Source organism: Acidovorax soli (genome assembly GCF_900107605.1).
In the GTDB taxonomy this organism is placed as follows: domain Bacteria; phylum Pseudomonadota; class Gammaproteobacteria; order Burkholderiales; family Burkholderiaceae_C; genus Acidovorax; species Acidovorax soli.
On sequence record NZ_FNQJ01000017.1, the window covers coordinates 1 to 82329 of the forward strand.

The 82329-nt window shown below is 64.0% G+C and carries 73 protein-coding genes and 2 tRNA genes; 47 read left to right on the plus strand and 28 right to left on the minus strand.

Features of this window, described 5'->3' with window-relative positions:
• Positions 1–4: 4 nt before the first annotated feature.
• Positions 5–433: a hypothetical protein gene (locus tag BLW02_RS19675; RefSeq protein ID WP_139285366.1), complete on the minus strand. Its 429-nt coding sequence runs from the start codon at positions 431–433 to the stop codon at positions 5–7.
• Positions 434–783: 350 nt separating this feature from the next.
• Here BLW02_RS19675 and BLW02_RS19680 point away from each other — a divergent pair, with 350 nt between their 5' ends.
• Positions 784–1158: a hypothetical protein gene (locus BLW02_RS19680; RefSeq protein ID WP_139285367.1), complete on the plus strand. Its 375-nt coding sequence runs from the start codon at positions 784–786 to the stop codon at positions 1156–1158.
• A gap of 176 nt (positions 1159–1334) precedes the next feature.
• On the plus strand, positions 1335–3668 hold the full coding sequence (locus BLW02_RS11890; protein ID WP_092698854.1) for a YgiQ family radical SAM protein: 2334 nt from the start codon (positions 1335–1337) through the stop codon (positions 3666–3668).
• 155 nt (positions 3669–3823) lie between these two features.
• Here the strand turns inward: BLW02_RS11890 and BLW02_RS11895 are convergent, their stop codons facing one another.
• On the minus strand, positions 3824–4501 hold the full coding sequence (locus tag BLW02_RS11895) for a GntR family transcriptional regulator (RefSeq protein ID WP_092698856.1): 678 nt from the start codon (positions 4499–4501) through the stop codon (positions 3824–3826).
• Between the two features lie 379 nt (positions 4502–4880).
• Here BLW02_RS11895 and BLW02_RS11900 point away from each other — a divergent pair, with 379 nt between their 5' ends.
• From BLW02_RS11900 to BLW02_RS11925, 7 genes are read left to right on the plus strand one after another with little or no spacing between them, the layout of a single operon-like run.
• Positions 4881–5621: a DUF969 domain-containing protein gene (locus BLW02_RS11900; RefSeq protein WP_092698858.1), complete on the plus strand. Its 741-nt coding sequence runs from the start codon at positions 4881–4883 to the stop codon at positions 5619–5621.
• 2 nt (positions 5622–5623) lie between these two features.
• A complete protein-coding gene (locus tag BLW02_RS11905; protein ID WP_092698957.1) occupies positions 5624–6580 on the plus strand; it encodes a DUF979 domain-containing protein in 957 nt (318 codons plus the stop codon).
• Between the two features lie 12 nt (positions 6581–6592).
• On the plus strand, positions 6593–7264 hold the full coding sequence (gene pcp / locus BLW02_RS11910) for a pyroglutamyl-peptidase I (protein ID WP_092698860.1): 672 nt from the start codon (positions 6593–6595) through the stop codon (positions 7262–7264).
• Between the two features lie 49 nt (positions 7265–7313).
• On the plus strand, positions 7314–8072 hold the full coding sequence (locus BLW02_RS11915) for a LamB/YcsF family protein (RefSeq protein WP_092698959.1): 759 nt from the start codon (positions 7314–7316) through the stop codon (positions 8070–8072).
• Between the two features lie 6 nt (positions 8073–8078).
• Entirely contained in the window at positions 8079–9701 is a 1623-nt protein-coding gene (gene pxpB / locus BLW02_RS11920; protein ID WP_092698862.1) for a 5-oxoprolinase subunit PxpB, read from the plus strand.
• An 11-nt stretch (positions 9702–9712) separates the two neighbouring features.
• Positions 9713–9850, plus strand: coding sequence for a hypothetical protein (locus BLW02_RS19940; RefSeq protein ID WP_159433785.1), 138 nt, complete (start codon positions 9713–9715; stop codon positions 9848–9850).
• On the plus strand, positions 9847–11592 hold the full coding sequence (locus tag BLW02_RS11925; RefSeq protein WP_092698864.1) for an acetyl/propionyl/methylcrotonyl-CoA carboxylase subunit alpha: 1746 nt from the start codon (positions 9847–9849) through the stop codon (positions 11590–11592). Before BLW02_RS19940 ends, BLW02_RS11925 begins: the two co-directional genes overlap by 4 nt.
• 88 nt (positions 11593–11680) lie before the next feature.
• Here BLW02_RS11925 and BLW02_RS11930 read toward each other — a convergent pair whose 3' ends face one another.
• The gene (locus tag BLW02_RS11930) at positions 11681–12889 is read right to left on the minus strand and encodes an amino acid aminotransferase (RefSeq protein WP_092698865.1); all 1209 of its coding nucleotides are present in this window, start codon (positions 12887–12889) and stop codon (positions 11681–11683) included.
• 106 nt (positions 12890–12995) lie between these two features.
• On the opposite strand from BLW02_RS11930, the gene uvrB reads away from it, so the two are divergent.
• From uvrB to BLW02_RS12010, 16 genes are all read left to right on the plus strand, one after another.
• On the plus strand, positions 12996–15086 hold the full coding sequence (uvrB, locus tag BLW02_RS11935) for an excinuclease ABC subunit UvrB (protein WP_092698866.1): 2091 nt from the start codon (positions 12996–12998) through the stop codon (positions 15084–15086).
• A 242-nt stretch (positions 15087–15328) separates the two neighbouring features.
• On the plus strand, positions 15329–15865 hold the full coding sequence (gene iscR, locus BLW02_RS11940) for a Fe-S cluster assembly transcriptional regulator IscR (protein WP_005794107.1): 537 nt from the start codon (positions 15329–15331) through the stop codon (positions 15863–15865).
• 105 nt (positions 15866–15970) lie between these two features.
• Positions 15971–17191: an IscS subfamily cysteine desulfurase gene (locus BLW02_RS11945; RefSeq protein WP_092698868.1), complete on the plus strand. Its 1221-nt coding sequence runs from the start codon at positions 15971–15973 to the stop codon at positions 17189–17191.
• Positions 17192–17230: 39 nt separating this feature from the next.
• Positions 17231–17632 (plus strand): Fe-S cluster assembly scaffold IscU, encoded by a 402-nt coding sequence (gene iscU / locus BLW02_RS11950; RefSeq protein WP_092698870.1) that lies wholly within the window; start codon positions 17231–17233, stop codon positions 17630–17632.
• A 2-nt stretch (positions 17633–17634) separates the two neighbouring features.
• Positions 17635–17958 (plus strand): iron-sulfur cluster assembly protein IscA, encoded by a 324-nt coding sequence (iscA, locus tag BLW02_RS11955; RefSeq protein ID WP_026435065.1) that lies wholly within the window; start codon positions 17635–17637, stop codon positions 17956–17958.
• An 83-nt stretch (positions 17959–18041) separates the two neighbouring features.
• Entirely contained in the window at positions 18042–18560 is a 519-nt protein-coding gene (gene hscB / locus BLW02_RS11960) for a Fe-S protein assembly co-chaperone HscB (protein ID WP_092698961.1), read from the plus strand.
• A 68-nt stretch (positions 18561–18628) separates the two neighbouring features.
• Positions 18629–20500: a Fe-S protein assembly chaperone HscA gene (hscA, locus tag BLW02_RS11965; protein ID WP_092698963.1), complete on the plus strand. Its 1872-nt coding sequence runs from the start codon at positions 18629–18631 to the stop codon at positions 20498–20500.
• A gap of 38 nt (positions 20501–20538) precedes the next feature.
• Entirely contained in the window at positions 20539–20877 is a 339-nt protein-coding gene (gene fdx, locus BLW02_RS11970) for an ISC system 2Fe-2S type ferredoxin (protein WP_026435062.1), read from the plus strand.
• Between the two features lie 72 nt (positions 20878–20949).
• Complete coding sequence (dnaQ, locus tag BLW02_RS11975; protein ID WP_026435061.1) at positions 20950–21663, plus strand: DNA polymerase III subunit epsilon; 714 nt, start codon at positions 20950–20952, stop codon at positions 21661–21663.
• A 37-nt stretch (positions 21664–21700) separates the two neighbouring features.
• Positions 21701–21775: transfer RNA gene (locus BLW02_RS11980), tRNA-Val, on the plus strand.
• Between the two features lie 43 nt (positions 21776–21818).
• Positions 21819–21893, plus strand: a tRNA-Val gene (locus BLW02_RS11985).
• A gap of 178 nt (positions 21894–22071) precedes the next feature.
• Positions 22072–23109 (plus strand): histone deacetylase family protein, encoded by a 1038-nt coding sequence (locus tag BLW02_RS11990; RefSeq protein WP_092698872.1) that lies wholly within the window; start codon positions 22072–22074, stop codon positions 23107–23109.
• A 29-nt stretch (positions 23110–23138) separates the two neighbouring features.
• Positions 23139–24236 (plus strand): NAD(P)/FAD-dependent oxidoreductase, encoded by a 1098-nt coding sequence (locus tag BLW02_RS11995; RefSeq protein WP_092698874.1) that lies wholly within the window; start codon positions 23139–23141, stop codon positions 24234–24236.
• 138 nt (positions 24237–24374) lie between these two features.
• Positions 24375–24677, plus strand: a complete 303-nt coding sequence (locus tag BLW02_RS12000; RefSeq protein ID WP_092698876.1) for a DUF883 family protein — start codon at positions 24375–24377, stop codon at positions 24675–24677.
• Positions 24678–24716: 39 nt separating this feature from the next.
• Positions 24717–25112 carry a phage holin family protein gene (locus BLW02_RS12005; protein ID WP_092698878.1) on the plus strand — a complete coding sequence of 132 codons (396 nt, stop codon included), beginning with the start codon at positions 24717–24719 and terminating at the stop codon, positions 25110–25112.
• Positions 25109–25417 (plus strand): hypothetical protein, encoded by a 309-nt coding sequence (locus BLW02_RS12010; protein ID WP_092698880.1) that lies wholly within the window; start codon positions 25109–25111, stop codon positions 25415–25417. Before BLW02_RS12005 ends, BLW02_RS12010 begins: the two co-directional genes overlap by 4 nt.
• A gap of 59 nt (positions 25418–25476) precedes the next feature.
• Here the strand turns inward: BLW02_RS12010 and BLW02_RS12015 are convergent, their stop codons facing one another.
• A complete protein-coding gene (locus tag BLW02_RS12015) occupies positions 25477–26559 on the minus strand; it encodes a quinone-dependent dihydroorotate dehydrogenase (RefSeq protein ID WP_092698882.1) in 1083 nt (360 codons plus the stop codon).
• Positions 26560–26597: 38 nt separating this feature from the next.
• On the opposite strand from BLW02_RS12015, the gene rpiA reads away from it, so the two are divergent.
• Positions 26598–27290, plus strand: a complete 693-nt coding sequence (gene rpiA / locus BLW02_RS12020; protein ID WP_092698883.1) for a ribose-5-phosphate isomerase RpiA — start codon at positions 26598–26600, stop codon at positions 27288–27290.
• Positions 27291–27344: 54 nt separating this feature from the next.
• On the opposite strand, the gene BLW02_RS12025 is transcribed toward rpiA, so the two are convergent.
• The 5 genes from BLW02_RS12025 to BLW02_RS12045 all read right to left on the minus strand — a co-directional run bounded on the left by BLW02_RS12025 (position 27345) and on the right by BLW02_RS12045 (position 34251).
• Complete coding sequence (locus BLW02_RS12025) at positions 27345–27989, minus strand: glutaredoxin domain-containing protein (protein WP_092698885.1); 645 nt, start codon at positions 27987–27989, stop codon at positions 27345–27347.
• Positions 27990–28031: 42 nt separating this feature from the next.
• Positions 28032–30065: a M3 family metallopeptidase gene (locus BLW02_RS12030; protein WP_092698887.1), complete on the minus strand. Its 2034-nt coding sequence runs from the start codon at positions 30063–30065 to the stop codon at positions 28032–28034.
• Between the two features lie 64 nt (positions 30066–30129).
• Entirely contained in the window at positions 30130–30996 is an 867-nt protein-coding gene (gene folD / locus BLW02_RS12035; RefSeq protein ID WP_092698888.1) for a bifunctional methylenetetrahydrofolate dehydrogenase/methenyltetrahydrofolate cyclohydrolase FolD, read from the minus strand.
• Positions 30997–31069: 73 nt separating this feature from the next.
• The gene (locus BLW02_RS12040) at positions 31070–31696 is read right to left on the minus strand and encodes a response regulator transcription factor (RefSeq protein ID WP_026435050.1); all 627 of its coding nucleotides are present in this window, start codon (positions 31694–31696) and stop codon (positions 31070–31072) included.
• Positions 31693–34251: a PAS domain S-box protein gene (locus BLW02_RS12045; protein WP_092698965.1), complete on the minus strand. Its 2559-nt coding sequence runs from the start codon at positions 34249–34251 to the stop codon at positions 31693–31695. Before BLW02_RS12045 ends, BLW02_RS12040 begins: the two co-directional genes overlap by 4 nt.
• Before the next feature lie 167 nt (positions 34252–34418).
• On the opposite strand from BLW02_RS12045, the gene aceE reads away from it, so the two are divergent.
• The 4 genes from aceE to BLW02_RS12065 are packed head-to-tail and all read left to right on the plus strand — an operon-like array spanning position 34419 to position 40966.
• Positions 34419–37133, plus strand: coding sequence for a pyruvate dehydrogenase (acetyl-transferring), homodimeric type (aceE, locus tag BLW02_RS12050; protein ID WP_092698890.1), 2715 nt, complete (start codon positions 34419–34421; stop codon positions 37131–37133).
• 19 nt (positions 37134–37152) lie between these two features.
• Positions 37153–38823, plus strand: a complete 1671-nt coding sequence (gene aceF, locus BLW02_RS12055) for a dihydrolipoyllysine-residue acetyltransferase (RefSeq protein ID WP_092698892.1) — start codon at positions 37153–37155, stop codon at positions 38821–38823.
• A 16-nt stretch (positions 38824–38839) separates the two neighbouring features.
• The gene (lpdA, locus tag BLW02_RS12060; RefSeq protein ID WP_092698894.1) at positions 38840–40699 is read left to right on the plus strand and encodes a dihydrolipoyl dehydrogenase; all 1860 of its coding nucleotides are present in this window, start codon (positions 38840–38842) and stop codon (positions 40697–40699) included.
• A 45-nt stretch (positions 40700–40744) separates the two neighbouring features.
• A complete protein-coding gene (locus BLW02_RS12065) occupies positions 40745–40966 on the plus strand; it encodes a DUF3079 domain-containing protein (RefSeq protein WP_092698896.1) in 222 nt (73 codons plus the stop codon).
• A gap of 254 nt (positions 40967–41220) precedes the next feature.
• On the opposite strand, the gene BLW02_RS12070 is transcribed toward BLW02_RS12065, so the two are convergent.
• Positions 41221–42831 carry a SulP family inorganic anion transporter gene (locus tag BLW02_RS12070; protein ID WP_092698967.1) on the minus strand — a complete coding sequence of 537 codons (1611 nt, stop codon included), beginning with the start codon at positions 42829–42831 and terminating at the stop codon, positions 41221–41223.
• A complete protein-coding gene (locus BLW02_RS12075) occupies positions 42828–43511 on the minus strand; it encodes a ParB-like protein (protein WP_092698898.1) in 684 nt (227 codons plus the stop codon). Before BLW02_RS12075 ends, BLW02_RS12070 begins: the two co-directional genes overlap by 4 nt.
• 263 nt (positions 43512–43774) lie before the next feature.
• Between BLW02_RS12075 and BLW02_RS12080 the strand changes: the two genes are divergently transcribed.
• The 4 genes from BLW02_RS12080 (at position 43775) to BLW02_RS12095 (ending at position 46220) form a co-directional block, all read left to right on the plus strand.
• Entirely contained in the window at positions 43775–44713 is a 939-nt protein-coding gene (locus BLW02_RS12080) for a class I SAM-dependent methyltransferase (RefSeq protein ID WP_092698900.1), read from the plus strand.
• Between the two features lie 111 nt (positions 44714–44824).
• Positions 44825–45343 (plus strand): hypothetical protein, encoded by a 519-nt coding sequence (locus tag BLW02_RS12085; RefSeq protein WP_092698902.1) that lies wholly within the window; start codon positions 44825–44827, stop codon positions 45341–45343.
• 107 nt (positions 45344–45450) lie between these two features.
• On the plus strand, positions 45451–45696 hold the full coding sequence (locus BLW02_RS12090; protein ID WP_092698969.1) for a GlsB/YeaQ/YmgE family stress response membrane protein: 246 nt from the start codon (positions 45451–45453) through the stop codon (positions 45694–45696).
• A 23-nt stretch (positions 45697–45719) separates the two neighbouring features.
• Positions 45720–46220, plus strand: a complete 501-nt coding sequence (locus tag BLW02_RS12095) for a hypothetical protein (RefSeq protein WP_092698904.1) — start codon at positions 45720–45722, stop codon at positions 46218–46220.
• Positions 46221–46368: 148 nt separating this feature from the next.
• On the opposite strand, the gene BLW02_RS12100 is transcribed toward BLW02_RS12095, so the two are convergent.
• The 4 genes from BLW02_RS12100 to BLW02_RS12115 all read right to left on the minus strand — a co-directional run bounded on the left by BLW02_RS12100 (position 46369) and on the right by BLW02_RS12115 (position 50713).
• Positions 46369–46863 (minus strand): EVE domain-containing protein, encoded by a 495-nt coding sequence (locus BLW02_RS12100; RefSeq protein ID WP_092698906.1) that lies wholly within the window; start codon positions 46861–46863, stop codon positions 46369–46371.
• A gap of 130 nt (positions 46864–46993) precedes the next feature.
• Positions 46994–49804: a DEAD/DEAH box helicase gene (locus BLW02_RS12105; RefSeq protein WP_092698908.1), complete on the minus strand. Its 2811-nt coding sequence runs from the start codon at positions 49802–49804 to the stop codon at positions 46994–46996.
• Between the two features lie 148 nt (positions 49805–49952).
• Positions 49953–50447, minus strand: a complete 495-nt coding sequence (locus BLW02_RS12110) for a hypothetical protein (protein ID WP_092698910.1) — start codon at positions 50445–50447, stop codon at positions 49953–49955.
• Between the two features lie 14 nt (positions 50448–50461).
• Entirely contained in the window at positions 50462–50713 is a 252-nt protein-coding gene (locus BLW02_RS12115) for a GlsB/YeaQ/YmgE family stress response membrane protein (protein WP_092698912.1), read from the minus strand.
• A gap of 245 nt (positions 50714–50958) precedes the next feature.
• Here BLW02_RS12115 and BLW02_RS12120 point away from each other — a divergent pair, with 245 nt between their 5' ends.
• On the plus strand, positions 50959–51330 hold the full coding sequence (locus tag BLW02_RS12120; protein WP_092698914.1) for a hypothetical protein: 372 nt from the start codon (positions 50959–50961) through the stop codon (positions 51328–51330).
• Positions 51331–51368: 38 nt separating this feature from the next.
• Here BLW02_RS12120 and BLW02_RS12125 read toward each other — a convergent pair whose 3' ends face one another.
• The gene (locus BLW02_RS12125) at positions 51369–51932 is read right to left on the minus strand and encodes a C40 family peptidase (RefSeq protein WP_092698916.1); all 564 of its coding nucleotides are present in this window, start codon (positions 51930–51932) and stop codon (positions 51369–51371) included.
• A 147-nt stretch (positions 51933–52079) separates the two neighbouring features.
• On the opposite strand from BLW02_RS12125, the gene BLW02_RS12130 reads away from it, so the two are divergent.
• The 4 genes from BLW02_RS12130 to BLW02_RS12145 all read left to right on the plus strand — a co-directional run bounded on the left by BLW02_RS12130 (position 52080) and on the right by BLW02_RS12145 (position 57304).
• On the plus strand, positions 52080–53648 hold the full coding sequence (locus BLW02_RS12130) for a thymidine phosphorylase family protein (protein WP_092698971.1): 1569 nt from the start codon (positions 52080–52082) through the stop codon (positions 53646–53648).
• Between the two features lie 2 nt (positions 53649–53650).
• On the plus strand, positions 53651–54598 hold the full coding sequence (locus tag BLW02_RS12135) for a ribose-phosphate diphosphokinase (protein WP_092698918.1): 948 nt from the start codon (positions 53651–53653) through the stop codon (positions 54596–54598).
• A gap of 24 nt (positions 54599–54622) precedes the next feature.
• The gene (locus BLW02_RS12140) at positions 54623–55228 is read left to right on the plus strand and encodes an isochorismatase family protein (protein ID WP_092698920.1); all 606 of its coding nucleotides are present in this window, start codon (positions 54623–54625) and stop codon (positions 55226–55228) included.
• Between the two features lie 180 nt (positions 55229–55408).
• Positions 55409–57304: a propionate--CoA ligase gene (locus tag BLW02_RS12145; RefSeq protein WP_092698922.1), complete on the plus strand. Its 1896-nt coding sequence runs from the start codon at positions 55409–55411 to the stop codon at positions 57302–57304.
• Positions 57305–57380: 76 nt separating this feature from the next.
• Here BLW02_RS12145 and BLW02_RS12150 read toward each other — a convergent pair whose 3' ends face one another.
• The 4 genes from BLW02_RS12150 to BLW02_RS12165 all read right to left on the minus strand — a co-directional run bounded on the left by BLW02_RS12150 (position 57381) and on the right by BLW02_RS12165 (position 63791).
• A complete protein-coding gene (locus tag BLW02_RS12150) occupies positions 57381–60683 on the minus strand; it encodes a sensor domain-containing protein (RefSeq protein WP_092698924.1) in 3303 nt (1100 codons plus the stop codon).
• A 9-nt stretch (positions 60684–60692) separates the two neighbouring features.
• Entirely contained in the window at positions 60693–61619 is a 927-nt protein-coding gene (locus BLW02_RS12155) for a DMT family transporter (protein WP_092698926.1), read from the minus strand.
• Positions 61616–62146 carry a methylated-DNA--[protein]-cysteine S-methyltransferase gene (locus BLW02_RS12160; RefSeq protein ID WP_092698973.1) on the minus strand — a complete coding sequence of 177 codons (531 nt, stop codon included), beginning with the start codon at positions 62144–62146 and terminating at the stop codon, positions 61616–61618. Before BLW02_RS12160 ends, BLW02_RS12155 begins: the two co-directional genes overlap by 4 nt.
• A 61-nt stretch (positions 62147–62207) precedes the next feature.
• Positions 62208–63791 (minus strand): DNA-3-methyladenine glycosylase 2 family protein, encoded by a 1584-nt coding sequence (locus BLW02_RS12165; RefSeq protein ID WP_092698975.1) that lies wholly within the window; start codon positions 63789–63791, stop codon positions 62208–62210.
• A gap of 134 nt (positions 63792–63925) precedes the next feature.
• On the opposite strand from BLW02_RS12165, the gene BLW02_RS12170 reads away from it, so the two are divergent.
• The 3 genes from BLW02_RS12170 to BLW02_RS12180 all read left to right on the plus strand — a co-directional run bounded on the left by BLW02_RS12170 (position 63926) and on the right by BLW02_RS12180 (position 69713).
• Positions 63926–65314, plus strand: coding sequence for a phosphomannomutase/phosphoglucomutase (locus BLW02_RS12170; protein ID WP_092698928.1), 1389 nt, complete (start codon positions 63926–63928; stop codon positions 65312–65314).
• A gap of 174 nt (positions 65315–65488) precedes the next feature.
• Positions 65489–66847, plus strand: a complete 1359-nt coding sequence (locus BLW02_RS12175; protein WP_092698930.1) for a 3-deoxy-D-manno-octulosonic acid transferase — start codon at positions 65489–65491, stop codon at positions 66845–66847.
• Positions 66848–67022: 175 nt separating this feature from the next.
• Complete coding sequence (locus tag BLW02_RS12180; RefSeq protein ID WP_092698933.1) at positions 67023–69713, plus strand: bifunctional acetate--CoA ligase family protein/GNAT family N-acetyltransferase; 2691 nt, start codon at positions 67023–67025, stop codon at positions 69711–69713.
• A 39-nt stretch (positions 69714–69752) separates the two neighbouring features.
• Here the strand turns inward: BLW02_RS12180 and BLW02_RS12185 are convergent, their stop codons facing one another.
• From BLW02_RS12185 to BLW02_RS12210, 6 genes are all read right to left on the minus strand, one after another.
• Positions 69753–71081 (minus strand): TolC family outer membrane protein, encoded by a 1329-nt coding sequence (locus BLW02_RS12185; protein WP_092698935.1) that lies wholly within the window; start codon positions 71079–71081, stop codon positions 69753–69755.
• A 61-nt stretch (positions 71082–71142) separates the two neighbouring features.
• Positions 71143–71484, minus strand: coding sequence for a rhodanese-like domain-containing protein (locus BLW02_RS12190; protein WP_092698937.1), 342 nt, complete (start codon positions 71482–71484; stop codon positions 71143–71145).
• 21 nt (positions 71485–71505) lie between these two features.
• Entirely contained in the window at positions 71506–72219 is a 714-nt protein-coding gene (locus tag BLW02_RS12195) for a protein-L-isoaspartate O-methyltransferase family protein (RefSeq protein WP_092698939.1), read from the minus strand.
• 24 nt (positions 72220–72243) lie between these two features.
• On the minus strand, positions 72244–75444 hold the full coding sequence (locus tag BLW02_RS12200; protein ID WP_092698941.1) for an efflux RND transporter permease subunit: 3201 nt from the start codon (positions 75442–75444) through the stop codon (positions 72244–72246).
• A 6-nt stretch (positions 75445–75450) separates the two neighbouring features.
• On the minus strand, positions 75451–76638 hold the full coding sequence (locus BLW02_RS12205; protein ID WP_092698943.1) for an efflux RND transporter periplasmic adaptor subunit: 1188 nt from the start codon (positions 76636–76638) through the stop codon (positions 75451–75453).
• Complete coding sequence (locus BLW02_RS12210; RefSeq protein WP_092698945.1) at positions 76635–77324, minus strand: TetR/AcrR family transcriptional regulator; 690 nt, start codon at positions 77322–77324, stop codon at positions 76635–76637. Before BLW02_RS12210 ends, BLW02_RS12205 begins: the two co-directional genes overlap by 4 nt.
• 314 nt (positions 77325–77638) lie before the next feature.
• Between BLW02_RS12210 and BLW02_RS12215 the strand changes: the two genes are divergently transcribed.
• The 5 genes from BLW02_RS12215 to BLW02_RS19685 all read left to right on the plus strand — a co-directional run bounded on the left by BLW02_RS12215 (position 77639) and on the right by BLW02_RS19685 (position 81564).
• Positions 77639–77992, plus strand: coding sequence for an ArsR/SmtB family transcription factor (locus tag BLW02_RS12215; protein WP_092698947.1), 354 nt, complete (start codon positions 77639–77641; stop codon positions 77990–77992).
• Positions 77989–78486, plus strand: a complete 498-nt coding sequence (locus BLW02_RS12220; protein ID WP_092698949.1) for an ArsI/CadI family heavy metal resistance metalloenzyme — start codon at positions 77989–77991, stop codon at positions 78484–78486. The genes BLW02_RS12215 and BLW02_RS12220 overlap by 4 nt, the downstream gene beginning before the upstream one ends.
• Before the next feature lie 21 nt (positions 78487–78507).
• Positions 78508–79014 (plus strand): arsenate reductase ArsC, encoded by a 507-nt coding sequence (locus BLW02_RS12225; protein WP_092698951.1) that lies wholly within the window; start codon positions 78508–78510, stop codon positions 79012–79014.
• Entirely contained in the window at positions 79011–80030 is a 1020-nt protein-coding gene (gene arsB, locus BLW02_RS12230; protein WP_092698953.1) for an ACR3 family arsenite efflux transporter, read from the plus strand. Before BLW02_RS12225 ends, arsB begins: the two co-directional genes overlap by 4 nt.
• A 1090-nt stretch (positions 80031–81120) precedes the next feature.
• The gene (locus BLW02_RS19685; protein ID WP_139285368.1) at positions 81121–81564 is read left to right on the plus strand and encodes a hypothetical protein; all 444 of its coding nucleotides are present in this window, start codon (positions 81121–81123) and stop codon (positions 81562–81564) included.
• A 252-nt stretch (positions 81565–81816) separates the two neighbouring features.
• Here BLW02_RS19685 and BLW02_RS12235 read toward each other — a convergent pair whose 3' ends face one another.
• Positions 81817–82014 carry a hypothetical protein gene (locus BLW02_RS12235; protein ID WP_139285369.1) on the minus strand — a complete coding sequence of 66 codons (198 nt, stop codon included), beginning with the start codon at positions 82012–82014 and terminating at the stop codon, positions 81817–81819.
• Positions 82004–82329, minus strand: a 326-nt coding sequence (locus BLW02_RS19945) for a hypothetical protein (protein WP_159433786.1), incomplete at its 5' end; no start/stop codon positions are given. The genes BLW02_RS12235 and BLW02_RS19945, both read right to left, overlap by 11 nt.

An 82329-nucleotide genomic window follows, 5' to 3' on the forward strand; every position in this document is an offset into this window, starting at 1 on the left:
GTCTTCAGGCTGGAGCTGGCGGTACTGCGAAGGGGAGGAGTGCATCTGCTGACCTTACAGGTTGGCAGGTGTTGCACTTCACTTTTGAATCCGCCACCTCTTGAAAGAACCGAGTTTCGAGCAACTGGTAACGCTCCATTGAAAATGCCCGGAGGTCCCCGTTATTTGAGTCGATGTTGGCAGCCGCCATTGAATTTTCTGCATAATGATTTTTCAGCATTTGAAAAAACTCTGGCTGATAGCCGAATGCGAACGACTGTTTGTTTTGTACGTTCCGCAGGTCATGAACGAATATTCCGCCCGCTGCGCTTTTGCTGAACTCTGCAATCTTTTGGCAAGTGGACTGCCAGCGCTGCGGATCGAGCGCGCAGTTATAGATCGAACCTATCAGGTTGGTTAATTCTTCAGTAGAAATCACCTCCAAGCCGATCATGGAGTCCCCCAGTTCGCAGGATGTTGAAAAGCCATGCCATGGATTTTCATGAGGACACGGCCCACGCTTGCGTGAAAATTGTACTTGGCCTTCTCGGAATACCGCCGAACCCTCGAAAGATTGGTACCTATTTTTCTGATATCAAACGCATATATATGTAAAAAATTTAATATGCAGAGGGTCTTGTTTCAACTGGCTTTATTTATTGGTGTCATTGCTTCCGATGACGCGTGGGGCAGGTGCGTTGCCTAAGCTCAACGCGTGACCAAGATGCCCTGTGCGCATCGCCGTGGCGATGGTGCATTCATCGGGACGAATGGCTCACAAAGATATAGCTCCAGGAGCCAATGATGACCAAAAAAGCCAATACCTCAGTCAGCGAATTGCCAGGCAGTTCTCTATCTCCCACCTCGCCAGACGAGCGTGAAGCATGCATGGCATGGGAAATTGAAATGGATCGCTTGATCTTGGCGCCTCTGCGTCGATGGCCGATACGATCCTCCATCAGTCGGCTGGGCGCCGTGATTCTCGGTGGCGTGCTACTTGCCTCCTGCGGTCCAGACGTGAATGACGTTGGAATGTCCGCGGCTGCATCGATCAGTGGTGAGTCAGAAAAAGATGCTTCGAGACTGCCGTTGCTGGAACGGCTTGATCACATGGTGGTGAACCAACACAGCACTGCGCACGATTCAGACTTGCCGGGAGTGTCCGTCGCCTCGTATTGACTGTACTTTTGTCATTCGGGTAGTTGGCAAAGCAAGCAAATGCCTCGGGTTACCAAGCCCTTGCCCAGACGGGGGCAAGGGCCGTCACTGCGACAAAAATGCCTTGCCGCCGTAAAATCGCGGGTTACCCACCAAGACCGCGTCCCGCCACGACCCTGGGCGCCCGCACCCTCCGCATGAACGCCCCCGTTGACGTCTCCTTTTTTGCGCGCGCCGCCAAGCCCTTGACCAGCTACCGCCCGTACTGGGCCAAGCGCTTTGGCACGGCCCCGTTCTTGCCGATGAGCCGCGCCGAGATGGAGCAGCTGGGCTGGGACAGCTGCGACGTGGTGCTGGTGACGGGCGACGCCTACATCGACCACCCGAGCTTTGGCATGGCGGTGATCGGGCGCACGCTGGAGGCGCAGGGCTTTCGCGTGGGCATCATCGCCCAGCCCGACTGGCAAAGCGCCGAGCCCTTCAAGGCGCTGGGCAAGCCCAACCTGTTCTGGGGCATTACGGCCGGGAACATGGATTCGATGATCAACCGCTACACGGCTGATCGCAAGATCCGCAGCGACGATGCCTACACCCCCGGCGACGTGGCCGGCAAGCGCCCCGACCGCGCCGCCATCGTCTATAGCCAGCGCTGCCGCGAGGCCTACAAGGACGTGCCCATCGTGCTGGGCGGCATCGAAGGCAGCCTGCGCCGCATTGCCCACTACGACTATTGGAGCGACAAGGTGCGCCGCTCCATCGTGGTCGATTCCAAGTGCGATCTGCTGCTGTACGGCAACGCCGAGCGCGCCCTGGTCGAGGTGGCGCATCGCATTGCAGCGCGCGAGCCGGTCGAAAACATCACCGACGTGCGCGGCACGGCCTTTGTGCGCCGCACCACGCCCGAGGGCTGGTTCGAGATCGACTCCAGCAGCGTCGATCTGCCGGGCCGGGTGGACGAGCACATCAACCCCTACCAGACCACCAGCGAACAGGCGGCGGGGCAGGGCGGCAGCTGCAGCAAGGAAGATGCTGCTGTTCCAGTGGCTGCTGGCGCAGTTGCAGAAAGCGCAGCAGGCCAAAAAGATGCCAAAACCGCTGGCACCACGCATGCGCTCACCTTCGTGCCCAATCCGGCCGTGCAGGGCAAGCACAAGGGCCCGCCGCGCGAGCGCAGCGTGATCCGCCTGCCCAGCTATGAGCAGGTGAAAAGCGACCCGGTGCTGTATGCCCACGCCAACCGCGTGATGCACCTCGAAACCAACCCCGGCAACGCCCGCGCCATGGTGCAGGCGCATGGCGAAGGCGCCACGGCACGCGATGTGTGGCTGAACCCGCCGCCCATCCCGCTGACCACGGCCGAGATGGACCACATCTTCGACCTACCCTACGCGCGCAACCCGCACCCGCGCTATGCCGACGAGCGCGGCCGCCACGACGGCGCCACCAAGATTCCCGCGTGGGAGATGATCCGGTTCTCGATCAACATCATGCGCGGCTGCTTTGGCGGCTGCACCTTCTGCTCGATCACCGAGCATGAGGGACGCATCATCCAGAGCCGCAGCGAGGATTCCATCATCCGCGAGATCGAGGACATCCGCGACAAGGTGCAGGGCTTCACCGGCACCATCTCCGACCTGGGCGGCCCCACGGCCAACATGTACCGCCTGGGCTGCCGCACGCCCGAGATCGAGGCCGCCTGCCGCAAACCGAGCTGCGTCTACCCCGGCATCTGCCAAAACCTCACCACCAACCACGACCCGCTCATCCAGATCTACCGCCGCGGCCGGGCGATCAAGGGTGTGAAGAAGATCCTGATCGGCTCGGGCCTGCGCTATGACCTGGCCATCCAGTCGCCCGAATACGTGAAGGAACTGGTGCAGCACCATGTGGGCGGCTACCTGAAGATCGCCCCCGAGCACACCGAATCCGGCCCGCTCACCAAGATGATGAAGCCGGGCATCGGCAACTACGACAAGTTCAAGACGCTGTTCGAGAAGTACACCGCCGAGGCGGGCAAGAAGCAGTTCCTGATTCCGTACTTCATCGCCGCCCACCCCGGCACCAGCGACGAGGACATGATGAACCTCGCCATCTGGCTGAAGAAAAACGGCTTTCGTGCCGACCAGGTGCAGGCCTTCTACCCCAGCCCCATGGCCAGTGCCACGGCGATGTACCACACGGGCAAGAACCCGCTGCGCAAGGTCACGCGCGACAGCGAGGAGGTGCCCATCGTGCGCGGCGAAAAGCGCCGCCGCCTGCACAAGGCATTCTTGCGCTACCACGACCCCAACAACTGGCCGCTGCTGCGCGAGGCGCTCAAGGCCATGGGCCGGGCCGATTTGATCGGCAACGGCAAGCACCACCTGATCCCCACCTTCCAGCCGCTCACCGATGGGGGCTACCAGAGCGCGCGGCGCACCAACTCGACGCCGGGCAAGCCGCAAAAAGGGCGGCTGCTGACCCAGCACACCGGCCTGCCGCCGCGTGTGACCGGCGCGGCCAAGCCCGGCGCGCGCAAGCCACGGCCCTGATCAGGCCGCCGGGTTTCTGATGGGGCGTTCAGGCCCGACGCTGGTCAAGGTGGGCCAGGTCTGGTTGGGGCCGGGTTTTCGTGCGGGTGCGCCAGCCGCCATGCCTGGCTGCGCTGTGGTTCTGCCCTTGGTCGGCGGCATGGCGCATGCGCCGCTTACCTGGACAGGCCGCTGTCGGTAATGCGCCGCGCATACACCGCCAGCACGATGCGTTCTGAGTGCACCAGGTACTCGTTGAGCGCCGTGGCTGCTTGTTGCAGCTTGCCGGCCTCGAACAATTCCAGTATGTTCAGATTCATCTCCACATAGGGCATGTGGAGAAATTCGGGGTCGTTGAGCAGGCCAAAGGCAAGCCGCAGTTCGGCCAGCACATGTGAAAACATCACGTTCAGGCGCTCGCTGTCGGCCAACTCGACAACCGCCATGTGAAACTCCATGTTGGCTGTGCCCACGCCTTGCCAGTCGCCGGCATCTCGACAGCACTGGGCCATTTCAACGGCCTGGCGCAGGTGTTTTTTGGCCGGGTGGCGCGGGTAGGCCTGCGCCAGCGCCTGGCATTCGATCAGCCGACGCACGCGGTATATGTCGATGATGGACGCAATGCTGGGAATGGCCACAAACACGCCCCGGTTGGGCGCGTGCGTGAGCAGCCCCTCCTTGGTCAGCAGCCGGAACACCTCGCGCAGGGTGTTGCGCGAAATGTCCAGGCTTTCACTCAGGGCCGCTTCTGAAAGGCGCTGGCCGGGTGAAAACTCGCCGTGCACGATCTTCTGGCGGATCAGCTCGGCCATGCGGTCGTTGAGGGTCTGGTGGTTGGTCGGTTCGGACTTCATGCCCGGATGGTAATTGCGATAGCGGCGCCAGGGTGCCGAACCGGGTGTGTTTTGCGTGGCGGGCGATGCAAGACGCCCGTCTGCCGCTGGATCAGCCAAAAACCACCATGGCAAGGCAAATATAAGGGTTTATACCAATCACTGTGCCAACAGATTGTTGGGCACAATCTCTATTTTGTGAAACACATTGATGTTAATTGTTCAACAAAAATAAAATGTGTCTTGCAAACTTACCTTCCGGCCCGTTTGAATTGCCCATTCGACGGCCATGCGCAGCGGGTCAGATCCCAGCGCCCTGGCCTCGGGGTGGATGAACGTTGGGAACACGCGGTAACGCGAAATGTGTCTGGGGGCAGCCCCAGGTCAAACAAGGATCAATATGCTGAGTGACGTCAATCTGTGGCCGCTGATAGGGGTGGCCATCATCATCGTAGGCTTTGTCCTGCGGTTCAACCCGATGCTGGTGGTGGTGGTGACGGCCATCGGTACGGCCTTTGCTGCCGGGTTTCCTATCGACAAAATCCTGGCCACCATAGGCACCGGATTCATCAAGACGCGCAACCTGCCGCTCATCATCTTGCTGCCGCTGGCAGTGATTGGCCTGTTGGAGCGCCACGGATTGCGCCAGCATGCCCAGAACTGGATCAGCAGCATCAAGTCGGCCACGGCGGGGCGGCTGCTCATCGTCTACCTGGCTGCGCGCCAGCTCACGGCGGCTGTTGGCCTGACCAGCCTGGGAGGGCATCCGCAGATGGTGCGACCGCTGCTGGCCCCCATGGCAGAAGGCGCCACCGAGGCCCGTTACGGCACGCTGCCCGAGCGCATTCGCCACAAGCTGCGCGCCTTCTCGGCCGCAACCGACAACGTGGGCCTGTTTTTTGGTGAAGACATCTTCGTGGCATTTGGCGCCATCGTGCTGATGACCACTTTTCTGCGCGAGGCGGGTATCGATGTGGAGCCGCTGCACGTGGCGGTCTGGGGCATTCCGACCGCGATTTGCGCATTTCTCATCCACGCCTGGCGCCTGTATCGCCTCGACGGTGTGCTGGCCCGTGAGCTGGCCGCCGAGGGGATTGTTTCCCTGAGTGCCGCCGCCAAAACCCCGACCCGAGGAGTCTGATGATGACGATCACGATCCAGCATCTGTATTACCTGGTGGGGGCCGTGCTGGCCTTCACGGCCGTGGCAACCCTCACCGACCGCAGCAATGCCAAGCGCTACAGCACAGGCCTGTTCTGGGCGCTGTATGCACTGGTTTTTCTTGTGGGCGACCTGCTGCCAGCCCTGTGGGTGGGTGTGGGGGCTGTGGCGATGGCGCTGATTGCCGGCTTTGGGGGCGTTGGCGCCGGCAAGCACCAGGGCCCGAGCCCGTCGCAGTACGCTGCCAGCGCCAAGCGCCTGGGCAACAAGCTGTTTGTGCCCGCGCTGGCCATTCCGCTGGTGACCATGGTGGGCACGTTATCGGCCAAGTATCTGGCCATCGGCGGTGCGCCCCTGCTCGACCCCAAGAACACCACCCTGGTGAGCTTGGGCGTGGGCTGCGTGGTCTCGCTGGCCCTGGTCTGCTGGCTGACGCGCGAGACACCGGCCCAGGGCCTGCGCGAATCGCACCGCCTGACCGATGCGCTGGGCTGGGCCCTGGTGCTGCCGCAGATGCTGGGCATGCTGGGCCTGGTGTTCTCTGATGCGGGCGTGGGCAAGGCCGTGGCCTATGTGACCACCACCTACATCAACATGGACGTCCGCTTTGTGGCGGTGGCGGTGTATGTCGTGGGCATGGCGCTGTTCACCGTCATCATGGGCAATGGTTTTGCGGCGTTTCCGGTGATGACGGGTGGCGTGGGCGTGCCGGTGCTGGTGGGCGTGTACCACGGCGATCCGGCGGTGATGGCCGCGGTGGGCATGTTGTCGGGGTACTGCGGCACGCTGCTCACGCCCATGGCTGCCAATTTCAACATCGTACCCGCTGCGCTGCTGGAGTTGCCGGACAAAAATGCCGTCATTCGTGCCCAGGTGCCCACAGCATTGACCTTGCTGGCAGTGAATGTGTTTTTGCTCAACTTCATGATGTTCCGCTGAGGAAAGCCCGCCATGTCCACCCCCGCCGTTGACGCCACCCCGACTGTGCTGCTCACGGGTTTTGAACCGTTCGACAAGGACCCGCTCAACCCCTCCTGGGAGGTGGCTCGCGCCCTGGATGGCTGGCAGCCTGCGGGGACCGTGGTGCGTGCCGTGCAGCTGCCCTGCGTGTTTGGCGAGGCCATCGCGCACCTGGATCGGGCCCTGCAGCAGTGGCGCCCCACGCTGGTGCTCAGTCTGGGCCTGGCCGGTGGCCGCGCCGAACTGACGCCCGAGCGGGTGGCCATCAACGTGGACGATGCCCGCATCGCAGACAACGCGGGCCGCCAGCCGGTGGACGTGGCGGTTCAGCCAGGTGGCCCTGCGGCCTATTTCTCTACCCTGCCGATCAAGGCCATGGTGCGCGACATGCGTGCGCAAGGTGTGCCGGCCGCCGTGTCCAACACGGCAGGCACCTTTGTGTGCAACCATATTTTTTATGCGCTCATGCACCGACTGGCTGCGTCGGGTGGCGCGGTGCGCGGCGGCTTCATCCATGTGCCGGCCCTGCCGGCACTGGCCGCCCTGCACCCCGGCATGCCCAGCATGGCGCTGGAAACCCAGGTGCAGGGATTGCAGGTGGCCATCCAGACGGCACTGGCGGTGCACGCCGATGTGCGCGAAACCGGCGGGCAACTGCATTGAACCCTATTTTTTCCACCCAGCCATGCACTTTGCAGAGCAGGAGAACACGATGAAAATCGATTTGAACAGCGACCTGGGCGAAAGCCTGGGCGCGTGGACCATGGGCGACGACGCCGCCATGCTGGGCATTGTGAGCAGCGCCAATGTGGCCTGTGGCTTTCACGCGGGCGACCCGGCAGGTATTTTGCAGACGCTGCGGGCCGCCCAGGAGTGTGGCGTGGTGGTGGGTGCCCATGTGGCTTACCCCGACCTGCAGGGCTTTGGCCGGCGCGCCATGGATGTGGCCAGCGCCGACCTGGTGGCCGATGTGATCTACCAGATAGGCGCGTTGCAAGGCCTGGCCGCTGCGGCGGGCACCACGGTGCGCTACGTCAAGCCGCACGGTGCGCTGTACAACACCATCGCGCAAGATGCGCGCCAGGCCCAAGACGTCATCACCGCCATCCGCGCCATCGACCCCGGTCTGGTGCTGGTGGCCCTGGCCGGCGCACCGCTGGTGCAGTGGGCCCGCGATGCGGGCCTGCGCGTCGTGTCCGAAGCCTTTGCCGACCGCGCCTACACACCGGCCGGTGCGCTGGTGTCGCGCCGCGAAAAAGGCGCGGTACTGCACGATCCCGAGCTGATCGCCCGGCGCATGGCGCGCCTGGTACGCGAGGGGGTTGTCGAGGCCATCGACGGCAGCCTGGTGCGCATCGAGGCCGACTCCATCTGCGTGCATGGCGATAGCCCTGATGCGGTAGCCATTGCCCGCCAGCTGCGGGCCTGCCTGGAGCAGGACGGCATCGCCATCGCTTCATTCGCGGGGTAGGCCGTTATGCGTTTTTTGCCCGTCAACTTGAATGCGCTGCTGGTTGAGCTGGCCGATCTCGAGCAGACCCTGGCGCTGCTGGCCTCGCTGCAGAGAGCGCCCTTGCCGGGCGTGCAAGAGCTGGTGCCCGCTGCTCGGACCATTCTGGTGCGCTTTCGCCCCGCGGCCACCAGCGCGGCTGAACTGGTCCGGCAAATTGCGGGCCGGGACATTTCGCAGCGCGCCGAGCGCAGCAGCACCCTGGTCGAGATCCCCGTGCACTACGACGGCGAAGACCTGGCCGAAGTGGCGCAGATCCTGGGCATCACGCCCGAAGAAGTGGTGCGCCGCCACACCGGCAGCGAATACACCGTGGCCTTCACCGGCTTTGCCCCGGGCTTTGCCTACCTGAGCGGTGGCCACCCCAGCCTGAACGTGCCGCGCCGCAGCACGCCGCGCACCCGCATACCGGCAGGCGCCGTGGGCCTGGCGGGCAGCTTCAGTGGCGTCTACCCGCAGGCCAGCCCTGGCGGCTGGCAGATCATTGGTGTGACACCCTTGGCCATGTGGGACCTTGACCGTGCCCAGCCCGCTCTGCTGCAGCCCGGTTACCGCGTGCGATTCGTGGATATTGCTACACAATCAATAGCTGATAGTGAAATAAAACCAACGGCTACAGGCCAAAAAGGCCCTGAAAATGCTGCGTGCCGTTCGGCGCAGGCACTTGCGCCGGACCAGGCTGCGCTGAGGGTGCGCGCCACCGGCCTGCTCACCGTGTTTCAGGATCTGGGGCGCCAGGGCCAGGCGGGGCAGGGCGTGTCGGAGTCGGGCGCCATGGACCAGTCTGCCCTCAAGGTCGCCAACCGGCTGGTGGGCAACGCCAGCAACGCTGCAGCGCTCGAAACGGTAGGGGGCGGCCTGCAACTGCAAAGCCTGGGCGAGACCGTGGTGGCTGTCACCGGTGCCGACGCGCCCCTGGATCTGACCACTGCAGACGGTCGCCGCTGGAGCCTGCCGCGCCACGCCCCCGTGGCGCTGGCCCATGGCGACACCCTGGCAGTGGGCCAGCCCCGGGCGGGCGCGCGTTGCTACGTGGCCGTGCGTGGCGGCTTTGATGTGGCCGCTGTCATGGGCAGCTGCGCCACCGACACCCTGGCCCATGTCGGGCCCGCACCGTTGTCTGTGGGTGACATGCTGGGCGTGCGGCCCGCCAGCACCAGCGCGGTGGTGGGCGCTGCCGATCTGGCCACCGACGACCTGCCCACACTGGAGCAGGAGGTGGTGCTGGACGTGGTCATGGGCCCGCGCACCGACTGGTTCACCGCCGAGGCCATTGCACGGCTGGCCACCCAGCGCTGGCAGGTCACGCCCCAGTCCAACCGGGTGGGTCTGCGCCTGGCGGGCGAACTGCCGCTGGACCGTGCCATTTCCGGCGAGCTGCCCAGCGAGGGCACTGCCCTGGGGGCGCTGCAGGTGCCGCCCAGCGGCCAACCCGTGCTGTTTCTGGCCGACCACCCGCTCACCGGCGGCTATCCCGTCATTGGCGCCGTGGCGCCCTACCATCTGGACCGCGCGGGGCAGATCCCCGTCGGGGCCTGGTTGCGTTTCAACCCCATTCGCCCCTTTGCAGAGCTTTCGCCCAGCGTTTGAAAGAGTCAACCATGAAAAAAGTCTTGATTGCCAATCGCGGCGAAAACGGCCGCGCCGCGGGCGTTTCTCTACATCGCTGTGCCTGCGTAGCAGGTGACGGCGAACTCGCCACCCTTCACGTTTTCGAGGCGAAAGGTTTGATGCCATGAAAAAAGTTCTGATTGCCAATCGCGGCGAGATCGCCGTCCGCATCGCCCGCGCCTGTGCCGATTACGGAGTGCAGTCGGTGGCGGTGTATGCCAATGCCGACATCGATGCGCTGCATGCACGCATGGCTGATGAGGCCTATGGCCTCGATGGCGACCGGCCGGCCGACACCTATCTGAACATCGCCAAGCTGCTGGAGGTCGCCCGAAAGAGCGGTGCCGACGCTGTGCACCCAGGCTACGGTTTCCTGTCGGAAAACCAGGCTTTTGCCCAGGCAGTGATCGATGCCGGCCTGGCGTGGATCGGCCCACCACCCGCCACCATCGCCCAGCTGGGCGACAAGGTTCAGGCACGCAAGATTGCGCTGCAGGTGGGTGCGCCCCTGGTGGTGGGAACGCCCGACCCGGTCAAGGATGCCAGCGAGGTGCTGGCGTTTGCCGAGCAGCACGGCCTGCCCATCATCATCAAGGCGGCCTTTGGCGGCGGCGGGCGTGGCATGAAGATCGCCTGGCGCATGGACGAGGTGGCCGAGCTGTTCGACTCCGCCGTGCGCGAGGCCGTGACGGCCTTTGGCCGTGGCGAGTGCTTTGTCGAGCAGTTTCTGGACAAGCCCCGCCACATCGAGGCCCAGGTGCTGGCGGACACCCATGGCAACGTGGTGGTGCTGGGCACGCGCGATTGCTCGCTGCAGCGGCGCAACCAAAAACTGGTGGAAGAGGCCCCAGCGCCATTTTTGACCGATGCCCAGCGCGAGCGCATCCACAGCTCGGCGCGCGACATCTGCGCGGCCGCCGGCTATGTGAGTGCGGGTACGGTGGAGTTTCTGCTCAGCCAGAGCGGCGCCATCTCGTTCCTGGAGGTCAACACCCGCTTGCAGGTCGAGCACCCCGTGACGGAGCAGACCACCGGCGTGGACCTGGTGGTGGAGCAGCTGCGCGTGGCCGACGGCCTGCCGCTGTCTGTGGCGCAGACGCCCGCGCCGCTGGGCCATGCTATCGAGTTTCGTATCAACGCCGAAGACGTGGGCCGGGGCTTTCTGCCCACACCCGGCCCGGTGCAGCGTTTTGATGCGCCCTCGGGCCCCGGCGTGCGCCTGGACACGGGCGTGCAGACGGGCTCGGTGGTTCCGGGCACGTTCGACTCGCTCATGGCCAAGCTGATCGTGACCGGTGCCACCCGCGAGCAGGCACTTGTGCGTGCTCGCCGTGCGTTGCGCGAGTTTCAGATCGAGGGCGTGGCCTCGGTGCTGCCGTTCCACCGCGCGGTTATCGACCACCCCGACTTCGTGGGCGCCGATGGTTTCAAGGTGCATACGCGCTGGATTGAATCCGACTTTGCCGCGCCGCTGGCCGCCTCGATCCAGGCGCAGGCGCGCGCTGAACCACAGCCCGACGCCAGCTTGCTGCGCACCGCCATCGAGATCGACGGCCGCCGCGTCCATCTGGGCCTGCCCGCCGTGCTGCTGCAGGGGTTGGCGAATGTGTCCGGCGGGGCGGCACAGGTGACGGCACCCGAATTGGCGGTGGATGCCGGCGCGGTCACCTCGCCCATTGCGGGCAACCTGCACGCCTGGAAGGTGGCCGAGGGCGACCTGGTGCAGGACGGTGACGTGATCGCCGTGATGGAAGCCATGAAGATGGAAATGCAGGTCACCGCGCATGGCAGTGGCCGCATCACGCTGACCGCAGAGGCCGGCACCAGCCAGGCGCTGGGGGCGGTGATTGCGCGGATTGCGGGACTCTGATTGCCGCAGGGCCGCTGCCTGCGCTGCTCGATCTTTTCGCCCATGAAAAAACCGCCCGAGGGCGGTTTTTGTGTGGCTGCTGGGAGGCTCAGACCACCTTGGCAATGGCCTGGCAGACGTAGTCGATGTTCTTGCTGTTGAGCGCAGCCACGCACATGCGGCCGGTGTCGGTGCCGTACACGCCGAACTCGCTGCGCAGGCGCACCATCTGGTCCTTGGACAGGCCCGAGTAGCTGAACATGCCGATCTGGGTGGTGATGAAGGACATGTCCTTGCTCACGCCAGCGGCCTTCAGGCCATCGACCAGCTTTTGGCGCATGGCCTTGATGCGCACGCGCATCTCGCCCAGTTCCTTTTCCCACAGGGCGCGCAGTTCGGGGTTGCCCAGCACGGCAGCCACGATGGCGCCACCGTGGGTGGGCGGGTTGGAGTAGTTGGTGCGGATGGCGATCTTGAGCTGGCTCAGCACGCGGTCGGTTTCTTCCTTGCTGCTGCCGACCACGCTCAGGGCGCCCACGCGCTCGCCGTACAGGCTGAAGCTCTTGGAGAAGCTGGTGGAGACGAAGATGTTCAGGCCAGCGGCCACAAACTTGGCGATCACGGCGCCGTCTTCGGCGATGCCGTAGCCAAAGCCCTGGTAGGCCATGTCCAGGAAGGCGGTGAGGTTGCGTGCCTTCACGGCGGCGATCACCTGGTCCCATTGGGCGGGGGTGATGTCGTAGCCGGTGGGGTTGTGGCAGCAGGCGTGCAGCAGCACGATGGTGCCTTCGGCGGCGGCGTTCAGCTTGGCCAGCATGCCGTCGAAGTTGATGCCGCCCAGGCCGCCGTTGGCGCTTTGGTCGAAGTAGGGGTAGGTGTCGACAGGGAAGCCAGCGTTGGTGAACAAGGCGCGGTGGTTTTCCCAGCTGGGGTCGGAAATCAGCACGGTGGCGTTGGGGCTGATCTTTTTCAGGAAGTCGGCGCCGATCTTCAGGCCGCCGGTGCCGCCAATGGCTTGCACCGTGGCCACGCGGCCGCTCTTGACCACATCGGAGTCCGCGCCGAACACCAGGCCCTTCACGGCGGCGTCGTAGGCGGCAATACCGTCGATGGGCAGGTAGCCACGGGCGGTGGGCTTGTCCATCATGGCCTTTTCAGCGGCCTGCACGCACTGCAGCAGGGGCAGCTTGCCGTTGTCGTCGAAATAAACGCCCACGCCCAGGTTGACCTTGTTGGGGTTGGTGTCTGCGGCGAATTGTTCGTTCAGACCCAGGATGGGGTCGCGGGGGGCCATTTCGACGGCGGTGAACAGAGACATGAAAATCCTTGAAAGGTTGTCAGTAGCGAAGAATCCGGGCGTGGTGTACTGTGCCGGGTTCCGCCGATTTTAACGGGCGGCCTGCTCGTCCCGTTGACCACGCCCCATGCCAGATATCACCGAAGTCATCACTGAAAAGCAGGACGGCGAGTGCGTCCGCTTCCCCGATTCCCCCTTCGAACTGTTCCAGCCCTATCCGCCGGCGGGCGACCAGCCCGAGGCCATTGCCAAGCTGGTGGAGGGTCTGCAGGACGGCGAGACCTTCCAGACGCTGCTGGGTGTGACGGGCTCGGGCAAGACCTTCACCATGGCCAACGTGATCGCGCGCATGGGCCGCCCTGCCATCGTGTTCGCGCCCAACAAGACGCTGGCGGCGCAGCTCTACAGCGAGTTCCGTGAGTTCTTCCCCAAGAACGCCGTCGAATATTTCGTGAGCTACTACGACTATTACCAACCTGAGGCTTACGTGCCGCAGCGCGACCTGTTCATCGAGAAGGACAGCGCCATCAACGAGCATATCGAGCAGATGCGATTGAGCTGTACCAAGAGCCTGATGGAGCGCAAGGACGTAGTCATCGTGGCCACCGTGTCGGCCATCTACGGCATTGGCGAGCCCGAGAGCTACCACCGCATGGTGATGACGCTGCGCACGGGCGACAAGCTGGGCCAGCGGGATGTGATTGCCCAGCTGATCCGCATGCAGTACCAGCGCAATGAAGCGGACTTTTCGCGCGGCAAGTTCCGCGTGCGGGGCGACACCATCGACGTGTTTCCGGCCGAGCATTCCGAGCTGGCGATGCGCATCGAGCTGTTTGATGACGAGATCGAGAGCCTGCAGCTGTTCGATCCGCTCACGGGACGCGTCAAGCAGAAGATTCCGCGCTTCACCGTGTACCCCAGCAGCCACTACGTGACCCCGCGCGACAAAGTGCTGGCGGCAGTGGAGACCATCAAGCTGGAGCTGGCCGAGCGCCTGCAGCAGCTGCTGGCCGACGGCAAGCTGGTGGAGGCCCAACGGCTGGAGCAGCGCACACGCTTTGACCTGGAGATGCTCAGCGAGGTAGGGCACTGCAAGGGCATCGAGAATTACACGCGCCACCTGTCGGGCGCCGCGCCGGGCGACCCGCCGAGCACGCTGACCGACTACATGCCCAAGAACGCCATCATGTTCCTGGACGAGAGCCACCAGATGATCGGCCAGCTCAACGCCATGTACAGCGGCGACCGATCACGCAAGACCACGCTGGTGGAATATGGTTTTCGCCTGCCATCGGCGCTGGACAACCGCCCGCTCAAGTTCGAGGAGTTCGAGCAGCGCATGCGGCAGGTGATCTTTGTTTCGGCCACGCCGGCCGACTATGAAAAAACCCATTCGGGCCAGATCGTGGACCAGGTGGTACGTCCCACCGGCCTGGTGGACCCGGTGGTGGAAGTGCGTCCCGCCACCCACCAGGTGGATGATGTGCTGCAGGAAATACGCATTCGCGTTGAAAAGTATGAGCGCGTACTTATTACCACGCTGACCAAGCGCATGGCCGAGCAGCTGACCGACTATCTGACGGACAACGGCGTGAAGGTGCGCTACCTGCACAGCGATGTGGACACCGTGGAGCGCGTCGAAATCATCCGCGATCTGCGCCTGGGGGCGTTCGACGTGCTGGTGGGCATCAACCTGCTGCGCGAAGGGCTGGACATTCCCGAGGTGTCGCTTGTGGCCATCCTGGACGCCGACAAGGAAGGCTTCCTGCGCGCCGAGCGCAGCCTGATCCAGACCATCGGCCGCGCGGCGCGCAATCTGAACGGCAAGGCCATCCTGTATGCCGACCGGATGACCGACTCGATGAAAAAAGCCATCGGCGAGACGGAACGTCGGCGCGTCAAGCAGATCGCACACAACAAGGCCCACGGAATCACGCCACGCAGCATTGTCAAGCGGGTAAGAGACCTGATTGACGGGGTTTACAGCGAAAAGGCCGGCAAGGACGCCGAGCGGCTGGAGCAGGAAGCGATACAGCGTGCGCAGGTGGAGGACATGTCGGAGAAGGATGTGGCGCGCGAGATCAAGCGTCTGGAAAAACTCATGCTGGAACATGCGCGCAACCTGGAATTCGAGCAGGCAGCACGCGTGCGCGACCAGTTGACACGGCTCAAGGACCAGGCTTTTGGAGCGCATGGCAGCGATTCAGTGGCACTCTGAACGCGTGTGCCCTAAGGGCAATGGAACTTGATCGATGAAATTGTGACTTGTTGGTTTTTTAACCCGACAAAATCGATTGGGATTTATGGTATACTCTTACAAAATACTCAAGAAAAGAGCCCAACGATGAAGGGCCCTGTGCCAGGCAACTGGATGGGGCAAGGGGCGGAGACGGTGCAGGCGCTGCGCATTTGCCAGGGCCCGCAGTTTTATAACGAACAAGCGTAGACAAGGAGCTTGCGATGCGTCTCACAACCAAAGGCCGTTTTGCGGTCACCGCCATGATTGACCTGGCTTTGCGCCAGAACAATGGCCCTGTCACGCTGGCGGCCATCAGCCAGAGGCAACAAATTTCGCTGTCCTACCTGGAGCAGCTCTTTGGCAAGCTGCGCCGCCACGAGCTCGTGGAATCCACCCGGGGGCCTGGCGGTGGCTACACCCTGGCCCGCAAGGCGGCCGACATCACGGTGGCCGACATCATCGTTTCGGTGGATGAGCCGATTGATGCCACGCAGTGTGGTGGCAAGGAAAATTGCCTGGGCGAGGCGGGGCGCTGCATGACGCATGAGTTGTGGGCTTCGCTCAACCAGCGCATGGTCGAGTTCCTCGACTCCGTCACGTTGCAGAAGCTGGTGGACGAGCAACTGGCCAAGGGCGTGCAGATCGAGGACAAGCCCGTTGCGCGGCGCGCTATCTCCACGACTCCCGTGGTCAAGCCCATTCGCGTGAATGCACCCAATTCGGTGTTCGCGCTGGGTAACGTCTTCGCCAAATCCTGATACCTGGGGCGCCCGGTTCGGCCCTGGGGTCGGCACCGCCCTGAACGTGTTTCTCGAACCTTGTTTTTTTGAGTTTGCCAGCCGGAAATTTTTACTGAGCCAGCCATGGACATGACCCCGCATTTCCCCATCTATCTCGATTACGGCGCCACCACGCCGGTGGATCCACGCGTTGTGGATGCCATGATTCCGTGGCTGCGCGAACATTTCGGCAACCCCGCTTCCCGCAGCCACGCCTGGGGCTGGGAGGCCGAAGAGGCCGTGGAAAAAGCACGCGTGCAAGTGGCCGACCTGATCGGTGCCGACCCCCGCGAGATCGTCTGGACCAGCGGTGCCACCGAGTCCATCAACCTCGCCTTGAAGGGTGCCGCCCATTTCTACCAGGGCAAGGGCAAGCACCTCATCACCCTCAAGACCGAGCACAAGGCCGTGCTGGACACCATGCGCGAGCTGGAGCGCCAGGGTTTCGAGGTGACCTACCTGGATGTGCAGGAGGATGGCCTGGTCAACATGGACGCCCTGAAGGCGGCCATTCGCCCCGACACCATCTTGATCAGCATCCTGTTCGTGAACAACGAAATCGGTGTGATCCAGGACATTCCGGCCATTGGCGCCCTGTGCCGCGAGAAAGGCATCCTGCTGCATGTGGATGCCGCGCAGGCCACAGGCCGGGTCGAGATCGACATGAGCGTTCTGCCGATCGACCTGATGAGCATGACGGCCCACAAGACCTACGGCCCCAAGGGTGTGGGCGCCTTGTTTGTGCGCCGCAAGCCCCGCGTCCGCCTGGAAGCACAGATGCACGGTGGTGGCCACGAGCGCGGCATGCGTTCGGGCACGCTGCCCACGCACCAGATCGTGGGCATGGGCGAGGCCTTTCGCATCGCCAAGGAAGAAATGGCCGAGAGCAATGCCAAGGCTCGCGCATTGCAGCAGCGCCTGCTCAATGGCTTGAAGGATATCGAGCAGGTGTTCATCAATGGCAGCCTGGAGCGCCGGGTGCCGCAGAACCTGAACATGAGCTTCAATTTCGTCGAAGGCGAATCGCTGATCATGGGGATCAAGGGTTTGGCGGTGTCGTCGGGCTCTGCCTGCACTTCGGCCAGCCTGGAGCCCAGCTATGTCCTGCGCGCCCTGGGCCGCAGCGACGAACTGGCACACAGCAGCCTGCGCATGACCATTGGCCGTTTCACCACCGAAGAAGAGATCGACTACGCCATTGGCACCATTCGTGAAAACGTGGCCCGCCTGCGCGAACTCAGCCCGCTGTGGGAGATGTACCAGGACGGCATCGATATCAGCACCATCCAGTGGGCAGCGCACTGAATTCCTGAAGATTTCTGAAGAATTGAAGAGGTACACATCATGGCTTACTCCGACAAAGTGGTTGACCATTACGAAAACCCCCGCAACGTGGGTTCGTTCGACAAGGGTGACGATTCCGTGGGCACCGGCATGGTGGGCGCTCCTGCCTGCGGCGACGTGATGAAGCTGCAGATCAAGGTGAACCCGCAAACCGGCGTCATTGAAGATGCCCGTTTCAAGACCTATGGCTGCGGCTCTGCCATTGCCTCGTCGTCGCTGGTGACCGAATGGGTCAAGGGCAAGACGCTGGACGAAGCGGCGGCCCTGAAAAACAGCGAGATCGCCGAAGAGCTGGCTCTGCCGCCCGTCAAGATCCACTGCTCCATCCTCGCCGAAGACGCCATCAAGGCGGCCGTGAACGACTACAAGGCCAAGCACCACAGCGAGGCGGCCGCAGCCTGACCATGGCCATTACGCTGACAGAAGCTGCTGCCCGGCATGTCTCCCGCTACCTGGCGCGCCGGGGCAAAGGATTGGGCGTGCGCCTGGGGGTCAAGACCACCGGCTGCTCGGGCTTGGCCTACAAGCTCGAATATGTGGATGACTCCGAACCGGAAGACATCGTGTTTGAAAACCACGGCGTCAAGGTGCTGATCGACCCCAAGAGCCTGGCCTACATCGATGGCACCGAGCTGGATTTTGTGCGCGAAGGCCTGAATGAAGGCTTCAAGTTCAACAACCCCAATGAACGGGACCGCTGCGGCTGCGGTGAGAGCTTCCGCGTTTGAGGCTTTCTGCCGCGTTGCCGTCCAACCGCCATCGCGCTGCGTGCTGGCGGTTTTTTATTGATCCTGCGTGACCTGGTATGGGCATGAATCTGCAATCTGACGACTTTGAGCTGTTTGGCGTGCCGCAATGCTTTGCCCAGAACCGGGCGGCACTGGATGCGCGCTGGAAGGAACTGCAGCGCGAGGCCCATCCCGACAAATTTGCGGCACAGGGCGCCGCTGCCCAGCGGTTGGCCATGCAGTGGTCGGTGCGCATCAACGAGGCCTACCAGCGCCTGAAAGAGCCGATGCGCCGTGCCGCCTATCTGTGCGAACTGCATGGCACACCCATCCAGGCCGAAGACAACACCGCCATGCCCGCAAGCTTTCTGATGCAGCAGATGGAGTGGCGTGAATCGCTGGAGGAAGCGCGTTCATCTGCCGAGCTGGACGCACTGGACGATGGCGTGCAGCAGGCCCAGAGCCAGGCGCTGGCACTTTGCGGCCAACTGATCGATGAGCAAAAGGACTATGCCGCTGCAGCGCGGCAGGTCAGAGCCCTCATGTTCATTGCGCGATTTGCCGACGACATCGAGCGGCGCCGGGATCAGCTGGGACAATAGCGGAATCACCCCTTTTTCGAGGCGCGTTGCGCGTGGCACAGCCTCATCACGTAGAACACAAGATCTTCATGGCGCTTTTGCAGATTTCCGAGCCCGGACAGTCCCCCGACCCGCACCAGCGGCGCATTGCGGTCGGCATTGATTTGGGCACCACGCATTCCCTGGTGGCGGCGGTGCGCAATGGCGTGGCCGAGTGCCTGCCCGACGGTGAGGGGCGCGTGCTGCTGCCATCGGTGGTGCGCTACCTGGAGCAGGGCGGGCGGCAGATTGGCTACGACGCAATAGCAGCGCAGTCCGGCGATGCCCGCAATACCATCGCCTCGGCCAAGCGCTTCATGGGCCGTGGTCTGAAGGATGTGGCGGACGCAGAGCAGTTGCCCTACGAATTCGTCCAGAGCCCCGACGCCAGCGCTGGCGGTATGGTGGGGCTGCTGACGGCGGGGGGCGTGAAGTCACCGGTGGAAATCAGTGCCGAGATCCTGGCCACGCTGCGTTACCGCGCCGAAGACACCTTCAACGACGACCCGTACGGTGCAGTGATCACGGTGCCGGCCTATTTTGATGACGCCCAGCGCCAGGCCACCAAAGATGCAGCCAAGCTGGCCGGAATCCATCTGCTGCGCCTGATCAATGAACCAACCGCTGCGGCCATTGCCTATGGCCTGGACAATGCCAGCGAAGGCGTCTACGCGGTTTACGACCTGGGCGGCGGCACCTTCGACATCTCCGTGTTGCGACTGACGCAAGGCGTTTTCGAAGTGATTGCCACCGGCGGCGATTCCGCCCTGGGCGGCGATGACTATGACGCAGCGCTTGCCAATTGGGTGCTTGAGCAGCAGGGCTTGTCCGCCAATACGCCTGCCGACAAGGCAGCAATCCGCATGGCGGCCAGAGCCTGTAAGGAAACCTTGACTGCTACTGAAATAGTAGCGTTTGTCGTTGATTTGACAGTTGGTAGCGTGCGATTGGATGTCAAACAATCCGATTTTGAAGCCGCTACCGCCGAGTTGACCGCGCGCTCCATGGCCGCGGTGCGCCGCGTCTTGCGCGATGCGAAGCTGGCGCGCGACGACGTGCAGGGGGTGGTCATGGTGGGCGGCTCCACCCGCATGCCCCAGGTGCAGCGTGCAGTGGCCGAGTTTTTTGGCAAGGAGCCCCTGACCAATCTCAACCCGGACGAGGTGGTCGCACTGGGTGCCGCCATCCAGGCCAACCAGTTGGCGGGCAACAACACGGCGGGCGATCTGTTGCTGCTCGACGTGATTCCCCTGTCGCTGGGCATCGAGACCATGGGCGGGCTGGTGGAGCGCATCGTGGCCCGCAACGAGACTATTCCCACCGCCAAGGCGCAGGACTTCACCACCTACAAGGATGGCCAGACCGCATTGGCCATCCATGTGGTGCAGGGCGAGCGCGACCTCGTGCAGGACTGCCGCAGTCTGGCCCGTTTCGAGCTGCGCGGCATACCTGCGATGGCGGCCGGCGCAGCCCGCATCCGGGTCACTTTCACGGTCGATGCCGATGGCCTGCTGAGTGTGAATGCCCGGGAGCAGGGCAGTGGTGTCGAGGCCCGCATCGACGTGAAGCCCTCCTATGGCCTGTCGGACGACCAGATCGCCCGCATGCTGCAAGACGGCTTTGCCACGGCCGCGCAGGACATGCGCGCACGGGCCGTGGTGGAGGCGCGCGTGGATGCCGACCGCATGCTGATGGCGACCCAGAGCGCCCTGGATGCCGATGGCGACGTGTTGACTGGGCCCGAACGGGCCGACATCGAGGCCTTGATGACCGCCCTGGGCCAGCAACGCGAGTCCGACGATGCCGCCGTCATCGAGGCGGCGACCCAGGCCCTGGCCAAGGGCACAGAGGCCTTTGCCGCGCAGCGCATGAACCGCGGCATTCGCCAGGCCCTGGCGGGCAAGAACGTGCAGGCTTTCTGAACCCACCGAGCGTACCCCTGCGAACAAGAAGACCATCCATGCCTGTCATCAAGATACTGCCTCACCCTGAATATTGCCCCTCCGGTGCCGAGATCACCGCGCCGGCAGGCACATCCATCTGCGAAGCGCTGCTGGAGAACCACATCAACATCGAGCACGCCTGTGACATGAGCTGTGCCTGCACTACCTGCCACGTCATCGTGCGTGCGGGCATGGAATCGCTCAACGAGGCCGAGGAAGAAGAAGAGGACCTGCTCGACCGTGCCTGGGGGCTGGAGCCCCAGTCGCGCCTGTCGTGCCAGGCCATCATTGCGCAGAAAGACCTGGTGGTGGAGATACCCAAATACTCCATCAACCACGCCAAGGAAAACCACTGATATGCACGGTGCTTCAGCCCCACGCGGCATGAGTACTGTGCGCCGCACGCCGGTTGCACCACGGGAGGCCTGATGTCACGGCAGATTGTTCTGGACACGGAAACCACTGGTCTGTCCGCCGAAGGGGGCGACCGCATCATTGAAATCGGTTGCGTGGAGCTGGTGGCGCGCAAGCTCACGGGCAACAACAAGCATTTCTACCTGAACCCCGAGCGCGACAGCCACGAGGATGCGCTGCGCGTGCACGGCATCAGCAACGAATTCTTGAAGGACAAACCCAAGTTTGCGGCCGTGGCCGACGAGCTGCTGGACTACCTGCAGGGCGCCGAGATCATCATCCACAACGCGGCATTTGACGTGGGCTTCCTGAACAAGGAGCTGGAGCTGGTGGGGCGCCCCGCGTTCCGCAGCTTTGTGGACAGCATCACCGACACCCTGGCCATGGCCAAGGAGCTCTATCCCGGCAAGCGCAATTCGCTCGATGCGCTGTGCGACCGCCTGGGCGTAGACAACTCGGGCCGCACACTGCATGGCGCCTTGCTGGATGCCGAATTGCTGGCGGATGTGTACATCAACCTCACCCGAGGCCAGGATGCGCTGCTGATCATCGACGATGCGCAGGACAGCGCCGATGGCGCCAGCTTCGTCCAGATCGATCTGCGCAGCTTCAACCTGCCCGTGCTGCAGGCCAGCGAGCAGGAAATTGCATCCCACGAAGAAGTGCTGACGCAGATCGACAAGGCCAGTGGTGGCAAAACAATTTGGCGATCCGTTCAGCCAGGCTGAAAAGCTGTGCCATAATCGAAGGCTGTCGCAGCGACACGGGTGATTAGCTCAGCGGTAGAGCACTGCCTTCACACGGCAGGGGTCACATGTTCGATCCATGTATCACCCACCAAGCCTGTTGACAGCCAGCGCCATCCTTTGATGGGATGTGCGACGGGTGATTAGCTCAGCGGTAGAGCACTGCCTTCACACGGCAGGGGTCACATGTTCGATCCATGTATCACCCACCAATTCAACCCTTGCAGGCGCATGTCTGCAAGGGTTTTTTCATGACCGGGGCATAACGGCGCACAAGCGGATGGATTGGCCGTTACAGTTGGCGCTCCGCGTCCGTACATTGCGCGAAGCGGCCTGCCCCTCGGACCCAATGGGGGCGGCGAAACGTTTCCCCGACCTTGCCCTTACTCCATGCTGGCTTTTCACAACCCGTTGCACCGGGGGCATGCCCCCGTCCATGAGTTCTTCCGGGGTGAACGCGTGCCCTGCTTCGAAAACCCCACGCGGGCCGATTACGTGGAAAGCAGCCTTCGAGCCCGGGGCCACCGCTTGCTCGCACCCGATGCCGACAGCTCAACGGTGTTGGGCCAGGTTCATGCGGCGCGCTATCTGGCATTCCTGGAGGGGGCCTGGCAACAGTGGCTGGCGCTCGATACCGCCAATGCCTCGGTGCAGCCGTTCCCGTCGGTCTGGCCGGTGCGCACATTGCGCAGCGACAGGGAGCCTGACAATTTCATCGCGCGCCTGGGCCTCTACTCCATGGACAACGGTACGCCGCTGGCGGCAGGCACCTGGGCTGCCGCCAAGGCCGGCGCGGATGCGGCTGCCAGTGCGGCCTTCCGGGTGGACGCAGGCGAGCGCGCCGTGTTTTGCTGCACGCGTCCGCCCGGGCACCATGCGGGGCCCGATTTCATGGGGGGTTACTGCTTTCTCAACAATGCGGCGGTGGCGGCCCAGGCCTTGCGCGACCGGGGGGCGGATCGCGTGGCCGTGCTGGATGTGGATTACCACCATGGCAATGGCACCCAGAGCATCTTCTACGGCCGCGGCGATGTGCTGTTCGTGAGCATCCACGGTGACCCCCGCACCGAATACCCTTTCTATCTCGGCCATGCCGATGAAACCGGCGAGGGCGAAGGAGAGGGCTGCAACCTGAACCTGCCGCTGCCCGCCGGGACCACCGCAACCGCCTGGTTTGCTGCGCTGGAGCAGGCCTGTGCCCGCATTGCGCGGTTCGGAGCGGATGCCCTGGTGGTTTCGCTGGGCCTGGATACCTTCGAAGGGGATCCCATTTCGCGGTTTGCCCTCGCTTGTGCCGATTTTTCCCGTCTGGGTGCGCGGCTGGCGGGATTGAAATTGCCGACGGTGCTGGTTCTGGAAGGCGGCTATGCCACTGCAGAGCTGGGCACCAATGCAGGCAATGTACTGGACGGTTTTGAGCAGGCCTGAAGGTATTTTCAGAAAAAAGGAAGACAGAGATGACGGACAAGGTGGATTGCGTCGTGGTGGGCGCGGGTGTGGTGGGCCTGGCCGTGGCCCGTGCGCTGGCCATGCAGGGGCGCGAGGTGATGGTGCTGGAGGCCGCAGACGCCATCGGCACGGGTACTAGTTCGCGCAACAGCGAGGTCATTCATGCCGGGCTGTATTACCCCACGGGTTCGCTCAAGGCGCGCCTGTGTGTGCAAGGCCGTGATCTGCTGTATGCCTATTGCGCCGACCATGGCGTGCCGCACCGGCGTTGCGGCAAGCTGCTGGTGGCGACTTCGCCGGAGCAACTGCCAGGCCTTCGGTCGATTCAGGAGCGCGCCACGGCCAACGGTGTTCTGGACCTGCGGTGGCTGGACCGCGACGCGGCCCGGGCACTGGAGCCCGCCCTGGAATGCGTGGCGGCACTGCATTCGCTCAGCACGGGAATCGTGGACAGCCATGCCCTCATGCTCGCCCTGCAGGGTGATCTGGAGCATGCTGGCGGAATTGTTGCATTGAATTCGCCTCTGGCATTTGCCGATTGTGTGCAAGGTGCTATTTTTTTAGAAGCAAAAGATGGCACGCGCCTGCAAGCAAGTACCGTGGTCAATGCGGCGGGTCTGCAGGCGCCGGCCCTGGCCCGGCAGTTTTCCGGGCTGGACGCACGCCACATTCCGACGGCCTATTACGCCAAGGGCAGCTATTTCACGCTGACCGCAAAGGCACCGTTCAGCCACCTGATCTACCCGGTGCCCGAGGCTGCGGGGCTGGGGGTTCACCTCACGCTGGATCTGGGCGGGCAGGCCAAGTTCGGGCCGGACGTGCAATGGGTGGATTCGGCCGACGATCTGCTGGTCGATCCGGCGCGGGGAGAGGCCTTTTATGGCGAAGTGCGCAAGTACTGGCCTGGCTTGCGCGATGGCGCGCTGGCACCGGGCTACGCGGGCATCCGGCCCAAGATCCATGGCGCCGACGCACCCGCAGCGGACTTTCTCATCCAGGGGCCGTGCGACCATGGCGTGCCTGGCTTGGTGAATCTCTTTGGCATCGAATCTCCGGGCCTTACCAGCGCCCTGGCCATCGCCGACCATGCGCTCTCTCTGGTTTGACTTGCATCAAATCCCGCTCTTTTGGTAACGTTTAGCGACCAAGCGGTGTGACAGGTTTTTGGGCATGTCGCTAAGATGGTCCTCAGGCTGCAGCATCCACGCTGCATGGCTGCTCACTTATTGCAACGAAAGGCATGTATGACTGCTTCTGACACCACCACCACCCAGGGCGAACTTGAAAAACTCGTGTCCGATCTGCGCGGCTTGTTGGCAAGCCGGGATCTGGATTCGTTCCCCGAGATCAAGGTGCTGCGCCAGCGCCTGGACGACGGCATGCATTCGGTGCGGGAATCGGCCGTGCGTGCCGCGCAGGAAGCAGCCCGCCAGGCCAAGGATGCAGCCGTGGCGGCTGACCGCTATGCCCACGATGAGCCCTGGCGCGTGGCCGGCGCGGCGCTGGCCGTCGGTGCTCTGGTGGGATTTTTGCTTGCACGCCGTTGATCGCTTGCCGTCCATTGCGCTGATGCAGGGAGAGTGCGTATGAACTGGCTTTCCTTGCTCGGACTGGAGGCATTCGCTGCGCGGTGGCGGGCGAATGCCATCGAGGGGGCCATCGCTGCCGAAGATCGGCTGGCATTGGCGCGCCTGGAGTGGCTCGATCAAAAGCAGCGCTTGCAACAGCTGCTGGCGCTGTTGATCGCCGTCATCGGGCTCACCATGGTGGCCTTGGTGATGGTGTCGATGGCCGTGCTGGTGCAGTTCTGGGACACGCCCCATCGCATGTTGGCGGCCTGGGTAGTGGCAGGGACATGGCTGGTGGCCTGGTGCGCTGCCATCGTCACGTTGGTGGCGGTGGTACGCAGCATGGGCAATGGTTTTGCCCTGACCCGGCGTGAGTTGTCACAAGACTGGCGTGATATCAAGGAGCGCTTGTGAGTTCTTCCGAACAGGCCTTTTCAGTGCACGCCACGGTGGCGCAGCAACGGGTGCTGGAGCGCATCGCCGAGCAGCGCAAGCGTTTGCGCGACCGCCGTGCCGCGCGGTTGCAGGCCCAGGCCTTGGCTGCTGCGACCGAGGGCGACGATGCGGAGGCTTCTTTGCTGCCGCGCGTTGCTGGCTTTGTCCGCCAGCATCCTGCTGCCGTTGCCGCGCTGGCCGGCGTGGCGATTGCCGCTGGCCCGCGCCGACTGGTGCGATGGGCAGGGGTGGTGCTCCCGCTGGTGATGCGCCTGCGCCGCTAAGGCGCGATGTGGCTGCAAGGTGGGGCGCAAGGCCTCACCATTGGCCGTTCATCAGCCGTTCACGCCATTGCCTTGATGGCGCGCGCCACCTTCGAGACGAGCGCGGGGCCTTCATAGATCAGGCCGGTGTAGATCTGCACCACGTCCGCTCCCGCGCGGATTTTGCTCAGGGCATCTTCCGCACTGAGAATGCCACCCACGCCGATGATCGGAAAACGGCTGCCCAGTGCGGCGCGCAGCTGGCGGATAACCTGGTTGCTGGCTTCCAGCACCGGTGCACCGCTGAGCCCTCCCAGCTCCTCGGCATGGGGCATTCCCTTGACGGCTTCCCGGCGGATGGTGGTGTTGGTGGCGATCACGCCATCCATGCCGTGGCGTTGCAGTGTGCTGGCAATCACCGCCACCTGCGCCTCGTCGAGGTCGGGGGCAATTTTGACAAAGATGGGCACGCGGCGGGACGAGGTGACACCCTTGCTGTCGGCCTGGCGGTATTGCCCGGCCAGTGCTTCGCGGCGTTCGGCAATCGCGCCCAGCAGGGCATCAAGGGCCGCGTCGCTTTGCAATGCGCGCAGGTTCTGTGTGTTGGGTGAGCTGATATTGACCGTGACGTAATCGGCGTGCGGGTACACGCCGTCAAGGCAGGTGAGGTAGTCGCTGGTGGCGTCTTCGATCGGGGTGCTGGCGTTCTTGCCGATGTTCAGGCCCAGCAGCATCGGGTGTTTGCGATGCTGCGTGCGAAACCGCGCCTGCTGCACGTTGTGGATGAATGCGTCCAGGCCGTCGTTGTTGAAGCCCAGCCGGTTGATCAGGGCCCTTGCCTCGGGCAGGCGGAACATGCGGGGCTTGGGATTGCCCGGCTGGGCCTTGGGTGTCACCGTGCCCACCTCCACAAAACCGAAACCCATGGCGCCCAGGGCGTCGATGCAGCGGGCATTCTTGTCCAGCCCGGCGGCCAGACCCACGCGGTTGGGAAAGGTCAGCCCGGCCAGCTCGATGGGGTCATCCACGGTTTCGTTGCACCAGGCCCACTGCATGGGCGTGCCTTGGCCGCGCGCGAGCATGCCCATGGTGAGTTCATGGGCGGATTCGGCATCCATGCCGAACAGGAAAGAGCGGGTGAGAGCGTAGGGGATCAGTGACATGGAGGGATAATTCGACGATTACCCTTTGATTCTCCCCCATGACGACTCCATCCCCTCTGACCCAAGACGAACTCAAGGCCCTGGTGGGCAAGGCGGCCCTGCAATACGTGGTGCCCGGTGCCATCGTGGGAGTTGGCACGGGTTCCACGGTCAACCACTTCATCGACGCGCTGGCGGGCATGAAAGACCAGATCCGGGGTGCTGTTTCCAGCTCGGTGGCGAGCACCGAGCGGCTCAAGGCGCTGGGAATTCCGGTGTTCGATGCCAATGAAGTGGAATCGCTGGCGGTGTACATCGATGGCGCCGATGAAATCGACGGCCACGGCTGCATGGTCAAAGGCGGCGGCGCTGCACTGACGCGCGAGAAGATCGTGGCGGCCCTGGCCAGCCGCTTTGTCTGCATCGTCGATGAGTCCAAGCTGGTGCCAGCACTGGGCCGCTTCCCTTTGCCGGTGGAGGTGATTCCGATGGCCGCCCAGCACATTGCGCGGCGCTTTGCCGCGCTGGGTGGCACGGCGCGCATGCGCCTGAGGGACGGACAACCGCTGGTGACGGACAACGGTCAGCATATCCTGGACGTGACGGGCTTGTCCATCACCGACCCGCTGGGGTTTGAGTCCCAGGTGAACCAGTGGCCCGGGGTGGTGACGGTGGGCGTATTCGCGCACCAGAAGGCGTCGGTAGGCCTTGTAGGAACCACGCAGGGCGTGGTGAAGACCTTCACCTACTGAACAGGGTCCGTCAGACCGTGCCGGCCCGGGCCAGGTTCGGCCCGGCACGAGGTGTCAGAAGCGGATACCTGCAGGGTTGCTGGGCGAAGGGCCGTCGATGCGGGGTGCGGGCCGTGGACGCTCAGCAGGTGTTCTTCCGGCTGGCGCGTCGGAGGCCGCCGGTTGCGCTGCCTTGGCGGCCACCAGCGGGGTCGCCGGCGGGCGGCGGTAGTTCGGTGGCAGCAGGGATTGCTGGGGGTATCCGGCCGCGTTCAGGTACTGGGTCCACTCGTTTTCGGAAAATCCCGCCAGCTGCTGGCCACCGATCGTGGCAAAGGGCAGGCCGTTGTTGCCGCCCATGCGCTGCAACGCCTCGATGTCCTCGTTGGTATTGACGGTGCGTTCGGCAAACGGAATGCCGCGCCCCACCAGCAGGTTGCGGGCGCTGTTGCATGGAGCGCAGTCACTGCCGGTGTACAGCGTCACGGGAAAGCGTGCCGCAATCTGCTGAAGCTCGTAGGGCAGGGCAGAGCCGACAGCTGCGGCGGAACCTTGCCAGGCGCCTTGTGCGGGTTTTGCATTGCTGTCGGGCGCGCGGTCCGAGAAGGTCACCTTTCCATCGGGGCCGACAATCCGGTACACGGTCTGGGCATGGGCGCCGGCAACCGCCAGCACCATCCCCAACGAGGCCAGCAACGATGTACGCAAGGGCTTGCCCATGGGTCGTCTCCTGATAAAGAAGAGTCGGTGCGACAGAAAGACTTAGTCTGCCATGCCCTGGTGGCGCAGCAAGGCCTCCAGGCTGGGTTCGCGGCCGCGAAAGGCTTTGAAGGATTCCATGGCGGGGCGGCTGCCGCCCGCCTCCAGAATGGCCTGCCGGTAGCGGCGGCCCGTTTCGATGCTGGCCAGACCGTCGCTGCCGGCGGTTTCTTCAAAGGCCGCATAGGCATCGGCGCTGAGCACCTCCGCCCATTTGTAGCTGTAGTAGCCCGCTGCATAGCCACCCGCAAAAATATGGCTGAAGGTGTGGGCCGTGCGGCTGAACGAGGGTGGCGGCAGCACCGACACTTCGCTGCGCACCTCGGCCAGCAAGGGCATGAAATCCTGGGCGGGATCGTGATCGGTGTGCAGCAGCATGTCGAACAGGGCAAATTCGATCTGGCGCAGGGTGCCCATGCCACTCTGGAAGTTCTTGGCGGCGATCATCTTGTCGAACAGTGCACGCGGCAGCGGTGCACCGGTATCGACGTGCGCCGTCATGTTGCGCAGCACATCCCATTCCCAGCAGAAGTTCTCCATGAACTGGCTGGGCAGTTCGACCGCATCCCACTCGACACCGCTGATGCCCGATACGTCGCGTTCGTTCACCTGCGTCAGCATGTGGTGCAGACCGTGGCCGAATTCGTGGAACAGCGTGATCACATCGTCATGGGTGAGCAGCGGGGGCTTGCCGTCAACGCCCTCGGCAAAATTGCACACCAGATGCGCCACGGGGGTCTGCAGCGCGCCGGTGTCGGGGCGCAGCCAGCGGGTGCGCACATCATCCATCCAGGCGCCGCCGCGTTTGCCGGTGCGGGCCGGCTGGTCGAGGTAGAACTGGCCCACCAGCTGGCCGTCACGCTCGATGCGATAGAACTCGACGGCGGCATTCCACACGGGCGCACTGTCGCGGCGGATGCTGACCTCGAACAGTGTCTCGATGATCTTGAAAAGGCCGGCCAGCACCTTGGGGGCCGTGAAGTATTGCTTGACTTCCTGCTCGCTGAAGGAATAGCGTGCTTCCTTGAGCTTCTCGGCAAGGAAGGGCCAGTCCCAGGCCTGCGGATCGTTCAGGCCTATCTGGCTGGCTGCGAAGCCGCGCAGGTCGGCCACGTCCTTTTCGGCATAAGGCCGGGCGCGGCGCGCCAGATCCCGCAAGAATGAAATGACCTCGTCAGGCGACTGGGCCATCTTGGGCACCACCGACACCTGGCCGAAATTGTCATACCCGAGCAGCTGTGCTTCTTCGCGGCGCAGTGCCAGAATTTCACGGATGAGCGCCGAGTTGTCGAAACGCCTGGCCTCGCCTTCGGCCTGGTCGGAGGCGCGCGTCACATAGGCGCGGTACATCATTTCGCGCAAAGCGCTGTGGGTGGCGAACTGCATCACCGGCAGATAGCAGGGCATCTTGAGCGTGAGCTTGTAGCCGCTCTTGCCCTCCGCCTGGGCCGCTGCCAATGCGGTCTGCTGCACGTCGGCAGGGACGCCATCGAGTTCTTCCGCCGTGGCGTAGTAGGCAAAGGCGTCGGTGGCATCGAGCGCGTTTTCACTGAATTTCTGGCTCAGCTCGGCCTGCCGTTCCTGGATCTGGGCAAAACGCTCCTTGGCGGCACCGGTGAGTTCGGCGCCGCTGAGGACGAAATTGCGCACGGCGTTCTTGTGCGCCTGGCGCTGCTCGGGGCTCAGGGTGCTGGGATCAATGGCCTTGTACTTGGCGTACAGGCGCTCATCGGCGCCCAGGCGGGTCCAGAATTCGGTCACCCGGGGCAGCGCTGCGTTGTAGGCGGCGCGCAGTTCCGGGGTGTCGGCCACACTGTTGAGGTGGCTGATGGCCCCCCAGGCGGTGCCCAGGTGCTCCGTGGCAACGTCCAGCACCTTCGCAATGGCATCCCAGCGCGCAGGAAAGTCGGCGGCCGTGACCGTTTCGAGGGCGGCATTGGCTTTTTCCAGCAACACGTCAACGGCGGGGGCCACGTCGTCTGGCGTGATCCGGTCAAACTGGGGAAGGTCGGAGAAGTCGAGGAGGGCGTTGCTCATGCGTGTGTAGATGGCGCTTTGCGGTGCGGGTTCAAGTTGCGAGGCTGCGGGAGCAGGGCTGACTTCAGGCGCCGGCGGCGCGTTCGGCGGCTTCCAGGGTGTTGACCAGCAGCATGGTAATGGTCATGGGCCCCACGCCGCCAGGTACGGGGGTGATCCAGCCGGCCACTTCCTTCACGCCGTCAAAATCCACATCGCCGCACAGCTTGCCCTCGTCATTGCGGTTCATTCCCACGTCGATCACCACGGCGCCGGGCTTGACCATGTCGGCCGTGAGCACGTTGCGCTTGCCCACGGCAGCCACGATCACGTCGGCCTGCAGGGTCTGGGCCTTGAGGTCGGTCGTGCGCGAATGGCAGATGGTCACGGTGGCATCTTTTTGCAGCAGCATCAGCGCCATGGGCTTGCCCACGATGTTGCTGCGGCCAATGACCACAGCGTGCTTGCCCCTGAGGTCGTAGCCCTTGCCATCGTTGAGCGATTCGAGCATCTTCATGCAACCGTAGGGCGTGCAGGGCCAGAAGCCGGGCATGCCGGTCATCAGCGCGCCGGCGCTGGCAATGTGAAAGCCGTCCACGTCCTTGGCGGGCGAGATGGCCTCGATGACCTTTTGCGCATCGATGTGCGCGGGCAGCGGTAGCTGCACCAGGATGCCGTGGATCGCGGGGTCGTTGTTCAGGGCCTCCACGCGTGCCAGCAGCGCGGCTTCGGTCATGTCGGCCGCGTATTTTTCCAGCACCGAATGCAGGCCACTGTCCTCGCAGGCCTTGACCTTGTTGCGCACATAAACCTGGGAGGCGGGGTTGTCGCCCACCAGCACCACGGCCAGGCCTGGCGTGGTGCCCCGCGATTTGAGGGCGGCTGCGCGCTGGGCGACTTCGGTGCGCAATTGGCGGGACAGGGCGTTGCCGTCGATGAGTTGTGCGGTCATGTCAGAAAATACGGATAAAAATGGCATGTAGCGCTTTGCAGGAAAGCGCTTCAAGCTCTGAAACAGAGAGCAATCAAGCCTTGGGCGCGTTCTGGCCCAGTGCAATCTTGAGCAGATCGGCCACGGTGTTGGCGTTGAGCTTTTCCATGATGTTGGCGCGGTGGGCCTCCACCGTCTTGATGCTGATGCCCAGGTCGTCGGCGATCTGCTTGTTCAGGCGGCCGGCAACGATGCGCTCAAGCACCTGGGCTTCGCGACCCGTCAGCTTGGACAGCAGTGCATCGCGGCTGGCGGCCTGCTGGTAGCCGGCAAAGGCGTCGCGGGCATGGTCGAGCATGCGCTCCACCAGCCCGACAAGCTCTTCCTCGTCGAAGGGTTTCTGGATGAAATCGAGCGCGCCTTTCTTCATGGTGTTGACAGCCATGGGCACGTCGCCGTGGCCGGTGATGAAGACGATGGGCAAAGGCGATTTGCGCTCGATCAGTCGGTCCTGCAGCTCCAGCCCAGTCATGCCGCCCATGCGGATGTCCACGATCAGGCAGGCCACCTCGCGCGGGTCGTAGCGCGAGAGAAAGGTTTCGGCAGAATCAAAGCAACGCACCCGGTAGTCCTTGCCCTCCAGCAGCCATTGAAGCGAGTCGCGGACCGCCTCGTCGTCGTCCACTACGTAAACGGTGCCTTTTTTCGGAATCAAACTCATGCAATTGTCCTTGGGGGTTGTGCGTTTGCTACAGAATTTGTAGTGGCATCCACAGGCTTGGCAAGCGGAAGCCAGAAGGAGAACCGGCAGCCTGTGACCTCGGATCCATTGTAGAGGTTCTCCGCCCGCATTCGGCCGTGGTGCGACTCGACGATGCTGCGGCACAGGTTCAGGCCCATGCCCATGCCTTCCTGCTTGGTGGAGAAGAAGGCTTCAAACAGGCGCTCCAGCACCTCGGGCGCCAGTCCCTTGCCGGTGTCCTGCACCGAAAACTCCACCACATCTTGGTCTTCGACATGCTTGGGCACCACGCGCAGTTCCACGCTGCGGCCAGAGGTGGGGCGGTTGGCCATCTCGATGGCCTCGGCCCCGTTTTTCATGAGGTTGACCAGCACCTGTTCGATCAGGATGGTGTCTGCCATCACGGGCGGCAGGCGCGCCGCAACGTAGTGGGTCAGGCGCACGTTGTGGCGGCGCAGCTCGATGTCGGCCAGCTCGACTGCCTCGTTCACCATCGACGTCACATCGGCCAGTGTGCGGTTGGGTTCGCTCTTTTTCACGAAGGCTCGGATGCGCTGGATGATCTGGCCCGCGCGTTGCGCCTGGTGGGCGGTTTTTTGCAGGGCCGCGAGCAGGGCTTCTTCGGTGATCTGGCCGCTGTGGATGCGTGAAATCATCCCGCTGCAGTAGTTGCTGATGGCCGTGAGCGGCTGGTTGAGTTCATGTGCGACGCTAGACGCCATCTCGCCCATGGTGATCAGGCGGCTGACAGACTGCGCCCGTTCGGCCTGGCGGGCAGCCTGCTCCTGGGCCAGGCGGCGCGGAGTGATGTCGGTGGCAATCACCATCTGCGCCAGGCGCCCGTCCACCCAGTTGAGGTAGCGTGAGCGCACTTCCAGCCATTTGCCCATGTCAGGCAGGTAGATTTCGGCGTTCTCGCTGCGTGCGCTGGTCAATGAGTCGGTGGGCAGTCCCATCAGTCCGTCCTCGTCGTCCACGCCCGTCATGTGGCTGGTGGCCGCTGGCACCACGCCCGCCTGGGCCACCAGTTGCAGGTGACCCACGGTTTGCGAGCCAAACCACTGGCGGTAGAGCTTGTTGGCAAACAGCAATTCCTGGCTACCCAGCGGCGCCACCGACACCGAAGCGTCCAGCGACTCCAGCACGATGGTGAAGCGTTCATAGGAGGCCGACAGCTGCTCGCGGATGCGGTTGGGTTCGGTGATGTCGGTCATCGATGTCATCCAGCCGGTTTGCTGGCCATGGGCATCGATCAGCGGAGACACATACAGGCGCGCGTCAAACTGCGTGCCGTTCTTGCGCCGCACGCGCACCTGAAACCCGCCCGTCACGGTCTTGCCGCTGATTTCATCGCGCAGCTTGGCATACAGGGCTTCATAGTCGGATTCGGGCCAGTAAGGGAAGGGGGCCGTCAGGCCCACCAGCTCGGTTTCGCTCCACCCGGTCATCTGGCAAAACGCCGCATTCACATAGGTGATGCGCCCCTCCAGATCCAGCGCACGCATGCCGGTGAGGACGGAGTTCTCCATGGCCCGGCGGAAATTGGTTTCAGCCACCAGCGCCTTCTGGGCCTGCATGCGCCGGCGGGTGTGGCGCCAGGTCGCAATCAGCATCCAGGCCGTCATGGCGCTGAGCGTGCCGACCAGCCAGAACAGGCCGCTGCCCACCACGCCCAGTGATGTGCGGTAGGCCTGTGCCTTGAGCACCAGGCCGTTGCCCACCGGGGAAACGGGTACTTCGTACGTGTTGGCGCGTGGGGCCCACGGCAGCAACTGGGTATTGGGGTTGCGCCGGCCCAGCGGCGTGCCGGCCAGCACCTGGCCGTTGCCATCGAGCAGCGTGACGGCATAACGCGCCAGCACTTCGGTGGGCGTGCCATAGCGCAACAGGCTGTCGATGGAGTATTCGCCCAGTACCACGCCGCTGAATTTGCCCTGCTGGTTCAGGGGTACCTGCAATTGCAGCAGGGGCGTGGCGTCGCCCTGGGTGGCGGTGGGCTGCGCATACACGGGTTGCTGCAGGTCGCGTGCCAGCTCGTAGGTGTCTGTGGTGTCGCCGGGGGTGAGCACTTCACCGGCCACGCGCAACTCGCTGCTGCCCAGCGTGGGGGCCGCTTGGCTGGCACGGATGCGCCGCTTGTCATCAATCCAGGTGATGGCCTGCAACTCGGGGTGCTGGCTGATCAGGGATTCGGCACGGCTCACAAACTCCGCGCGGTCCAGGTCCTGGTTGGACAGATCACGCGCAATGCGCATGAGCTGCTCCTGGCGCTCCAGAAGCCGCAGGCGCACGCGTTGCTGGGCATATTCCACATCGCGTTTAAGGGCTTCGTGTTCGCGCTCGACCTCCTCGGTCCGCAGATACCAGAAGGCAGCCACGATGGCCGCCATGAACATCAGCACGGCAGCCAGCGGTGCCAGTGCGGCAAACCGGTCCTGCCGCGTGGGGGAAAGGCCGCGCCACCACTTGCGCCAACCCCGCGCCGCAGGGGCGATGGGGGCTGCGGGGGCGGCGGTGGCTGGGGGTTTTTCCATGGGGCAAGTGTAGGGGAGGGTGGGCAGCGCCATGGCGGTGTCGTGGGCGTGTGCATTCGCCACAAAATATCGTTATGTGAAATTCAAAAGCACTATTCGAAATTCGAAAAAAATATGCGAAACTCAGCGCAACGTACTAAATTGCACCCTCAACACAGGAGACAAGCATGTCAGCTCAGCCCGCCCCCCTGGCCGGAAACGGCGCCACGCCCACCATCGACACCGATCAGCAAGAAACCCGTGAGTGGATGGACGCGCTGTCCGCCGTGATCGACAAGGAAGGGGCCGAGCGAGCCCACTTTCTGATCGAGCAGCTGCTGGAGCATGCGCGCCAGAACAGCATCGACATGCCGTTCTCGGGCAACACGGGCTACGTCAACACGATCGAGCCCACCCAAGAGGCCCACTGTCCCGGCAACATCGCCATCGAAAAGCGCCTGCGGGCCTACATGCGCTGGAACGCCATGGCCATGGTGGTGCGCGCCAACCGCCTGCACCCCGCCGATGGCGGCGACCTCGGCGGCCACATCGGCTCGTTCGCTTCCGTGGCCAGCATGTTTGGTGCGGGCTTCAACCACTTCTGGCACGCCGAGAGCGAAGGCCATGGCGGCGATCTGCTCTACATCCAGGGCCATAGCGCCCCCGGCATCTACGCCCGCGCCTACCTGGAAGGGCGCCTGAACGAGCAGCAGCTCGACAGCTTCCGCCAGGAAGTGGACGGCAAGGGCCTGTCGAGCTACCCGCACCCCAAGCTGATGCCCGAGTTCTGGCAGTTCCCCACGGTGTCCATGGGCCTGGGTCCGCTGATGGCGATCTACCAGGCGCGCTTTCTCAAATACCTGCACGCCCGGGGCATTGCCAACACCGAAAACCGCAAGGTCTGGGTGTTCTGCGGCGACGGCGAGATGGACGAGCCCGAGTCGCTGGGCGCCATTGGCCTGGCATCGCGTGAAAACCTGGACAACCTGATCTTCGTGGTGAACTGCAACCTGCAGCGCCTCGATGGTCCAGTGCGCGGCAACGGCAAGATCGTGCAGGAGCTCGAAGGCGAGTTCCGTGGCAGCGGCTGGAACGTCATCAAGCTGCTGTGGGGCGCCGGCTGGGATGCGCTGCTGGCCCGCGACAAGACGGGCAAGCTGCGCCAGCTGATGATGGAGACGCTGGACGGCGACTACCAGGCCATGAAGGCCAACGACGGCGCCTTTGTGCGCAAGAATTTCTTCGGCCGCTACCCCGAGACGCTCCAGCTCGTCGAGCACATGACCGACGATGAGGTGTTCGAGCTGCGCCGCGGCGGCCACGAGCCCGCCAAGGTGTACGCTGCCTTTCACGCCGCCAACGAGCACAAGGGCCAGCCCACCGTGCTGCTGGTGAAAACCGTCAAGGGCTATGGCATGGGCAAGGCCGGTGAAGGCAAGAACACCGTGCACCAGACCAAGAAGCTGTCGGACGAAGACATTAAGTACATCCGCGACCGCTTCAACATCCCGATCCCCGACAGCGAGCTGCCCGGCCTGCCGTACTACAAGCCGGCCGACGACACGCCCGAAATGCGCTACCTGCACGAGCGCCGCAAGGCCCTGGGCGGCTACCTGCCGCACCGCCGCGCCAAGGCCGACGAGCACTTCACCGTGCCCGCGCTCGACACCTTCAAGGCCATCCTGGAGCCCACGGCCGAGGGCCGCGAGATCAGCACCACGCAGGCCTACGTGCGCTTCATCACGCAGCTGTTGCGTGACCAGGCCCTGGGGCCGCGCGTGGTGCCCATCCTGGTGGACGAGGCGCGCACCTTCGGCATGGAAGGCCTGTTCCGCCAGATCGGCATCTACAACCCCAAGGGCCAGCAATACACCCCGGTCGATCGAGACCAGGTCATGTACTACCGCGAAGACAAGGCCGGCCAGATCCTGCAAGAGGGCATCAACGAGGCCGGCGGCATGGCCAGCTGGATCGCGGCAGCCACCAGCTACAGCACCAACAACCGCATCATGGTGCCGTTCTACGTGTACTACTCGATGTTCGGCTTCCAGCGCATTGGCGACCTGGCCTGGGCCGCGGGCGACATGCAGGCGCGCGGTTTCCTGCTGGGCGGCACCTCGGGGCGCACCACGCTCAACGGCGAAGGCCTGCAGCACGAAGATGGCCACAGCCACATCCTGGCGGGCACCATTCCCAACTGCGTGAGCTACGACCCGACCTTCGCCCACGAGGTGGCGGTGATCCTGCACCATGGCCTGAAGCGCATGGTCGAAAAGCAGGAAAACGTCTACTACTACATCACCCTGCTCAACGAGAACTACGCCATGCCCGGCATCACGCCCGGCACCGAAGAGCAGATCATCCAGGGCATGTACCTGTGCAAGCCCGGCGCCGAAGGCGACAAGCGCGTGCAGCTGCTGGGCTCGGGCACCATCCTGCGCGAATCCATTGCCGCACAGACCCTGCTGGCCGCCGACTGGGGCGTGCAGGCCGACGTCTGGAGCTGCCCCAGCTTCAACGAACTGGCCCGCGAAGGCCAGGACTGCGAGCGCTGGAACCTGCTGCACCCGCTGGAAGTGCCGCGCGCGTCGTTCGTTGCGCGCCAGCTGGGCGGCCACGCCGGCCCGGTGGTGGCCTCCACCGACTACATGAAGAGTTACGCCGAACAGATCCGCCCCTTCATCCCGGCCGGTCGCCCCTACAAGGTGCTGGGCACCGACGGCTTTGGCCGCAGCGATTTCCGCAGCAAGCTGCGCGAGCACTTCGAGATCAACCGCCACTACATCGTGGTAGCCGCGCTCAAGGCGCTCAGCGAGCAGGGCAGCGTGCCCGCCACCAAGGTGGCCGAGGCGATTGCCAAGTACGGCATCCAGGCCGACAAGACCAACCCGCTTTACGCATAAAACGAACGGAGACAGAACAATGGCATTGGTCAACATTCAAGTCCCGGACATCGGAGACTTTGACGAAGTGGGCGTGATCGAGTTGCTGGTCAAGGTGGGCGACACCGTGAAGGCCGAGCAGTCGCTCATTACCGTCGAATCCGACAAGGCATCGATGGAGATCCCGTCCAGCCACGCAGGCGTGGTCAAGGAACTCAAGATTGCGCTGGGCGACAAGGTCAAGCAGGGCTCGGTGATTGCGGTAGTGGAGTCCGCTGACGCGGGCGCTGCAGCAGCCCCGGCGGCTGCCCCGGCTCCAGTGGTGGCTGCCGCTCCAGCTCCGATGGGGGCCCCAGCGCCCGCACCGGCTGCTGCGGCTGCTGCAGGCCCGATCGAAGTACACGTACCCAACATCGGCGACTTCAAGGACGTGGCCGTCATCGAGCTGCTGGTCAAGGTGGGCGACTCGGTCCAGGCTGAACAGTCGCTGTTCACCGTCGAATCCGACAAGGCCTCCATGGAGATCCCGTCGCCCGCCGCCGGCGTGCTCAAGGAACTCAAGGTCAAGATCGGCGACACCGTCAACATCGGTGACCTGGTCGCCGTGCTCGAAGGCACTGCAACCGCTGCAGCACCGGCCGCCGCACCCGTTGCGGCCGCTGCACCCGCACCAGCCCCCGTGGCTGTTGCCGCTCCTGCAGTCGCTGCAACAGCACCCGCAACTGCCGCCGCCGCGGTGGCCGTCCCCGCCCACCAGCCCGGCACCCCCACGGCCGGCCTGCCCCACGCCTCGCCTTCCGTGCGCAAGTTCGCCCGCGAACTGGGCGTGCCCATCGACGAAGTCAAGGGCACCGGCCCCAAGGGCCGCATCACCCAGGACGACGTGGCTGCCTTCACCAAGCACGTCATGGCGGGCAGCGTGCAGACCAAAGCCCAGGCCGCCAAGGCGCCTGCAGCCACCGGCGGTTCGGGCATCGGCCTCGATTTGCTGCCCTGGCCCAAGGTCGACTTCACCAAGTTCGGCCCCGTCGAGCGCAAGGACCTCTCGCGCATCAAGAAAATCAGCGGCGCCAACCTGCACCGCAACTGGGTCGTCATCCCGCACGTCACCAACCACGACGACGCGGACATCACCGAACTCGAAGCCTTCCGCGTGCAGTTCAACAAGGAAAACGAGAAGAGCGGCGTCAAGGTCACCATGCTCGCCTTCATGATCAAGGCCGCCGTGGCCGCGCTCAAGAAGTTCCCCGAGTTCAATAGCTCGCTCGACGGCGACCAGCTGGTGATGAAGAACTACTTCCACATCGGCTTTGCGGCCGACACGCCCAACGGCCTGGTCGTGCCCGTCATCCGTGACGCCGACCAAAAGGGCATCGTCCAGATCAGCCAGGAGATGGGCGAGCTGGCCAAGAAGGCGCGCGACGGCAAGCTCGGCCCGGCCGACATGACCGGCGGGTGCTTTTCCATCAGCTCGCTGGGCGGCATTGGCGGGCGCTACTTCACACCCATCATCAACGCGCCTGAAGTCGCCATCATGGGTGTGTGCAAGAGCAGCCTGGAGCCCCAATGGGACGGCCAGCAGTTCGCCCCGCGCTTGATGCTGCCGCTCTCCCTGAGCTGGGACCACCGCGTGATCGACGGCGCCAGCGCCGCGCGTTTCAACGTGTACTTTGCCTCGCTGCTGGCGGACTTCCGCCGCATCGTGATGTAACGCGAGGGCAACACCCATGGCAATCATCGACATCCAGGTGCCCGACATCGGCGACTTCGCCGAAGTGGCCATCATCGAAGTGCTGGTCCAACCCGGCGACACCATCAAGGCCGAGCAGAGCCTGATCACCGTGGAGTCCGACAAGGCCTCCATGGAAATCCCCTCCAGCCACGCCGGCGTGGTCAAGGAGCTGAAGGTCAAGCTGGGCGACAAGATCGCCGAAGGCTCGGTGGTGCTGACACTGGAGGTGGCGGGCGCAGGCGCTGCTGTCCAGGCAGCCGCACCGGCCCCTGCGGCCCCCGTGGCTGCTGCAGCTGGACAAAAAACGTCTCCAGTGACCATCCCGCAAGCACCGGAATCTATCAATCCAGTAGCGTCCAGCTTCGCAGGCACGGCCGACGTGGAGTGCGATGTGCTCGTGCTCGGCGGTGGCCCTGGCGGCTACAGCGCCGCCTTCCGTGCGGCCGACCTGGGCCTGAAAGTGGTGCTGGTCGAGCGCTACGCCCAGCTCGGCGGCGTCTGCCTGAACGTGGGCTGCATCCCCTCCAAGGCGCTGCTGCATGTGGCCGCCGTGATGGACGAGGTGTCGCATCTGTCGGCGGCGGGCATCGACTTTGGCGCTCCCACAGTCAATGTGGACACGCTGCGCGGCCACAAAGAGAAAGTCATCGGCAAGCTCACCGGCGGTCTCGCCGCCATGGCCAAGATGCGCAAGGTCACCACCGTGCGCGGCTATGGTGCCTTTGTGGGCGCCAACCACATCGAGGTCGAGGAAACCACCGGCACCGGCCAGGAGAAGACCGGCAGCAAGAAGGTCATCGCCTTCCAGAAAGCCATCATCGCCGCCGGCAGCCAGGCCGTGCGCCTGCCTTTCATGCCTGACGATCCGCGCGTGGTCGATTCCACCGGCGCCCTGGCGCTCAAGGAAGTGCCCAAGCGCATGCTGATCCTGGGCGGCGGCATCATCGGCCTGGAAATGGGCACGGTGTACAGCACGCTGGGGGCGCGCCTGGATGTGGTCGAGATGATGGACGGCCTGATGCAGGGTGCGGACCGCGACCTGGTCAAGATCTGGCAGAAGATGAACGCCAAGCGCTTCGACAACATCATGCTCAAGACCAAGACGGTGGGGGCCAAGGCCACGCCCGAAGGCATCGAGGTGACGTTTGCGCCAGCAGAAGAGGGCGGCACCGCGCCCGCACCGCAGGTCTATGACCTGGTGCTGCAGGCCGTGGGCCGCACACCCAACGGCAAGAAGATCGCCGCCGAAAAGGCGGGGGTTGCCGTTACCGACCGTGGCTTCATCAACGTCGACATCCAGATGCGCACCAACGTGCCGCACATCTTCGCCATCGGCGACATCGTCGGCCAGCCCATGCTGGCGCACAAGGCGGTGCACGAGGCGCATGTGGCGGCCGAGGTGATCGCCGGTGAACTACAGGGCAACAAGGAACTGGCAGCCGCCGCCTTCAACGCCCGCGTGATCCCCAGCGTGGCCTACACCGACCCCGAGGTCGCATGGGTGGGCCTCACCGAAGACCAGGCCAAGGCCCAAGGCATCAAGGTCAAGAAGGGCCTGTTCCCCTGGACGGCCTCTGGCCGCGCCATTGCCAACGGCCGCGATGAAGGCGTGACCAAGCTGCTGTTCGACGACTCGCCGGAGGCCCATGGCCACGGCAAGATTCTCGGTGGCGGCATCGTGGGCACGCATGCGGGCGACATGATCGGCGAGATCGCCCTGGCCATCGAAATGGGCGCCGACGCGGTGGACATCGGCAAGACCATCCACCCGCACCCCACGCTGGGCGAGAGCATCGGCATGGCGGCGGAGATTGCGCACGGCAGCTGCACCGACGTGCCGCCAGCGCGCAAGTAACGCACATTACAGCAGGAGCCCGGCAACAGAGTCTGGAGAAGCGCCATGGCAGTCAAGAAGTTCCCCAAGGCCCCCGCCCACCCCGAGCGGGTGTGTTGGGGCTGCGACCTGTACTGTCCCGCCAAGGACATGCGCTGCGGCAACGGCTCGGACCGCACGCAGCACCCGGCGGAGCTGTTTGGCGACGACTGGGACCAGTGGGGGTTGGAGGCTGACGCGGAACCGGTAGCGCCAGCCATGGGGGACAGTGCCACTCCGCAGGCCTGACTGCGAAAGCAGGTGCTGTTGCCAGGCTGCAAGCCTGCAGGGAGCATGAAAAAAGGCCGTGCAGCCCCCACTGCGACGCATGGCGCGTTGGTCGAGATCGAGAAATCCATTGCGGCGGCCAGGCACAAACACAACGACTTCCTGAAGGCGTCGGGCTTGAGCCCGTTGCCCCATGAATCGGCATGGCTGCCAAGTATGACCGCATGCCCAAAGCCCCTCAGTTCGCCATCGGCGACATCGTGTGCCAGCTCACCTCATTGCATCGCGTCGTCCACGCTCCACGCCGCATAGATCGCTGCAGGCAGATCGGGCGAGTTCACCTGGCTGAGCAGGTCGCGCACCTTGTCTTTGACGCGGGCGAGTTCCAGTTGGGCGCCGCGTAGGCGCACCGAGGTGGCGAACTCGCAGAGCGCTTCGATGCTCGTTGCATCGAGGTCCGGCGATTCTTCCAGGCTCAGTACCATGCGTTGCAGGCCCGGCGTGGCGTCGATACGCGCCTGTATCGTGGCGAAGACCGCATCTGCGTTGCCGAAAAAAAGCGGGACTTCGGGCCGCGCAATCAGCACGCCGGGCGGCACGACGGCCTCGGGGTGGCGCGCCGTGTCGACATAGTCGTGGCCCTGGGCCAGGCGGCCAAGCCAACTCACGGTCGTGCGGGAAAAACCGCGCAGCAGCAGCAGCAGGCTGACGCCGATCGAGGCGAGCAGGCCCTCCAGCACGCCGAACACCAGCACCGCAGCGATGGCCACCAGCGCAATCAGCCGGTCGCGCCGCCATTGGAAATAGGGCCGCAGCACAGCTGGATTGAGGGAGTTGGCAACGGCGTGGATCACGATGGCGGCCAGCAGTGGTTCTGGGATGTGGGCGATCCAGGGCAGCATAGTGAGCACGGCCAGCAGCACCACCGCGCCTGCCACCAGTCCGGCCGCGCTGCTCTGCGCGCCCGCCGATTCATTGGCCGATGTGGCCGAGTAGCCCGCCCCGACCGGCATGCCCTGGAACAGGCCGGAGAGCAGGTTCGCCGCGCCGAGGGCGAGCAGATCACGGTTGGCCGACATGCTGTCGCCGTGGCGCAGCGCGAAGGTGCGGATCGAGCCGTAGGACTCGGCATAGAGAATCAGTGCGACGGCGAACGCCATCTCGCCCAAGTGCAGCCATTGTTCACGCCCGAGTTGCGGCACGCCGGGGTGTGAAAAGTCGATGGACAGCGGCCCGACCGCCGCCACGCCCCAGGTCTGGCACAGGCCGCTGACGTCGAGTGCGATGCCGCCTGCAATGACCAGCAAAGCTGCCGGTACCGCGCGCCAGCGCGCAAGGCCGCGCAGCAGCGCCAGCGCGACCAGCGCCATCACAGCGCCGGCCACATTCCAATCGCGCCAGCTGGCGGCCAGTTCTGCGACGAGCGGGAAAAAATCACTGTGCGCCGGGTGCACGGCGAGCACCTTCGGCAATTGCTTGACCACGATGGTCAGGGCCAGCCCGAGCGCGAAGCCGCGCAGCACTGGCTTGGCGACGAGGCTGGAGACCGCGCCGAGTTTGGCGACGCCTGCGATGATGAAAAAAAGACCGGTCAGCAAGACGATGCCGGCGCTGAGCACCAGCCGCATGGCGGTATCGATCCCCGCCACCGATGTGGTGGCAGCCAGCAGCACCGCAGCCGATGACGATGTGGCGGAGACGATGGCAAACCGGCTGCTGCCGATGAACCCGTAAACCAGCAGCCCGGCAAAGAGGGCCATCACGCCGGCTTGCGGCGCCATGCCGGCGATGCCCGAGTAGGCAACGGCTTCGGGCAGCAGCAGCCCGGCAATGGACAGACCGGCCACCAGGTCGGCAAGGCCTGGCCGGCCGGCGGCAGCGTTCATGGCGTGGGCTTGCGCTTGTTGGCCGCCGCCGCCGTGGCCGTCGGCAGGGCGGCGGGGGTGATTGCGCCGGTCCACCCGGGCAGGTGGTGTGCGCTGTGGCTGCGCGCGATCACCACGGCTTTGTCGATACTGCTCTGGGGCAAGGCTTCGGTGTCCGTGGGCTGCAGCTTCTTCGGGGGGATCAGCGGCCTGAAGAAATCGGCCCACAGGAACTCGGCATAGGGCGCAGCGTCTTTCGCGTAGCCGCCCGCCTTGCGCACGAAACCGGCGAGGCTGCGGTACGGGTCGTTTCGCAGCTTCGAAACATTGGACGGGATCGCGTCGAAGTCGCGGCGCTTGCCTTGCTCGTCGAACGGGTGCGCCCAGCGGTGGAACTCCATCAGCCGCCAAAACAGCTCGCCCTCGACTTCCGAGAAATCGTCGAGCTGCATCACCCAGACCGTCTCGACCATTTCTTCATGCAACGCCAGGCCCAGGTGGTGGTGGTCGACAATGTAGTAGTGCCCGCCGGGCCCGCGCACGGCAGGAAACCAGTGTGCGGCCAGCGTATGTGAGCGTTCCTTGCGCTTGAGGAGGTTCCACTGCGTGCGCTTGGCCGCGACCTCGGCACCGCCCACGGTGATCTGCGTGGGGCGCAGGTCTTTCAGGGCGACGGATAGCAAGTGTTGTTGTGTGCTCATGATGGTGAAGCCCCATGTCTGAGGTCGTGAAAACGCACTGAAACCGGCGGCCTGTCGACAGCCGGACCATGTTCTGTGGCGTGAAGCAGACCTTGGGATCGCGGCCCCCCGCACGAACCAGCGCGGCCAATCGTAGCTTGCTTTCGCCGCATGGTGATTCGCAAGCAAATGCATCGGGCTTGTCACATGCTCTGCGTGCTGTGCAATGGCGTGCATGATTACGTGGTTGCCACCGCCTTCTCACCTCACCACCCTCTGCCTGCATGCAAGCTTTATTGAACGCCATCGCCACGATGGACCTGCCCATCGACGCACAGCGCATCTTCCATGGCCGGGGCGGTCTGTATCCTGGCTGCGAACACTGGGTGCTGGATGCCTACCCGCCTGTCTGGGTGCTGACCAGTTTCCAGCCGGTCACCGACGAGGATCTGACCGTCATCGGCGCGGCATTGACCGAACGCTGGCAACAGCTGGCCCCCGGCCAGCCGCTCAACTGGGTCTTTCAATGCCGCCAAGTTGGCCACATGGAAACCCGGCTGATGGCCGGCAGCGTGCCCGAGCCGCATGTGGTGACGGAGCAGGGCGCGTGCTTTCGCGTGCATGTGCTCAAGGGGCAGAACCACGGCCTGTTCCTGGACATGGCCGAAGGTCGGTGCTGGGTGCGCGCTTACGCTTCGGCACGCAGCCAGGACCGCTATGGCCTGAAGGTACTCAACCTCTTTGCCTACACCTGTGCTTTCTCGGTGGTGGCCCTTCAGGCCGGCGCACGCCAGGTCGTGAACGTGGACATGAGCCCTGGCGCCATCGCCATCGGGCAGCAGAACCACCAGCTCAACGGCATCACTACCGGAGCCAGCTTTCTGGCGCACGATATTTTCAGCACCTGGGGCAAGATCACGCGCGGCGGGCCGTATGGCCTGGTGATCGTGGACCCGCCCAGCTACCAGAAGGGCAGCTTCGTCGCCACCAAGGACTACGCCCGCCTGATGCGCCGCCTGCCCGACCTGCTGGCGCCCGGCGGCCATGCGTTGCTGTGCCTGAACGCGCCTGAACTGGGTGTGGATTTCCTGCACGACCAGATGCGTGATCTGGCGCCAGAGCTGGTGTTTGTGGAGCGGGTGGCCAACCCGCCGGTGTTTGCCGATGCGAACGATGAAAGGGCGCTGAAGGTGCTGGTCTATCGGGCCGCGGATCTTGCGTAGGCAGCCATCAACACGGTTGCGCACGAAATGAAACATATTTGCGGTCAACCCATGAAATGGGGGGGCGTTAACAGCAAACGCACGTAATTCCGTGCTTTTTTGAAGGCTCCCATGAAAAAATCGTTGATTCTGATGGCGTTGAGCACCGTTTTTGCCGGCGCTGTATTTGCCCAGACCGCAGCTCCTGCGGCGCCCGTGAGCCCGTCGGCGCCTGCAGCGGCCAAGGCTGTTGTGCCAGCGGCACCTGCAATGCCCGCCGCCGCTGTGGCTGCAAAGGCGGCAGCACCCGCTGCTGCCACGGTCAACGCGGTGTGCAAGGATGGAACACCTTTCAGTGGCGACACCCTCAAGGGCGCATGCCGGGGCCACGGCGGAGTGGACAAAAAAGCCGGAACGGCTGCTGCGGCTGCGCCCGCAGTTGGCAAGCCCGCCACCAAAGCCGATAGCGCACCCATGGCGCAAGCACCCGGTGGCGGCGCTGGCAAGGTGTGGGCGAATGATTCGACCAAGGTGTACCACTGCGCCAACGACAAGTTCTACGGCAAGACCAAACATGGCGAGTACATGAGCGAAGCCGATGCCAAGGCGAAAGGCTTCCATGGCAGCCACGGTAAAGCCTGCACTCAGTAACCCCTGGTTTCGGCCACACCAGCGACGAAGCGCTGGTGTGGCGTGTTTTATTTCTTCGCAGATTGAGCGATGATGCGTGGACTTCAATGGCGGAGGTACGCACCATGATGCATTGGGTTTGGACGGTTCTCATTGGCTTTTTGGCGGGTTTCGTTGCCAAGATGATCACCCCCGGCAAAGGGCCTAGCGGCTTCATCATGACCGCTGTGCTGGGTGTTGCGGGCTCTGTGGCTGCCTCGTTCATCGGGCAGCGCTTGGGATGGTATGGGGCGGGCAATACGGCGGGCTTTATCGGCTCCGTCGTGGGCGCCGCAGTGCTTTTGCTGGTGTATCACCTGGTCACGCGCGAATGAAGCGCAACTGAAAGGACCTTGCCATGGGTATTCTCGACATGCTGACGCAACTGGCATCTTCCGGTAGCGTCTCGGACCAACACTTCGATCAGGCGACCCAAAGCGTCCCCAAGGATGTTCTGGGCGCGGCACTTGCCAACACGTTTCGCTCGGACAGCACGGCCCCCATCGGGGATTTGGTGGGGCAACTGTTTGGCAATTCCAATGCACAACAACAGGCTGGGTTGCTCAACCAGATTCTGGCAACCGTGGGCCCCACTGCAGCGTCTGCGCTGGCCGGTGGTGTGCTGGGCCGGGTGTTGTCGCCTGGAAGCAGCCAGGTGACACCCGAGCAAGCTTCTCAACTCACACCGGAGCAGGTGCAGGCTGTAGTCAATCACGCGCATGAATCCACCCCTGGTCTGGCAGACCAGTTGGGGAGCTTCTACGCGGAACATTCCGGTCTCATCAAGACCCTGGGCGGGGCTGCATTGCTGATGGCCATGACGCACATGAAAGACCATTTGGGTGCATCGAAAGAATGAACCTCTGCGCCAAGACTGAAAATCGGTTTGGCGACGGAATGCGTTTGTCAATTTGGGACGCAAGGCCCATTCGGATAGCTGTTCCAGGAAGACTGTAAGCCCGTTCCCTTTGCATGGGCGGTCATGGGATGACCGCCTTCCCATTCCATCAATCCACCGACAGTTGCAGTATCCGTTCCCAGTGCGCTGCGTCCACCGGTGTAATCGACAGCCGATTACCTTTTTGCAGCACCTGCATTCCCGTGAGTTCAGGGTGTTTGCGCAGTTCCGCCAGGCCGATCAACCGCGTCTTGCGCACGGCCTGCACATCTAGCAGCAGCCAGCGCGGTTTGTCGGATGGGGACCGGGGATCACAGTAAGGCGATGCAGTATCAAACTGCGTGGGGTCAGCCCGTGCTCGGGATACGATGCGCGCGATGCCGGCAATACCAGGCTCGGAGCAACTGGAGTGGTAGAACAGCACGCCATCACCCACCTGCATCTCGTCGCGCATGAAGTTGCGGGCCTGGTAGTTGCGCACGCCGGTCCACGGCACGGTGGCATGGGGCGCGGCCAGGGCGTCGTCGATGGAGCACTCGTCGGGCTCGGATTTCATCAGCCAGTAGCGCTGGAGGCGGGCTGGAGCAATGGGCGGTGCGGTCATGGCGCCATTGTGGCAAAGGCGATGGCGGGCTGGCTTTTGTGCGGGTGGCGTGCCGTGTGTTTCATTGGCTGCATATCGGATGGCTCATGGTGCTTGTCGGCAAAGCGCCAGAGGCCAAAAACACGTCAACTTATGGTGGCTGCAGCGGTCGCGGCCGCCGTTGGCCTGTGCCACCCCAGCGCAGGGCGTCTTCGCCCGGTATGGCCAGCGGGTTGCTGGCGGGTTCGGTCAGTGGCGCCAGCAGTGCGTGCAGGTCGGCCTCGCTGAATTTGACCGCGCCCTCGGCGTCATGCCCCAGCACACCCTGGGCCAGCGCGGCCTTGCTGGCCTGCAGCTCCAGCATGCGTTCTTCGATGCTGCCTTGCACCACCAGTTGGTAAACGAACACGGGCTGGTTTTGCCCGATGCGGTGGGCGCGGGCGGTGGCCTGTTCTGCCACGGCGGGGTTCCACCAGGGGTCGAGGTGGATCACGGTATCCGCCGCCGTGAGGTTCAGGCCCACGCCGCCGGCCTTGAGGCTGGCAAGCAGCATGGGAGCGCTGGCATCATCCTGCGCCTGAAAGCTCCTGACGACTGCGCCCCGCTGGCGCGGCGGTGTCTGGCCGGTGAGGGTGAGGTAGGGAAGGGCCAGGGTATCGAGCAGCTCGGCCACCAGCGTGAGCATTTCGGTGAACTGCGAGAACACCAGCACGCGGCGCCCTTCATCGACCAGGGCAGGCAGCAGGTCGGCCAGCAGCTCCAGCTTGGCGCGTTCGGTGCCGGGGTGGACTTTCGCTCCCTTCACAAGGCGGGGGTCGCAGCAGACCTGGCGCAGCTTGAGCAAGGCGTCCAGGATGGTGATCTGCGCGCCTTCGAAACTCTGCTGTGCCAGCACGCGGCACACCTGCTGGTCGGCCGTGGTGCGCACGGCCTCGTACAGTTCGCGCTGCTGGCCTTGGAGCTGCACGCGCAGGATGGTTTCGGTGCGCGGCGGCAGTTCGGTGGCCACGTCCTGCTTGCGGCGGCGCAGGATGAAGGGGCGCACGCGCTGCGACAGCAACTGGGCGCGCAGGGTTTCGCCGTTCTCCTCGATGGGCTTGCGCCAGCGGGCGTTGAAGCTGCGCACGTCGCCCAGAAAGCCCGGCATCAAAAAGTCGAACTGCGCCCACAGCTCGCCCAGGTGGTTTTCCAGCGGCGTGCCCGTCAGGCACAGCAGGTGCGGGGCCTGCAGCTTGCGCAGGGCGCGGGCGCTGCGGCTGCCGGCGTTCTTCACCATCTGCGCCTCGTCCAGGATCAGCAGGTGGAACGGCTGGGTGGCCAGCGCGTCCACATCGCGCCAGAGCAGCGGGTAGGTGGTGAGCACCAGATCGTGCTGGGCGATCTGCAGGTAGCGCTGGCCGCGATCGGGGCCATGCAGGCTGAGCACGCGCAGGCCCGGAGCCATGCGCGCGGCCTCGGCTTGCCAGTTGAAGAGCAGCGAGGTGGGCAGCACCACCAGGGCCGGGCGGGTGAGGCGCCCCGCTTCCTTTTCGGTGAGCACATGGGCCAGGGCCTGCGCGGTTTTGCCCAGGCCCATGTCGTCGGCCAGGATGCCACCCAGGCCTTGTTCGCGCAGGTATTGCAGCCAGGCCAGGCCTTCCAGTTGATAGGGGCGCAGCTGCACCTGCAGGCCCTGCGGGGCGGCCACCGGCTGTGGCGTGCCGATAGAGCGCAGGCGCTTGGCAAGCTGCGCCAGGCCCGCATCGCCCTGCAGCTGCCAGTCGTTGTTCCAGCCATTGACCGTGCCCACGCGGTGGGCCTGCACCAGAGCGGCACGCAGGGCCTCGATGCGGCGGACCTCCCACGCACCCAGGTGCAGCGGATCGCCTTCCTTGCGCTGGTTGCGTGTCGGGTCGGTCAGCAGATCGACCATGGCCCCCACGATGGCCTTGAGCGGCCCGGCGGGCGCGTCGATGCGTTGCCCGCCGGGTGTGCGCAGCGAGATGATGGCGATGTCGTCGATGGCCGCCATCTGCCGGGCGTTGAGCCAGCGTGCGTCGCGGCGCAGCAGGTCGGCCAGCAGGGGGGCCAGGTCCAGCGTCTGCCCATCGATCTCGATGCCCAGGCTGAGCAGCCAGGCGCCTTCGCGCCCGGGCAGCATGTGCTTTTGCACGGGGCGTTGGCGTTTGCTCAGCGGACCATCCATCTCCTTGCCCAGCAGTTCGCCGGTGTCGGGGGCAATCAGCAGCTTCCAGCGCTGCACGGGCACGCTTTCGTGCGCAAAGCCGGGGTGCACCACCACGCTCCAGCCTTCGGCGCGCAGTTGGGGGATCTGCTCGGCCCAGAAGTCGCCAAAGTGCGCCTCCTGCGCCAGCGTCCACACGGGGCCGAGGCTGCTGGCGGCAGCGCGGTGGCGCCATTGCAGCTTGCGCGCATCGACGGGGATCAGGCCCAGGTCCCACACGCGGTCCATGGCGTCGGCCTCGGCGACCAGGTTGCGCTGCAGGCGCACCACGGGGCCGCCGGTGTCGTAAAGCGCTTCTTCCAGCGCCGGGCGGCTGTTGAGCACGGTGGTGGGTGCGGGTGTCTGCCAGGCTGCACCACTTGGGGTGCGGTAGGTCCAGTCAATGCGAGCGAGGGTGACGCTGCCGCTGCGCGGGCCGAGCTTTCCGTGCGGCTGCAGGCCCAGCAGACCATCGCCCCGGCCCAGGGTCTGCAGCGTCAGCCGGGGGCGAAACTGGCCTGGTTCTGCTGCGGCTGTCTGCGCTGGCTCGGCGGGGCGGGCCGGCGGCAAGGCCGCGCCGTCCTGGCGGAGCAAGGCCATGACGCGGGCCGCGTCCGCATCGGCCAGGGGCGGGAGCCGCTGCAGCGCTGCCGCATCGGCGTGGCTGCGCAGGGCCTCAAGCCACATTGCCACCCCCTGCTCACGCAATGCCGGTGCTGGGCGCTTGGGGGAGGGGAGCTTGTCGCCAGCGGAAGCCATGGGCCGGGATTTTGCCTTGGACAGGGGCGCTGCAGGAAAAGGGGGCGCCGGCTTGTGGCGTGACGCGCGTAGCGCGCACCCTGATGAGGATGAAAACCGCTGCTTGCCTTTATTGCATCAACGTAAAAAGCTACTTTTTCAGGAGCAATCAGCGCGGTGCCGGCAGCCTCAACTGGGACTGTTGCACCACCTGCACGCAATCGCGCAGGTGCTGCTCCCCCAGGTAGCGCAAGGTGGTGTAGCCCACGGTGGCGGCCACCGCCTGGCCTGCCAGCGGCACATATTTGACCAGCTGCTTTGTCGTGAGACGCAGGCCCACCGCTCGGGTGGCACGCAGCACCAGTTCCTTGGTGATGAATTTGCCGATCAGCACGGACCCGACCAACGTCACCGCTTTTTGCACCTGCTCGCGCTTGTGCGGGTCGAGCTGGTCGAGTTGCGCAGGCGTGAGCCCAAACTGGGCATTGACTTGCGGCAGCAGCTGCGAGAGCAGTGCGGCATCTACCGCCCAGTCCAGCCCTGGCACCGGCACTGTGCTGGCCACCGCTGCCACCAGGGCGCGGCGGTGCAGCAGGCGGCGGCTGCGCTGCACGGCCGCCGCCAGTTCGGGGTTGCCTGCGGCCATTTGCCGGGCGCTTGCCATGGGCTGGCCTGCGATCAGGTCTTGCCTTTGAACAGGCCGTAGATCACCAGCAATACCACCGCGCCCACCACCGAGGCAATCCAGCCTGCAGCGGCGCCATGCTGGTACCAGCCCATGGCCGTCCCCACGTAACTGGCGAGAAACGAGCCGGCCACGCCCAGCAAGGCGGTCATGATCCAGCCAAGCTTGTCGTCGCCGGGCTTGACCGCCCGCGCAATGAAGCCAACGACGAGTCCGACGATGAGGGTTCCGAGGATTGACAGCATGGCGGCACCTGGTAATAAAGATAGGTGCCAATGTATGCCAAATGACCCTGGCGCGTGTGTCAGACAGGGCCTTGTGTTGGCGCAATGGCGAGAAGCACCCAAGGGCGGGCAAAGCCCATGCATGTGGACATTGTCCGACACCCGGGCGCGCTCGGCACCTGCGCCTTGCCCGGGAGCCGACCTATGGTGGCATCTGTGTCCCGCTTCTAAATTGACCTCTTCGGATGAACTCGAAAGGAAATCACATGAAAAACCATACGTTGTCAGGCCTGCTGGCTGCAACAGTCTGTGCGGTTGCAGGTGTGTTGTCGGTACCGGTTTGGGCCCAAGGTAGGGGTGAGGCATCGCTGATGCGGGGTGCCGTGCCCGACACCACGGCCCAGCAACGCTACCAGTCGGCCATCCGCGAAGCCGGTGGCGGGTTGAAGGTCAGTCTGGAAGAATGCAAGGCCATGCCCCCAGGCAAGGAACGCAAGGGCTGTGAAGCTGAGGCACTGTCGCGTTACCAGCAGGACATGGCCGACGCCCGTGCCATGCGCAGCAACCCCGACAAGGGACCCGTCAATATCACGGGTGGACCCATTCGAAGCACTGAAACGGTCACTGTGAAGCCCTGACCAGGGTGAGGCCGCAGAGGCTTGCAGCGCTGCAAAGCTCAGGGCTGGGCTTTGGCTTCCACGGTGACCCGGCGGGCCCCGTCGAAACGGCGTTGCCAGTAGGACTGGCGCATGTCTTCGACCCGCACTTCGCTGCCGGTGCGGGGCGAGTGGATGAATTTGCCGTCGCCCACATAGATACCCACATGGCTGAAGGCGCGGCGCATGGTGTTGAAGAACACCAGATCGCCGGGCTGCAGTTCCTTTTTGTCGATCACCTGGGTGCTGGCGGCCTGCTCATCAGCTCTGCGGGGCAGGATCTTGCCCACGGTTTTCTCGTAGACGGTGAGCACGAAGCCGCTGCAGTCAAAGCCGGTTGCCGCACTGGTGCCACCGCGGCGATAGGGTACGCCGATGAATCCCATGGCGTTGCTGAGCAGATCTGCGGTGCGGTCGGCGACCACATGGGCTTTGTCTGCCACGGAATGGCGCACGTCATCGAGCTGGGTCAGCAGGCCTTTATCGGCCAGAAAACGCTCGATATCTTCGGGGGATGCCGCTGCAGGGGCAGCTTGGGCGGCAGAGGCAACGGTGAGGAGTAAGGCGATGAACCAACGGGACATGGGTGCGGAGGGTAACACGCTTTTCTTACAGGCCCGGAATCGGGTGTTCTGCGCAAGTTGTTGATTTGAATCGTTTTCCCGTTTCGGCGGCGGCATTTACGGTGTAGGCTGCTGTCCATGCATATCGAGACCAGCGAACCCCGGGACATGCCTGCTGCACCCGTTTCCACCCAGATTCCATCCCAACTCGCCCTGCGCCGCGTGGCCATCGACACCTGGCACGAAAACGTTGCCTACCTGCACCGCGATTGCGCGGTGTACCGGGCCGAGGGCTTTCAGGCGCTGTCCAAGATCGAGGTGCGCGCCAATGGCCGCCACATCCTGGCCACCGTGAACGTGGTGGACGACACCGCCATCGTGGGCTGCCATGAGCTGGGCCTGTCAGAAGACGCCTTTGCCCAGCTGGATGTGGAAAACGGCCACACCGTGTCGGTCACGCAGGCCGAGCCGCCCGAGTCCATGGGGGCGCTGTTTCGCAAGATTTCTGGCGAGCGCCTGACGCGGGCGGATTACGCGGCCATCGTGCGCGACATTGCGGGCCACCACTATTCCAAGATCGAGCTGACGGCCTTTGTCGTGGCCTGCCACCGCGATGAGCTCGACCGCGAAGAGGTGTTCTTCCTGACCGACGCCATGGTGGCCAGCGGCCGACGCCTCGACTGGCATGAACCGCTGGTGGTGGACAAGCACTGCATCGGCGGCATCCCCGGCAACCGCACGACCATGCTGGTGGTGCCCATCGTGGCGGCCCATGGCATGTTGTGCCCCAAGACATCGTCGCGCGCCATCACCTCGCCGGCCGGCACGGCCGACACCATGGAGGTGCTGGCCAAGGTGGAGCTGCCGTCCGAGCAGCTGGCCGACATCGTGCGCGACTACCGCGGCTGCCTGGCCTGGGGTGGCACGGCCAATCTTTCACCGGCCGATGATGTGCTGATTTCGGTGGAGCGCCCGCTGTCCATCGATTCGGCCGGGCAGATGGTGGCCTCCATCCTGTCCAAGAAGGTGGCCGCCGGCGCCACCCACCTGGTGCTCGATATTCCCATCGGCCCCACGGCCAAGGTGCGCTCCATGCCCGAGGCCCAGCGCTTGCGCCGCCTGTTTGAATATGTGGCGCGGCGCATGGGCCTGTCGCTGGACGTGGTCATCACCGACGGGCGCCAGCCCGTGGGCAACGGCATCGGTCCGGTGCTGGAGGCGCGCGACGTCATGCGTGTGCTGCAAAACGACCCCGATGCGCCCAACGACCTGCGGCAGAAATCCTTGCGGCTGGCGGGCCGCCTGATCGAATGCGACCCCGACGTGCGCGGCGGCGACGGCTACGCCATTGCGCGCGACATTCTCGATTCGGGCCGGGCGCTGCGGCGCATGGAAGAGATCATCGCCGCGCAGGGCAGCAAGGGGTTCGATCACCTGCATCCGCAGCTGGGGCCACTGACCTTCGAGGTCTGCGCACCCGCCAGCGGCACCGTGGTGGGCATCGACAACTTCCAGATCGCCCGTGTGGCCCGGCTGGCGGGCGCACCCAAGGTGCAGGGCGCGGGCGTGGACCTGTTGCACAAGCTGGGCGCCACGGTGGCGCAGGGCGATGTGCTGTACCGCGTGCATGCCGGCTACCCCGCCGACCTGGAGTTTGCCCGGCAGGCCAGTGTCCGGGACATTGGCTACCGGCTGGGCGCTGCCGACGCCGTGCCCCAGGTATTTGTGGAGTTCTGACCATGTTGGCTGACCCATTGCAGGCCTGCCTGCTGCATTTCGATGATGAAACCGATGCCGCCGGGCGACTGGCCCAGGCTGCGCAATTGCCCGCGAAGATGATCGAGCGCCACCGTTTCCCCGATGGCGAGCTCAAATTGCGGCTGCCGGTGGACGGGGCAGGGCGCCTGCCGCCCCAGGTAGTGCTGCTGCGCAGCCTGCACGATCCCAACGAGAAACTGGTCGAGCTGCTGCTGGCAGCCCGCGCTGCGCGCACCCTGGGCGCACGGCACATCACGCTGGTGGCACCCTACCTGGCCTATATGCGGCAGGACATTGCCTTCGCGCCCGGCGAGGTGGTCAGCCAGCAGGTGGTGGGCGGGTTTCTGGCCGGGCTGGTGGATGCCGTCATCACGGTCGATCCGCACCTGCACCGGGTGGCGACGCTGCAGGAGGCGATGGCCGTGCCCGATGCCATTGCGCTCAGCGGGGCCGAGCCGCTGTCCGACCTGATCGCCCGGCGGCGCCCGCACGCCTTGCTGGTCGGGCCCGATGGCGAGTCGGCCCAGTGGATAGCCCAGGCCGCCGTCCGCCATGGCTTTGACCACGCGGTCTGCACCAAGGTGCGCCACGGTGACCGGGATGTCACGATCGAGCTGCCACCCATCGCCGCCGCAGGGCGCGCCGTGGTGCTGCTCGACGACATGGCCAGCACCGGCCGCACCCTGGCGCTGGCCACGCGGCTGCTGCGGGCGGCAGGGGCGGCGTCGGTGGACGTGGCCGTCACCCATGCCCTGTTTGCCGGCGATGCCCTGCAGGCGCTGAACGACGCCGGTGTAGGCGAGGTTTGGAGCACCGACTGCATTCCCCATGCCAGCAACGCCGTGGCCATGGCCGAACCCCTGGCGCAGGCGCTCCGGTCGCTGCTGCAGCGCCGAGGCGGGCTGCGACAATCAGCGCCTTTGCCGTGAACTGGCCCGTTTCTGAAGGACACCATGCTGCTCGACGCCTCTGAATCCCAACTCGTTCTGGTGGACTACCAGGAACGCCTGATGCCGGCCATCTTTGAAGGCCCCGCCGTGCTGGCAAATGCGCTGCGCCTGGCCCAGGTGGCCCGGCTCATGGAGGTGCCCGTGTGGGGCACCGAGCAGAACCCATCGCGCCTGGGTGGCAACGACACTGCGCTGCGCGCCCTGTGCCAGAACACGCTGGCCAAGATGCACTTCAGCGCCGCCGAAGAAGGCCTGGGCGAATGGCTGCGTCCACCCGCAAAGCCCCAGCAGGGTGGCAATGCCCGCAGCCTGCCACGCCACCTGCAAAAACCCGCCCAGCAGGCGCCCGAGCGCGGCACCATCGTCATCGCCGGCTGCGAGGCCCATGTGTGCCTGCTGCAGACCGCGCTGGACCTGATCGAGGATGAGTTCGAAGTGTGGGTGGTGACCGACGCCTGCAGCTCGCGCACCGAGCGCAACCGCGATGCCGCCTTCGACCGGCTGGCCGGTGCGGGTGCCGAGCTGGTGACCACCGAGATGGTGGCGTTTGAGTGGCTGCGCAGCTGCGAGAACCCGGTGTTCAAGGACGTTCTGGCGCTGGTGAAATAGGGCGGCTGATCTTTCAGCCTCTTTTGGGCCTCCTGCGTTGATACAGCAGGCGCTGCTAGCTATCCAATAAATAGCGTATTGATTTCGTTTGTGCGTCAGCTTCCCGAAAGCCCGTCATGAATAATTATGAATTCAAAACCTGCAGCCCCTGCAGGGCGAGAGATGCCGAGGAGACTCCCCATGCCCAGCTATGCCGACTTTTACCGCCAGTCCATCGACCAACGCGACACCTTCTGGGCCGAGCAGGCCCAGCTGATTGACTGGCAGACGCCACCCCGGCAGATCTGCGACTACAGCAACCCGCCGTTTGCGAAGTGGTTTGTCGGCGGCACCACCAACCTGTGCCACAACGCGATCGACCGCCACCTCAAGGACCGCGCCAGCCAGCCGGCGCTGGTGGCCATCTCCACCGAAACCGATACCGAGCGCAGCTATAGCTTTGCCGAACTGCATGCCGAAGTGCAGCGCATGGCCGCCGTGCTGCAGAGCCTGGGGGTGAAGAAGGGCGACCGCGTGCTCATCTACATGCCCATGATCGCCGAGGCCGCCTTTGCCATGCTGGCCTGCGTGCGCATCGGTGCACTGCATTCGGTGGTGTTTGGCGGTTTTGCCTCGGGTTCGCTGGCTTCGCGCATCGAGGATGCCGAACCCGTGGCCATCGTCAGCGCCGATGCCGGCTCGCGCGGCGGCAAGAGCGTGCCCTACAAGCCGCTGCTGGATGAAGCGATCGCGCTGTCCAAGCACAAGCCCACCGCCGTGCTCATGGTGGACCGGGGCCTGGCACCCATGGCCATGCGCGCCGGCCGCGACCACGACTGGGCGGCGCTGCGCGCGCAGCACCTGAACGCCGCCGTGCCCTGCGAGTGGGTGGAATCCACCCACCCCAGCTACACGCTCTACACCAGCGGCACCACCGGCAAGCCCAAGGGCGTGCAGCGCGACACCGGCGGCTACACCGTGGCGCTGGCCGCCAGCATGAAGCACATTTTTGATGCCCAGGCCGGCCAGACCTACTTTGCCACCAGCGACATCGGCTGGGTGGTGGGGCACAGCTACATCATCTACGGCCCGCTGATCGCCGGCATGACCACCATCATGTACGAGGGCCTGCCCACGCGGCCCGACGCGGGCGTGTGGTGGAGCATTGTCGAAAAGTACAAGGTCACGCACATGTTCTCGGCCCCCACGGCGGTGCGCGTGCTGAAAAAGCACGACGCCTCGTGGCTGCAGAAATACGACGTCTCCACCCTCAAGGCCCTGTGGCTGGCCGGCGAGCCGCTGGACGAACCCACGGCCCAGTGGATCAGCGACGCGCTCTCGGTGCCCATCATCGACAACTACTGGCAGACCGAGACCGGCTGGCCCATCCTCACGCTGGCCAACGGCGTGGAGCAGCAGACCACCCGCTTTGGCAGCCCCGGCAAGGCCATGTATGGCTACAACGTCAAGCTGATCGATGAATCCAACGGCGAAGAATTGACCGCCCCCAACCAGAAGGGCGTGGTGGCCATCGAAGGCCCACTGCCGCCCGGTTGCATGCAGACCGTGTGGCGCGACGATGAGCGCTTCGTCAACACCTACTGGAAGAGCATTCCCGGCCGCCTGATCTACAGCACCTTTGACTGGGGCATCCGCGATGCCGATGGCTACCACTTCATCCTGGGCCGCACCGACGACGTGATCAACGTGGCCGGGCACCGCCTGGGCACGCGCGAAATCGAGGAATCCATCTCGTCGCACCCCAACATCGCCGAAGTGGCCGTGGTGGGCGTGGCCGACAGCCTCAAGGGCCAGGTGGCCATGGCCTTTGCCGTGCCGCGCGATGCTTCGGGTCTGGTGGACGACGCCGCGCGCCTGAAGCTCGAAGGCGAGGTGATGAAGCAGGTGGACAGCCAGCTGGGCGCCGTGGCCCGCCCCGCGCGCGTGTACTTCGTGACGGTGCTGCCCAAGACGCGCAGCGGCAAGCTGCTGCGCCGCGCTCTGCAGGCCGTGGCCGAGCGCCGCGACCCGGGCGACCTGACCACCATGGACGACCCGGTAGCGTTGCAGCAGGTGAAAGACCTGGTGGGCTCCTGAACCTTGTGCCCGATGGGGTGCAGAAGCTATCAAAAAATAGCTGCAAGCGCTTGATGATCAAGCGCTGCAGCCGTTTCTATATCAAATAATCCTCCGAGTTCTGACGCTGCCACTCGGCGGGCGGCTGCCAGCGGTTGGCCCATTCGATGAAGGCATCGATGGGCATGGGGTGCGCAATGCAATTGCCCTGGGCATGGGCACAGCCGAGTTGCAGCAGCAACTGGCCCTGGGCTTTGGTTTCCACGCCCTCGGCGACCACCTGGTAGCCAAACGACTGGGCCAGGCCGATTACCCCCTGCACGATGGCCCGGTCCCCCGGATCGGCCATCATGCCCCGCACGAAGCTCTGGTCGATCTTCAGCGTGTCCATGGGCAGGCGGCGCAGGTAGGTGAGCGATGAATAGCCGGTGCCGAAGTCATCGAGCGAGATGGCCACGTCCAGCGCGCGCAGTTCGGCCAGCGTCGCAGCGACGGCGGGCAGATCGTACAGCGCCGCACTTTCGGTGATTTCCAGCTCGACCAGCCTGGGCGCCAACCGGGGATGTCGGGCCAGGCACTGCACCATCCAGGCAGCAAAACCGGGGTGCTGCAGTTGCTGGGCCGAGATGTTGATGCTCACGGGTATGGCCAGACCCGCATCCAGCAGGCGTTCCAGCTGCGCCAGTGCCGCTTCCACCACCCACTCACCAAAGTCGATTTCCAGCGGGGTGCCGTCCAGCAGTGGCAAAAAGGCGGCGGGAGGCAGCAGGCCGCGTTCGGGGTGCTGCCAGCGTGCCAGCACCTCGGCCCCCACCACCTGACCCGTCTGCATGACCACCTTGGGCTGCAGAAACAGCACGAATTGCGCCTGTGCCAGCGCCTCGCGCAGACGCAGGCCCTGTTCGCGCTGCTCACGCCGGGCGCGCTCCTGGGCCGCGTCGAACTGGTGAAACCGGTTGCGCCCCGCCTGCTTGGCGGCATACATGGCCTGGTCCGCATGGCGCAGCAGGGTGTCGGCGTCCGCATCGTCCGAGGGAAACATGGTGTAGCCGATGCTGGCTGTCACGGCCACCCGCTCGGTATCGAGCGTGTAGGGCGAGGAAATGCTTTCCATCAGGCGTTGCAGCAAGCGTTCGCCATCGGTGTGCGAGGCCAGGCCCGGCAGGAGGATGGCGAATTCGTCACCGCCCAGTCGGGCCACGCAATCTTGCGGGCGCAGCGCACGCGCGAGCCGGCCCGCCACCACCACCAGCAATCGGTCGCCCGCACCGTGGCCCAGGCGGTCGTTGACGGGTTTGAAGCCATCCAGGTCCAGGTAGGCCACCCCCAGCTGGGTGCCGTGCGCCCGGGCCTGGGCCATGCTGTCCTGCAGCCGGTGGGCCAGCAGAACGCGGTTGGGCAGGCCCGTCAGGGCGTCGTAATGGGCCAGCCTCTGCAGCAGCTCTTCCTGCTCGCGCTGTGGCGTGACGTCAATGGTGACGCCGAGCATGCGCGCAGGTGTGCCGGCACCGTCGTGGCCGATGATCTTGCCCAGGTTGCGGATCCAGCGGGCGGTTTGCTGGGGCCGCATCACTTTCCAGGTGGCATCGAACGGGGTGGCCGGGTGGGCGCAATGGCGCGCCACTTCCGCCGCAATGCCGGGTAGCGCATCGGCGGCCACCGCCGTCGTCCAGTGCACGGCCGGCGCCCCGGCATCGTAGGAAGTCACGCCGCGCAGCTCGCGCCAGCGCGCGTCGCCGCTGACCATGCCGGTCTGCAGATCCCAGTCCCACAGGCCCAGCGCAGCGGCCGAGAGGGTGAGCGACAGCAGCGCCTCGCGTTCGCGCACCTGCTCTTCGCTGCGTTTGCGATCGGTGATGTCCTGCAGCGCAAACAGCCAGCAAGCCTGGCCATCGAACTCCGTGGCAAGCATCGACTGCAGTGCCGTGTGCTCCTCACCGGTGCGCGTGCGCATCTTGACCTCGAAGGCGTTGATCTGGCCGGTCTGCCGGATCGCCTCTATCAGGCGGGCGCGTTCCTGCGCCTGGAAAATACCCAGTTTGACGGCCGAGCTGCCCACCGCCTGCGCACGCGTGAAGCCCAGCAATTGCTCCCACGCAGGGTTCACTTCCACATAGGCACCGTCGCTTTGGCGCGTCATGCCCATGGGGTAGGGCATGAGGCGGAAGATGCGCGAGAACCGGTCTTCGGACTGGCGCAGCTGCTGTTCGGAACGCTTGGCCGCATCGATGTCCTGTACCACACCGCGCATGCCGATGACCTTGCCATCTTGCAGCACCGGCTCGCCACTGGCGCTCACCCAGGCCTGGCGGCCATCGGCACGGATGATTTTGTGCACCAGGCTCCATTCGGCCTGGTGCGCGAAGCAGTCGCGCATCTTGCTGCGCAGGCTCTCCTGCCAGGCGGGCGCCACGAACTGCTGGATATAGTCCTTCGGCGGCAGGGTGCCGGGGGGCAGGCCGTGGATTTCGCAGCAGATCTCCGACCAATAACCCGTGCCCTTGCCGCGCGTGTTCTCCCAGGCGCCCAGGCGCGCCATGCGGCCGGCCTGCTGCAGCAGATTGTTGAGCGCCCGCAGCTCATCGCTGGTGCGCTGCGCCTCTGTCATGTCGTGAAAGACAAACAGGAAACAGTTTTCCCCGTCCACCACGATGGGCCGGGCCGACATCAGGCCCGGCACGCGCACACCCTGGCGCTGCGCCACCATGGGCAGGCGGTCCACCTTGCCCTCGCGCTGGTAGGTGGCCAGCATGCGCGCGCGCTCCTGGCTCGACGCCCAGATGTTGAGTTCGGCAGACGTGCGCCCCAGTACAGCGCTGCGCTCTGCACCGAGCAGTTCGCAAAACGCCGGATTCACGTCGAGATAGCGCCCGTCCGATATCCGCGAGATGCCCGCGGGGTCGGGCAAGGTCTGGTAGATGGTGGTGTATCGGGCTTCCGATGCGCGCAGCGCGTCTTCGACATCGTGCTGGGCCGTGACGTCCACGGCCATGCCCAGCAAGGTGAGGGGGTGGCCGGTGGCATCGCGTTCGCCCACCAGGCCCCGCGAGATGACCCAGCGCCAACGGCCCGCCGTGTCGAGAACACGGAACTCGGCCTCGTAGGTGTCCAGTTGCCCGCGCATGGCACGCGCTATCTTGTCGGCAAGGCGCGCGGCATCGTCGGGGTGCCGCCGGGCGTGCCAGCGGTCCCAGGCATCGTCGGTGTCGGTGGCATCCATGCCGAAGGCGGCATAGAAGCGCCCATGGCATGCCAGCTTCTGGCGCCGGATGTCCCATTCCCAGTGCCCGCCGCCCAGGGCATCCAACGCCAGGCTCATCTGCTGTTCGCGCTGGCGCAGGTGCTGGTTGGCCTGCTGCAAGGTGGCTAGGCTGTCCTGGGGGGCTGGCGCAAGATCCATGCGCCGAGTTTAGGTCCGTTTCGCGGCCTGCGCGGGGGCGCGTGCGGCCCCGATCAGGCCGGTGGACAACATGGTTCCGCACACGATGACCAGCCCGCAGCCGATCATCCAGGGCGTGATGTCCTCATGCAGGAACACCGCGCCGTACACCAGGGCAAACACCGGCGCCAGAAACGTCACGGCCAGCGCGCGGCTGGGGCCGGCGTGGGCGATGAGGCGAAAGTAGAGGATGTAGGCAATACCCGTGCAGAGGATGGCGATGGCCACGATGGCCGCCCAGGCGCGCAGCCCTGGCATGGTGGCGGGCCAGAACCACAGCATGGGCACGAACAGCCCCAGCGCCGCCCCGAGCTGGCTGCCCGTGGCTGCAGCCAGTGGCGGCACCCCTGCCAGGTAGCGCCGGGCAAAGCTGGCGGCCACGGCATAGCAGGTGGTGGCCCCCAGGCAGGCGGCAATGGCCCAGGGTGCTGCATCCGATTGGATGCCAGCGCCCCCTGGTGCACGCCATGCCAGCAGCGCCACGCCCACGAAACCGATGCCCAGGCCCAGCCAGCGCAGGCGGTTGATGCGGTCGCCCAGCCAGACCCATGCGACCAGGGCGCCAAACAGCGGCACTGTGGCGTTGAGAATCGAGGCCAGCCCCGTGGTGATGTGCAGCACCGCCCAGGAATACAGGGCGAACGGGATGGCGGAATTGACCACGCCCGATAGCAGCACCGGCTTCCAGTGCCGGCGCAGCTGCGGCCACTGGCCCTGATACAGCAGGAGGGGCCAGAGGAACACCGTGGCCAGCAGCACGCGCAGCCCGGCCGTGGGCAGCGGCCCGAATTCGGACGCCCCCAGCCGCATGAACAGAAACGACGCCCCCCACAGGGCCGCCAGCAGCAGGAACTCGCCCAGCCAGGCCGAAACGGGTTGGGTGGCCGGCGCGCTCATGCCAGCGCCTGCGCCGGACGCAGCGCAGCGCCCTCCAGCTGCAGCAGCGCGCTCTTGCGGTCCAGGCCGCCGGCGTAGCCCGTGAGGGCGCCATCCTTGCCCAGCACCCGGTGGCAGGGCACCACCACGCTGACGGGGTTGCGCCCCACGGCGGCCCCCACGGCGCGCACGGCGGCCGGGCGGCCCAGCTGCTGGCTGAGCGCGCCGTAGCTGGTGGTGCGGCCGCAACCAATGGACAGCAGCGCACGCCATACATCCTGCTGGAACGGTGTGCCGCCCGTCAGGTCGAGCGGCAACTCAAACCGGGTGCGCTCACCGCGCAGGTACTGCTGCAGTTGGTCGACAGCCGCCACCAGCACCGGGTGCTGCGGGTCTTGCGGCCAGGCATGGGGCCCGTCGAGTTGCGCGGGCAGATGGCGCTGGCCATCAAACCACAGGCCGGCCAGGCCCTGGGGCGAGGCGGCCAGCCGCACGGTGCCCAAGGGGGTATCGGTGCGGGTCTGCACGGTAGCGGGGTGAAATTGCATGGTCATAAGAGTTTAGGTGAAATTATCATCAATCGCTTGCGGAATAAGCGTTAATAGCTATTTATTTAATAGCATTCGCATGACTGCCCGCCGCCCAGGCACGCACCACGGCATAGCTGCGCCAGGGTTGCCAGGCCCGCGAGGCTTGGGCGGCCGCGCGGGCCGGCTGGGGCTGGGCCTGCACGCCCATGGCCTTTTGCAGGGCCACGTCGCCGGCCGGAAACGCATCGGGCCAGCGCAACACGCGCATGGCGATGTACTGCGCCGTCCAGTCGCCGATGCCGGGCAGGGCGCACAGCGCCGCCGTGGTGGTGGCCACATCCGCGCCGCCCTGCAGCAGCAGCTGGCCTGCATCCACCGCCTGTGCCAGCGCCACGATGGCTGCCTGGCGCTGGCGCACGATGCCCAGCTGCCCCAGCGCCTCGCCGGTCGCCTGCGCCAGCACCGCAGGGGCAGGAAACAGCCGGGTGAGTTCGGGCCAGGGCGTGGCGATGGGCTCGCCAAAGCGCTCCACCAGCCGCTGCCCGAGCGTGCGCGCGGCCGCCACGGTGATCTGCTGGCCCAGCACGGCGCGCACGGCCAGCTCGAAGCCATCGAAGGCGCCGGGCACGCGCAAGCCATCGCCCTCGGGGAAAAAGGGGTGGAGCACGGCGTTGATGGCCGCCGGTTCGGCGTCCAGGTCGAGCATGGCGCGCACACGGCGTATCACCTGCGGCAGCACGGGGTACAGGCTGTCGCTGGTCTGCACCAGCACCTGGTGGCGGGCGGGGTCGAAGCGGGCGTCCAGCCAGCCGCAATGCGCCTGTGGCCCGGCAGCGCCCTGGCTTTGCAGGCGCACCGTGCGGCGCAGCACCGGAGTGGCGGCGTCGCCCGCCCATTCCACGCCGAGGAACTGGCGGCGGGAAAAAAAATCCAGCAGGGCCGGCACATCCAGCGGCGGTCGGTAGGCCAGCCGCAGCGTGGCCACTGCCACGTCTGTGGACTCGCCCGCGGGCCGGACGCCGCCACGACGCAACTGGGTCGGGTTCAGGCCATAGTGCCCGGCAAAGGCGGCATTGAAACGGCGCACGCTGGCAAAACCGCTGGCCAGGGCCACCTGGGTGACAGGCATGGGCGTGTCGGTCAGCAGCTGCTTGGCCGTCAGCAGCCGCCGCGTCTGCAGGTATTGCAGCGGCGACACCCCCAGGGCCGCTTCGAAGATACGGCGCAGGTGCCGGTCGCTCACGCCCAGGCGGGCGGCCAGCCGCGCCACCGTGGCGCCGCGCTCATCGCCCGTGGACCAGGCCTCGGGGGCATCGAGCAGCCGCACGGCCTGCTGCACCAGGATGCCGCTGGCGTCCTGCACCGACCACACCAGCGCCTGGGGTGCCAGCTCGGGCCGGCAGCGCAGGCAGGGCCGAAAACCCGCACGCTCGGCCTGTGCGGCCAGCGTGAAGAAGCGGCAGTTTTCGCGCCGCGGCGTGCGCACGGCGCAGACCGGGCGGCAATAGATGCCGGTGGATGTGACACCGGTGAAAAACCGCCCGTCAAAGCGCGCATCCCGGGCCTGCAGGGCGCGGTAGCAGCCGTCATCGGCCGGCAGGTCGATCGATGGATCGATCAGGGTGTCGGCCGGTGTGGCGGGGCGTGGTACGGGCAAGGTCATGGGGGCCATGATAGGCCTGCCGCGCCAGCCGAACTGGCCGTTTTCGGACCTGTGCCTGCAATGCAAGGGCGGTGGTGAGGGCACCCCTACAATGCAGCGAACATTCGACCTCTCTCCCAGCGAAAGACCCTCCCGTGCAACCCACACCTGCCATCTTCAAGGCCTACGACATCCGCGGCATCGTCCCCTCCACCCTGAATGAAGAAGTGGCCCTGGGCCTGGGCCGGGCCTTTGGCACCGCGGCGCGGGCCGAAGGCCAGACCACGGTGGCCGTGGGGCGCGATGGCCGGCTGTCCGGCCCGACCATCAGCAGCGCCCTGGTACGCGGCCTGGTGGAGGCCGGCATCGAGGTGATCGACGTGGGCCTGGTCACCACGCCGCTCCTGTATTTCGCGGCCAGCACGCTGTGCGCCAGCGGCATCCAGGTCACGGGCAGCCACAACCCGCGCGATTACAACGGCTTCAAGATGGTGCTGAACGGCCGTGCCATCTATGGCGACGAAATCCAGGCCCTGCGCCACACCATGGAGGCCGAGAGCTGGCAGCTGCTGCCCGGCGGCAGCGTGCGCCATGTGGATGTGCTGCCGGCCTATGCGCAGCGCATCACTGGCGATGTGAAGCTGGCCCGCCCCCTGAAGATCGTGGTCGATTGCGGCAACGGCATTGCCGGTGCCTCGGCCCCGGCCATCTTCCGCGCGCTGGGCTGCGAGGTGACCGAACTGTTTTCCGAGGTGGACGGCAACTTCCCCAACCACCACCCCGACCCCAGCAAACCCGAAAACCTGCGCGACCTGATTGCCGCCCTGCAGGCCGGCGACGCCGAACTGGGCCTGGCCTTCGACGGCGACGGCGACCGCCTCGGCATCGTCACACGCGATGGCAGCAACATCTTCCCCGACCGCCAGATGATGCTGTTCGCGCAGGATGTGCTCAGCCGCGTGCCAGGCGCGCCCGTCCTGTTCGATGTGAAATGCACCCAGCGCCTGGCGCCGGCCATTGCCGCCGCAGGCGGCCAGCCGGTGATGTACAAAACAGGCCACTCGCTGATCAAGGCGCGCATGAAAGAGCTCAACTCGCCCCTGGGCGGCGAAATGAGCGGCCATATCTTCTTCAAGGAGCGCTGGTTCGGCTTCGATGACGGCACCTATGCCGGCTGCCGCCTGCTCGAAATCCTTTCGCGCAGCGCCGACCCGGGCGCCGTGCTCAACGGCCTGCCCACCAGCTTCAGCACGCCCGAGCTCAACGTGGCCTGCGCCGAAGGCGAGCCGCACCGTCTGACGGCCGAGCTGCAGGCACTGGCCGCCGAGAGCTTTGCGGCCCCGGCGCAGATCAACACCATTGATGGCCTGCGGGTGGACTGGCCCGATGGCTTTGGCCTGATCCGCGCCAGCAACACCACGCCTGTACTGGTGCTGCGCTTCGAGGGCCACACGCCCGAGGCGCTGGCCCGCATCGAGGCGGCCATGCTGGCCCTGCTGCACCGTGTAAAGCCCGATGCCCAGGTGGGCAGCGCGGTGCACTGAAGTGAAACACCCCCCTGAGTCGCTTCGCGCCTTCCCCCCGCTCTCGCAGCGCTGCGCGCTGCGGGCAGGGGGACGCAGCCCTCGCTGCGGGGCGGCCCTTGCTTGGCTGCCTCGGCCTTGGGCCGCGCCAGTTTCATCCGATCCGGGTGGCATGCGGCATCCTGGAACGCAGAGATGAGCCTCGCACTCTGGCTGTATTCCGCCCTGACCTGGGCCGCCCAGCCGCTGCTGCGGCGCAAACTGCGGCGCCGCGCCGTCGCCGAGCCCGGCTACGGCCACGCGGTGGGCGAGCGCTTTGGCCGTTATGCACGGCCTATCGACAGCCTGATTCCGCAAAGCAGCACCGACCCGCTGGGCCGCTTTGTGTGGATCCACGCCGTATCGCTGGGCGAAACCCGGGCCGCCGCCATCTTGCTGGCGGAGCTGCGCCGGCAGCTGCCCGGCATGCGCCTGCTGCTCACCCACGGCACCGCCACGGGCCGGGCCGAGGGTGAGAAACTGCTGTTACCGGGCGATGTGCAGGTATGGCAGCCTTGGGACACGCCGGGGGCAGTGCGCCGCTTCTTGCGCCAGTTCCGGCCTGCCATCGGCATCCTCATGGAAACCGAGGTCTGGCCCAACCTGGTGGCGGGCTGCCGGCAGCGTGGCATACCGCTGGTACTGGCCAATGCTCGCTTCAATGAAAAATCCCTGCGCAAGTCGCTGCGGCTGGCGGCGCTGGCCCGCCCGGCCTATGGCGGCTTGGCGGCCGTCTGGGCCCAGACCGATGCCGATGCCGAGCGCCTGCAATCCATCGGCGCGCCGGTGCAGGGTGTGTTTGGCAACCTCAAGTTCGACGTGGTGCCCGATGCCGGGCAACGGGCAAGGGGGCGTGCATGGCGCGCAGGCAGTGCCCGGCCCGTGGTCATGCTGGCCAGCAGCCGCGACGGTGAAGAATCGATGTGGCTGGCTGCCTTGAAGCAAAAAAGCACTCCAGCGGTTGAGAAAAAAGCGCAAGCAGCTATCAATAGTGAAGCAAATTCGACGGATAAAACGGTGCAGTGGCTGGTAGTGCCGCGCCACCCCCAGCGCTTTGCCGAAGTGCGGCAGCTGCTGTGCAGCGCCGGCCTGACCGTATCGAGCCGCCGCCAGTGGGCCGACGGCCCAGAGCCCGCCGATGTCTGGCTGGGCGACTCCCTGGGCGAAATGGTGCTGTATTACAGCCTGGCCGATGTGGCCTTGCTCGGCGGCAGCTTTGCGCCGCTGGGCGGGCAGAACCTGATCGAGGCCATTGCCTGCGGCTGCCCCGTGGTGGTGGGGCCACACACCTTCAACTTTGCCGAGGCAGCCACGCTGGCCTGTGAACAGGGCGTGGCGCACCGCGTGGAAGATATCGGGCAGGGGGTGGCGCTGGCCTGTGACCTGGCCACCGACGCCCCCCGGCTGGCCGTCGCCCGCGACCTGGCCCAGGAATTCATGCAGCAGCATCGCGGCGCAGCGCGGCTGACCGCCGCCGCCATCGCGGCCCTGCTGGGCCTTGCTGCGGCGCCATGAAACGGCACGCAGCGGGGGCACAAAATGCCGGGCCAGCACCTGTGTTTCAGGCCCGTGCCTGCCGGAAATGTCACCTTGCGTACTCGGCTTTGTGCCGACACGCCCGCAGCTGTGCCACAGTTCCTCCCACCGCTGGCTGATCATTGATGGGCGGCCCGACGCCGCTGCAAGACCCATGGACAAACACTACCTCACGCCGCTTTTTGCACCCGCTTCCATTGCCATACTGGCGGGCAAGGCCGACGAACCCGAAAATCTCACCTCGTATGCGCAAGCGCTGCATCCGGCCCTGCGCGCGCAGCGCTTTGCCGGCAGCCTGCAGTTTGTCGATACCCACACCAGCGGCACGCTGGCCGACCTGGCGCAAAGAAAGGCCGATCTGGCCATCGTCGCGCTGCCGCCCGCCGAAGTGCCGGCTGCGCTGGAAGTGGCGGGGCGCATCGGCTGCCGCGCGGCGCTGGTGCTGTCGAGCGGCATGGATGCGGACCAGGCCGCCCGCCTCAAGAAAATTGCGCGCCGCGAGGGCTTGTACCTGCTGGGCCCCAATTCGCTCGGGTTCCAGCGGCCGCACCTGCAGCTCAATGCCAGCGCGGCCGGCCCGCTGGCGCGCGATGGCTCGCTGGCGCTGGTGTGCCAGTCGGGCGCGCTCACGGCGTCGATCCTGGACTGGGCCCGCAACAACGCCGTGGGGTTCTCGACCGTGGTGTCGCTGGGGCCGAACACCGACGTGGACATTGCCCAGGTGCTCGACTTTCTGGCCCACGATGCGCGCACGCAGAGCATCGTCGTCTACATGGAAGGCATCTCCAATGCCCGCCGTTTCATGAGCGCGCTGCGCTCGGCCGCCAATGCCAAGCCGGTGGTGGTGCTCAAGGCCGGGCGCAAGCCGGCGGGCAATGAGGCCGCCCAGACGCACAGCGGCACCATCGTGGGCAGCGACGATGTGTTCGACGCCGCCTTGCGCCGCGCCGGCGCGGTGCGCGTGCGCTCGTTCGTCGAGCTGTTCTCGGCGGCCAAGTGCCTGGCTTCGCGCTATCGGCCGGTGGGCAAGCGCCTGGCCATCGTCACCAACGGCGGCGGGCCCGGCGTGCTGGCGGCCGACTGGGTCAATGAGATCCTGCTGAGCCTGGGCAAGCTGTCACCCGAAACGGCGCGTGCGCTGGCGCCCCGGTTGCCGCCCCTGGCGTCGCTGTCGGATCTGATCGACCTGTCGGAAGACGCCGGCGCCGAGCACTATCGCCTGGCCATCGAGGCTGCCTGCCAGGACCGGCAGGTGGATGGCGTGCTGGCCATCCATTCCCCCAAGGCTGGCTCGGACGCCAGTGCGGTAGCCACCGCACTGGCCGAGGTCAAGCGCAGCATGAGCAAGCCGCTGCTGGCCTGCTGGATGGGCGACACCTCGGTGGTGCCGGCGCGCGCCATCTTGCTGGAGGCCGCCATCCCGAGCTTTCGCACGCCCGAGGCCGCCGTGGGGGCCTTTGGCAACATCGCCTCGTTCTACCAGAACCAGCAACTGCTGCAGCAGACACCGCCACCGCTGTCCACGCTGGCCAAGCCCGACATCGAGGGCGCGCGCCTGGTCATCGAAAGCGTGCTGGCCGAGCGGCGCAAGGTGCTGACCGAGATGGAGTCCAAGACGCTGCTGGCGGCATTCCACATTCCTGTGACCAAGACCATCCTGGCACGCAGCGCGCACGAAGCCATGATGATCGCCACGCAGATGGGCTTTCCGGTGGCGCTGAAGATCGACTCGCCCGACATCAGCCACAAATCCGACGTGGGCGGCGTGGCCCTCAATATCCACAGTGGCACCGCGGCCCGCGATGCCTACACCGACATGGTGCAGCGCGTGGCACACCTGCAGCCGCAGGCGCGCATCAACGGGGTGACGGTGCAGAACATGGCTGGCGCCCGGCGCGGGCGGGAGATCTGCATCGGCCTGGTTACCGACGACCCGTTTGGCCCGGTGATCACGTTTGGTGCGGGCGGCACCATGATCGAACTGATCGACGACCGCGCCATGGAGCTGCCCCCGCTCAACCAGTTCCTGGCACGCCGGCTGATCGAGCGCTCGCGTGTAGCCGAAACGCTGGGCGAGTGGCGCGGCGCCAGCGCGGTGGACCATGACGCGCTGGAGCAGGTGCTGCTGCGCGTGTCGGAAATGGTGTGTGCCTTGCCCCAGCTGCGCGAGATGGACATCAACCCGCTCATCGTGGACGCGCAGGGCGTCGTGGCGGTGGATGCGCGCATTGCCATCGACCACGCGGCCAACACCTCGGGCGGGCGGGCCGACAGCTTCAGCCACCTGGCCATCCTGCCGTATCCCGCACGCTACGAACAGCTGTGGCCGATGCGCGGAGGCGGTGAATACCTGGTGCGCCCCATCCACCCCGACGATGCGCAGATGCTGCAGCAACTGGTGCAGAACCTGTCGCCCGAAAGCCGGTATTTCCGTTTCATCTCGTCGATGGTGGAACTGCCGGCCTCGATGCTGGCACGCTTCACCCTGATCGACTATGACCGCGAAATGGCGCTGGTGGCCGTATTCCGCGAACGCACGGTGGGCGACGACGGCGACAGTACCGAAACCGAACGCATCGTGGGGGTGTCGCGCTACGTCACCAATCCTGACCAGTCGAGCTGCGAATTTGCCCTGGTGGTGGCCGACGACTTCAATGGCAAGGGTCTGGGTTCGCGCCTGATGCTGAGCATCATGGATGTGGCGCGCGACAAGGGCCTGGCCGAGATGGAAGGCCTGGTGCTGGCCAACAACCCCGGCATGCTCAAGCTCATGCGCAGCCTGGGCTTTGTGGTCAAGCCCTATTCAGACGACACAGATTTCAGGTTGGTCACCCACACCTTGTAGGCGCGCGCCCCTTGTCATCAGGCAGGGGCGGTGTGGTGGCTACGGCTGCTGCAGCAAGCGGTTGATGGCTTCCACGTCCTCTTGCACCAGAGTGCCGGCCGCCTGGCGCAGCTTGAGGGTGCCCAGCAGCACGTTGTAGCGCGCCTGCGCCAGGTCGCGCTTGGTCTGATAGAGCTGGCTTTGCGCATTGAGCACATCGATGTTGATGCGCACGCCCACCTGGTAGCCGAGCTTGTTGGCGTCGAGCGCGCTCTGGCTGGAGGCTTCGGCCGCTTCCAGGGCCTGCACCTGGCCCTGGCCGGACTGCACGCCAAAGAAGGCGGCGCGGGTGGCCTGCGCCACGTTGCGGCGCGCGGTTTCGAGGTCGGCCGCGGCCTTTTCTTCGAGGGCCAGCGTTTCCTTGATGCGGTTCTGCACGGCAAAACCGGCAAAAAGCGGCAGGTTCAGGGCCACGCCCACGCTGGCATTGTTGGTGCGGCTGTTCGTCCCCGGCATGATGACAGTCCCGTTGGGATTACGCGTGATGTTGTAGCCGGCCTGCAGATCCACCGTGGGCAGATGCCCGGTGCCGGCCTTCTGGGTCTCCAGGCGTGCGATGTCCAGGGCGATCTGGGCCTGGCGCACGCCCGGCTGCTGCTCCTGCGCCGTCTGCACCCATTGCGCCACGTTGTCGGGCTGCACGGTGGGCAGCGGCACCGGCTGGACCAGGGGCAGAGGCTGGGTGCCGGTCACCCCCACCAGCTGGTCCAGTGCCAGCTTCTTCACGCGCAGGTCGTTCCCGGCGGCAATTTCCTGAGCGATGACCAGGTCGTAGCGGGCCTGGGCCTCGCGCGAGTCGGTCACGGTGGAGGTTCCCACCTCGAAGTTGCGCTTGGCGGAAGCCAGCTGCTCGGAGACGGCCGTTTTTTGCGCCTGCACGAAGGTGAGTGTGTCCTGGGCCGCGAGCACATCAAAGTAGGCTTGGCTGACGCGCACCAGCAGATCCTGGGTGGCGGCGTCCAGCTGCGCAAGGGCCACATCGACGCCGCGCTGGCCCTGCTGGAAGTTGATGCGGTTGGCCGGCCGGTAGAGCGGCTGCGAGGCGTTGACCCCCATATTCTGTGTGGTGGCATTGAGATCTACCTTGGGGCGGCTGACTTCCGTGTTGGCGCGTGACACACCAGCGGACAGTCCCGCGCTGGGCAGCAAGCCGGCGCGGGCCTGCTCCGCGCGGCTGGAGGCTGCATCCAGCTGAAGCCTGGCGGCCTGCCACACCGTGTCGTAACCGCGCGCTGCGTCCACCAGCTGCGACAAGCTCTGTGCCTGCGCCGGCGTGCCCAGGGTAGCGGTGATTGCCAATGTCAGGGGAAGTAGCCGAAGCAGGTTCATGGAGGTCCTTCAGGTCGTGCTGGGCGCAAGAGGTGGCGTGAACAAGGTGGGCCAATGTGTTTCAGTACCGCGGCACGCTGTTGTCGTGTTCACGGGACCAGGCATCGATACCGCCCGTGATGTTGGCCAGCGTTCCAAAACCCTGCTGCGCCAGGAAAGCCGCCACGCGCAGGCTGCGGGCACCGTGGTGGCACAGGCACGCCAGGGGGCGGGAAGGGTCCAGCTCGGCCAGCCGGCCAGGCAGCTGCCCCATGGGAATTGCCACCAGTTCAAACCCGTCCGTGCGCACGCTGGCGGTTTGCAATTCCCAGGGCTCGCGCACGTCCAGCACCAGCGGCTGGCCCACGGCGTAGGCCTGCGCAAACCAGGCGGACAGTTGCGCAGGGCGGACATGGTCGATCATCCAGAACTCCTCGCCGCCAGATCAGAAGGAAAAGTCCGAAGGTTCGGCAAAGCCCACCAGGCGCGGCGCGATGGTGTCCCAGGGCTGGGTGGTGTCGAAACGCTCGCCCGTGCGGCGCACCAGCGTGAAGCGCATGACAGGTTCCTGGCCCACGATGGCGGCCAGGCGGCCACCTTCGCGCAGCATCGACAGCAGGTTCTGCGGAATGCTGGCCACGGAGCCACTGAGCACGATCACGTCGAACGGGCCTTCGGGCACGGCATCGCGGGAGCCGTCCGACACGCGCACATGGGCATTGGCGATGCCGGCGCGTTGAAGATTGTCTTGCGCCATCTCGGCCAGCGCGGGCACGATTTCGAGCGAGACCACGCTCTCGGCACGCTGGGCCAGCAGCGCGGCCATGTAGCCCGAACCGGCGCCGATTTCCAGCACGCGGTCGGTGGGCAAGATTTTCAGGCCTTGCAGCATGCGTGCTTCCAGGCGCGGCTGCAGCATGCTGTGGCCCAGGCGAACGGCTTCCTTGGCGTCGCTGCCCAGCAAGGGGATTTCGATGTCCATGAAGGCCATGCTGCGGCAGGCCGGGGGCACGAAGTCTTCGCGGCGTACCACCGACAGCAGCTCCAGCACGTCGGCATCGAGCACATTCCAGGGGCGGATCTGCTGCTCGATCATGTTGTAGCGGGCCTGTTCAATGGGATCGCTGATGTTGGCAGACGTGTTCAGAGGCATGTTCATGGAATCTCTCCAGGGGAAGACGGGTCAGGACAAACCCTTGATTTTAGGGGGCACGGGCGCGGGCTGGCCACGGCCCAGGCGGGCAAGTGCCCAGCGGGCCAGATCGTCCATGTAGCAGTACACCACCGGCACCACCACCAGCGTCAACAGCGAGGAGGTGATCACGCCGCCAATCACGGCCTGGCCCATGGGCGCGCGCTGCTCCGAGCCCTCGGACAGCGCAAACGCCAGCGGGACCATGCCAAAGATCATGGCCAGCGTGGTCATCAAAATGGGGCGCAGCCGCACGCGGGCGGCCAGCAGCAGGGCCTCGGCGCGGGGCAGGCCGGGCACGGTGTGGCCGGCATCGTCGATATGCTCCGCCCGGGCACGGATGGCAAAGTCCACCAGCAAGATGGCATTCTTGGTGACCAGGCCCATCAGCATCACCACCCCGATGATGGAGAACATCGACAGCGTGGAGCGGAACATCAGCAGCGCCAGCACCACGCCGATCAGCGTGAGCGGCAGCGAGGTCATCAGCGCCAGCGGCTGCAGGAAGCTCTTGAATTGGCTGGCCAGGATCATGTAGATGAACACGATGGCCAGCACCAGCGCCGAGATGGCGTAACCGAACGACTCCGCCATGTTCTTGGTGGAGCCGCCAAACTGGTAGCGGTAGCCGGGGGGGAAGGCCACGCTGTCGAGCGCTTTCTTGATGTCATTCGACACCTCGCCCGCCGATCGGTCGGCCACGTTGGCCGTCACGGCCACCTCGCGCGTAAGGTCGCGCCGGTTGATCTGGTTGGCGCCGGTGGATTCGCTCACCCGTGCCACCTGGTTCAGGCGCACGATGCGCGTGCCGCCATCGGCGGCTGCCAGCGCAAAGGGCAGGCGTTCCAGGTCCTGCGGCGTGGTGCGGGCCTCGGGGGCCAGGCGCACATTCACGTCGTAGGTCTGGTCGTCGGGCGCGCGCCAGTTGCCCACCGTGGTACCCGCCACCAGCGTGCGCAGCGAGGCGGCCAGCTGCGCCACCGACACCCCCAGGTCCGACGCCGCATCGCGCTGCAGATCGAGCGCGATCACGGGTTTGTCGGGCTTGGCGCTGGTGTCGAGGTCCACCAGGCCCGGAATGCCGTGGATCTTTTCGGAAACCGTTTTCGTCAGGCGCTCCAGTTCCTGCAGATCCGGCCCCTGCAGCGAAAACTCCACCTGTTTTTGGCCACCCACCGGGTCGAGCAGGCCCACATGGGTGACGGTGATGCCGGGCACTTGCTGAAGGCGCTCGCGCAGCACGCCCGACATGGCGTCCACACTCCGGCTGCGGTCCTTGCGGTCCACCAGGCGCACGTAGATGCTGGCGTACATCTTGCCCTGCGCAGTGCCGGTGTTGAGGGTGGACAGCGTGTAGCGCACCTCGGGAAACCCGCGCAGGATGCCCTCCACCTGGCGCGCCTTGGCCTCGGTGGCTTCGAGCGACGAGCCCACGGGTGTGTAGAAATTGACGGTGGTTTCCGAAAAATCGGCCTTGGGAACAAACTCGGTGCCCAGCAACGGCACCATGAAGACACTCAGCACAAAAATGGCCAGCGCGATGCCCAGGGTGGCGAGCTTGTGCACCAGCGACCAGCGCAGAATGCCCTGGTAGGCTTCGGCCAGGGCATCGGTGGCGCGGTCGAACCAGCCCGTCACGCGGCCGATGGTCCTGTCGTAGAACGTGACCGGCTCGGTACGCTGCCCATGCGCATGGATGCTGGGGTCATGCCAGATGCTCGACAGCATCGGGTCGAGCGTGAAGCTGACAAACATCGAGATCAGCACCGCCGCCACGATGGTGATGCCGAACTCATGGAAGAACTTGCCGATGATGCCGCCCATGAACCCGATGGGCAGGAACACGGCCACGATGGACAGCGTGGTGGCCAGCACGGCCAGGCCAATTTCCTGCGTTCCATCCATGGCCGCCTGGTAGGCGTTTTTGCCCATCTGCACGTGGCGCACGATGTTCTCGCGCACCACGATGGCATCGTCGATCAAGAGGCCCACGCACAGCGACAGCGCCATCAGCGTGATCATGTTGATGGTGAAGCCGAACAGGTTCATGAACAAAAATGTGCCGATCAGCGCAATCGGCAGCGTGAGGCCCGTGATGACAGTGGAACGCCATGAGTTCAGAAACAGAAACACGATCAGCACCGTGAGCAGGGCGCCCTCGATCAGCGTCTGGCGCACGTTGTTCACGGCCACGCGAATCGGTCGGGCGCTGTCGCCGATGGTTGCCAGGCGCACACCAGGCGGCAGCTGGCGCTGGAGTTCGGCCACGGCGGCATTCAGGCCGTCCACCACCTCGATGGTGTTTTCGCCCTGTGATTTCTGCACCGACAGCAGCAGTGTGCGCTGGCCGTTGTACAGCGCCAGGCTTTCAACTTCCTGCGCGCCATCGTTGACGCGGGCCACCTGCTCCACCCGCACGGGGGCACCATTTTTACGGGCCACGATGATGCGGCCAAAGTCTTCGGGGCGCTGCATGCGCGCGTCGATCTGCACCACGCGCTCCTGGGCGAGGGACCGGATGGCGCCCACGGGCAAATCCTGGTTCTCGTTGCGCACGGCAGCCACCACCTGGTCGGGGGTCACGCCAAAGGCTTCGAGCGCCTGCGGGTTCAGGTAGATGTTGATCTCGCGCCGGGTCGCGCCCACCAGGTTCACGGCGCCCACGCCACGCACGTTTTCCAGCCGTTTCTTCAGGATCTGCTCGGCCCAGGTGGTCAGCTCCACGGCGCTTCGCTCCGTGCCCCCGGCCTGGTCGTCGGGCAGCACGGCCAGCGACCACACGGCACGGCTGGCGGGGTCAAAGCGCAGCACGCACGGCTCTTTCACCTCGGTGCGCAGGGTGGGGCGGACAATGGCCACCTTCTCGCGCACGTCTTCGGCCGCCTTGCGGCCATCGATGTGCAGCTGAAACTCGATGATGACGACCGCCGTGCCCTCGTAGCTGCGCGAGGTGAGGGCGTTGATGCCGGCAATCGAGTTGACGCCTTCCTCGATCTTCTTGGTGACCTCGCTCTCGACGATTTCTGGCGAAGCGCCGGGGTAGTCCACCGTGACCACCACCACCGGAAAGTCGATGTCGGGAAACTGATCGACCTTGAGGCGCTGGTAGGAAAACAGGCCCAGCACCACGATGGCGAGCATCACCATGGTGGCGAACACCGGGTTTTTCAGGCTGACCTGGGTGAACCACATGGCTGCTTACGGTGCGGCGCGCGATGCAGAGGCTGCGGCCGGGGTGGCGGTCGTGCTGTACCGGTTGTCGTGGATGCGCACAGGCGTGCCCTCGCGCAGCGAGCCCATGCGCCCGGCCACCACCGCCGTGCCCTCGGGCACGCCCTCGACCGCCACCAGCGTTTCGCCTCCCACCACGGCACGCTGGCCGGTCTTGACCGGCAGATACGCCACACGGCCGCTTTGCACCGCCTGCACGTAGGGCGCCGGTTTGTCGGTGCGCACGGCGTCCAGCGGCAGTGCCAGCACATCGGCATGCCCTGTGTCGAGCGCGCCCTGCACAAACAGCCCCTGGCGCAGCACCGGTATCGCCGCGCCCTGCTCGATGACCAGGTACACCGGCACGGTGCGGCTGCCGGCCTGGGCGCTGGGGTTGATGCGGACCACAGAGGCCACGATGGGGCTGGCCACGCCCTCGATCCGCAGGCGGGCCTTTTGTCCCACGCGCACGGCCCATGAGTCGGTCGGGCTCAGCAGGGCTTCGAGTTCCAGCCGCGACAGGTCCACCACCTCGACGATGCGGGCATCCACCCCCACGCGCTCGCCGGGCTGCGCCAGCCGCTGCGACACCTGGCCCGTCAAAGGGCTGCGCAGCACGGTGTCGTCCAGCGCCTTGCGCGCTACATCGGCAGCAGCCAGGGCCGCCTGGTAGGTCGATTGCGCGGCCTCCAGGCTGGCCTGCGAAGTGACCAGCGCCGTGGCAGAAATGAAGCCCTGGTCCACCAGCGCGCGGTTGTTGGTGAACTGGCGCTGGCTGATATCCACCTGCGCTTTGGCGGCATCGGCCTGCTGCTGGGCCTGGCGCAGACGGGCCCGCGCCTCGGTGGGGTCGATGCGGGCGATTTCCTGCCCGGCGCGCACGCTGTCGCCCTCGCGCAGGGTCAGGCCCTGCAGCTCGCCCGCCGCGCGGGCCCTGACCATGGCAGACTCCACGGCGCGCAGCGCGCCCGACACCGGCACCGCCAGGGCAAGGCTTTGGCGCTGCACGGTGACCAGCTCGCCCGGCGCCAGGTCCAGCATGGCTTCCTTGCCCTGCACGCTGGCTTCGGCCAAGGCCTTTTGCTGCGCCTGCCGCGCGGCCAGTGCGCGCCAGATGCCGCCGCCCACCAGCACAACGATGGTGGCAACAGCCATCCAGACAATCCAGCGTTTCATGGCGATCGGGTCGTTGAAGGACCGGAGGAGGGCGCAGCCGCGCACAGGCCGTGCAGGATGTTGTCGGCCTGCATGGCCAGGTATTTTTCGGGGTCCAGGTCCTGGGCATCCGGTACGCAGGCGCCCATGGAGTGCTTCCACAGCATCAGAAAGATCATCGGGGCCAGCACCAAGTACACCGCGTAGTCCATGTCGAGCGGCCGGAATTCTTTGCGGTCCACACCCCGCTGCAGGATGCGTCGGATCAGCGCCTGGCCCGGGTCCATCACCTCGCGCTGGTAGAACTGGGTGATTTCAGGAAAATGGTGGGCTTCGCTCAGCATGAGCTTGGTGATGCCCGAGGTCTTGGTGCTGCCGATGCGCTCCCACCACACCTGGTAGCAGTAGCGCAGCAGGTCGTCGGTGCTGCCCTCGAAGGCGTCGAGCTCCAGCGTCCATTCGGCAAAACGGCCCGCGATGTTTTCGCGCACCACGGCCTTGAACAGCTCTTCCTTGCTGGGAAAGTAAAGAAACAGCGTGCCCTTGGACACCCCCGCACGCGCCGCCACCTCATCCACCCGGGTGGCTGCAAAGCCTTTTTCGACAAACAGATCCAGCGCGGCCTCGATGAGTTCGCCGGGGCGCGCCTGCTTGCGCCGTTCGCGTTTGGCCACCGTGCCGGGAAGGGGGGAAGATTCGGACTGCATCTGTTAATGACTGACTGGTTAGTAATATAGCCAGCGCCCGCAGCGGCGTCAATTCATAATGCGGCGCTGCACATCCACTGAGCAAGGAAACTTCCATGAGACAGCAAACCATCACGCTCGGCGGCGGTTGTTTTTGGTGCCTCCAATCACCTTACTGATTTTTGTCCCTATAAATCAATAAGATAGGTTTTGACAAAAAAATATTTGCCAAATTTTTGGCAAATCTTAAGCCTATCCAAGCCACCCCACGAGTGCCATCAGCAACACCTCAAAGCTGGCTTGATCTTCCTCATCATTTCCACTATCATAGAAATATGGAAACGAAGAACATCATTGTCATGCTGGGTGCTCTGGCTCAAGAGTCACGTCTAGCCACCTTCCGCCTACTGGTGCAGGCAGGCCCTGAAGGACTTTCAGCAGGAAAGATCGGTGAGGGGCTTGGTGTGCCACCAGCCACCTTGTCCTTCCACCTCAAAGAGTTGAGTCATGCAGGACTGGTGCAGTCCAAGCAGGCAGGTCGCTTTGTCATCTACACCGCTGACTTCTCTGCCATGAACAACCTTGTTGGCTATCTCACAGAGAACTGTTGTGGTGGCAATCCTTGCTCACCCATTTCTGTCTGCGACCCCACTTGTGCAACCAGTGATAAGGAAAAGGAACCGTCATGAAACGAATGCATGTTCATATCCGTGTAGCCGATCTGGCACACAACATCAGCTTTTATTCGGCACTTTTCAATGCTGAACCTGCTGTTGTGAAAAACGACTATGCAAAGTGGATGCTGGAAGACCCAAGAATCAACTTTGCCATTTCCAGCCGCACCGATGAAACAGGCTTGGATCACCTTGGCTTTCAGGTTGATTCTGCTGAAGAACTCCATGAAATGAATAGCCGTTTGGCAAAAGCAGAACTGCCTATTGAAACAGAAGAAGGTGCGGCCTGCTGCTATGCCAAGTCCAATAAGCATTGGACTGTTGATCCTCAAGGTATTGCTTGGGAAAGCTACCAGACACTAGACACCATTCCCACCTTCAATGAAAAGGAAGAGCAGCAAGGTATTGCTTCTGCCTGCTGCACACCTGCACCTGTAGCAACCGCCATCAAGCCAAAGGCTGCTGCTGCCTGTTGTGCTCCTAGTTCAAATAAATCTAGCTGCTGCTAATTCACCAAGAAAGGTATTACCGTGACTGACAAAACCTACAATGTGCTGATTCTCTGCACTGGAAATTCAGCCCGTAGCATCATGGCTGAAGCACTGATCAACTCAATGGGCAATGGTCGTTTCCATGCCTATAGTGCTGGCAGCACACCCACTGGCAAAGTGAATCCTTTTGCCATTGAAAAGGTTCAATCGGTTAAATATCCGATTGAAAACCTCAGAAGCAAAAGCTGGGATGAATTTGCTACAGCAGATGCACCCAAAATGGATTTCATCATCACCGTTTGTGACAATGCTGCTGGTGAAGTCTGTCCTATTTGGCCTGGTCAGCCTATCTCAGCACATTGGGGCTTTGAAGATCCAGCAGCAGTAGAAGGCACTGATGAAGAGAAACGAAAAGCCTTTGATAAGGTATTCCGCCTCATGCTGACTCGTGTTGGTTTGTTCGTGAATCTGCCATTGAAGGTGCTGGATAACACTGCCATCAAAAAAGAACTGACCAACATTGCCAACACCACGAAGGCAGAATGAACAAGTTTGAACGGTATCTAACCTTATGGGTTGGCTTGTGCATTGGGGTGGGAATTCTCTTAGGTCAGAGCTTCCCTAATGTGTTCAAGACCATAGGCAGCATGGAGGTTGCTCAAGTCAATCTCCCTGTTGGTGTGCTGATCTGGATCATGATTATTCCCATGCTCATGAAGATTGATTTCAGGGCTATGGGTCAAGTTCGTGAGCATTGGAAAGGTATTGGAGTCACTCTGTTTGTCAATTGGGCAGTGAAGCCGTTTTCAATGGCATTCTTGGCATGGCTCTTCATCAGCAAGATTTTTGCCGAATGGCTTCCTCAAGGTGAATTGGAAAGCTATACCGCTGGATTGATCATATTGGCTGCTGCACCTTGCACAGCAATGGTGTTTGTTTGGAGCCGACTAACAGGAGGTGATCCACTATTCACACTCTCACAGGTGGCATTGAACGACACCATCATGATTGTGGCTTTTGCTCCAATCGTGGCTTTGCTGCTGGGCATGTCCACCATTGTGGTGCCGTGGGCAACACTGCTGCTGTCAGTGGCCCTTTATATCTTGGTGCCTGTTATCTTGGCTCAACTGGCACGAAGAGCATTGCTCGGTCGTGGAGAGGCATACTTTGAAGCAGTGATGCACCGGCTATCACCTTGGTCTATGTCTGCCTTGTTGGTTATGCTGATCTTGCTGTTTGCATACCAAGGACAAGCTATTGTTGAGAAGCCTGCGATTATTGCCATGCTTGCAGTGCCTATTCTTGTGCAAGTGTTCTTCACATCAGGACTTGCTTACTGGTTGAATAGGAAGGCAGGAGAAAAGCATAGTGTGGCTTGTCCCTCTGCATTGATTGGAGCCAGCAACTTCTTTGAATTGGCTGTTGCAGTTGCTATCGGTTTGTTTGGACTTCAATCAGGTGCAGCACTGGCAACGGTGGTAGGTGTGCTGGTTGAAGTGCCTGTTATGCTGATAGTGGTCAGAATCGTTAATGCTTCAAAACCTTGGTATGAAGCTGCATAAAAGAAGAAGGCTAGTCTTGCGACTAGCCTTTTTTCTTTTCGTTAGATTCGGCACCACCCGGTTTCTAACAGCACACTCTTGACAATCCGAAAATTTTTCATAGAAGTGTACTACCACGAACGATTTAATCATATTTGATTTTTTGATATTGTCAACAACCCGAATCTATTTAATTGCTCTTGGTGAAAATCAAGGGCATTTTTTATGCCCTGAAAGATAGGTTGAAGTGTTATATGTCCTTGGGCAAAAAGAGTAATCGTAAGACCCCTGACTCAGCATCGGTCAACCTATGAAGAAGACAGAGCTTTGAGAATGCTTGTTCTTGGTTGCACCATACAGCGATGAACAAAATGCAGAACTTGAGTGATTGGGCATTAATTAGCAACCAGGAAGAATCCTGTGGCCCGCACAACAAGCAGTCCCAAAATTCTGGAAGTATTCAGTCAGTCATTTGTGTGACGAAAAGAGCATGGCTCAATAAATGATTTGTTTGGCGGCAAATTTGCAGCGATACGGCATAAGGTAAGTCCGACAGGCAACAGGTGAAAGGTTGCCACAATCAGCCAAATGAACGAGCCCAATAGCACAAATGCTTCTATCCAAGGATAGGAGAGCTTCTTTCAAGCTGCTGATGGTAGGTCACTTATACCAACCTACCACAAGCCAGATGTTGGGAGGTGCGAGCACTATAGGTTTAGGCTTACTTCTGTAAAAGGAAGGTCTTGGATACCCTGCACCCTACCGTTAGATTGGTAGAAAGAAACCAGGATTCGGAAAGGTTACTAACAACCTCATGGGCCGTTTTCAATTGAATGAAGATACGGCAAAGGCAGAATTGCACTAGAACTCAAATTTGCTGAGATTTTTCTAGTCAGCAAGGGATAAGGCTTTGCCGTTTTTCGTTAGAAAAACGCAAAGACTAGGTCATCTTAATAAGAGGATGAATTAATCATCATCTAAGCAAAGATGATGATGACTCAGTCACCAAAGAGAAATCTCGTAGAGGTTCTATGAAATAGAACTAAATTGGCAGAGCGAAAAATTTGACTTCCTTTTTTCATTTCTTATGATTTTGGAAAAAGGAGAGATCATGAAAAAACTTGCAGCTTCCATTCTTCTACTTAGCTTGTTCTCAATAGCACAAGCAGAAGACACCTACTATGTTCCGATTCACAATCTAGCACCTCTCGGATACAACCCAACAACTACAAACTACAACCCAGATTATGATAATTACACTTGGTTATATAACTCTGGAAATGCATCTCAAACCAATTCACAACAAAATCCCAGCAAGGAAGACAAACTAGCTAAATTGAGACAAGAATATTCTGATGCAGCAAAAGAAGCAATGGACAAATGGAATAATTGGAAGTGGGATGAGGCAGCAGCAGCAAAAGCAAGAAAGGATGCCATAGGGATGGAGATTGCATCATTGACCGGGCAGCAAGTAGTCAATCAATCAGCAGCACCTAGACGATCAATTAATTGCTACAGCTATGGTCTAGGTAATGCATTCACAACATGCAACTAAACACAAAAACACTCTGACAAGCAGGGTGCAAAGAAACAGGCTCCTACATGGAGTCTTTTTTTATTCATGGGCGGCTTGGTTGCATTGCTTGTGCCCATATCACTCATAAATGCTGTTCAGTTGATCGCTGTAATTTGCAACCAGCCATATATTAATTCTAGCAAGTTGAAAACGATCATCAATAGCAGGTGGGGCACGTCAGTGAAAAGGACCAACTCGTTTGGGTCCTCTCGGTAGAACCTTGCAGGTTGATCACTCAACACCTAAAGAGCCAGAAGGCAGCTTGTTCTTTCTCACGATTGATTCAAGGATCAACTGAAGTTCTTGAAGCCTCTGGACCTCATTTGAAATGGTGAAGGCTTGAATCACATCCCTCAAGTCTGCCACTGACACCAGTAATTCATCTTGAGTGGTCAGGGTGTTTTTATCATAGTGAAATTCAACTTCCATTTGAGCCACCACCATTCAGCTTGGAAACATATTTTGATTTCTGGATCAATGTTTCCTTGATCACCTGTTCTAAATCAGTTCCGTTTTTTATTGCATGTGCCTCAAGAGCTTTGCAATTTTCTTCACCAATGAACTTGAAGTAGGCAGCAGCACGAGCCTGTTTTTTCTTCTGCACATACTCACTTACTGCATTTCTAACCACCATTCCGAAATTATCAGACCCCGATGGCCAGGTCAAATTCCCCCACCCTTGGCCACCCCAAATTCCCCCAGGCAGGACGACCAGATTATGACGACTCGGGTGTGATGGCGATG

Bases quoted from the DNA above. Each gene is read 5' to 3' on its own strand.
- BLW02_RS12150 (WP_092698924.1), bottom strand. From the start codon at position 60,683: ATGGATCTTGCGCCAGCCCCCCAGGACAGCCTAGCCACCTTGCAGCAG.
- BLW02_RS12085 (WP_092698902.1), top strand. From the start codon at position 44,825: ATGAAAAAATCGTTGATTCTGATGGCGTTGAGCACCGTTTTTGCCGGC.
- dnaQ (WP_026435061.1), top strand. From the start codon at position 20,950: ATGTCACGGCAGATTGTTCTGGACACGGAAACCACTGGTCTGTCCGCC.
- BLW02_RS12220 (WP_092698949.1), top strand. From the start codon at position 77,989: ATGAAACGAATGCATGTTCATATCCGTGTAGCCGATCTGGCACACAAC.
- hscA (WP_092698963.1), top strand. From the start codon at position 18,629: ATGGCGCTTTTGCAGATTTCCGAGCCCGGACAGTCCCCCGACCCGCAC.
- BLW02_RS11905 (WP_092698957.1), top strand. From the start codon at position 5,624: ATGACGATCACGATCCAGCATCTGTATTACCTGGTGGGGGCCGTGCTG.
- arsB (WP_092698953.1), top strand. From the start codon at position 79,011: ATGAACAAGTTTGAACGGTATCTAACCTTATGGGTTGGCTTGTGCATT.
- BLW02_RS12005 (WP_092698878.1), top strand. From the start codon at position 24,717: ATGAACTGGCTTTCCTTGCTCGGACTGGAGGCATTCGCTGCGCGGTGG.
- BLW02_RS12160 (WP_092698973.1), bottom strand. From the start codon at position 62,146: ATGCAATTTCACCCCGCTACCGTGCAGACCCGCACCGATACCCCCTTG.
- BLW02_RS12155 (WP_092698926.1), bottom strand. From the start codon at position 61,619: ATGAGCGCGCCGGCCACCCAACCCGTTTCGGCCTGGCTGGGCGAGTTC.
- BLW02_RS12190 (WP_092698937.1), bottom strand. From the start codon at position 71,484: ATGATCGACCATGTCCGCCCTGCGCAACTGTCCGCCTGGTTTGCGCAG.
- BLW02_RS12235 (WP_139285369.1), bottom strand. From the start codon at position 82,014: ATGGAAGTTGAATTTCACTATGATAAAAACACCCTGACCACTCAAGAT.
- BLW02_RS11900 (WP_092698858.1), top strand. From the start codon at position 4,881: ATGCTGAGTGACGTCAATCTGTGGCCGCTGATAGGGGTGGCCATCATC.
- BLW02_RS12065 (WP_092698896.1), top strand. From the start codon at position 40,745: ATGGCAGTCAAGAAGTTCCCCAAGGCCCCCGCCCACCCCGAGCGGGTG.
- BLW02_RS11995 (WP_092698874.1), top strand. From the start codon at position 23,139: ATGACGGACAAGGTGGATTGCGTCGTGGTGGGCGCGGGTGTGGTGGGC.
- BLW02_RS12210 (WP_092698945.1), bottom strand. From the start codon at position 77,324: ATGCAGTCCGAATCTTCCCCCCTTCCCGGCACGGTGGCCAAACGCGAA.
- BLW02_RS11945 (WP_092698868.1), top strand. From the start codon at position 15,971: ATGGACATGACCCCGCATTTCCCCATCTATCTCGATTACGGCGCCACC.
- uvrB (WP_092698866.1), top strand. From the start codon at position 12,996: ATGCCAGATATCACCGAAGTCATCACTGAAAAGCAGGACGGCGAGTGC.
- BLW02_RS12215 (WP_092698947.1), top strand. From the start codon at position 77,639: ATGGAAACGAAGAACATCATTGTCATGCTGGGTGCTCTGGCTCAAGAG.
- BLW02_RS12045 (WP_092698965.1), bottom strand. From the start codon at position 34,251: ATGGAAAAACCCCCAGCCACCGCCGCCCCCGCAGCCCCCATCGCCCCT.
- BLW02_RS12200 (WP_092698941.1), bottom strand. From the start codon at position 75,444: ATGTGGTTCACCCAGGTCAGCCTGAAAAACCCGGTGTTCGCCACCATG.
- lpdA (WP_092698894.1), top strand. From the start codon at position 38,840: ATGGCAATCATCGACATCCAGGTGCCCGACATCGGCGACTTCGCCGAA.
- BLW02_RS19675 (WP_139285366.1), bottom strand. From the start codon at position 433: ATGATCGGCTTGGAGGTGATTTCTACTGAAGAATTAACCAACCTGATA.
- BLW02_RS12015 (WP_092698882.1), bottom strand. From the start codon at position 26,559: ATGTCACTGATCCCCTACGCTCTCACCCGCTCTTTCCTGTTCGGCATG.
- BLW02_RS12075 (WP_092698898.1), bottom strand. From the start codon at position 43,511: ATGAGCACACAACAACACTTGCTATCCGTCGCCCTGAAAGACCTGCGC.
- aceF (WP_092698892.1), top strand. From the start codon at position 37,153: ATGGCATTGGTCAACATTCAAGTCCCGGACATCGGAGACTTTGACGAA.
- BLW02_RS12025 (WP_092698885.1), bottom strand. From the start codon at position 27,989: ATGGGCAAGCCCTTGCGTACATCGTTGCTGGCCTCGTTGGGGATGGTG.
- BLW02_RS12125 (WP_092698916.1), bottom strand. From the start codon at position 51,932: ATGTCCCGTTGGTTCATCGCCTTACTCCTCACCGTTGCCTCTGCCGCC.
- pcp (WP_092698860.1), top strand. From the start codon at position 6,593: ATGTCCACCCCCGCCGTTGACGCCACCCCGACTGTGCTGCTCACGGGT.
- BLW02_RS19680 (WP_139285367.1), top strand. From the start codon at position 784: ATGACCAAAAAAGCCAATACCTCAGTCAGCGAATTGCCAGGCAGTTCT.
- pxpB (WP_092698862.1), top strand. From the start codon at position 8,079: ATGCGTTTTTTGCCCGTCAACTTGAATGCGCTGCTGGTTGAGCTGGCC.
- BLW02_RS11895 (WP_092698856.1), bottom strand. From the start codon at position 4,501: ATGAAGTCCGAACCGACCAACCACCAGACCCTCAACGACCGCATGGCC.
- fdx (WP_026435062.1), top strand. From the start codon at position 20,539: ATGCCTGTCATCAAGATACTGCCTCACCCTGAATATTGCCCCTCCGGT.
- BLW02_RS12090 (WP_092698969.1), top strand. From the start codon at position 45,451: ATGCATTGGGTTTGGACGGTTCTCATTGGCTTTTTGGCGGGTTTCGTT.
- BLW02_RS12120 (WP_092698914.1), top strand. From the start codon at position 50,959: ATGAAAAACCATACGTTGTCAGGCCTGCTGGCTGCAACAGTCTGTGCG.
- BLW02_RS11890 (WP_092698854.1), top strand. From the start codon at position 1,335: ATGAACGCCCCCGTTGACGTCTCCTTTTTTGCGCGCGCCGCCAAGCCC.
- BLW02_RS19940 (WP_159433785.1), top strand. From the start codon at position 9,713: ATGAAAAAAGTCTTGATTGCCAATCGCGGCGAAAACGGCCGCGCCGCG.
- BLW02_RS12000 (WP_092698876.1), top strand. From the start codon at position 24,375: ATGACTGCTTCTGACACCACCACCACCCAGGGCGAACTTGAAAAACTC.
- BLW02_RS12140 (WP_092698920.1), top strand. From the start codon at position 54,623: ATGCTGCTCGACGCCTCTGAATCCCAACTCGTTCTGGTGGACTACCAG.
- BLW02_RS11915 (WP_092698959.1), top strand. From the start codon at position 7,314: ATGAAAATCGATTTGAACAGCGACCTGGGCGAAAGCCTGGGCGCGTGG.
- BLW02_RS12115 (WP_092698912.1), bottom strand. From the start codon at position 50,713: ATGCTGTCAATCCTCGGAACCCTCATCGTCGGACTCGTCGTTGGCTTC.
- BLW02_RS12185 (WP_092698935.1), bottom strand. From the start codon at position 71,081: ATGAACCTGCTTCGGCTACTTCCCCTGACATTGGCAATCACCGCTACC.
- BLW02_RS12030 (WP_092698887.1), bottom strand. From the start codon at position 30,065: ATGAGCAACGCCCTCCTCGACTTCTCCGACCTTCCCCAGTTTGACCGG.
- BLW02_RS12080 (WP_092698900.1), top strand. From the start codon at position 43,775: ATGCAAGCTTTATTGAACGCCATCGCCACGATGGACCTGCCCATCGAC.
- iscA (WP_026435065.1), top strand. From the start codon at position 17,635: ATGGCCATTACGCTGACAGAAGCTGCTGCCCGGCATGTCTCCCGCTAC.
- BLW02_RS19685 (WP_139285368.1), top strand. From the start codon at position 81,121: ATGAAAAAACTTGCAGCTTCCATTCTTCTACTTAGCTTGTTCTCAATA.
- BLW02_RS11990 (WP_092698872.1), top strand. From the start codon at position 22,072: ATGCTGGCTTTTCACAACCCGTTGCACCGGGGGCATGCCCCCGTCCAT.
- BLW02_RS11925 (WP_092698864.1), top strand. From the start codon at position 9,847: ATGAAAAAAGTTCTGATTGCCAATCGCGGCGAGATCGCCGTCCGCATC.
- BLW02_RS12145 (WP_092698922.1), top strand. From the start codon at position 55,409: ATGCCCAGCTATGCCGACTTTTACCGCCAGTCCATCGACCAACGCGAC.
- BLW02_RS12195 (WP_092698939.1), bottom strand. From the start codon at position 72,219: ATGAACATGCCTCTGAACACGTCTGCCAACATCAGCGATCCCATTGAA.
- BLW02_RS12100 (WP_092698906.1), bottom strand. From the start codon at position 46,863: ATGACCGCACCGCCCATTGCTCCAGCCCGCCTCCAGCGCTACTGGCTG.
- rpiA (WP_092698883.1), top strand. From the start codon at position 26,598: ATGACGACTCCATCCCCTCTGACCCAAGACGAACTCAAGGCCCTGGTG.
- BLW02_RS12110 (WP_092698910.1), bottom strand. From the start codon at position 50,447: ATGGCAAGCGCCCGGCAAATGGCCGCAGGCAACCCCGAACTGGCGGCG.
- folD (WP_092698888.1), bottom strand. From the start codon at position 30,996: ATGACCGCACAACTCATCGACGGCAACGCCCTGTCCCGCCAATTGCGC.
- BLW02_RS12040 (WP_026435050.1), bottom strand. From the start codon at position 31,696: ATGAGTTTGATTCCGAAAAAAGGCACCGTTTACGTAGTGGACGACGAC.
- BLW02_RS12165 (WP_092698975.1), bottom strand. From the start codon at position 63,791: ATGACCTTGCCCGTACCACGCCCCGCCACACCGGCCGACACCCTGATC.
- BLW02_RS12095 (WP_092698904.1), top strand. From the start codon at position 45,720: ATGGGTATTCTCGACATGCTGACGCAACTGGCATCTTCCGGTAGCGTC.
- hscB (WP_092698961.1), top strand. From the start codon at position 18,042: ATGAATCTGCAATCTGACGACTTTGAGCTGTTTGGCGTGCCGCAATGC.
- iscU (WP_092698870.1), top strand. From the start codon at position 17,231: ATGGCTTACTCCGACAAAGTGGTTGACCATTACGAAAACCCCCGCAAC.
- BLW02_RS11930 (WP_092698865.1), bottom strand. From the start codon at position 12,889: ATGTCTCTGTTCACCGCCGTCGAAATGGCCCCCCGCGACCCCATCCTG.
- aceE (WP_092698890.1), top strand. From the start codon at position 34,419: ATGTCAGCTCAGCCCGCCCCCCTGGCCGGAAACGGCGCCACGCCCACC.
- BLW02_RS12130 (WP_092698971.1), top strand. From the start codon at position 52,080: ATGCCTGCTGCACCCGTTTCCACCCAGATTCCATCCCAACTCGCCCTG.
- iscR (WP_005794107.1), top strand. From the start codon at position 15,329: ATGCGTCTCACAACCAAAGGCCGTTTTGCGGTCACCGCCATGATTGAC.
- BLW02_RS12105 (WP_092698908.1), bottom strand. From the start codon at position 49,804: ATGGCTTCCGCTGGCGACAAGCTCCCCTCCCCCAAGCGCCCAGCACCG.
- BLW02_RS12175 (WP_092698930.1), top strand. From the start codon at position 65,489: ATGAGCCTCGCACTCTGGCTGTATTCCGCCCTGACCTGGGCCGCCCAG.
- BLW02_RS12135 (WP_092698918.1), top strand. From the start codon at position 53,651: ATGTTGGCTGACCCATTGCAGGCCTGCCTGCTGCATTTCGATGATGAA.
- BLW02_RS12070 (WP_092698967.1), bottom strand. From the start codon at position 42,831: ATGAACGCTGCCGCCGGCCGGCCAGGCCTTGCCGACCTGGTGGCCGGT.
- BLW02_RS12180 (WP_092698933.1), top strand. From the start codon at position 67,023: ATGGACAAACACTACCTCACGCCGCTTTTTGCACCCGCTTCCATTGCC.
- BLW02_RS12205 (WP_092698943.1), bottom strand. From the start codon at position 76,638: ATGAAACGCTGGATTGTCTGGATGGCTGTTGCCACCATCGTTGTGCTG.